The following is a 115,343-nucleotide window of genomic DNA, read 5'->3' as shown; positions in this document are numbered from 1 at the left end:
ATCATTCTCGCGGGCGTTCAACTTTTTGTCGCGCTGATTGCAAACCTGCCAACAATTATCGTTGAGGTGGTTAAGGCGGTGCCGCAGATCATGGCGGGGGTGGTCAAAGCTTTTACAGGGTATACAAGCCAAATGGCCCAGGTAGGCGGAAACCTGATCAAAGGGCTGTGGCAGGGTATTTCGGATGCGGGTGCATGGTTGTGGAACAAAATCTCCGGCTTTTTTGGAAACGTGGTGTCGCGAATCAAAGACTTCTTCGGCATTCATTCCCCGTCAACCCTTTTCGCCGGGATTGGTCGCAATATGGGTGAAGGTATCGGTGTGGGCTTCGAGGATGCGATGGCTACGGTTTCAAGGGATATGCAAAATGCCATTCCTACCCGATTTGATATGAATTCCAGCGACATATCCGGTCAGAGGGGCAACTATGCTGTCGGCACGAGTATTACACAGAACATCTCGGTAGTAACGCCAAAAGCCCTGTCCGAAAAGGAACTGGCGCGGGAGTTCAGAAACTTGTCGCGTAAGCTGGCACTTGAATTTTAAAGGAGGGAGCGGCTATGGAACTTACCTATATTAACGCGTCAGGCGAACGCCTTATTCTGCGTCAGACAAGGCCGTTTTTCCTGACGAGAATCGATGGTGCTGGACGAACCCGGCAGACAATCAATACTTTCCAAGCGCCAGAACAGGATGGCGCTTTTTATATATCATCCACGCTGGATATGCGTAACATCACTCTAGAGGGAACCGTGTCGGCATCTACAATCGACGAAGCCTATACTCACAGGAAGCGGTTTTTGCGTATCTTTGCACCAAAGCAACAAGGGACATTGATTTACCGGGGGCGGCAGATCTCCTGTGTCGTGGAGGAAGCTGGATTTACCGCTTCTGTCAGGGAGCGCGGCCCGAACTTCTTTGTTAGCCTGTTCTGCCCGTCGCCGTTCTTTGAGACACTTGATGAGGTGCGAGCGGAGCTTGCTAGGTGGACACCCAGGCTGCATTTTAAGCTGCAGATCCCGGTAGGCGGCATTGAGTTCGGTTCACGACAGCCCAGCCAGATTATTACGGTGGATAATATCGGCGATGTTTCCTGCGGGTGCCTGATTGTGTTCAGGGCACTCGGGACGGTTACGAACCCGGAACTTTTGAATTTGAACACCGGGGAATATATTCGGCTGAACACCACCATGGGTGCGGGCGATGAACTGCGGGTATATACCCACTTCGCTGGAAAGCATGTCACCAGCGTGACTGGCGGTACCGAAATAAATGCCTTCTCCTTACTGGATATCGGCTCAACCTTTTTGCAGCTGGCGGCGGGGCGTAATCTCCTTAGGTATGATGCCGAAACGAATATGGATTTGTTGGAGGTCACCCTGTACTATCGTCCACAGTTTTTGGGGGTATGAATATGGAACTGTATATCTTTGATGAGGATCGAGAACTTGCTGGTGTTGTGGAATCCTTCGAATATCTTCGCTGGACACGACGCTATTTTCAGTGTGGTTCTTTTGAGCTAAAGGCAATTGCTACTGCTGAAAATCTATCGCTTTTAATACTGGGTAATATTCTGTGGAAGAGCGAAGATGAGGAAGCTGGAATTATCGAATATGTAGAGATGTCGCAAGCAGACAGGGAAATCATCACTGTTAGCGGTCGGTTTGCCACATCCTATCTCTCTCGCCGCATTATATGGGGTACAGAAATCCTAAACGGCGGATTGTCCACTTGCGTCGGTCAACTTCTGACTAACCACCTAATCAGTCCAGGTAACACTGACCGGGAAATCAGCTTTGTCTCTTATGCGGATGATAGCATTACAGATTCCGTCAGTACGCAAATCTCCTACCGAAACCTTATGGATGCGGTTACCGGGCTGTGTGAAGTGGCGGATACGGGGATTAAGACGGTGTTTAGCCCTACTACAAAGAATTTTACAGTACGACTTTATAAGGGGGCACTGTCTCAGGCTATCTTTTCCAAGGAGTATGAGAATCTGATATCCCAGATCTATACTCAAAGCGTCGTAAATTATGCCAATGTTGCTTTGGTTGGCGGAGAAGGCGAAGGTGTGGATCGAGTGTTTGCCGTTACCGGTGATGGATCGGGTGTTACTAGGCGGGAAACCTTTGTAGACGCCAAGGATTTAAGGTCGGAGGATTTCGGCGAGGAATATACGGTTGCTCTATTGTTTCGCGGGCAAAGCAAACTCAGTGAACTTTCAATGACTCAGTCCTTCGACGCAGCTGTGAATCCTCACGGAAACTTGAGGTACAAGATTGATTTTGATATCGGACAGACCGTCAAGGTTCTTTCAAAAAAGTGGGGTGTAACGCTAACCACGCGCATAACGGAGATAGAAGAAAGCTATGACAGTGATGGGCAGAGTTTAGGAATTACCTTCGGTAAGGGGGTTCTTACGCTGTTTCAAAGTTTGAAAGGAGAAAGATAAATGGAGAAAAGTGGTTTTTTTAACAGCAGTGGTGGGGACAGAGTCTATGACGCCGCCGATTTCGCTTCTTATTTTGGAAAGTTAGTATCAAACGGTATCTTCTATGCTACCGCAACGAACCTTCAGGTAACGGCAGCCAGCGGCATGTCGGTTAACGTGCTTGCGGGCAGCGCATGGATTAATGGATATTCGTATGAGAACACTGACATTCTGGAACTGGGGCTTGCCACCGCTGATGGAGTCAATCCCCGCATCGACCGTGTAGTTGTACGCTGGAGCGCGGTGAACCGGGAAATTCGATTGGCGGTACTAACAGGAACGGCGGCAGCTACCCCCATTCCTCCAGCAATGACAAGAAATGATGATGTATACGAACTGGTTTTAGCGGAGGTTACAGTGCCACAGGGGGCGGTATCAGTTACATCACAAAATATTACTGACACTCGGCTAAATGCCAACCAGTGTGGAACCGTCAATTCGCTAGTTACAGCGGTTTACGAATAAAAGGGGGTATTCTAAATGGCGGATATCAACGGTGTTACACTGAATGCAGGTAGCAGCCCAACTGTGAAATATACAATCACGTATACTAAGAGCCGTCCGAATAATAACCAGATGACTTACAACTTCACCATTTCAGCGGCACTTAGTTCTTCCGGTTCATATATTCACAGCGGTTATGCACTACTGTGTACCGTAACGGTTAATGGCTCATCCGCCCAAGTGCGCATCAAAGCGGCAGACGGTGATAACTGGGACGGTACCACACCGAGGCTTCGTTACGTTTCGGTGACCTGCACATCCACAACAGGAAATGCAGAGCAGGGTGTCCGCTTTCGTGTGATTTCAGATGGACGGCTGACACTGACATCCGGTGTCATTGATAACTCCAGTTATTCGGTGCTGAGTTCTCCGCTACTGATTACAGCCTGTGGTGCACCTACCTCGTGCTCGGTCAGCCCAACGGTCGGAGAAGGAAATGTCACCCTCTCCTGGAGTGGAGCATCCGACGGTACGAACAACAGCATCACTTCGTATGAAATCCAGTACAGCGAATCCAGTGATAACGTCACTTGGGGAAGCTGGACAGCACTTACAACGGTTACCACCTCCGCTACAAGCGGCAGCCTTTCGGTAGCACCTCCTGCCACGCGCGGGTATTATCGACGTTTTCAGGTGCGTACGCAAGGTTCTGCCGGTGCGAGTTATTATTCTGGGTGGAAGATTTCCGCAAATTCCGTTCGGAAGAACATCCCTCCCGAGCAGGCGACGGTATTGACCGCATCTCCAGCCGTGTACAGCACTGAACCTGTTACGATTACATGGAGCGGAGCCGCTGGAGGGACTAGCCCCATCAAGGGCTATATGATCGCGTGCAAGACTTCCACCAACAATGAAACATGGACAGGATGGACGGTACTAGAACACTTGGATCTGTCGGCTTCGAGTGGCAGCAGGACGGTTGCGGCTTCGAATGTCCCCGGAACCTACACGAGGTACGGACTCTGGACAATCGATACGCTGAATGTGTATTCAAGCGAACAGGTCAGTAATAGCATCCTGTGCGTTTCCGCTGCCAGCGCAACACCCGTAGTTACCGCACCAAAAGATGGAAGTGCCACCTATAACCACAATCCGAGGTTTTTAATTTCTACAGGTTCGCAGCCAAACTCGCAGGTAGTGTGCGTGAAGATCGGCTCTGGCATCTGGCAGGACAGCGTCAACAATCCAGAGTTGTTCTCAGCGAGAGGAACTATCGGGAAAAATACCAGTGTCATTTTCCGTGCGGAGAATCAGATTCCCGGGGTTAAACTCATAACCATCAGGTGCTTGAACCAGGACTTCGCTGCTCCAAGCAGCGATGTAAGCCGCACCTTCACGCTACTCCCGTCTCCGTTTGAAACGATATCGGCCAACGAAACGAAGGTGAAGGCAAAACATATCACGGCTTTGCGAACCGCCGCCAACACTGTGCGTGATTATTACAGACTTCCGACTTTCAGTTGGAGCGAGTCAATCATGGCGGGAAAAACCTATGTGAAGAACTGGCCATTTCACATTCTTGAAATCCGGCGGGCACTTGAGCCGGTAATTGATTTAATCAATCAGTTTGATTCTGGTTCCGCCTTTGACGTGCCGGAGGTGAATTGGGAGCAGATCGGAAACGGCCGGCCGAAAGCGGCGGTTATGAACCAGCTGCAAGAATTAATTTTAGCGCTTTAGATATCTCTTGAATTTTATGCCTTTGCTTATGCAGGGCTTTTTTTATACACAAATTTATGAACGGAGGTTTTTAAATTGAAAGAAACATGGACTTGGATTCAGGTTGCGTTTGCGGCCATAGGTGGATTTCTCGGCTGGTTTGTAGGGGGATTTGACGGTTTCATTTATGCGTTGCTCATATTCATGATCGTTGACTATATCACTGGTGTCATGTGCGCCATAGCGGATAAAAAGCTGTCGAGCGAGGTTGGATTCAAAGGCATTAGCAAAAAGGTACTGATATTTATTATGGTTGGCATCGGGCATATCACCGATGTCTATCTTATCGGCAACGGAGAGGTGATGCGGACAGCCGTTATCTTTTTCTACTGCTCCAATGAGGGTGTATCGATGCTAGAAAATGCCGGGCATCTCGGGCTGCCTATTCCACAGAAGCTTAAGGATATTTTAGAACAGCTGCACGACAGAACGGAGGTAAAATAAATGAACCTGCATAAACTCATTCTGACAAACAACGCTTGCTATAAGGCGGGAAAAACCATAACACCAAAGGGTATCATGGTGCATTCGACTAGTGCTAATAACCCGAATTTGAAACGCTATGTTGGACCTGATGATGGTCTGCTTGGAGTAAACCAGTATAATAATCACTGGAATCAAGATAAACCAGATGGAAGGCAAGTTTGCGTCCATGCTTTTATCGGTAAATTGGCAGATGGTTCAATCGCTACCTATCAAACCTTACCATGGAATCATCGTGGATGGCATGCAGGCGGAAGTGCAAATGATACCCATATTGGTTTTGAGATTTGCGAGGACGGTCTAACCGATGCCTCGTATTTTTCTGCCGTTTATAAGGAAGCTGTGGAGCTTTGTGTATATCTTTGCAAACTCTATGGATTTAGTGAGAAGAACATCATCTGCCACTCGGAAGGCAATAAACTCGGCATCGCAAGCAACCACTCGGATGTTATGCACTGGTTTCCTAAGCATGGCAAGTCGATGGATACTTTTCGTAAAGCAGTCAAGGAAGCAATGAGTGCCGCTAATGAAAATCCCAGTGATAAACCGACTAAAACGGAAGCCTTATACAGGGTTCGCAAGACATGGGGAGATGCATCTTCCCAGAGGGGAGCCTTCCAAAACTTTGAAAACGCAAAGAAATGTGCTGACAACAATGAAGGGTATTCTGTTTTTGATGAATCCGGTAAGGTGGTTTATACTAAAACATCTTCGACCCCATATCTTGTAAGTGTAAGTATCTCGGATCTTAATATCCGTAAAGGTCCGGGCATCAATTATGACAAGGTCGGTAAATTCACCGGCATTGGTGTGTTTACGATTATAGCTGAATCCAATGGTGAGGGTGCTACCAAATGGGGCAAGCTGAAAAGCGGTGCCGGTTGGATTTCATTGGACTATGCAAATAAAATATAAATGAATTTGTAATGCGGCCTGTGGGGGTTCTGCCCTTGCAGGCTCTTTTTTTATGCTCTGATTCAAATAAATTTGTGCAAATCCTCAACTTCGACCTGTTCCCACGGCTATTAGGTAGGAGGTGATTCCTAGTGAATCAGCACGAGGATAAAAAAGTTACGAAGATCTCGGATGAGGTTATAGACAAAAGCACAACCGCACTTAAGAGAGTATCACAGGAACAGTTACAACGTGAGTTTGATTATATCCAGTCAGAAAAACTGCTGAGAAAGATGCTCGGAAAAGGCTTAATAACTGAAGTGGAATTCAAAAAGATAGATGCACTTAATCGCCAAACATTCTCTCCTTTTTTAGCCGAGATAATGCCCTGAAATCGTTGATATATAAGGGCTTCAGAGGTAATATGTGACCTACCAAGAAGGAGGTGAGAGGATGAAAAAGATAACGAAAATAGAGGGCAACAAGGCTGATTCTTTTATCAAGCCAAAGCTACGAGTAGCTGCCTACTGCCGTGTGTCTACAGACAGTGATGAACAGCTTGTCAGCTTGCAAGCACAAAAGGCCCATTATGAGACCTACATAAAGGCGAATCCAGAATGGGAATATGCAGGCTTATATTATGACGAGGGAATCAGCGGTACGAAAAAGGAAAACCGCTCTGACCTGCTTAGAATGTTATCAGACTGTGAAACTGGAAGGATTGACTTAATTATTACAAAGTCCATCAGCCGATTTGCGAGAAATACTACAGACTGCTTGGAGATGGTTCGCAAACTGATAGACCTTGGGGTTCATATCTATTTTGAGAAGGAAAACATTAATACAGGGTCAATGGAAAGCGAGTTGATGCTCTCCATTTTAAGCGGGCTTGCAGAAAGTGAGTCCATTTCCATTTCAGAAAATACTAAATGGGCAATTCAAAGGCGATTTCAAAATGGAACCTTTAAAATTTCCTACCCACCATATGGGTATCAAAACATTGACGGTCAGATGGTAGTAAACCTCAAGCAGGCTGAAGTTGTGAAGTATATTTTCGCAGAAGTATTATCAGGCAAGGGTACACAGAAAATAGCAGATGATCTTAATCAAAAGGGTATCCCCTCCAAAAGAGGTGGTCGTTGGACTGCTACCACAATTCGAGGAATTCTAAAAAATGAGAAATATACCGGGGATGTTATACTGCAAAAAACCTATACAGATTCCCGTTTTAATAAGCGCACCAATTATGGTGAGAAAAACAGATATTTAATAGAAAATCATCATGAGGCCATTATCAGCCATGAAGATTTTGAAGCTGTGGATGCCGTTCTCAATCAAAGAGCAAAGGAAAAAGGCATCGAAAAACGCAACTGCAAATATCTAAACCGATATGCTTTCTCTAGCAAAATTATCTGCTCGGAATGTGGCAGTACCTTTAAAAGACGGATTCATTCATCTGGAAGAAAATACATCGCTTGGTGCTGTAGTAAGCATATAAGCAATATAACGGAATGTTCTATGCAGTTCATTCGAGATGAAGATATAAAGACTGCATTTGTCACGATGATGAATAAGCTCATTTTTGGTCAGAAATTCATATTAAGGCCACTTTTGAATGGATTACGCAGCCAGAATAATGCAGAGAGTTTTCGTAGAATCGAAGAGTTGGAAACCAAGATTGAAAGCAACATGGAGCAGAGTCAGATGCTGACGGGTTTAATGGCCAAAGGATATCTGGAACCTGCTCTGTTTAATAAAGAAAAGAATTCACTTGAAACGGAAAGAGAAAGATTTCTTGCTGAAAAGTACCAACTTACTCGTTCTGTCAATGGCGATTTTGCAAAAGTGGAGGAGGTTGACCGTTTGCTTAAGTTTGCCACTAAGTCCAAAATGCTCAATGCCTATGAGGATGAGGTGTTCGAAGATTACGTAGAGAAGATTATTGTTTTTTCACGAGAGAAAGTCGGATTTGAATTAAAATGTGGAATCACATTGAAGGAAAGGTTGGTGAATTAGATGGGTCACACACCCTATGGATATAGAATTGAAGATGGAAAGGCTGTTGTAGATGATAAAGCAGCAGAACAAGTAAAAGAGTTATTTTCAGGTTACTTGTCAGGATTATCCTTGAAGAATGCTGCAATAAAAGCTGGGATAGATTGCTACCATGCCACAGTAAGTAGGATGCTACAGAACAAGCAATACCTTGGAGACGAATTCTATCCTCCAATTATTGATGAGGAGATATTTGAAAAAGCAAGGTTAGAAAAACAAAAGCGAGCAGAAAAACTTGGACGGATATGGGAGCCTAAAGATGTACCAAAAACGGATTATCCTGTAAAGTTCAAAGCAAAACCTCTGGTACAAAAATATGACGATCCATATAAGCAGGCAGAATATGCTTACAGTTTGATAGAAAGTGAGGTGTAACCAGTGGCAGTGAGTAGGAATGTAACAGTAATTCCAGCAATAAAACGAATCGGAAATAATAAAAATAGTGAAAGCGAACCCAAAATACGAGTGGCTGCATACTGCCGTGTTTCAACGGATAGTGAGGAGCAGGCTTCAAGTTATGAAATTCAGATTGAGCATTATTCAAACTATATAAACAAGAACAAGGAATGGGAATTGGTAGATATTTTTGCGGATGATGGCATCACAGGTACAAATACCAAGAAGCGTGATGAATTCAACCGCATGATTGAAGAGTGCATGGCAGGAAATATTGATATGATTATTACAAAATCCATCAGCCGATTTGCCAGAAACACGTTGGACTGCCTTAAATACATCCGTCAGTTAAAGGATAAAAACATTGCTGTTTTCTTTGAGAAAGAAAATATCAACACCATGGATTCTAAGGGTGAAGTGTTGTTAACCATTATGGCATCCCTTGCCCAACAGGAAAGCCAATCCTTAAGCCAGAACGTAAAGCTAGGTATTCAGTATCGATATCAACAAGGTGAAGTCCAGGTCAACCACAAGCGCTTCCTTGGATATACCAAGGATGAAAACAAGCAACTAGTCATTGACCCAGAGGGTGCTGAGGTTGTTAAACGGATTTACAGAGAGTATCTTGAGGGTGCCAGCCTTTTACAGATAGCAAGAGGACTAGAAGCAGACGGTATTCTAACAGCGGCAGGCAAAGCAAAATGGAGACCAGAAACACTAAAAAAGATACTGCAGAATGAAAAGTACATCGGTGATGCCCTTTTACAAAAAACATATACGGTTGATTTCCTTTCTAAAAAGCGAGTCAAGAATAATGGCATTGTTCCCCAGTATTATGTAGAAAACAGCCATGAGCCTATCATTCCACGTGAGCTTTATATGCAGGTTCAAGAAGAGATGGTTCGAAGAGCAAATCTTCGGGGCGGCAAAGGAGGTAAAAAGAGAGTCTATAGTAGCAAGTATGCTTTATCGAGTATTGTTTACTGCGGTCATTGCGGCGATATTTACCGACGGGTACATTGGAACAACCGAGGCTACAAGTCTATTGTTTGGAGATGCGTCAGCCGTTTGGAGGAAAAAGGGTCTGAATGTACGGCCCCTACCATAAACGAGGAAATATTACAGACAGCAGTGGTCAAGGCTATTAACGAACTTTTGGCTAACAAAGAACCCTTCCTCTCAACGTTACAGAAAAACATAGCTACTATACTTAATGAAGAGAATGATAATGCCACCGATGATATTGATAGCAAATTGGAAGAATTACAACAACAGCTTCTTATCCAAGCAAAGTCCAAGAATGACTATGAAGATGTGGCTGATGAAATTTACCGCCTTCGAGAATTAAAGCAAAATGCACTAGTTGAAAATGCAGAGCAAGAAGGAAAAAGGCAACGAATCGCTGAAATGACTGATTTCCTGAATGAACAGTCCTGCGAGATGGAGGAATATGAAGAGCAGTTGGTAAGGAGACTTATTGAAAAGGTTACGATATATGAAGATAAGTTCACCGTTGAATTCAAGTCTGGGATTGAGATTGACGAAGAGATATAGAATATTAACCGCCAATTAAGGGTTAACACCCTTTGGCGGCTTTTAATTTTCGCAGTATGAACTTGACTTTAATCAACACACTTTGATAATATGTAAGATAAGATAAATATGAAAGGGTGAACCAATTACATGAGCAATTAATCCTATTATTAGAAAACATCACAAGTTTTAAATGAGCAGAAAAATACTGCTTTTTTGTCATGACTTGGATGATTAGTTTTCAGAATAGGATTGGATTGTTATATGTGATTGACCTTGAAAGACATAGGTTTTTTTAAGGTGTATACCCATGCGGTTACAAGCCTCCTATTCTGTATAGAAATAGGGGGTATTTCTGTTTCCCCCTAAAAAAGGAGATGGAAATATGCTATTACTTGAAGGAATATCGTTAAAACACTATGTTCAAGAGAGACTCTTGTTCGATATAGAGTTGTTGCAAATACATGATAAACAGCGGATAGGTTTAGTTGGTAGGAACGAAAGCGGAAAAACGACTTTATTAAATATTATTAATGGAGAAATTTATCCTGATGAGGGAAAAATTGATTTATTCACATCTATCAAACTAGTGCCGCAATTTAAAAATATAAACATAAGCAAAAGTGGGGGCGAAATAACACAATCATATCTTCAAAGGGCTTTTAATGAATCACCGGGACTATTACTATTAGATGAACCAACAACTCATTTAGATTATGACCATATTGTCTGGTTAGAAAATAAATTACATGATTTTCCTGGAGCACTTTTAATTGTTTCGCACGATCGAGCATTCCTTGATCAGGTATGTACCGAAATTTGGGAAATTGAGGATGCTACGATAGTTGATGTCGGCAGAGGCAGACTCCAGCCGGCTGAAGTAGTGCCAAACGATGGATCTGTAGCCGTGATGGCTCCAATGAACGCGCCTATAGAGTTTTCACTGCACTTGCCGTAGACGACGATCTGCGAGAAGCGGTTGTTGCCGGAAAAGATGAGCCACTTACCGGAAGGGCTTTTGTGCACTTTTCGCCATCTGACCATTTCCGATTGCACTTGCATGAAGATGTCTTATGGTAGCAGGAATATGTAGATCTGATAAATGTTTTTTAACTTCATCGTGAAATAATCCGTGAAGATTAATTGGCTCTTTCTTACTTGAAAATATAGATGAACTTTACTGGACTCTTATGTATAATTAAGAATATAAGAGTAAAATTTAAATGATAATTTAAAATAGTAGATGGGAGAAATTTAATGAAGGAGAATTTAACAAAAGACCGTATTATAGAACAAGCGTGGAAATTACTTCACCAAGAAGGAGTAACAGGGTTTTCTATGAGAAAACTGGCGAAATGTGTGGATATGACGGTATCTTCATTATATTACCATTTTGAAAGTAAGGAAGCTCTATTTAATGATATGATTGATCAGGCTTGTGGAAAAATTCTTTATCCAATTGATGAAATAGAATGGGATATGCGGCTAAAAAAATATGCAGAAAATATTTTAGATATTCTTAACCGATATGACCAATTGGCTCAATTATTAATGATGTACCCTCCGATGAGTTCTAATTATGCAAAACTAATGGACAATCTACTTAAAATCATCGAAAGGCTTCATATCAGTGATAGTTATAAATTGTATACAGTTAATCATTATCTGAATTATATTTTTACATTTAAATTAGATAATCAACATGTTTTTAATAATGAAAAAGTAAAATTTGTTGAAGGTGACGGTTTCTCAGAGAGTAGTACTCCGTATTTGTACAAATATAAAAGGGATGGACTTTTCAAAAAGCTTGGGAGCAGTGAAATGTTTGAATACGGTTTAGATGTTTTTATTAACGGAATAAAGAACATAGAAAAAAATCTTTGAATCCAAAGATTTTTTTCTTTACTCCTTTACAGAACAGTGTTATACTTATTGACGAACATTGTTCTGTAAGGAGGCGAAAAGTATTTAAAGTTTAGTTTTTTTTTTTACTTCCTAACCGAACGTTGTTCAAATGATAAAAAAAAGAATGTCCTAAAAGGAGGAAATTATATAGATGAGAAAAAAAGATTTTGATTTAAAAAAAGTTTTACCAGCAGTTTTAACAATTGCTGTAGGCATGTTGTTGGTTATGATGGATACCACAATTATGAATGTGGCTTTGCCACATATGCAGGCAGCATTTAATACGGATTTATCTACATCGCAATGGGCAATCACTGCTTATACCTTAGCAATGGCCACAATTATCCCTTATTCAGGTTGGATGGCCGACCGCTTTTCAGCGAAAAATACATTTGGAATTGCAATTTTGTGCTTCACAGTTGCTTCATTTTTAGTTGCTCGTTCTAGTAGTATTGAAGGGGTGATTTTATATCGTATTTTACAAGGATTATCCGGCGGTGTTGTCGGGCCTGTTGGTTTAGCTATGTCATTTCGAATTATTCCCATAGAGAAAAGGGGAAGTATGATGGGAATTTTAGGACTTCCAATGTTACTAGCGCCTACTATTGGTCCGGCTTTATCGGGGTGGCTGATTAAATATTATAGTTGGCGAAGTGTATTCCTTATTAATATTCCAATAGGAATTTTATCTCTCCTCTTAGTATATTTGTTTCTTCCTGGTTTTGATAAAAAGGAAAATACAAAGATTGATTATAAAGGGGCCATTTTATCGCCATTTGCATTTCCTTTCCTTATTTATGGAGTTCATATCGGATCCAATAAAGGATGGGGGACAACGCAAGCAATGATCTTTTTGATTTTAGGATTTGTAATGTTGATGGCTTTTATCTATGTTGAAGCAACAGGGAAAAACCCATTACTTGAAGTGAAAGTGTTTAAAATCGCTGAGTTCCGCAAAGGAATTATTCTTATGTGGTTGAACCAGGTAGCTGTATTCGGTTCTATGCTGTTAATTCCATTATATCTTCAAAATGTGCGAGGCTTTTCATCGTTGCAGTCAGGGTTGATGATGGTGCCACAAGCAATTGCAAGTTTCGTTGGTATGACGATGGGGGGTAGAATATTTGATAAATATGGTACCAAGTTTGCTGCAATTCCAGGTTTTCTAATGACGGGATTGAGTATGATATTATTGGCGCAAATTACAAATGAAACATCAATTAATTATTTATTAACATCGATTATTCTTTTAGGATTGGGCCAAGGGCTGGTAAATATGCAAGTTAATAATCATGCGTTACAATCCGCTCCGCTTAATTTGATTTCTAGAGTAACTCCGATGTCAAATGAATTGTTACAAGTCGTGAACTCTTTTGCAATTGCTTTTATCACAGCATTTTTACAAAGCCAAATTCAAAAAGCAGCTAAAAATAATTCGTTAACAATTGCTGGTAATATTGCTTTTCACAACATTTATCTTTTATTGCTCGTTTTTGTAGTTATTGGATTTGTTATCACATTTTTATTAAAGGAAAGAAGACAATCATCTGATAATTAGTTTGAAAATATTATTTAGTCAATGAATTAGAAGAAATAAAAGGAGACATTGAATTTTAACTCATGGTCGAGTCTATGAGTATAACGCTAAGCGGTAGAGCTTACTGTGCTTTTTACAGCCACTAGCTTCAAATTAGTACAGCCAAAATGTTTTTCTATTCGATTTGTTGTAGAATTTATGTGGAAGGCCTTCAATGGCGTACCGCCATTGAAGGCCTTTAAAAGAACGTATTTAATTCATACTAACTTCAGAAAAGTTTGGCAGTACTTTTTAATCTGTTAATTATCAACCGATAACAAGAAAATAAACTGACTCTTTTCTCCCTCCTCTTAGCTATATTTATTCCTTGCGAGTGAAATGGTTTCTCCAATTTAGTCAAAATTAATGGATTCACTTAAATGCTTCCATTTTGTGTCTGAATCTGAAAGAGCTTTGCTTGCAGCTTCGGCATAAGCGACCGCGTCACTTCCCATAAGAAGACGAAGCGGGGGTTCATCCATATCGGTTAAATCGGTAATGAGCTTTGCAATTATTAGAAGATCTCCGGGTTGCTGTTCGCGATGATCGTGAATTGCTTTTACAAATGCACCGACAGTTTGCTCGTAAGGCTCACTTACAGGGAAGATAGTCATGGAAGACCCAGTTCAATCAGTGTGCATTTCACTGGAACTGGCAGTTAGAAACAAAACTTTTAACGTAAAAATCTTCCTTTCTTTGTTTAGAATAAAAAACATGTGGGATGATTTCTATTTTTAAATAAATACTCTTTTTGGATTGAATGTTCAATCCAAAAAGAGTATCGTTTCAAGTTTGCATGTTCACGGATATAAAAGCAAAAAATAGGAACGAGATGACCAGGAAAAGAAATATATACTTAATACCTGCTAGAATTCAGTTTGTCCATAAATTCTCAGTCAATGGTATGCTTTTGTCATTAAAAACGTTCAATTGAAGATTCGAACGATGACATGGTTTGACAGAAGTAGAGTGATAAGTGTATTTTGCACAAGATGATGGACTTGTCTCTATTTTACGAATCAACGACGCTACATTATTCCAGTTCATAAATAATTTTTTACTTTCTATTCTAATTTATTGTTTCAAACCTGCTTTTCCAATAACTAAAAGGAGTGATATTTTTTACTCTTCTGGCATCTTACTTAATCGTGCTCTAGAAAGTGTCAAAGCGACTCCAATAGCTATTGTAACTCCCAGTGCGCCTATCCAAGTAACTGAAGAGAGTGATACTTTCTCAACAAAAACACCGCCAATTCCTGCACCAGCCGCCATTGCCAATTGCATTACTGACTGATTTAAGCCTAATAATATACCTGATGACTCTGGCTCGATTGTAGCCAAGTTATATTGTTGGGTTGGTCCCGATGACCATGCAGCAAATGACCATAGTATTAATATGATTGAAACACGAATATAAGAATTTGTGACAAGAGACAATAATATTAGCATCACGATGTGTAATGCCATTCCTCCTAACAGTGTTTTTTGAACTCCCCAACGATCCGTACTAAATCCACCAAATTTAGAACCCAATAAACTTGCGATACCAAAGATCAGCAAGACTCCATTTAAATGCTTTTCTTCTATTCCTGATACATTTAATAAGTAAGGTGAAAGGTAAGTGTAAGCAATGGAATACCCTCCAAGCCAGAAAAAAGTAATTGCTAATCCAATCGTAATCCTCCATTTTTTAAGAAGAGCTAACTGTTGCACTAGTGGTACAGGCTTATCACCCTGAATAAGTGGAATAGACGCTCTAATGAGGATCATTGCAAGAATTCCCAGTAATGCAATTACACCAAAAATAACCCTCCAACCTAATAAACTAGAAATGATTCTTCCGATAGGGACTCCTATGATTAACGAAGACGAAAGTCCCATCATCACTATAGCAATAGAGCTACCCTGCTTACCTTCCGGTGCGATCTTTGTAGCGATAGTTAATGCTGTAACAACAACCATCCCTGCCCCGAGTGCCATAACAACTCGAGCTACTACAAATAATTGATAGCCGGGTAGGATGAATGCCAAGATATTCCCTATTACAAATAAACTTAAGGAAAAAATCATTAATTTACGTCTGTCAATACTAGATGTTATTCCTATAAGAATGGGTGTAAATATTGCATATACCAGTGAGAAAATTGTCATTAATTGCCCTGCTGTTGCCAAAGTTATATCAAGTGAATTTGCAATCGTATCTAAAATTCCTGAAACAATATATTGGGAAGTTCCCACTAAAAAACTAACGCTTGCCAAGATATAAATTTTCAAAGTATTAGACAAATGATGTCACTCCTTATTCTTATGTTTTTACATCGATATATTGCTAATTATCGATATGTTTATTCAAAAAAATATATCGTGAATACTAACGATATATTTAAGCGGAGATGAAACTGAATCCCCCAAACAATGTAAGGAATTCAGCTTCACCCAGTTATCCCTTTTGCTTTAGGAACTCAGCGATCCCATTGATGGCCTCTTCATTTCTTTTGTAATAGGTATACTTTCCTATACGTTCAGCTTTTATAAGTCCAACTTGTAAAAGCATCGAGAGATAATGAGATGCCGTCGATTGCGTCATTTCTAATTTTTCTGAAATTTGACTAACGCATACCCCGGTTTTGTTCATATCAATCCCTTCGTGGGGAGTGAAATAGAAATCTGGTTCCTTCAGCCATTCTAAGATTTTCAATCTTGCTTCATTAGATAATGCTTTAAAAATATCTACTTGTTTCATACAATTCATTTTATCGAGAATTGTCGATTTTGTCAAGCGTGAATGTCAGATGGATGGCGGAATGGATCTTTGTCGCGTCAAAACTTAAGAGTTGACAATTAGTCTAATTAGACTATAATGTTTATAGGATATTCGTCTAATTAGACTATGATTATTTTTATAACTCAATAAAGTTGGTTGAAGCAGTCAATGAGTGGAGCATCTCTTCAATATTGATTGAAGCTTGAAAGGATTACTTCGAAAATGGAAAGAAAGGATGAAGAAAATGATTAAATCATTTTTAATGATAGGGCAATCGAATATGGCAGGACGAGGCTTTATCAATGATGTACCTCCAATTTATAATGAAAGGATTAAAATGTTACGTAATGGGGGATGGCAAATGATGACGGAACCCATTAATTATGATCGCCCTGTTTCTGGAGTCAGTTTAGCTGCTTCCTTTGCAGATGCATGGTGCAATGTAAACCGAGAAGAAACGATTGGCTTAATTCCCTGTGCGGAAGGAGGAAGTACACTTGATGAATGGCATGTAGATCAGACTCTTTTTAGACATGCTATAACAGAAGCAAAATTTGCTATGGAGAATAGTGAGTTAATAGGAATTCTTTGGCACCAAGGAGAAAGCGATAGTATGAATGGGAAGTATAAAGTCTATTACCAAAAATTACTTGCCATTATGAAGGCTCTTAGAAAGGAATTAAGTGCCCCCAATATACCGATCATTATTGGTGGCTTAGGAGATTTTCTAGGTAAAGAAGGGTTCGGGAAAAATTGTACGGAATATAACCTCATCAATCAAGAATTGCAAAAATTTGCTTTCGAACAAGATCATTGTTATTTTGTCACAGCCGAAGGTTTAACATCTAATCCTGATGGTATCCACATTGATGCAATTTCGCAAAGAAAATTTGGTTTACGATATTTTGAAGCTTTCTCTAATAGGCAGCATATATTAAAACCATTAAATAATGAAAATGAGTTGATCAAGCTTAATTGTGATCGACCACATACACAAACAGAAAAAATATATATGGAAAGCCTAGAATTGGCGTTGGGAAAAATTTCCTATCCTGAATTTGAAGCTCAACTTAAACAAATCTACAAGAGGTAAACTTTAGCATCACAGAATACCAATTCAGAGTCTAAAGAGGTGTTTTTTTGATTCCACTACTAATTTTAGGTTTATTAAAACAAAAACCAGGTTCTTATGGTTACGAATTATTAGCATTAATGGAGGAGCGTCACTATAAATATATAGTAAATTATACGAAAGGGTCCTTCTACTATAATCTTCAACAATTAGAAGAAAAGCAATATATTAAAAAAGTCGATCAGCTAGACAATACTAGAGAAAAGCATAATTATATCATTACTGAACGAGGAAACAAAGAATTCGAAAAATTAATGTTTAAGTATGGATCTAAGACCGATTATATAAATTTTTCTTTTTATGCAGCGATGTTATTTGCTAACGAATATAAAAAAGAGGAATTCATAAAGCTAATAAAAATACAAATTGAACAAACGAAAAGGAAAATTTTTTTATTAGATCAAACACTACAACATAATGAAGATATCCCTACTTATTTTAAAAAAATGTTGGAAAATTCACGTTCTCATCATTTAGTAAACGTTCAATGGTTTGAAGAACTATTAAAAGATACAAGGATTGAAAGCGAATCTAAATTACCCAACACAGCTCAGAAAGAAGACATCTAGCTAATATGAAGCTTGAGGAGGATTTGTTTTGCTGAGGTCTATCGTTATCAAAGAAATTGAAAGCAAATGGATGGAATCTATATTTCTAAAGAGGATGAAGGGAAAAGGGATCGTTGGTATATAGCGTTTTTTAAATATCAAAAGGGAAGATAACATGAGAATATTAGAGCGTCCACTCGAGAGAACGGATTTTTATTAGAGCGAAAAGAATGTTATATGAAATTTATTGATATGCTCCAACGGACGACGCTCTCCTAAAAAAATAGCCATCGTATATTGCTATGTTTCCTAGGATGAAAAGAAGAAATCTTCTTCTTTTTTGGACTGTAGAGAAATAAAAAGGCTACTCGGCATTCTTGCTGAAAACTTCGGTAGAAATATGGGAAATTAAATCAGTTTGAAACTTTGTAACAAAATCTTATAAAAATTTGAAAGCGGGGAGTACACATGATTACCTTAAAATCTAAAAGGGAAATTGAGTTGATGGCTGAATCTGGATCGTTATTAGCCGATGTTCATATCCATCTACGAGATTTTATCAAGCCAGGAATTACCAGTTGGGACATTGAAGTTTTTGTGCGTCATTACATCGAAAGTCATGGAGGAGTTGCTGCCCAAATTGGATTTGAAGGTTATAAGTATGCTACATGTATCAGTGTGAATGATGAAATTTGTCACGGATTCCCCAAAAAACAAGTCTTAAAGTCAGGTGATTTGGTTAAAGTTGACATGTGTGTCAATTTAAATGGCGCGATCTCGGACTCTTGTTGGGCTTATGTAGTAGGTGCAAGCACACCGGAAGTTGACAATTTGATGGCGGTAACTAAAAAGGCTCTTTATCTTGGAATCGAGCAAGCACAGGTTGGCAATCGGACTGGGGATATTGGTTATGCCATACAAGCTTATGTAGAAGCACAAGGGTATAGCATCGTACGAGATTTTATTGCTCATGGCATTGGACCTAGTATCCATGAGGAACCTTTCTTTGCTCATTATGGGACACCTGGGAAAGGGGTTCGCCTGAGAGAGGGAATGGTCATCACGATTGAACCCATGGTGAATGTGGGTGATGGGCAAGTAAAGATGATGTCTAATGGATGGGAAGCAAGAACTCTAGATGGCAGTTTAAGTTGTCAATATGAGCATAGCTTGGCAATCACGAAAGATGGGCCGTTAATTCTAACATCTCAAGGAGAAGAAGGAACTTATTAAACGAAATATATGATTTACAAATCGGCATTAATGGATAAGGATTGAAAAGTATTTCTATTTTTTGGAGCATATCGATGAAAGATTGTCGGACGCGTAACCGACAGAAGTTAGATAAGTTGTTTGTTATCATAACATAAAAATTTTTATTGACAATGATGACAATCCGATTTTTGAATGTAGTGTGCAGCTGGTTGATATGATTATTTTGCAAAGATCCTTTTGGAGAAAATGAAGTAGATAAATCCAAAGTGAGTTGATTTATGTTATATTAGTGTGCATTTTGTTTAGTTCTTTCTGGATTAAATGTTGGGACATTAGCGGCAACCGGTGCTCCTTTCCTTTTACCCAATAAATCGCATGAAAAGAACGATTTTTCGTAATTTCATGCGATTTTTTCTAGGGACTTATGTCACAGCTCCTTTTCGCAATCAGTACGATTGGTAGATATGTTCCCGTCTACCGATAGCGCCAAAAACACCATGGATATGTTTCCGAGAACAGACATACTCAAATGACATCAATTCTGTCCTCTCAAGACATGTGGAGTGTGTTGTCTTGATGTCACGGGTGGAGAAATAGGGTCTATTCAAAGCATTGATAAATAAAGGATTTTCAAGATTGGAGGATTTCTACTTGTTGTTAGGTAGTGGCTTTTAACCTTGGAAATCCTTATTTTTGTTTGTTTGGGAAACATGTCGACCGTAAAAATGTGTGTAGGGTTGTGCAGATAGATTAGATAACTTCATGAGGTTGTGGAGATAGGATAGATGAAACATTTTGAAATGAAGGGTTATCCCTCTCTCTATATATTATAGATATACATCTCTTAATATTTAAGTTGAAAAAGTAATTACATTTAAAGTGTAAATAGTCATTCCTATATACTAGTTTTCTTGGTATAATAAAAAGAAAAAGCAGGTGTGGATATGGAAAGTGAAGATAAAGTGCAAAAACAGCCTATGGACTTTTATAATATGTCAGATTTTTTAAGAGGACAATCCTCGAAATTAATAACTAAATTATCTGATGAGGATAGGACAGCTTTCGTTTTAAAAAATGGAAAGCCTATTGCCGTTCTACTGTCTAATGAACGCTATGAAAGGCTTTTGAAATCGGGTATTGATATAACAGAATATTAAAGATGAGCGAGGTAAAATGAATGGCCGTGAAAAAATCAGAACTATATTCCCTGCTATGGGAAGCGTGTAATAAATTAAGAGGTGGCGTAGAGCCGTCAAGATACAAAGACTACGTACTTGTATTGTTGTTTTTTAAATATGTATCAGATAGATACAAGGGACAGCGATTTGCTGAGTTTACAGTAAGCGAAGGTGCATCATTTGATGACTTAATTGCTGCAAAGGGCAAGAGTGATGTCGGTGAACGAGTAGATAAGATTATCCAAAAGTTCCTAGAGGAAAACCGTCTTCAAGGTTCTCTTCCTGATGTTAGTTTTAATAACCCGGATGAATTGGGTTCTGGCAAGGAACTAGTTGATAAAGTTTCTGGACTTATTGCTATATTCCAAAATCCTGCTATTGACTTCAAAAGTAACAGAGCTAGTGGCGATGACATCATCGGAGATGCTTATGAGTACTTCATGATGAAATTTGCTCAAGAGTCTGGTAAGAGCAAGGGTCAATTCTATACGCCTAGTGAAGTGTCGCGTATCATTGCTAGACTTATTGGAATTGGTGATATCAAGCATGAAACTGGTAAGAAATGGACGCTTCATGATCCTGCTGCGGGTAGTGGTTCTCTACTAATCCGTGCAGCAGATGAAGCCCCTATGGATGAAAACGGTGACTCTATAGTTACAATATATGGTCAAGAAAAATATCCAGATACTGCAGGTTTAGCAAAGATGAACTTTATCCTACATAACAAAGGTACAGGAGAAATCAAGAGTGGTAATACGTTAGCAAACCCAGCATATACGGATGATTTCGGAGGGCTTAGAAAATTCGACTTTATTGTAATGAATCCACCCTTCTCAGATAAGGATTGGACTGATGGAATTAAACCATCAGAAGATAAATATAAAAGATTTGAAGGTTATGGCATTCCACCAGAGAAGAATGGTGATTATGCTTGGTTTTTGCACGTTTTAAAGGCCTTAGATAGTAATGGTAAGGCAGGAATTATTCTGCCCCATGGTGTGCTATTTAGAGGGAATATAGAAGAGACCATTAGAAAAGCAGTTCTTGATAAGCGCTACATCAAGGGCATAGTTGGTCTGCCCGCTAATTTATTTTACGGCACAGGTATTCCTGCTTGCATCATAATTATCGATAAAGAAAATGCCGATAATCGTGAAGGTATCTTTATGGTAGATGCAAGCCGTGGATTTAAGAAAGACGGTAACAAGAATCGCCTTCGTGAACAAGATATTGAGAAGATAGTACAAACATGCATAAATAAAGAAGAAATTAAGGGATATTCTCGTTTTGTTACCTATAAAGAAATCTTAGAAGAAAACGATGGTAACCTGAATGTCCCTCGATATATCCAAAAGATTGACGATACATTGCCGCAAAATATTGCATCTCATCTAAAGGGTGGAATTCCGGAAATTGATATTGATTCAATAGAAAAGCTATGGAAGATTTCGCCAAATTTAAAACAAGAAATATTTACCTGTGTTGATGAAAAGCATAACGTATATAACCTTGCTACGTCACCAAACGAGATAGAAACAGTTATCTCTGAAGATGAAAATGTAAAGAGTGCAAAGGAAAACGAGTGTGGCGAACTATTCGGGGCTTGGAGAAATGCAGTAAAAAATGTGCTACTAAACATCAATGCAGATACAAATCCAAAGGAGTTAATTCGTAACATTGGCCTTGAAATTCTGCACGATTTCGAATCAGCACAGCTTTTAGACAATTACGATGTGTACGATTTCTTGCTAAATTATTGGAATGAGAAAATGCAAGATGATGTGTATGTAATTAAGGCTAGTGGATATGAGGCTGGTCGTGAGATTGAATATGTATATGCTCAAAAGAAAGCAAAAGATGAAAGTGGAGAAGAAATAAAAGTTGACGATACTTCTAAAATGAAGTCGTTTGAAGGGGCGTTAATCTCAAGAGAGATTATCGAGAATGAGTATTTTGAAAAAGAGTTAATTGTTCTTAATGAGTTGATCGAAAAAGCAACCTTGCTTGAATCTGAACTAGATGAAGTGCGTGAAGAAGAATCCGGCGATGAAGGTTTGCTTGTAAATGCCCTAAATGAAAAAGGTGACAGCATTCCAAAGGCAAATCTTAATAAACGGATTAGGGAACTTGAAAGTAAAAAGACCTCACCTGTAATGAGCGATATTACAAAGTTGATTGAATTGTTAGATGAGGGCAATACAATTGAAATGGAGAAAATCGTTAAAGCTAACAGTGAGCTAAAGGGCTACGAACTTAGAAATAAGAATGGGTCATTTGGTAAGGCCAAGCTAAAAGCCGCATTAAAAGAGGCAAACGAAAAGGCGGTTATCCCTGAAATTTATGCAGATGAATATAACGCTCTGCTTGCATATCAAGCTAAGGTTTCGGAAAAAGAAGATGCTGACAAGGCTATCAAAGAGGCACAAAAGACACTTGATGAACTAGTGCTTGCTAAATATGGCGAGTTATCAATTGATGAGATTAAGCACTTGCTTTTTAATAAGAAGTGGATGGCAAGACTTGAAGGTGACATTGCTGATGCAATTGATCAAGTATTAAATGAATTAGCATCAAAAGTGGTGTTAATCGCAAAACGCTATGAGCATACTTTAGGTGAGATTGAAGAAAAGACAGCTCAGTCAAAGATTAAGGTAAAGTCTGCTCTGGAAAGGATGGGGTACATATGGTAGCTTATCCTAGAGATTGGAGTGAAAGCATTCTTGATGATGTCATTAAAATAAAAAGGGGTGCATCTCCTCGTCCAATAGAGAGCTATTTAACTTTCAGTTCATCAGGCGTAAACTGGATTAAAATTGGTGATGCCCCACAAGATGGGAAATATATTATTTCTACAGCTGAGAAAATAACAAAAGATGGGGCTAAGCGTTCGGTGCGGGTATGTCCAGGTGATTTTATTTTATCAAATTCAATGAGTTTTGGGAGACCTTACCTTTTAAAAATTGATGGGTGCATACATGACGGATGGTTAAGACTATACGATTTTCAAAATGCAGTCGATAAGGACTTTCTTTATTATCTTCTTTCGTCATCAAGCGTCAAGGGGCAATATGATTCTTTTGCTGCCGGAAGTGGAGTCCAAAATCTTAATAAAGAGGTTGTAAAAAAAGTACAAGTTCATTTACCCTTGCTTCCTGAACAACAAGGCATCGCCTCTGTTCTATCCGACTTCGATGAGCATATCAATAATCTAGCAAAGCTTATAGAAAAGAAAAAGGCTATCCGTGATGGTGCTTTGGAGGATTTGGTTAGTGGCAAAACTAGGGTTGATGGTTTTGACAAGGAATGGGAAACTGTTTCTTTTAACCAAGTGATTAAACCAAAAGCAAGAATTGGATGGCAAGGTTTAAAAAAGGAAGAGTATTTAAGAAGTGGATACAGCTATTTAATTGGGGGCACTGATTTCCATAATGGAAAGGTCAATCTGGAGAACATATCATACGTATCAAAAGAACGATACGATATGGATTCAAATATTCAAGTTGAGTCAAATAATGTACTGGTAACAAAAGATGGAACGATTGGTAAGGTAGCACTGGTTCCTAAATTGGATAAACCAGCAACTCTGAATAGCGGAGTTTTTGTTTTCAGAACAACGCCTAGCCTTCTTCCAACGTTTCTCTATAGAGTTTTGTTGTCCTCAATTTTTAAAGAGTTTATTAATACATTGTCCGCAGGTTCTACAATAAAGCATCTATATCAAAAAGATTTAAGTAATTTTGAGTTTAGAATGCCACAGGATATCAGAGAACAACAAGCCATCGCCTCTGTCTTAAAAGCTATGGATGAAGAAATCGAATCTCTCGAAGTAGAAAAAGAGAAGATAATGGGAATTAGAGAAGGTGCAATGGACGACCTATTAACAGGCCGTGTGCGTCTTACAGTATGAGGAGGTTAAGTTTATGTCTGTTGATTTAGAAAGAAAATTACAAAATAAAGTCCTCCACTGGTTAATAGATGAAGAAAAAGATGGTGGCTTAGGCTACACATATCTTGGCAACCTTGAAGATCAAGACAACACACCAGTTAAAGAGGATTTGCTAAAGAAGAATCTAGAAAAGCGCGGTTATACGAAAGAACAAATTTCAAAAGCAGTAAATGAACTTGCTACTAAGGCTAGCAATCAAGTGGATAGCCTATATCAAACCAATAAAGAGGTCTATTCCCTACTTCGTTACGGAAAGCAAGGCGTAAAGGACGATAATAAAAATCGTCAAACTGTGCATTATATCGACTGGGATAATGTAGAGAATAATGATTTTTATGTAGCTGAAGAAGTAAGCGTACTTTGTTTTAATCAGATAGAAAGAAAACGTCCTGATGTGGTGCTGTATATAAACGGCATCGCTCTTGGCGTATTTGAGTTAAAGCGTTCATGCGTGAGTATTGGCGAAGGTATTCGTCAAAATCTTACAAATCAAAAAAAAGAGTATATTCAACCTTTTTTTAGTACCGTTCAATTAATTTTTGCAGGTAATGAGGCAGAGGGGCTTAAGTACGGTACTATCGAAACGGCTGAAAAGTATTTTCTTAAATGGAAAGAAGATATCAAAGCCACCGATGACCTTTCTGTAACTATCAAGGATATTCAATCTAAAGAAAAGAATAAGCTAAGAGATGCTATAGTCTCTCTTTGTCAAAAAGAACGTTTTTTATCATTGATTTATGACTTCATTATCTTTGATGCTGGAGTGAAGAAAGTTACAAGACATAATCAATACTTTGCAAATATTGCTGCAAGAAAAAGGATTATTGAAAATGAGGGTGGTATCATTTGGAATACACAAGGTTCCGGTAAGTCATTGACAATGGTTTGGCTAGCTAAGTGGATTATTGAAAATGTGGCAGATAGCCGTGTAGTTATCATTACAGACCGTGACGAGCTTGATGACCAAATAGAGAGCCTATTTATTGATGTTAATGAGAAAGTTAAAAGAGCAAAGAGTTCCTCTGATTTAAGAGAAATACTAAATAAAAATGATGATTCTATCATATGCTCTTTAATTCATAAGTATGGACACAATGCAGGTAAACAATCCGATGTGGATCAGTATCGTAAAGAGTTATTAAAGGACTTGCCTGCTGACTTTAAGGCAAAAGGAAACATTATCGCCTTTATTGACGAATGCCACCGTACAAACTCGGGGAAATTACACGAGGCTGTTAAAGTATTGATGCCTGAAGCAGTACTTATCGGTTTTACAGGAACACCGCTACTTAAAAAGGACAAGAAAACCAGCCTTGAAACATTTGGATCGTATATTCACACTTATAAATTTGATGAGGGTGTTGAAGATGGTGTTGTTCTTGATTTGCGTTATGAGGCAAGAGATGTTGACCAAGATTTATCCAATAAGGAAAAGGTAGATTTGTGGTTTGATAATAAAACCTTTGGTCTTACTGAAAGAGCAAAGACACATTTAAAACAGAGTTGGACTTCAATCAATAAATTATATAGTTCAAGACAAAGACTTGAGAAAATTGCAGGGGATATTATCTTTGATATGAATTTAAAACCGCGCCTTAAAAATGAACGTGGAACGGCTATGCTTGTTGCCAACAGTATATACGAGGCTTGTAGATATTGGGATATCTTTACTAGCAATGGCTTTAATAAGTGTGCTGTTGTCACCTCTTACGAACCTTCAGCCGCAAGTGTTAGAACTGCTACCAGCGACTTAAATCAAGAGGGTGAAGAAGAATATAAGAAATCTATTTATGAGCGGATGCTTAGAGGTAAAAAACTATCCGAGTTCGAAAAAGAAGTAAAAGAACAATTCAAAAAAGAACCTGCTAAAATGAAGTTACTTATTGTGGTGGACAAACTATTAACAGGTTTTGATGCACCAAGTGCCACTTATCTATATATTGATAAATCTATGCGTGATCATGACTTGTTCCAAGCAATCTGTCGAGTTAATAGACCGGATGGTGAGGATAAAGACTATGGTTACATTGTAGATTATATGGATTTGTTCCGTAATGTACAGTTGGCAGTTGCTGATTATACAACTGAGGCTTTCGATAACTTTGATAAAGAAGATGTTGAAGGACTTATTAAGAATCGTTATGATGAAGCCAAATCTGAAATGGTAGGTGCAATTGCATCACTTAAAGATTTGCTGGAAAATGTAAATGATCCGAAAGAGGATACTGATTATATTGAATATTTCTGTGGTGAAAATAGTGAGGATGATGAGAGAATAGGTCGTAGGGATATTTTATACGCTCTTACTGCATCCCTAACTCGTTCCTTTGCAAATTGCTGTGATAAACTTGTGAGCAACTATGGTTATTCAGATAATCAAGTTAACCAGCTTAGAAGTGATATTTCTGGATATAACAAAATAAAAGAAATGATTAAACTTGCAAGTTGTGATTATATTGACTTGAAGCCTTATGAGGCAGATATGCGTTATATTCTGGACACCTACATTCGTGCCGACGATTCTAAGGTTGTAAGCGAACTTGCCAATATGCCATTGGTTGAGTTGCTATTAAATAATACAACTACAACACCAATAGATGCATTAGTAAAAGAACTTCCAGGAAGCGATAATGCTAAAGCGGAGATAATTGAAAATAATTTGCAACATGAAATTGTTAAGAAGATGTCATCAAATAAAGTCTACTATGGTAAGCTATCGGAAATGCTCCAAATAGTTATTGACCAAAGACGAATTGAGGCTATGAGTTATGAGGAGTATCTGCGTCAAGTGGTAGAACTAGCACAAGCGATTTTACATCCGGAAGAAAATTCTGATTATCCTGATGCTATTAAGAAAAGCCAAGCCAGAAGAGCTTTCTTTGATTACTTTGATAGAGATGAAAAACTGGCTATAAATAGTGATAATGCTATCCGTAATGCAATACGTCCTGATTGGAAGCGAAATTTCCAGAAACAACAAAATATAAGACTTGCTATATATCAAAATTTATTGGTATATGGTTATGACGAAGATGTAGCAACTGAAAAAACTAATGCCGTCTTCGAAATAGCTGAAAGACAGGGAGAATACGATGTGTAATGAAGTAATAATTGGCGGTATGCCAATAGAGATTATCAAAAAGCAAAATCTTAAAAATCTTTATATAAGGGTTAATCCCCCAGAAGGAAATGTAACTGTCAGCACTCCTAGTGATTATCCTGATGAAGAAATAAGGCTTTTTGTTCTAAAGAAAATGCCGGAGATTACCAAGGTGAGAGATAGGATGTTGTCACAACCACGTCAAACTGAACGTGAATATGTGTCTGGCGAATCACATTATTTATGGGGAAAGCCTTATCGTTTGCAGGTCGTTTATGAAGGAAACAAATACGAAATTACTAAACTACCAAATAAAATAATTTTAACTGCTCCCGAGAGATCGACCAAAGAATCAAGGGAGAGGGCTTTTAACGAATGGTACAGAGAAGAACTTAAACGAGTATTGAATGGTGTGGTTTCAAGGTGCGAGGCAAAGACAAATCTTTATGCTAATGAATACAAAATAAAAAATATGAGGACAAAATGGGGTACTTGTAATATTGATAAAAAAAGAATATGGATTAATTTGCAGCTTGCTAAAAAGCCAGTCGAATGTCTTGAGTATGTGGTTATACATGAACTAGTACACTTAATAGAAAAGAATCACACCCATAGATTTCATGCTCTTGTTGAGGAGTTCTACCCTACCTGGAAAGAGGCAAGAAAGCTATTAGCAGAGCTGCCTTTAGATTATATTGAAAAAGGGGAGTGGGTAGAGAATGAAGAGCAAAATAACATCTAGTGATATTTTTGATATTAATAAAAAATCGGGTGCATTGATACTTGGAAAGAATCGACTTGATGATTATGCAACCAAATTTCTAACAAAATATTGTAAGCAGGCATTGGTTGATCCAATGCCTCTTCCAGTTGAGGAGATTCTTCAGGATATGGGACTTACAGTACAAGAAGTTTCCTTATCTAGCAATTTAGATGTTTTTGGTTGCTGTTTGCTACTAGATGCACATATAGATGTTTATGACCATGAAACAAGGCAATATACATCAACTGCTTTTAATGCTGGAACTGTATTGATTGATCCATTATCTGAAGCTGTATATGGTGAAGGTTCGAAAAGAAACACACTAATCCATGAGGCACTGCATTGGGAAAAAGATAAAAGATATTTTGAAATCCTTGAGATAAAAAATAAAAACGCATCTGAAAAGCTATACCCTATTTTATGCCGTCAATCTGAGACTTTCTATACTCCGCCTGAGGGAAAGAACACAAAAGAAAATGAAGTAAGGTGGTTGGAATGGCAGGCACATAGATTAGCACCAAGAGTCCTTATGCCAAAAAACAGCTTTAAAAAGAAGGCACTGGAGTTTATTCAACAATATAAAGAGGCTGGAGAAAATGTTATATTATCGTGTGACACTTTGATTGAAGATTTAAGTATCTTCTTTAAAACGTCACGGTTATCAGTAAAATATAGATTGATTGAGGTTGGTCTTAAAGATACAATTTTAAGGTTTTCAGATTATGAAGATGTCTATGAAGAAATCAATAGCAATAAAGATTTTGTCAAATTAACTCCAGTAGAAGCGTTAAAGATTATTGACACAGATTCAGTTCTTAAAGGATGGATAAGCGATGGACGATTTGTTTATGCTGACGGGTACTTTGTTCTCGCTGACATCCAGTATGTAAAACAAAAAGATGGAGTACTTCATTTAACTGCTAAAGCAAAGAAAAATCTTGCTAAATGTGTTATTAATATTCGTGAGCAAAAGTTTACTACATATGAAAATGCCGATAAGGATTTTCTTGGTTATGCGGTACTTAGAAAAGTAGAAGGAATTGACAATAGACTTCTTACATTCCATCCAAAGTATCAGTCTTCTTTAATGTGTGAACCAGAAGAGGCTTACCAAGCATTTTATAAACAGTTAGCTTCTTATGATGAACAAGAAGAAATTGAACTTATGAAGATGATAGGAGACCCAACTAAATCACTGTGCGAGTGTTTATGGTTTTTGATGGAGAATAGAAAATGGAACTATCCTAAGCAATTTTACGAAGAGACAGGACTGCACATAAACTATCATGGTAAAATTAAGAAAAATAACTATAACAACATGACTACTAATGTTTTGATGGCGATTTGTGTAGGCATGAGATTAAGTTCTAGAATAACACAAAAGTTATTTGATAAATCAAATAACAAATTAGACTATTATTCTGATCCTGATAAAACCTATATTCGTATAATGGATACTATGCCAGGACTCTCGCTTGACGATTTCAATGGAGTCTTAGGACAGTTTGGAATACCTGAACTAGGTAGTGAAATAAAAATTTAAAAATTCATTAACTCGTTGAGTTGGTTTTGAACCCCGAAAGGGGTTCTTTTTTTTTGCCCAAAATTGAAAAACCCCCATATATAAGGAAACAAAAGCCAACTCGATGAGTTGGTCGCGGAATTTTGAAATCCTTTATGTTTATAAGTGTAAGGCACAGGTCTTACAAAAATTTAAATACGTCTAAAGCTGGCCAGCAGAAGACGGTGGATACATAAATGAATCGAAGATAGTCATTGAAGGGCTATTGGAAAAGTTTATGCTCCTCCGTTTTATTTCCTATGCACATTTTCGGGAAGTAACTCTGTTGGTCATTTTTTTCTAAGACTCATTAGTACTCCGCCGTCTTGCAAGACGGGAAAAGGAGAATCTAATGAGATTTTCAGTAAGGTATGAAGAAAAAATTCAAACAATCGAGCTTAATGATGAAGAAACCGAGCAAATGTGGGTTAGTCTGTCCCTTGTAGGTGAAGGACTTTCCAAATCAAATAAAGAGCGCTTAATTCAAGATGCTTTTAACGATAAGTATAACAAACCTGAGTACAATAACTGGCATAAATTTGACAGACACAGAGGGATGCCGAAAAAACCATTCCGTAAGGACAACGAATCAGAGGATGCAACGGATCATATGGACTATCTTCCCGATAACACCCATGAAGTGGCTCGGAATAAAAAGGAAGATTATGAATATTACTGTGAGATTATTCGTTCTATTCTTAAGCCGAAACATTCAGAACCTTTTATCGCTGTATATCTTGATGGCATGACAATGACAGAGTATGCAAAGCGGGAAGGTGTTAGCAAAAGTGCTATTTCACATCGTTTAGATACAGCTAAGAAGAATTTAAGAAAAGTTTTTCCAGATTCCTCAACTTTCCCCTCTTGTCACGGCTAATAGATAGAGGGCAGCACATAAACGCTCTCGGAAAGAGGTGAAGAACATGAAACACAACTTGAAAATCAGTGTTTCAAAAACTCCACAATCTGGCGGGATTGTTTCCTGTCGTAATGTCACCATAAGGGAGCGTTTCCTTCGTTTCTTACTTGGTGATAAGCAGAAACTGACTATCCTTGTTCCGGGTGACACCGTTCAGGAACTCTCCATCAGTGAGATTAAGGAGGGAGGATTAAACCATGAGCAAAATCAAACTACTTCTTGATGTGGTTTCTGATATGCGTTCTTTGGCGGACAGTATACAAGCGGTTGCTGATGTAATGGCCGGCAATGAACCTGTGGAAACAAAAGAACCGACTACAATCGTAAAAGAATCTGCGCCAAAGAAAAAGGAAATCACTCTGGAGGAAGTCAGAGCAAAACTTGCTGAAAAAAGTCAGGTTGGCCTTACTGCCCAAGTGAGGGAAATCATCCAAAAATACGGTGGCTCTAAATTAAGCGAAGTTGACCCAAAACATTATGCAGATATGTTGAAAGATGCGGAGGTACTAGGGAATGAGTGATCATGCAGTACTTTCCGCATCAGGGTCCCACAGGTGGCTTAATTGCCTACCATCTGCAAGATTGGAACTGGAATTTGAAAATAGCGAATCCAATGCGGCTGCTGAAGGCACTGCCGCCCACGCTCTCTGTGAACATAAACTAAAAAAAGCACTTCACATGAGAAGTAAGCGCCCTGTCTCGGCTTATAACACCGATGAGATGGAAGAACACAGCGATGCCTATGTGGAATTTGTAATGGAGCAGCTTGAACTGGCAAGGCAGAGCTGTACGGACCCATTAATACTTATTGAACAACGTCTTGATTTTTCCTGCTATGTACCGCAGGGGTTCGGAACTGGTGACTGCATCATTATTGGAGATAAAAAGCTTCATATTATCGATTTTAAGTATGGCATGGGTGTGTTAGTAGATGCAGTGGAAAACCCGCAGATGAAATTATATGCCCTTGGTGCTTTGGAAATCTACGATAGCCTGTATGATATCGAGGAGGTTTCCATGACCATCTTCCAACCCCGCAGGGAAAATGTCAGCACATGGACAATCCCGGTAAAGGAATTAAAAGACTGGGCAGAAAATGAACTGAAGCCAAAGGCGAAAAAGGCCTATGAAGGCGAAGGTGACTATCTTCCAGGTGAATGGTGTACTTTCTGTCGAGCGGCTGTTAAATGCCGTGCAAGAGCAGAAGAAAAGCTGAAATTAGCACAGATGGAATTTAAACTGCCACCCCTGCTTACGGATTCTGAAATTGAGGAAGTTCTCTCTAAATTGTCCGATCTTACAAAATGGGCAAATGAAATCATTGCTTATGCCACGGATGCTGCCGTTAATCACGGGAAAGAATGGCATGGTTTTAAGGTAGTCGAGGGCAGATCAGTTCGGAAATATAAGGACGAAGGGGCTGTGGCTGAAGCGGCCAAGGCAAATGGATATAAGGACATCTACCGTCAGAGTCTCATAACCCTTACAGAAATGCAGAAGCTGATGGGCAAAAAGAAATTTGAGCAAATTCTTGGTGGTCTCATACATAAACCACCGGGCAAGCCAACGCTAGTTCCAAATTCGGACAAGCGGCCAGCTATGAATATATCAAACGTAAAAAATGAATTTAACGAAATAACGGAGGAATTGGAATATGAATAATCAAAACAGAACTAAGGTTGTTACAAGCGTCAACACACGTCTTAGCTACTTTCACGGCTGGGAGCCCGTATCCATCAATGGCGGAGCGGAAAAGTACAGCGTATCCGTATTGATTCCCAAAACAGATAAGGAAACCATCAATGCTATCAATGCAGCAGTAGATGCAGCCATTGAAGAGGGCCTTGCAAAGTTTGGTGGTAAAAAGCCGAATAAGGCTGCTATCAAACTGCCACTTCGTGATGGGGACGTAGAACGTGATGACGAGGCTTACAAAGGACATTACTTTGTAAATGCCAACAGCAAGACTCCACCCCAAATAGTAGATAAAGCAGTCAGACCTATCTTGGATCGTAACGAGGTTTACAGTGGTTGTTATGCAAGAGTATCCCTAAATTTCTATGCTTTTAACTCTAATGGCAATAAGGGTGTAGCATGTGGACTTGGCAACATCCAGAAGATAAGCGATGGAGAGCCTTTAGGCGGAAGAACCAATGCAGCTGATGACTTCACAACTATTGAAGATGATGATTTTCTAGCATAAAGAATAAATACAGACGAGGTGGTGGAGGTTGTTCTTCTGCCACCTCGTTTGCATTGGAAAGAGGGGTAATACATGAATTCTATTTCTATTGATATTGAAACATTTAGTAGTGCCAATCTTCAAAAGTCTGGAGTTTACCGTTATGCCGAGAGTGATGATTTTGAAATTCTACTATTTGGCTATTCGGTGGACGGTGGCGAAGTACAAGTTGTTGACCTTGTCAGCGGGGAGGAAATACCAGATGAAATTATAAATGCACTTATGGATAATTCCGTTACTAAGTGGGCTTTCAATGCAATGTTTGAGCGTGTGTGTCTATCAAAATGGCTTAACCTTGAAGATTATCTTGACCCTGCATCCTGGAAATGTTCCATGATATGGTCAGCATATATGGGACTACCTCTTTCTTTGGAGGGAGTCGGTGCAGTTCTAGGTTTAGAAAAACAAAAATTGACTGAGGGTAAAGACCTTATTAAATATTTCTGTACACCTTGCTCCCCTACAAAATCTAATGGTGGTCGAGTTCGTAATTTACCAGAACACGACATGGATAAATGGGAGCGGTTTAAAGTGTATAACATTCGCGATGTGGAATCCGAGATGTCTATACAACAGAGATTATCCAAGTTTCAAGTACCAGAGAATATCTGGGAGGAATATCATCTCGACCAGGAAATCAATGATCGTGGCATTGCCATTGACATTGCTTTCGTAAAACAGGCTGTTGTGATGGATGAACATTCCCGTAAAAAGCTAACGGCTTTAATGCAGGATATAACTAATTTAGAGAATCCGAACTCTGTACAACAAATGAAAGACTGGCTTGCCGATAACGGGCTAGAAACAGATACCCTTGGTAAAAAAGCGGTTGCTGAGATGTTAAAGACAGCACCTGAACCACTAGGCACTGTTTTGGAACTTCGGCAACAACTTGCAAAATCATCGGTGAAAAAATACACAGCAATGGAGAATGCGGTATGTAGTGACGGTCGTGCAAGAGGAATGTTTCAGTTTTACGGAGCCAACAGAACCGGCAGATTCTCTGGCAGGCTGATTCAGTTGCAAAATCTACCCCAAAACCATATGTCCGATTTGGAACAGGCTCGTGCTTTAGTTCGAAGCGGAAACTTTGATGCTCTTACTTTACTATATGATTCAATCCCAGAGGTACTGTCGGAGCTTATCCGTACTGCTTTTATACCACGAGAAGGTATGAAGTTCATTGTGGCAGATTTTTCAGCGATTGAGGCTCGCGTCATTGCTTGGCTTGCAGGTGAAAAATGGAGATTAGATGTATTCCAAAACGGCGGTGACATCTACTGTGCCAGTGCCTCTCAGATGTTTAATGTACCTGTTGAAAAGCATGGTGTAAACGGGCACCTTCGTCAAAAAGGGAAAATTGCTGAACTTGCTCTCGGTTACGGAGGATCTATTGGAGCATTAAAATCAATGGGTGCTTTAGAGATGGGAATTGAAGAAGAGGAACTTCAGCCTCTTGTAACGGCTTGGAGACAGTCCAATCCCAATATCACAAAATTGTGGTGGGATGTTGACCGTGCAGTAAAAACTTGTGTTAAGCAAAAAACTCCCACAGCGACACACGGCATTAAATTTATATATCAAAGTGGAATGCTCTTCATTGTCCTTCCTTCTGGTAGACGGCTTGCCTATGTGAAACCCCGTATGGGAGAGAACGTGTTCGGCGGTGAGTCGGTTACTTATGAAGGTGTCGGTGGGACGAAGAAATGGGAAAGAATCGAAAGCTATGGACCCAAATTTGTAGAGAATATTGTTCAGGCAATCAGTCGTGACATTTTGTGTCATGCCATGCAGACATTAAAGAATTGTTCCATTGTGGCTCATGTACACGATGAAATTATCATCGATGCGGATATGGGAATGTCACTTTCCGCTATTTGTGAACAGATGGCTAGGACACCAACATGGGCAAATGGCCTGTTACTTAGTGCTGATGGCTATGAGTGTCTGTTTTATCAAAAAGATTAAATTAATTGGTAATCGGATAATCGTGTGGGAGGAGGTTAAAAGACCTTCAATTTTTAAATAATGAAAACAGGATAGCACTTATTTTATGACCGGCACGTGCTATCTTGTTTGTTTAATAAACGCTCCATTTTTGTGGAATAAAGGGTTAAAATTCGAATCTTGAAGAAATATAGTGAAAGAACCGATTTTGACTCCTCTCTCTATAAAGTTAATAATAAATCAAGGGGTAAGACTAAATCTATTAAAAACACATGGGACAATAATTGATACATCGACCGATTAGCTTAATTGATTTTATTGCAGAGTGTCTCTAAATGATAACGAATAACTTCCTTCACCTTTTCTGGAGAGTATACATCAGGTCTTAATAAAGCATGAATCGACAATCCCTCTATTAATGCCGTTAACCTACTCTTTTCTAATTCTGCATTCATTGAATCTGATAATACGCCTTTTAGAGCTAAAATTTCAATCATTGAATTTGCTAATTCATATGTACCGTCCGTCATTTCATCTTTTTTGTCCTTTATTGTATCACTTGTAAGTGAACGTAATGCAAGAATCCACCAAACACTCGTTTCAATTTTCTTTTCTTCATCTATTGGTACTAGCTCTAATAAAACTTCTTCTACTGCCTGCACTGGGTTTTCTGACCATTCTATATTTTGAGAACGTTTTTTCCCTTCTTCTAAGTAGTAATTCATAATAAATAATAACATTTCATCTTGAGTTGAAAAATAATGTCTTAACGCACCAGAAGACATCCCTGCCTCAGCTGCAACTCTTCGTATAGACGCTTTCTCAACCCCTTCTTTCCCAATAATATTCCATGCAGCCTCAGCAATTTGTTTGCGCTTTTCATCATGATCAACAATTTTTGGCATTATAAAAATCACTTCCTTTATTTAGCACAGTGTGTTATTATCTTTTTATAGCACGATGTGTTAAATAGATAATACCACAACATTTAAAGGAGGACTAGTTTGTTTGATCGAAACTATTGAAGCATTGATGCCTTCTTCATCATTAGACATTTCTTCAGCATTAATGATTATTTTTTTGTGTGCTTTAATTGATATTTTAAGTCCCGGTGTACTGACTGTAACAGCCTATTTATTACTGACACAACCGAATCAGTTATCTTCTCGTTTATTTGTGTTTTTATTCATCACGCAGTTAGGCTATTTCATCACGGGTTTATTACTCTACTTTGGTGGAAATTCATTATTGAAGAGAATAGAACAATTGTCTCAGTTTGACTTTATCAATTGGTTTTATATCCTACTTGGAGCAGTTCTTGTTCTTATAAGCTTCAGTAAACCAAAAGAGACTACAAAAAAACGTTTAATTTCATTTATCCCCAATAATACAACTATTAAAGGGATGATTATATTAGGGATCATTGTTTTCCTAATTGAATTTGTAACGGCACTGCCTTACTTCTATTCAATCTTTTTAATGTATCATCAAACAATTGAGACTACACCTGCTATCTTAATAATTATTGGATACAATCTAGTAATGGTGCTTCCTTCTCTATTACTATTAGGGGTTAATATTATATTTAAAGAAAGGTTGCAACAAATTCTTGTTAAAATGAGGTCAAAATTAAATGAAGCTCCAATCTCTTCACTCTTGGTAGCGATAGGAGTCATAGGTGCAGTTTTTTTTAATATCGGTCTTAGAGGCATATTAAATTAGAAAAAATATTAAAGAGGTGTTCATCATGAAAGAAATTATCAGTGGACTCAGCCTACTTTTTATTATTCAGGGAGTAGGAGGATTAATCAATCATTTGACTAATGGAGGAAAAAGTTGGTTTTTAGTAAATTATATTGATGCGTTTCAAGGGTTGGAAATCGTTTTGGACATTGTATTTATTGCAGTTGGTGGGATCATAGCTTTAGCCACTCGTAAAATAACATCAAGTAAAAGCGATAAGTGAACGATGCAAAAATAAAAAATACAGAGTGAGAATTTCTCGCTCTGTATTTTTTATTTTAATTGATTCTCCTCAGACTCTACCAACCTTACTCATCCAGGTCATAGATAAAATATGATACCAAAATGATTGTTTTCCTCTTCTCTTATTAGCTCCAAATCCTATAGGCCTATTACAGTTTACGTTACCATTTTTTGTTCATCAATCTAGTCCGTTTGTAAAAGTAGAAAATTACTGAATCAGCTTTTAAATCTATTTTACATACACAAATTTCGAACAAAAATCCGGATGTATAATTTATTTTTTCAAAATCCTCAACAATTATTACCTCCTGTGGCTATTAGGTAGAGGGGTTTCCTCTCTGACTATATTGCAGGAGGTAATTCGTATGGACGAATTAGTAAAAATCAATTATGAAAATCAACGACCAACCGTACTCGGTCGTGATTTACATGAAGCCTTGGAAGTAAAGACCGCTTATAAAGATTGGTTTCCAAGAATGTGTGAGTACGGATTTGAGGAAGGATCAGACTTTAGCTCATTTTTGAGCGAAAGTACTGGAGGCAGACCAAGCATTGACCATCAGTTAACAATTGACATGGCAAAAGAGCTATGCATGATACAGCGTACTCCAAAAGGGAAAGAGTGTCGCCAATACTTTCTTGAAATAGAAAGAAGATGGAATTCCCCAGAAGCAATCATGGCAAGGGCACTTCAGATTGCTAATCAACAGCTAACTCAAGTAAGGAAACAAAATAAAGTGCTTGAAGGTACGATTGCCGTTCAGAATCAGCAAATTGCAGAAATGAAACCGAAAGTCTCCTATTACGATGTAGTTTTAAATTGCAAAGACCTCATTTCCACCTCAGCAATTGCCAAAGATTACGGCAAGTCAGCTATTTGGATGAATCGCTATCTTAATAAAAAGGGTGTCCAGTTTAAACAAGGCGGCATCTGGCTTTTATATCAGAAGTATGCGGAAAAAGGCTACACCAGCACCAAGACACATAGCTATCTTGGCAGTAACGGCCAGCAACATACAAAGGTCCATACATACTGGACTCAAAAAGGCAGACTCTTCATTTACGAACTGATGAAGGCAGACGGTATTTTGCCACAGATAGAAATGGAGGGTGTGTAATGGGAATCAACAAATTCAATCATGAAGGATACCATGATCCAACTCCCCATGAAGCACTGACCAACATAATGAAAAAGGAAAAGGCAGAGAAAAAATCTGCCTTTAAGCCGCTTGTATATATCTGTTCTCCCTATTCCGGTGATGTAGAAGGAAACATTAAAAAGGCTCGCAGTTTTTGCAGGTTTGCTCTAGACCAAAACTGTATCCCGATTGCTCCCCATCTTATGTTTCCTCAGTTTATGGATGATGAAAACCCAGAGGAACGGGAGCTTGCCATATTTATGGACATCGTGCTTATGGGCAAATGCTCCGAGGTGTGGGTGCTGGGCAATACCATCTCAACCGGTATGGCGAGGGAAATTGAAGTAGCCAAGAAACGCAGACAAACGGTCAGATATTTTAGTCCGGAGCATGAGGAGGTTGAAAGCTTATGAAAATTGCAGTGGGCAATAGCCGGATGGATAGAAAATGGAAAAACAAAGATATCTCCTGGGAGGATTTTTGCTCCCGTGTAAAGACGACGCAACGCACCACGGAAACAGTAGAAGAATATCGGAAGTTAAAAAGAGGTCAACAAGATGATATCAAGGATGTAGGCGGCTTTGTCGGAGGACATTTAAAAGAAGGAAGGCGAAAGAAGGGCAATGTTCTGTGTCGTTCTTTGCTCACCCTTGATATGGATTACGGTAGACCAGATATTTGGGAGCAAATCAGTATGCTTTTTGATTTCAAATGTTGCGTTTACTCCACCCATAAGCACACACCGGAAAATCCAAGACTCAGGCTTATTGTTCCCCTTGCTCGTGAGATCAGCGAAGAAGAATATGCAGCTGTTGGACGTATGGTGGCAAAAGAAATCGGTATTGACCTTTTCGATGATACGACATATGAAGCCCATCGCCTTATGTATTGGCCATCCACTTCCTCTAACGGTCAATTTGTCTACGAAGAGCAGGATGGAGCATTACTTGACCCAGATATTTATCTTTCAAAATATGAAAACTGGCGAGATACAACAACTTGGCCCGTATCAAGCAGGCAGTCTGAAGTTATTAATCGCAGTCTTAAAGAACAAGCAGATCCTCTTTTAAAGGAAGGTGTGGTAGGAACTTTCTGTCGCGCCTATTCCGTTCGTGAAGCAATAGAGAAATTCTTAGGTACAGTTTATGAAGCATCTGCTATGGAAGGGCGCTATGACTATATTCCAGCTGACAGTAGTGCGGGTGTAATAATTTATGATGATAAATTCGCTTACAGCCACCATGCCACCGACCCAGCAAGCGGCCTGCTCCTCAATGCTTTTGATCTCGTTCGTATTCATAAATTCGGCTCTTTAGATGATAGAGCTTCCACTACTACGGCTCCTGGCAGGATGCCGTCTTTTGGTGCGCCCAGCATGGGTGCAGTCTATAGGGTGAAAGTCCCGAACTGTGAAGGCAGAAGTAGCAGTAGCTAAACGCAAGGGTGTCTGTGGTGACGCAGAATCTGAAGGAAGCGGGCGGCAAATCTCCGGTCTGAGGGACACGAACTTCATATAAGGCTAGGTATCATTGGATGAGTTTGCCAAACAAAACGAAGTCCTTTCTGCCAAAGATGATACAGAGTAAATGAAGCAGATAGATGGGGAGAAAGACTGTACTCTTACCTGGGGAGGTCTGGCTGAAATGCCGAGCACACTCGGTAACTTACTTTGTGAAGGGTAATTGAACAGCCAGAAGTCAGCAGAGGTCATAGTACCTGACTAGCTTAAGATGGTTAGGGAAGGACTGAACATTTAAGGAGAATATACACTAGGCGTTCATTGTTTATGATGATACAGACAATCCAATTGGACTTACTTAAAGGAGGAAGTGGTGAATTCCACAGGGGACTTTAAGAGGGTGGAATAAACAATGGCACAAATAGCACGTATATTCACGTGAAAGGATGTATCGAAATGATGGAACGAATACTGTCACGGGACAATCTACTTTCGGCATTGAAACGTGTCGAAAAGAATAAGGGTAGCCATGGAGTAGATGAAATGCCTGTAAAATCCCTACGAGCGCATATTCTACAAAATTGGCAAGAAATCCGAAATTCAATAAAGGACGGAACCTATGAGCCTATGCCAGTCAGACGAGTCGAAATCCCGAAACCAAATGGCGGCGTTCGTTTATTAGGTATTCCTACCGTGACAGACCGTTTTGTCCAACAAGCGATTGCCCAAATATTAACCCCAATCTATGACCCAACCTTTTCCGAACATAGCTATGGGTTTAGACCCAGAAGAAGGGCACATGATGCCGTTAGGGAAGCAAGGCAATATATAGAAGAGGGCTACAGATGGGTAATAGATATGGACTTAGAAAAGTTCTTCGACAAGGTAAATCACGATATGCTTATGGGACTCCTAGCAAAAAGAGTCAAGGATAAGACGATTCTAAAGTTAATTAGAAAATACTTAGAGTCGGGGATTATGATAAACGGTGTGGAAACTATCAGCGAAGAAGGTGTTCCTCAGGGTGGACCATTAAGTCCACTACTTTCCAATATCATGTTAGATGAATTAGATAAGGAACTAGAGGAAAGAGGACACAAATTTGTCCGCTACGCAGATGATTGTAATATTTACGTAAAAACCAAGAAGGCAGGTTTACGCGTCAAGAGTTCTATCACTACTTTCATTGAAAAGAAGCTTAAACTAAAAGTAAATGAAGAGAAAAGTGCGGTGGACAGACCGTGGAAACGAAAGTTTCTTGGATTCAGCTTCACATCAAACCGTAATCCAAAAATCCGTATCGCAAAAGAAAGTATAAAGAGAGCTAAAAGTAGAATAAAAGAACTAACATCAAGGTCAAAACCCATTCCATTGGAATTGCGTATTGAGAAACTAAATGAATACCTTGTTGGTTGGTGCGGATATTTTGCGCTGGCAGACACGCCAACTCCCTTTAAACAACTGGATGAACATATTCGAAGAAGACTCCGAATGTGCCTTTGGAAACAATGGAAACTACCCAAAACAAAAATTAAAAGGCTCATATCCCTTGGCGTTCCAAGAGAGAAGGCCCATGAATGGGGAAATTCTCGTAAGAAATATTGGCGCATTTCGAATAGTCCTATCTTACACACAACACTAAATCTAAAGTTTTGGAGAAATCAAAAGCTTAAAAGTCTGTTAGATAGATACAACCATTTGCGTCATACTTAAGTGAACCGCCGTATACCGAACGGTACGTACGGTGGTGTGAGAGGTCGGGGGTTAGTCACCCCCTCCTACTCGATTGCGCCCGGCATGGGTGTAGTCTCTAGGGTGAAAGTCCCGAACTGTGAAGGCAGAAGTAGCAGTTAGCTTAACGCAAGGGTGTCCGTGGTGACGCGGAATCTGAAGGAAGCGAGCGGCAAACTTCCGGTCTGAGGAACACGAACTTCATACAAGGCTAGGTATCATTGGATGAGTTTGCAATACAAAACAAAGTCCTTTCTGCCGAAGGTGATACAAAGTAAATGAAGCAGATAGATGGAAGGAAAGATTGCACTCTTACCCGGGGAGGTCTGGTTGATACGCCAAGTACACTTGGTAACCTATCTAGTAATGGATAGCTGAACAATCAGAAGTCAGCCGAAGTCGTAGTACTTGGTTTGCTCGAGAGAATCAAGGAAGGACTGAACCATTTTAGGAGAACAAACACTCGGCAAACGGTTCTTTATGTATGAAAGCAGAAAATTCTTACGGAACCTACCTGAAAGGAAGAAATGGTGAATTCCATGGGGGACTTCGGGAGGGCTTAGTAAAGAACCCACTTAATGAGAATGTATTGTTCACGTAGAAAGGATAAATCTCAATGTTAATGGAACGAATGCTGTCACGGGAAAATCTTTTATTGGCATTAAAGCGAGTAGAAAAGAACAAAGGAAGTCATGGAGTAGACAATATGTCCGTAAAAGACCTACGAAGACATATTCTCGAAACGTGGGATACACTTAAAACATCCTTAATGGAGGGTACTTATCAACCTTCTCCTGTCCGTCGGGTTGAAATCCCAAAACCGAACGGTGGAGTAAGGTTATTAGGTATCCCAACCGTGACAGACCGTTTCATCCAACAGGCGATTACTCAGATTTTAACCCCTATCTTCGACCCGACTTTTTCAACACAGAGCTATGGTTTTCGACCAAACAAACGAGGTCATGACGGTGTTAGACAAGCGAAGAAATATATCGAAGAGGGATACCGATGGGTAGTCGACATGGACTTGGAGAAATTCTTTGATAAAGTCAATCATGATAGATTAATGCGGACTCTATCCAAAAGGATTCAAGACAGAACGCTCCTATCACTAATTCGGAAGTATCTACAGTCTGGCATTATGATTAATGGAGTCATAACGAAATCCGAGGAGGGTACGCCCCAAGGTGGACCATTAAGTCCTTTACTCTCCAATATCGTTCTAGATGAACTAGACAAAGAGTTAGAAAAGAGAGGGCACAAGTTTGTCCGATACGCAGATGATTGTAATATCTACGTAAAATCGAGAAGAGCCGGAGAGCGAGTAATGGACTCGATTACTACTTTCATTGAATTTACTCTAAAACTAAAGGTGAATCGAGAAAAGTCAGCTGTAGACAGACCTTGGAAAAGAAAGTTTTTAGGTTTTAGCTTCACATTTCATAAGAAACCGAAGGTGCGGATGTCAAACCAAAGTATTCAACGTGTCAAGAAACGGATACGAGAATTAACTTCAAGGTCAAAACCAATTCCAATGGATTATAGAATAGAGAAGCTGAATCAATATTTGATTGGCTGGTGCGGATATTATGCATTAGCAGATACACCCACTATTTTCAAAGAATTAGACGAATGGATTAGAAGGCGTCTCAGAATGTGCCAATGGAAAGAATGGAAGAAACCAAAAACCAAAGTAAGAAAACTCATTGGATTAGGGATTCCAAAAGAGAAGGCATACGAATGGGGAAACTCTAGAAAGAAATATTGGAGAATAGCCAGAAGCCCAATCCTACAGAAAACCCTCACAAACTCCTATTGGGAGATGCGAGGGCTGAAGAGTCTTTATGTGAGATATTCTCAACTACGTCAGACATAAATGGAACCGCCGTATACGGAACCGTACGTACGGTGGTGTGAGAGGTCGGGGGTTAGTCACCTCCTCCTACTCGATTAGGAAAACCCTAATACGCTTTTGTAGGATTGGCAAACCATTCTGCAATTTTATCCGCAATTACTTGGTCTTGGGCACCTTGAAGTAACAATTGAACAACATGATCGGGCAATGGTTTTGTCATGGAATTCGTTTACTTCTTTTCATATTGTTTTATTCGCTTCCAATAAGTCTCTCCTAGTTTTATTTCTCATTTAGAATTTTTGTGTTCCATAAGGGTTTCAAACAATTGTTCAGCTCAATATGAAGATAGGTTACAACCTTGACCTGCAATGGAATCGTTTTTTAAAAAAACACTATCTCCGCAGCCAACGAAAAGTTATTTTTATCAAGCAATACTGCTCCGAATAACGGGTGTAATAGCAGTTTGAAGAAAGCTATTTTCATCATCCAAAGCAAACTGTTCTTTATCGATTCTTCCGATTCTGGAAAACTGTTAAACTGTACTTTTCTTCTTAGAGGTAAAACTCTTCTGCCTATTTTATGCCTTTTCAATCCCCTCTTCCTATTTAGAAATTTGGTATTCCAATCGGAAAATTATCCTAGAATTCAATATAATTTTAACCCTTTTATTTAAGTAAGCCGGATGAGTTATTTGTCTACTTGAAAAATACAATTGAACTTTTTTACAGAATAATATTATAATTGAATAATAATTCAGATGAATAGATAGGCACAACAAGGGGGAAACAAAGTGGAAAAGGAAGAATTAAAGAGAGGCTTAAAATCGAGACATATTCAGATGATTGCGTTGGGTGGTACCATTGGTGTTGGTTTATTTATGGGTTCAGCAAGTACCATTCAATGGACGGGTCCATCTGTACTGCTTGCGTATATGCTGGCAGGAATTTTTATCTTTTTTATTATGAGGGCAATGGGAGAAATGTTATATGTGGAGCCAAGCACAGGTTCCTTCGCAACATTTGGTTATAAGTATATCCATCCGCTGGCAGGGTACTTAACGGCATGGAGCAACTGGTTTCAATGGGTAATTGTCGGTATGTCGGAAATTATTGCGGTTGGGACATACATGCAGTATTGGTTCCCTCATCTGCCCGCTTGGATTCCTGGGTTAGTTGCTTTTGTAATCCTTGGGGCAGCCAACCTTATTTCGGTTAAATCATTTGGTGAGTTTGAATTTTGGTTTTCTTTAATAAAAATCGTCACTATTTTAGTTATGATTGTTGCGGGGGTTGGACTCATTTTCTTCGGATTTGGCAATGGAGGAACCCCAACTGGGCTCGCAAATCTTTGGAAACATGGCGGCTTCTTTACAGGCGGCTGGTCAGGATTTTTCTTTGCTCTGTCACTTGTTATGGGGGCGTATCAGGGCGTTGAATTAATCGGGATTACAGCCGGAGAAGCAAAAGATCCACAAAAAACGTTAACAAAAGCGACCCAAAGCATTATTTGGCGGATTTTAATTTTTTATATCGGGGCCATCTTTGTGATTGTGACAGTTTATCCATGGAACCAGCTGAATTCAATTGGCAGTCCTTTCGTTGCCACATTTGCAAAGTTTGGAATTACTGCGGCAGCCGGTATTATTAACTTTGTTGTCATCACTTCGGCAATGTCCGGATGTAACAGCGGGATTTATAGTGCAGGCCGGATGCTTTACACATTGGGCGTAAATGGACAAGCACCAAAAATCTTTACAAAACTTTCTTCAAATGGAGTGCCCCTTTTAAGTACGATTGGTGTACTGATTGGTTTAGCAGTGGGAATTATTTTAAGTTATATTGCACCTAAAAATTTATTCGTCTACGTATATAGTGCCAGTGTACTTCCAGGGATGATTCCGTGGTTTGTTATTCTGATTAGCCAGATTCAATTCAGAAAAGCAAAAGGTGATAAAATGGCAAATCATCCATTTAAAATGCCTTTTACCCCAATTTCTAACTATCTGACTATCGTTTTTCTGGTTCTAGTATTAATAGCTATGTTGTTTAATAAAGATACCCGTGTATCGCTTATTGTGGGGATTGTTTTTCTGGCACTGGTTTCCATCAGTTATTACGCCTTTGGCATCGGAAAGCGTGTAGTAGGGAACGATTGAAACTAAAAAGGTCTTTTTTTAAATATCAATATTCTTACCGGGTACTTTCCTACAAAAACTGATTAGGGTTTATTTCGCTAAACCGTATTATAAGTAATTAAAGTTTTTAACAATTTTATAACAACAAGAAAAGCCTGTCCCTTCCAATAAACACGGTGGGGACAGTTTTTTTATTTAGTCTTTTTAAACCACAGGCTCTGCCTGTGTGCAAACGAAACTTGTAGAGTTGTATCAGAAAAAAACTCCAATCGTTATAATAGAAGATGGCCGTCAAACCAACTTCAAATAACGAGAGGAGTCCTGCTCATGTCGAGCGACAATAGTTTATCACATACAAGGTGGAATTGTAAGTACCAAATCGTATTTATTCCAAAGTATAGAAGAAAGATTGTGTACGGGAAATTAAGAAGAGATATAGGTGCCATATTAAGAAGATTGTGTGATATGAAGGATGTAGAAATTATCGAAGCGCATGCAATGCCAGACCATATACACATGTTAGTTAAAATCCCCCCAAAAATGTCCGTATCGTATTTTATGGGATATTTAAAAGGTAAAAGCTCTTTAATGATCCACGATAGGCATGCAAACTTAAAATATAATCATGGCAATCGTACATTCTGGGCAAAAGGCTATTATGTAAGTACGGTTGACTTAAACGAAAAGACAATAGCAAAATATATTCGAGAGCAAGAAGCAGAGGATCGTTTGCGAGACAACATGACCAAACGAGAATATGTTGATCCATTCAAAGATAAATAGGAAAGTAAACGGTTGACGGTCAATTCAGAGGTCCCTTTAGGGGCTTCGTTGGTAAAGTGCTCTTATAGGGCGAAACTAAAACCGCCGGTTCTACCGGCGGATACTTACTTAACAGTAACCAAAGATGGATATAATCAAAACTTCGTAAAACATTAATTGGGAAAATTGCTGGAAATACTCTAAGAAAAATAAATAATAGGTATGGGATTGTCACTAGTTCCAACTCTTTAAGTATAAGAGGATGTTGTTCAATGAAAAAAATCATTCCATTGTCATTTTAACTATAATAGAGAAATGGCAGAAAAAATGGACAATTAAGTTTGAACTGAACTTAAAACAGTGATTGTAACCGCCCGTATTTTATCGAATTTATTGGCAATATTCGGAGGAGTGACAACACTTTTCTAAAAAGTATTTGTCAAAATATTAGATAAACTATTGTTGACAAAATTAGGATTTCTTTTAAACTAAAAGTAGTTCCATCCCCAATAACTTCGACTAACAAAAATACTCATTTTTCCGTCCTTACTTATACCTGCTTCATGAAAACACTTCTTTTACTCTAACAAAAACTTTTCCTTCTCAGATTAATTTCCTTAAAAAAAACTAATTAATCCAAAAAATTTATTTAATATAGGAGATGATATTTCTGTGGCATCGATTATTTATGCGACAAAATGCCCGTGTTGTGGACGCTCAGCAATAGAGGATTATTATTACAAAACGGATGAACAATATACCTCTTGCATGCGTTGTGGTTATAATTATTCAAAAACAATTGAAAAATGTACGACTGAATGCCTTGAATACAAAGAGGAAAAGAATGATGGAAATGGTGTAGTAGTTTTAGAAAAAAAAGACGGAAGCCGTAAAAAAATATTGTTGGATAGTGCTGTTACGGATGAGCAATTGGAAAACGATAAAACATCCTTTTTGGCTGATAATATCGATCAGAATAAAAGCTACTTAGTTTTATTTAGAGACGGAGTTTTCACAGTTCTTTTAGGGAATCCCCCTGAAAAAATTCTATTTGTCCTTTAAAGAATATAAGGAAAAAATGTTTGCTAAGTATGGGGTTCCTGACTATGATTTCATGGTTCCTATTGAAGAATAGTTAGTTGATTTTAAAGGAAAATAAAAATTGTTTAGTCGAAATTATGATTTCAATCCGGCACATTATCATTCATATCAAATTTCCCCGAGTCAACCTTTGCATGGAAAGAATACAAAAGACATCATTTAGTAGAGCTATTCCCGAGAATCTCATATTGATATATAGGCTATAAAGGGTGCTGTAATAGACTAGACCATTGGAGAGGAGCAGGGATACTGTGGGATTTGAAGAAGAATACCAGGCTTTTTTGAATATTCACTTGCAGGCAAGAACCGGTGAAAGGTTGCGGCGCTTGCAAGAAGGTCACAATCAAGCTGAAAAGTTGTTTTTGAAGCAAGTGTGGTGGCCTTTATTTCACCATTTTCGATATCTTCATCCAGAATATGAAGTCGATGATTTCAAGGATGGCAAAAGGTATTTGGATTTTGCTTATATTCGACCCACCATCCAAATTTGCCTTGAAGTCGACGGGTATGGCCCACACCTAAGGAATATTAGCAGATGGCAATTTTCCGATAGCCTGGAACGTCAAAACCAGTTGGTGATTGATGGATGGACCGTGATCCGATTTTCATATGATCAAGTTAATGAGAAGCCTCGTCGATGCCAACAGATTGTTCAGCAAGTGATTGGCCAATGGCTGGGTGATGAACTGGATCAAACCTCTCTTTCCATTGTCGAAAAGGAAGTGCTGCGGCTAGCGATTCGAAAAGGAGAAGCCATATCCCCTGTTGAAGTCGAGAAATATTTGAAGCTAAGTGACAAGACAGTAAAAAAAGCACTTTCTCAACTAGTGGATAAAAAGATGCTGATTCCCGCATCTGGACTCAAAAGGATCCGCTCTTATCGATTGGGGGATCAGGTTAAAGGACCAATCTGAAAAATAGACGGAGAAATTCCGCTTATGTATTAATTAAAACAAAAAATATACTGAATAGACGGAGAAATTCCGCCTATTGACTCGGAAAACGCAAAAATGGCAGATTTTGCTTTACATAGTCGGAATTTCTCCGCTTATTTACTGCGAAATATGCTCCATTTTGCAGTTAGCCGGAAAATCTCCGCTTATTTTTTTCGCTAGTTAGTTAAAAGGAAGTGAGATGAACGGGTTTCGTTAATTTTCATTTCTGTTCTTTAATTTTACTAACCAAAATAACTCATAACAAATAAGTGCCTATCACCATCCGATATTTAAAATTTCGGGTAGTGGCACAACATCTATAGTGAGATTTAGAAAACAGGAATTGTATCAATCAATTGAAAAAGCTTTGATTCCAAAAAGGCGCGATCATCTCACGCCTATTAATCCATCTGTTCAGGAAGCAAACGTGCAGTATCCCCACGTGTTTCCTCGTTTTCAGTTCTGTTTTTAAAGGCTTCCCTGGTTACAAGGAATTCTTCGTCACCAAGCTCCTCTTTCGATGTTTTTTCTGCTGGTCCTGCATGTTTCGGAAAATCTCCGGGATGATTTTTATTTTTATGATTAAAATGTTTTCCTCGAGCCAAAATCGACACTCCTTTCATTTTCAACAGTAGCATTCCCGAAAAACAGCGAAATAATTACCGAAGGGTTTCAACAATTATTTGGGTGGAATGTGGGTTTGAAGGGTGTCTCAGAAGAATCTATTTTGGTAGGTGGCCAAGGTTTGATTATAGGGGATTCTTATTTTCCCAATATACTTAAAACAGGAATTATTGATATTGAGTACCAAACAATTGCAAAGAACACTGGTCGAATAGTATCATCAAAAGATATTATATAAAAATATTATTAGGAGGCTGCTATGCTTACTATTGGTTATATTGGAAATGGGAAAAGCACGAACAGATATCATCTGCCGTTCGTACTGCAAAGAGAGAATATCAAGGTGAAAACAATTTATCAAAGAAATCCTAAGAATGAAAGTTGGGATAGGATTGCAGGAGTAAATTATACTTCTGATTTAGATGAACTATTAAATGACAAGGACATTCAACTGATTGTAGTTTGCACAAGAACGGACAGTCATTATGAATACGCAAAATTAGTATTAGAACATAATAAACACTGTTTGGTTGAAAAGCCATTTATGGAAACCTCAGAACAGGCTAAAGAAATATTTGCTATGGCAAAAGAGAAAGGCTTAATTGTTCAAGCGTATCAAAATAGACGTTTCGATAGTGATTTTTTAACGGTTCAAAAGGTCATTGCAGAAGGGAAAATAGGGGACTTACTGGAAGTGGAAATGCATTATGATTATTATCGTCCCGAAGTACCAGAGTCTGTACATGAATTTAACCCGATTGAGTCGTTTTTGTATGGACATGCGTGCCATACACTGGATCAGGTCATCAGCTATTTTGGCAAGCCGGATCATATCCATTATGATGTAAGGCAATTATTGGGCCAAGGAAGAATGAATGATTATTTTGATTTAGATTTATATTATGGTGTGTTAAAAGTTTCTGTAAAATCCAGTTATTTTAGACTCAAAGAAAGACCTAGCTTTGTTGTTTACGGTAAAAAGGGATGCTTTGTGAAAGAAACAAAAGATCGCCAGGAAGAGCATTTAAAGTTATTTTACATGCCTGATAACAAAGATTTTGGGATTGATACAATAAAACATTATGGTGTACTGACATATATGGATGAAGAAGGTACAATCCACGAAGAAAAAGTGAAATCCGTAAATGGTGATTATGGAAGAGTATATGATGATTTATATGAAGCCATCATAAATGGTAAAGATAAAACCATTACTGACGAACAGACGCTGTTGCAAATGGAAATATTAGAAACTGGAGTTAAAAACTTGAAGTAGCATAGTTAAACATGAATGGGGAACCTCGACAAATGAAGGTTCCCCTAATACTATATACAAATCAACATTTAGATTTAACAAGCTTGTACTTGTCCCAAGTATTTTTTGCTTAAAATACTAAAACGACGTATAATCATTTTTATTATAGAAAGAAATGGAGCACATCAAATGGTTCAATCAATCAATACAAAAGTCGATTTAGTTATGGATGCAACTGCGCATACAGGTCTTACAGATTATGGTAAAATCATGATTGGAGACAAAGGATTTGAATTCTACAATAATCGTGATGCTCGTAAATTTATTCAAATTCCTTGGGAAGAAGTTGATTACGTAATCGCTTCTGTCATGTTTAAAGGGAAATGGATCCCACGTTTTGCTATCCAAACTAAGCGAAATGGGACGTATACATTTTCTTCTAAAGACACGAAAAAAGTGTTGCGGGCAATTCGTGAATACGTTGATCCGAATCATATGGTCCAATCATTAAGTTTCTTTGATGTTATCAAACGAAGCTTCAAGAAAAATATTAATAAGTAATAGATACAAGACAGGTTGGAACTTGTCTTTTTTTGTTAGGACAATTCCAACATCGCTAAAGATAAACGGTTACAAAATTAAAGTAATTTAATAGCATCCCTCTTGAAAGAGGAATATCCGGTGTGCTATAATCTCCTATGGTAGCTCAATAAAGTGTTGCAGAAAACATTGAAATAGATTTTATTTGATGCAGGAGCTGTTTATTTTACACATCATGTACAGCGCTTGCAAAATAAATTTAAATAGCCATTATTTTTTACGTGTTACTGATTCGATCAGGCATGAGTGAAAAGTATTGATTGGAATGAAGCGTAAGGGGCATTCTATACCCAAATCTTCATTTAATCGACTTTTTGCTCATGCCTTTTTTGTTGTTTTTGTTGAAACTGTAACCGCTTTAGATGAGCTGGAAAAATACAGCTGAGAAAATACCGTTGGAAATTTTTATCCTGTTAATTGGCTGTAACAATAATAATAGAGGAGGTAAAAAAGATGGTAGGAATTATCATTGCTAGTCACGGTGAATTTGCCAACGGCATCTTGCAATCCGGAGAGATGATCTTTGGAAAACAAGAAAATGTAAAAGCCGTTACATTGATGCCGAGCGAAGGACCTGACGATGTAAAGGCAAAAATGAAAGAAGCAATCGCCTCTTTCGACAACCAAGACGAAGTATTATTCTTAGTCGATCTTTGGGGTGGAACTCCTTTCAACCAAGCCAATAGCTTGTTTGAAGAACACAAAGACAAATGGGCAATCGTTGCTGGTATGAATTTACCAATGTTGATTGAAGCTTTTGCATCGCGCTTCTCCATGAACACAGCGCATGAAATTGCCGCGAATATTTTGAGTCCAGCTAAAGAAGGGGTTAAAGTAAGACCTGAAGAATTGGAACCCAAAACAGCATCTGCTACAGTTGCTGCCGGTCCATCGAATGCAGGAGCTCCTGGTAAATTTGAATACGTGTTAGCACGTATCGACTCACGACTTCTTCACGGACAAGTAGCGACTGCTTGGACAAAAGCTACACAGCCTACACGTATCATCGTGGTATCTGACGCAGTAGCTAAGGATGAACTTCGTAAGAAATTGATCCAACAGGCTGCTCCTCCAGGTGTAAAGGCACACGTTGTGCCTATCCATAAAATGATTGAACTTGCAAAAGATGACCAACACTTCGGCGGTCAGCGCGCGCTACTTCTTTTCGAAAACCCGCAAGATGCACTTAGAGCGGTTGAAGGCGGCGTTCCATTGAAGACAATTAACGTTGGTTCTATGGCACACTCACCTGGTAAAGTTCAACCAAATAAAGTGCTAGCCTTTAACCAAGATGATATTGATACTTTCGCTAAGTTAAAAGAACTTGGTTTGAACTTCGATGTACGTAAAGTTCCGAACGATTCAAAAGGCGACATGGCCGAAATTATCAAGAAGGCTCAAGAGGAGTTAAACAGACAAAAATAACCTGACTATCAGGAGAAAAGGGAGGATTCATCATCATGGATTTGAATGTAATTCAAATAATATTAGTCTTTATCGTAGCATTTTTAGCCGGTATGGAAGGAATTTTGGATGAATTCCAATTCCACCAACCACTCGTTGCTTGTACGTTAATCGGCTTAGTTACTGGAAACTTAGTACCATGTCTTATCTTAGGTGGTACTCTTCAACTGATCGCTTTAGGTTGGGCAAACATCGGAGCTGCCGTAGCACCGGATGCTGCGTTAGCATCAGTTGCCTCTGCCATTATTTTAGTTTTAGGTGGACAAGGTAAAGCTGGTGTGTCTTCGGCAATCGCGATCGCTGTTCCGCTAGCAGTTGCCGGCTTATTATTAACCATCATCGTTCGTACGATTGCAACTGGATTGGCGCATCTTATGGATGCTGCAGCAAAAGAAGGTAACATCGGAAAAGTTCAATTTTGGCACATCGTAGCTATCTGTTTGCAGGGGTTACGTATTGCCATCCCAGCGTTATTAATCGTAGCAATTGGTGCTGGCCCAGTTAGAGACTTACTCACCTCTATGCCAGCTTGGTTGACTGACGGTTTAGCAATCGGTGGGGGAATGGTCGTAGCAGTTGGTTATGCAATGGTTATTAACATGATGGCTACAAGAGAAGTATGGCCATTCTTTGCGATTGGTTTCGTATTAGCGACTGTTTCACAAATTACACTTATCGGTCTTGGTGCTATCGGTGTGGCTCTTGCACTTATCTATATAACCCTTTCCAAACGAGGCGGTTCAGGTAATGGCGGAAACGGAAACACTGGTGATCCATTAGGCGATATTATTGATAATTACTAAGAAGGGGGAGGACATAAAAATGGAAAAAGAATTGAGATTATCAAAAAAAGATCGTATTTCTGTTTGGTGGCGTTCCACTTTCATCCAAGGTTCTTGGAACTATGAACGTATGCAAAACGGCGGTTGGGCATTTTCAATGATTCCCGCAATCAAAAAATTATATAAAACAAAAGAAGATCGTGCTGCTGCACTAAAACGTCACTTAGAGTTCTTTAATACTCACCCATATGTTGCTTCACCTATTATTGGTGTAACTTTAGCGCTTGAAGAAGAACGTGCAAACGGTGCGCCGGTTGACGATACTGCCATTCAAGGGGTTAAAGTCGGTATGATGGGGCCTTTAGCAGGTATCGGGGATCCAGTTTTCTGGTTCACTGTTAGACCAATCCTAGGTGCGTTAGGGGCTTCTCTTGCGTTGACTGGTAACATCCTTGGGCCGATTATTTTCTTCGTTTTATGGAATCTGATTCGTATGGGATTCACTTGGTATACACAAGAATTTGGTTATAAAGCTGGTTCGAAAATTACGGACGACCTATCTGGAGGATTACTTCAAGATATTACGAAAGGTGCATCCATCCTGGGGATGTTCATCCTTGGTGCATTAGTTAACCGTTGGGTATCTGTAAAATTCACGCCAATTGTATCTTCCGTTAAACTTAGCAAAGGTGCTTATATTGACTGGGATAAACTGCCTTCTGGAGCGCAAGGAATTAAAACTGCGTTGGAACAGCAAGCTAGTGGTCTTTCATTAGAGCCTGTCAAAATAACTACTTTACAAAACAACTTGGATAGCTTAATTCCTGGTTTAGCTGGGTTGGCGATAACATTTTTATGCATGTGGTTGCTTAAGAAGAAAGTTTCTCCAATCGTAATGATTCTTGGGTTGTTCGTGGTTGGTATCGTCTTCCACTTAATACACTTAATGTAATATAATTTAGATTAGCACCTCCTGGTAGGATAAACCTATCGATTAAGGAGGTGCTTTTCATATGTCAAAACAAAATCTTACCATTGTCCCATATTGAAAAACATAAATACTTCTGCAAAATTTCCAGCAGTGTTTTCCCTGCCAATAATTTTTTTCACAAATTTAGGCAGGGACGAAGGGACAAGTATGTGATATGCCGATATCTAATGATCAGAGAGTTTCCAATAATATGTAGTAGAAACATGGACTGTATCTGTCCCTGTTATTTGTTAATATTAAAGGATATAGTAAGCAAAATATATTTTACTTTGATAAAAGTGCTTAAGCATGGTATAAGTGTAAAAGAAGCAGGGACATCTTTGCTTGATATTTTGGGGACAAGGGTTTGACCTGATGTCCCATAGTGAGAGGGATTGAAAATGAAAGATAATTTTTGGCGTGATTTACCACGACCATTTTTTATACTTGCACCAATGGAAGATGTAACGGATGTTGTTTTTCGCCATGTCGTGAGTATAGCAGCCAGACCTGATGTGTTTTTCACGGAGTTTACAAACACGGTGAGTTATTGTCATCCTGAGGGGAACCAGAGTGTGCGTGGGCGTTTAACTTTTACAGAAGATGAACAACCGATGGTGGCACATATATGGGGGGATCAACCCGAATATTTTAAGCAAACGAGTATTGGTGTGGCGAAACTTGGATTTCGAGGTGTGGATATCAATATGGGCTGTCCTGTGCACAATGTGGCAGCCAAAGGGAAGGGAAGCGGCCTTATCCTCCGTCCAGAAGTCGCTGCGGAAATCATACAAGCAGCAAAAGCTGGGGGATTGCCTGTAAGTGTGAAGACAAGGCTTGGTTACACGTATGTAGATGAATGGCGGGACTGGCTAACACATATATTGAAACAAGACATCGCTAATCTTTCTATTCATCTGCGTACAAGAAAGGAAATGAGCAAAGTAGATGCTCATTGGGAGCTGATTCCGGAGATTAAGAAACTTCGTGATCAGGTGGCACCAGATACACTTTTAACGATCAATGGGGATATTCCGGACCGTAAAACTGGCTTGAAGCTTGCTCATGAATATGGTGTCGATGGAATTATGATTGGGCGTGGTATTTTTACAAATCCATTTGCCTTTGAAAAAGAGCCGAAAGAACATAGCAGTGAGGAATTGCTGGATCTCTTAAGATTGCAGCTTGATCTTCATGATAAATATTCAAAAGAATTTGAGCCGCGTCCATTCAAACACCTTCTTCGCTTTTTTAAGATATATGTCAAAGGGTTTCGAGGTGCGAGTGAATTAAGAAATCAATTGATGGGCACAAAATCAACAGATGAAGTGCGTGCAATGCTTGATAACTTTAAAGAATGTTGACGGGACAAGGGGTCGGGAGGACATTTCAAGAAAAGAGCAAAGTGACTGTTAAAACTTTCTCTTTTCCTGTTTAATTGCTGTATTTTTTTAAAATTAGCAAAAGCAAGAGAGGAGGACACAAGAGTTCTTTCTCTCTTTTCTTTTTTCCTCTATTCTTTCGCAAAACTATTTCTAAAATCCCAAACTTGTCCTATTTTGAGGAGCTGAATCCTGGTCCTTCATTGATTTTTATCTCCCCTTTAGCTAAGGTTTAATTAGCTAAGACCTAATCGCGGTGTATTTCAGTGTTGTGCAACCAGATTTGATGATTATATGTGATTTAGATGACCATTTGGATGAGAGGGACTATTACACGGGTGTACCAGCTCTTGTTGTGGAAGTGTTATCAGAAAGTACGCGAAGTAAAGATATCGTGAAAAAATTGGATCTGTACATGGAATCCGGTGTCAGTGAATATTGGATTGTCAATCCATTTAATAAGGAGATTACTATTTATCACTTCGAGCATTGTGATGTGAAAAGTGTCAGCACCTATAAACAGAATGAAACTGCACCGTCCTCCTATTTCGACGAACTTGAAATAGAAATGAATCGGATTTTTAAGTAGATAGATATATAGGGACGGATCCCATATTTCTTTTTTTGGAAACATGAGATCCGTCCTTATTGTTTCTTGAAAGTTCATAAAAGTTAATAAATAGGGGACTTCCAGTATTGCCAGTAACTTCCTCCTTCTATATCATAGTGTATAAAGAATATGCAAATAAGGGGGGAGGAAATTTATGATCACAGCAAAAATGGAATCCAATTCAATCACTTTGATAAGAGAAAAAAACGTGGAATCCGCCGTCGATTGGTTCAATCAGCATAAACAATCGTTCTATATTCTAGGTTGGTGTTATTTTAGGAATCAGCATCAAATAGAAGAGCTTTTTTACCGGTCCATTATAAAAGTGAACGAGGAGTTGCCTCGATTTAAAAATAAAACATCATACGAAACATGGATTACGTCCATTTTTATACAAACCAGCCGGGAGCTTTCGGATGATAGAAGTTTACAAGTTTCGGAGGAAAGTGAACTACATAAGGATTTATTTAAAGCACTTAATCCGTTGAAACAGCTTGAAAAAGAAGCGGTTATTCTTACATATATATTAGGAATTTCTAAGCAAGAAACTGCACATCTTCTTAAGATTTCCGTGGAAGAGTTAAAAGATCATTTGTTTTCCGGAATCCAGTCATTAAAAAAAGGAATGGGGTATGAGTCAAGCTTTAATGGCTGTAAAGAATATCATAAGAATTACATCGATTACTTAGAAAAAACTCTGGATCGGTCGAAAAAGATTGATTTAGAGAAACATATTTACCATTGTCAAGAATGTCAGGATGATTTAAGTACCTTTCAGGATGTCATGTTAACCATGTTAAATTTTACTGAAAGGATGGACTACGTGCCATCTGGTTTTATGGAGAATGTCAAAGATAGGCTGGCAGAAAAGGAAAAGCATAGACAACGGAAGAGTAAAAAACGTAAAAAAATAGGACTTGTTTTTGCTAGTGTTTTCGTATTAGTAATGAGTATAGGGTTTTTTACAGGCTCGTTTACTGACCTCTACTATACATGGACAATAAAAGATCAGCAATTACGAGTCCTTTTGCAACACAACCTGGGTGAAAAGCTGAACTTGGTAGCGGAAAGTAATGGGGTAAAAATTAGAATTACAGGTGCGATTGCCGATGATGTTCAGACACTTGTATTTTATGAAATAGAAGATACAGCTGATGATAATCAATATGTGATAGGTTATGATGACGATGGTGTTGTTGTGGAGAACAAAAGTGAAATCATGAGTCCTGAAACATATCCAAGGTACCATCCTCCTGACCTTAAATCGGATATAAACAATAAGGAAAAGAACGTGTATCACGGAAAGATGAGTCTGCAGCCGCTGACAAAGGATAAAGGGACCATCAAACTTACGATCACAAAACTTCAGAAAATTGTTCGTGATTCCTCTGACCGTAAACGTATTATTCCTTATGAGGACACGGGATATGAAACAGGGGAGTGGAACTTCGATATACCTGTAACAAAAAGTCCCTCTAAAGAATATGCATTGGCTGGAAAAACAAAAGTCGAGGGGGTGCCGGTTCGGTTTGAGAAACTAACCATTGCTCCAACGGCAACAATTTTGCAATTAGATGTTAATAATGGCCAGCCACAAAAGCGGATAGATTTTCTTAATGTTGATAATCTAGAAGTGAACAATAAAAAAGTGAAAACTGATATATATGGCAGCTCTTTTGCAAGTAATTACATGGATTGGAGTACTTTTCAGATACTCTTTGATCCACTTTTTGGAGAAAAACCAAAAGAGATTAACGTTCAATTCAATTCTGTTCATTTAACGATACAAGACGAAAAAACCATCAAATTGGATGCTTCAAAAGGTTATCCTCAGACCTTTGAATATGCTGGCAGCACCATTTCAATCGACAAGGTGGAAGTTGGACAGCCTGCCAATGTTGTGATAAGCAATCGTGAAATCAAGAATCGAGCATATGATTCACTTCAATTGGAGGTTGTGGGGAATGAGGAAAATGAGATTAATTCAAGAGAGATGAATTCTGAAGGGGTACTCATTGATAAAAACGGGGTCGAATATGATATAAATGATGTCTCTACTGTTTATGAGGAAATCGAGCAGCCTCGCTATTTGGCTACTGTTCAAAACATAATGTTGGAAAGTAACAACACTGGAGAGAAGGTAATTCCTAAAAAACTGGTGATTCATGGATATAATACAACAAAATATTTAGATGATGTTGTGAAGCTTTCGTTGAAACATAATTGAATTAAAAAATTCACCGGTGCCACATATTAACTGGACATTTTTAAGGCGCAATTATGATCATATCTTAACCCCCGATTACCGGGGGTCTTGATTTTTTATTCGGTAGCGACACCAAGCTTATCAAGAATAAATGCATAGCAAGCGGCAGCTTCCTTTAAGTGGTTGAAACGACCTGATGCGCCGAAATGCCCCGCACCCATATTCGTTTTGAGTACAAGGACATTGTCATCAGTTTTTACGGCTCTAAGACGTGCAACCCATTTTGCTGGTTCCCAATAAGCGACCCTTGGATCGTTCAAACCGGTTGTGACATACATATGCGGATAGTCTTTCGCTTCTACATTGTCGTAAGGGCTATATGACTTCATATAGAAATAGTCGTCCTGGTTTTGAGGATTGCCCCATTCATCCCATTCAAGGGTGGTAAGGGGAATCGTGGCATCGAGCATTGTCGTGACTACATCGACGAACGGTACTGCCGGAACAATGACCTGAAACAGTTCACCGGCCATGTTGGCCACTGCGCCGACTAGCAAACCTCCCGCACTGCCTCCGCGGGCAGCCATTTTACTTGAGGTTGTGTAGCCCTGCTCAATAAGATATTTCGCTGCAGCGATAAAATCGGTGAATGTGTTTCTTTTATTCTGCATTTTTCCGTCTTCATACCACCTGCGTCCCATTTCGGAACCGCCACGCACTTGTACAGTAACCCATATAATTCCTTTTTCCAATAACGGAATACGATACGGGTCAAAATGTGGATCGCTGTTTGCTCCATACGATCCATACGCGTACAAAATCAACGGCGCAGGCCCAGACCTTAGTGCTCCTTCCTGATAGACGATGTTCATCGGCACTTTGACTCCATCCTCGGCTATCGCCCACAACTGCTCTTGACGAAAACGGGAACGATCATATTCTCCGCTGACAGGAGCAACTTGCAAAAGTTGCTTCTCTCCAGTAAGGAGATTTAGCCCGTAAGTTGTTTTTGGTGTGAGCAAGGATTCATATTGGATTAATACTTCCGCTGTCTCATAGCTTTGATCGGATAAAATCGACACGGTGTAAAGAGGTTCATCCCATTCAATTCGCTGTAACTCTCCTTCACGAAGTACCCAGATTTGCGTCAACCCGTTCTCGCGTCCAAAGATAAGCAATGCATCTCGAAAAGGGTACATGGCTTGAAGATAGCGATCTTCGTTATACGGGGCGACTTTTACCCGTGAATCGAGGTCACCTAGAGGGCAACGGAGTAACTGAAAGTTCGGTGCCCCTTCGTTTGTCAGGATGAGCAGTTCATCTCCCCAATGCTCGACATCATATTCTATTCCCTCTCGCCGTCCATCTAATAGCTGTAAAGGTGATAACGGGGAATCAGCATCTATCATGCGAATCTCGCTCGTCGTTTTCGATCTTGAATGTACAAAAATAAATTTACCACTTAATGATTTATACATACTTAAGGTAAAAGTAATATCTTTTTCTTCAAAAATCAGCTGATCATTTTCCACATCACTGCCTAAACGATGGCGCCACAACTGGTATGGGCGTTGACTTTCATCAACGGTAATGTAAAAAATGTATTCCCCGCACCTGCTCCATTCCATACTGCCATATAAAAAGACATCTGGAATTCGGTCGGACAGAAGCTCGCCAGTTTTCATGTCCTTGATATGGATGGTATATCGGTCCGTGCCATCCCGATTCTCCAAATAAGCGAGGCGGTTATGATCGGTACTCATACGCTGCATCGTTACGCTTAAATATTCACCATCTTTGGCTAGTTCATTTAGATCAAGCACCACTTCCTCTGGCACTTTTGGCAAAAGATTTCGGCTTGTCGCCTGCTTACGTGCATAGATTGGATATTGCTTGTTTTTGTCCAAACGGGAATAGTAGAAGTATGGTCCATGCTGCACCGGCACTTTCACTTCTGAATCGGGAACACGGTCAAGCATGCTTTGATAAATTAGTTCGGTTTGTTTCTCCAATGGGCGCATGATTTCATCGTAATACCGATTTTCTTCCTCTAAATAATGGATGACCTCCGGATTGGTGCGATCCCTCAGCCAATAAAAGTCGTCTTCGCGTACATCGCCATGCAATTCATGGGGATGAGGAATGCGTTTTGCTATAGGTGGTTTCATAAAATCCTCCTTTCGTTATAGGTAATATTTCGTGAAATGGTAGGTGAATTCCTCTTTTTTCGACTTAATACTATTGGTGAGTAGAAAATGAAACTTCATTAGTAATTACAGCTGAAAAAATGTAAGCGAGTTTTTGTTTCCGAGACTGAGAGTTTAGGGAACCTGATAAATGGTCTTGCAACTTTTTCTTTTGTGTGCTGGCATAGGCACTCTGCCAAACCAACTATCATTCTACCTTTTATACTCAAGATTAAATAGCAAAGATACCCAATTTCTATTATTAGGTTTTATGAACAATAACAATAGAATATCCTATTTATTTAACAACATATTATTAATGTCATTCTACCTATTACAGCACGTTTAATAGGATTTTATTGCTATTATTTCAAGAGATTAAAATATTTCAAAGTATTCATGTAAATTATTTCCCTATTATTAAACGTTACTGTTTCTGAACAAAAAGAGAAATAAGATTACGTAAAAAACGGTAATAAAACAGGGCGCTATCCATAAAGTCAGGAAAACTTACTTTATGGATAGCACCTTTTTCTTTTTGTATTGCTTCAATAATTTTCATGTGTATAAAACCTGTTTCAAAAATAACTCCTGCTTTTAGCACTTTGTTGTAGCCGTCTTTGCATGGTTCGTAGTAATGAGTTGGTTTTAGATGCAGGAGTATTTTCAACATTTTTATTTATATTAATAGATAAAGGGATTACAAATAAACTTGCTGCTGTTAGTGAACTAATAATTACTTTTTTCATTATATGCAAATAGGGATATTTTCCTATGTTATAATCTTATTTTACCATTTAATGCTAGAAACATTGCAAATTTTTAATAGTTTTATAAAATAAAAATATGTAAGATCTTACTAATTTCATCCAAAAGGAGGAAAATATATGTCAGCTATATCCAAAAAACTGTATTCTCATCTTTACTTTTAATGTTATCTTTTGCGTTGTTGATTACATTTACTCTTCCATCTTTCGCTAGTGCAAAAGAAATAAATGATGCTGCAAAGCAAGTGAACGAACTTGATCAAACAACACTTGATCATATCAATGAAGCGTTTCATACAGCAATTGTTGAAAAAAATGGTAAATATATCTTAGATACTGAAAAAGCAAAAGAAGCTGGTTTAACGGAAAAACAAATATCTAATCTTGAAGAAGCTGTTAAAATAGCACCACAAAATGAATTAAAGTCGTTAGTAAATGGGGCAGAAATTCAAAATCCAAATACTGTTGTTACGTTTGCGGCAGGCCAAGATGATCCATGGGGACCAGTGAAATATATTTTATATACAATGATAGGGGTAACATTGGCTGAAACTCTTATTGCTGACGCATATCATGCTGGGATGAAAGCAGCATGCCATAAATTAGGAAAAAATCATCCAAGTGTTAAAAAAGCATGTTCATTTATTGGTTATTGGTAAAAAATAAACAGGAGGACGAAAATAGTTCTCCTGTTTATTTTTTTTTATGTCTTTCCTTATATTTTTCTAAAAAAGCATTTAGTTCAGGGCTAAAATATTTAACACCTTTTAAAATCAACCAAATAGCAATAGAAAAACCAATTATAAAATATAAAATAACAAGCAATATAGCCATTTAAAAACCTTCTTTCATAGAGTAATAGCTTCTAAAAGTTTTGTTTTTTAAAAAAACATATCATGATAGCCGTTAGATATTCTTAAAATAATTCCAATAGTTATTAACACAGCTAACAATAATAAACTAAGAACTAATTTAGTCTTTTCTGAGATATTTTTAAACATTATTACCACACCTTTATAGTTTTATAATAAATATCTAATCTAAGAATCGTGAGTTCTTAATATTGATTTTAAAATGGCTTTATTGATCATTATAAAAAGGCTTATTTATACATAAAATTATAAATCTTTGTTAAGCTCTTTTCCTCGATTATTCATACATGAATAATCGAGGAAAAGACAGATATAGTAGTAAGTACTATTGCTCCCGGCTATAATCACCGGGATTATTATTTGGTAGTTCAAAATTTTAGGTTGCTGTAATAGGTTTAACAATATGTTTTTGGATAGCCGCATCATTAATCAATTTTATAAAAAAAAAGCAGAACCAGAGAAAAAAGTAATATGTTTTTTTTATAATATGGCTTGATATAAATGTCAATTATTGAAAACGCTAAAATGCTTAAGGAGCTGAGTAGTCTCTTCTTGAGTGATTCCGATATACCTGAGCGTTACAGAAGGCTGGGAATGATTTAAAATCCCCTGCAACATGGCCACATCTTTCGTCGCTTTATAAAACCAATGCCCGAATGTTTTTCGTAACCTTTGGTTTCCAACATGCTCTACTCCAGCAAATTCAGCAACGTTATTCAGCTGCCGTAACGGGCCCAAATCCTTTCCTTGAAGGAAACAGCCCCTCACTTTCAAGCGCAGCTGCATATTCATAGATCTCATCAAAACAATTCCCTATGTAGATATCCCGGATTTTCTGGGTCTTTCCTTCTTTAACACCCAGGACCTTTTCTCTTTCTTTTTTCAACTTCCGTATCGTTTCAGATTTCAATTTAAGCATGTCTCCAACGCGAAGCCCTGTTTTTTCACATCCTAAAATAAATAAAACATAATCTCGAGGCAAGCAGTGACGTTTCAGAGCCCACTTCATCGAAGTTAATTGTTCCTGGTACGAATAGGCTGTACATTTTTTTATGGATTCATGATCCATTCTCCTTTATAAATTCACGGTTTTGAATGTATAATTTTTTAATTTGTTTTAAGGATAAAGGAAGAATAAAGAAGAGGTCAATAAAAACAACTAAATGAAAGCATGATTTTAATCAAAAACATACGTTCAGGTTAGACATAGTCGTTTTAGCGATAACTGTTATAAAAAAGGTGATAAACCAAACTCCTCATACACAACTCATATGATAGAGTGATAGACGACTAGTGGAGTCAAGGGCCTACGTTTGTCTCGTAAATCAGTATTCAAACGTCTCGAAATAGAGAAAATACTAGTTAGGAATAATAATTTTGGTAAATGCCTAACTTTAATCCATGTAAATCATGATTAATGGTCGTTAAAAAGTCTTCCATTTGCCAGCCTCCATTTCGAGAACGGGATACTCGTTCTCTTCTATTCTACCCCAAGTTTTAAAAATTCCAATTATATGGATTTACGTTATTCTATGAGTCTAATTATTGTATGATAGAGTATGAACTTATGAGCGAAAGAAGTAAGGACAATGTCCTAATAAGAATAGATATAGGTATAACTACTTTTCTTATAAGTAGTAAATGACAAGGTGAAGCAAATGACAACAACGAAAACGTATATAAAAGAATGGCAGAACGCACTGCAACATGAGATTAATCACTTAAAAAAATTTGGCGGAAGCCGCTATTCTGTTACAAATGGAAGGCTGTTATCAAATGACGGCCCTTATAGCTATTATTTTGATACAGCTATCTCATTAAGGATACCGGTTGGTTCATCCATAAAATTGGAATGGGGAACGATGAAAAGTAGTGGAAAGATACTTTCCTCAGAAGGCAGGGGAGTTATTCTTGAGTTAGAACAAAACTTTGGCGATCTCATCCCGGATGCAAATCTGCTGCATGACCCTTGGGAATTGCTAGAACAATTAATAGAGCGCTTGGATGAAATCAAGAAAAGCAAACAAAAGCGGCTGCGAGTGAAGAGATTGATGAATCCTTCCATGGAAACTAAACATCCTAAGGCGAAGATCAAGAGTAATGTCCATGAATTGATTTTGAGGTCTAAATACAATCCTGCCACGTTCGTCTGGGGGCCTCCAGGTACCGGAAAGACCTACACCTTGGCAAGAACTGCAGCAAACAAATATTTTCAGAAGAAAAAAGTGTTGATTTTATCGCATAGCAATCAAGCTGTCGACGTTTTGATGGGTGAACTGACAGATTTTATTAAAAAGAAAAAAAGATTCCGAGAAGGGGATGTGCTCCGCTACGGCGGAAACATCGGGGAAACGTTATCTGCCCATCACGAAATTACCGCAAATCTGCTTATTGAAAAGCAGGACCCCCTACTTGCACAGGATAGAGAGAGACTAGGTGAAGAAAGACGTCACTTAAAGCAAGACTTGGCCAATTCTTTCAGTAAACGAGATTCGGAACATCTGCTGGAACTAGAAACAAAGTTTTCTAGGATACTGGAAAAAATTCGGAAGAAAGAAGTCCAATTAGTTAAAGATGCGTTCATAGTAGGAACGACGCTGGCAAAGGCGGCAAGTGACAGCGCTGTTTATGAACCGGATTATGACATCGTCATCCTCGATGAAGCAAGTATGGCCTATGTGCCACAGGCAGCTTTTGCCGCGGCCTTAGGAAAGCGGGTCATTATTTGCGGTGACTTCAAGCAATTGCCTCCGATTGCTTCAAGCAGGAATCCGCTTGTTTCCGAATGGCTAAAAGAGGATGTGTTCCATAAGGCAGGTGTGGTGGAATGGTTGAATGAAGGGAAGCTTCACCCTCAGCTCTTTTTATTAAAAGAACAGCGGAGGATGCACCCGGATATTTCAGCTTTTACCAATCGATACATCTACCATTCTCTTGTTGGAGATCACGAAAGTGTTTCTAAAAGCAGAAATAGCGTTACTCGTCTCGCTCCTTTTAAAGATCAAGCTGCTGTGCTTATAGATACAAGTTTCACGGGCTTGCATTGTGTAAGTGATAAAACAACTAATTCCAGATTTAATCTATGGCAACTATTGCTGTCTTTTCAATTGATTCATGAGTCATATTTGGGTGGGGCAAAATCAATTGGGTATGTGACACCTTACCGTGCACAGGCGAATCTTATGGAAATGCTTCTTGAGGAGATATATGAGAAAGAGCGCAGCGGGGCGGATATTATTGCTGCTACTGTCCACCGATTCCAGGGGAGTGAACGGGATGTGATGATATTTGATACGGTCGATAGTACCCCGCAAGATCGAGCCGGTATGCTAGTCACCGGCAAGGACAGTGAACGATTGATTAACGTAGCGATTACGAGAACGAAAGGGAAATTTCTGCACGTTAGCAACAGAAATTTTATCGAAAGCCACCTATATAAAGGAAAAACACTTCGAAAACTTGTTGACCATCAGGTTCGGAACAAACAAACGGTCACAACGAAAGAAATAGGTTCATGGATTCGAAATCAACACCAAAAATTAAGGTGGATTCATGCGCGAAAAGTGGAAGCGGTTTTTCAAGACCTGAGATCGGCAACGTCATCGATTACCATCTCCCTTCCAGAGGGTACCAAGTTATCCGAAGAATGGAATAGACAGTTAATAAATAGAGGAAAACAAATTAAATTGACCGTTATTTCCAATCAAAAGTGGAGAAGCTGTGATGTCTGGATTGACCAAAGATTTCCGTTTCCTTTTGTGATTATTGACGATAAAATTTTATGGCTGGGACTTCCGCTCGAAGGCGCAAAAGGAGTACAGCCCCCTTTTGTGGCAGCTAGACTTCGTTCGAATAACGTATGTGAATATTTATTAAAACAGATTTAGCTAAGTGGTTTTCCGATAAAGTATTTTAATGTGTCATCATTATAAAAACAGCAATTATTAGCTTTGATTTAATAGTATTAAATATTTCCAAACTGAGTGCTACGGCATTTCAGGAAATATCCTAAATGACCCAAAATTAGGAATTTGAATTCGTTTGCAGAAAAGAAAGTATAAGAATAAAAAGTATGTTATAATTTGTCGAAGAAGATGAAATTTTGATATTAAAGTGACAAATTTTTTAAACAGGAAGGAATGTTGAAGAATGAGCAATGGAATTTTCAAAATCCCAACACCTAAAAATGAGCCTGGCAATACTTATGCTCCAGGTACAAAAGAAAGAGAAACATTAAAAGCAGAATTAAAACGCCAATCTGATATTGTAGTAGATATCCCTGTGATTATAAATGGAGAAAATATAAAGACAGATACAGTGAAGCAAGTCGTTATGCCGCATGATCATAAACATGTTCTAGCAAACTATTCACAAGCTGGTGAAAAAGAATTGCGTGAGTCGATCGAAGCTGCAATGGCTGCGAAAGAAGCATGGGCAAATATGCCATGGGAACACCGTGCATCTATTTTCTTAAAGGCTGCTGATTTAATCTCTGGCCCTTACCGTGATCTAATTAATGCTTCTACTATGTTAGGACAATCTAAAACAGCTTATCAATCAGAAATTGATGCTGCTCAAGAATTAGTAGATTTCTTACGTTATGACGTTGATTGTGCTAATCAAATTTATCAAATTCAACCAAGCAGTGCGAAGAATATCTGGAACCGTACAGATTACCGTCCATTAGATGGTTTTGTATTGGCAATTTCTCCATTCAACTTCACATCCATTGGTGCGAATTTACCGGTAGCACCCGCAATTATGGGGAACGTAGTCGTTTGGAAACCAGCAACAACTTCTTTACTATCAAACTACTACTTTATGCGTGTATTAGAAGAAGCAGGATTACCAAAAGGAGTAATCAACTTTGTACCTTCTCGTGGTTCACAAGTATCAGAAGTAGTTTTAACAGACCCTCGTATGTCTGGATTCCACTTTACGGGATCAACAAGTACGTTCCAAACAATTTGGAAAACAGTAGGAGAAAACATTGCAAACTATCAATCTTATCCTCGTTTAATTGGGGAAACAGGCGGAAAAGACTTTGTATTTGTTCATGAAACTGCACAAGTAGATAAAGTGGTAGCGAACCTTGTTCGTGGCGCTTTTGAATACCAAGGTCAAAAATGTTCAGCAGCTTCCCGCGCTTACATTCCAGCTAGTCTTTGGGAAGAAGTGAAATCTGGATTAGTAGAGGAAACTGCGAAACTTAAAGTAGGCGATATCCAAGACTTTAGAAACTTTATGGGTGCTGTCATTGATAAAGCTGCTTTTGATTCCATTACAAGCTATATTGATTTTGCTGCAGCTTCTGAAGAGGCAGAAATTATTGCTGGTGGTACGTATGATGATTCTGTTGGATATTTTGTTCAACCTACCATCATTGTGACAACAAATCCAAACTTTAAAACAATGGTAGAAGAAATTTTTGGACCGGTCTTAACGATTTATGTATATGAAAATGATAAATTAGAAGAAACATTGGAAGCAGTAGATACAGCGTCTATCTATGCATTAACAGGTGCAATCTTTGCTCAAGACCGTGAAGCGATTATTCACTTAGAACGCCGCTTATCCGGTGCAGCTGGAAACTTCTATATCAATGATAAACCAACTGGTGCAATGATTGACCAACAACCATTTGGTGGTTCCCGTGGTTCTGGTACAAACGATAAAGCAGGTTCCGTATTTAACATGGTTCGTTGGACAAGTCCTCGTGTTATCAAAGAAAACTTTGCTCCAACTGCAGAAGTTGCATATCCGTTTATGGATGCAGAATAATTCTTTTAAAAAAGAGGTTGAAATGTTTTGGTTTCAACCTCTTTTATTTTTAAAATGAAGTAGATAATAGTATCACCTTCCCTTATAGGAAGGCAAGACTTGGAAGATTGTTAGCTGAATAAAAAAGGTAAAACAGCTTGCAATTTAATAAACTATTTATACTCCTGCAGTAATCCCGCCATCTGCAATAATCGGAGAGCCTGTCAATGCAGAAGAATCATCTGATGCTAAAAATGTTGCTACTTTAGCGATTTCAATAGGTTCGATAGGTCTGCCGATAGGTTGAATAGAATCAATATCTTTAAGAACGGCTTCTCTTCCACCAAATAAATCAGCATGTGCATCGTTGAATGTTGTATCTACCCAGCCAGGACAGATACAATTTACCCGAATATTATCTTTTGCATAATCTAGAGCCATTGCTCTTGTCAGCATAAGAATGGCACCCTTAGAAGAAACATAAGCTGAAAGGCGTGGTTCTGCAACGAAACTATTTGCGGAAGCGGTATTGATAATAGAACCTCCACCAGATTGTTGCATTATCGGAATGACATGTTTTGATACTAAAAATTGGGATTTGACGTTTACATCCATTGTTCTATCCCAAATATCTTCTGTTAATTCGGTCACGGAACCAGGAATGTTAATAGCTGCATTGTTGCATAAGATATTAATTTTGCCAAATTTTTCGACGGTAAATGCTACAAGTTCTTTTACATTCTGCTCGGAGGATACATCTGTTTTAAAAAAATAAACATTATGCCCTTCATTCTGTAATTCAGATGCAAGAGCTTGTCCTTCCTTCTCTAAAATATCGGAAATAATGACACTTGCTCCCTCATTTACAAAATCTCTTACCATCGCTTCGCCAATTCCTCGTGCACTACCCGTGACAATTGCTACTTTATTTTTTAATCTCATTAAAAATTCCTCCTCGTATAGATGTTGTTTTCTATTAATTTATATTTCTGTGGAAAGGATAATTTACGTTTTCCTGAAATAGCATATTACATTTTATAATTTTCCATGGATGGACCAGCCTGTTTGTAACCTTTTGATTTAATAAATCCAATTACTCCACCAACGAAAATCCAAGAAATTCCTACCAATTTTGTTTTCATATCGAACCCTGACCAAACAAAGGCACAAACTGCAAATCCGATGAATGGGAATAAAAGGTGATAGAAAAAACCTTTGATTCCACGTTCTTTCCTTTTAAAGAAGAAATAAACAATCACAGAAAAGTTAAGAACAGTGAATGCTGTAACTGCACCAAAGTTTACGAACATTAAAATAGTTTCAATAGGTACTGATAAAATTAGGACAACGGATATTATCATGGATAAAAGAATTGCATTCGCTGGTGTCCTGAATTTAGGTTGAATATGTTTTAACCATTGTGAACCAGGAAGAAAATTATCTCTACCCATTGCAAATAAAACACGGGCAACTGCTGATTGAACATTTAGCGTTACAGCAAGTCCGACTGCTACAACATTAATAATGATCATAGCAATATAGAAATAATAACCGCCAATTTCTTTGGAAATATCAAATAATGCCATGTCTGGATTTAAATTCATATACTTTGAATGAGCTAAAGAAGCCAAATAGGTTTGAATTAAGAACAGCATGGCTGTTGTGACTAATGCCACTACGGTTGCTTTACCGACCGTCTTTTTAGGTTCGGTTACTTCTTCTGCTAATGTACTAATACCGTCAAATCCCACGAATCCCAGCAATATGATGGAAGTAGCAGTTGCAATGAATTTCCAAGAAATGTGTTCAGGTTGTAAAATTGGAGCTAACGAGAAGCCGCCCATTCCTAAACCTTCGATAAAGACAAATTTGATTGCAAATCCTAAAAAGATAATTAGTGCAGCAATTTGAACCCAAAATAAAAATGAGTTTACTTTCGCATTTAATTCTATTCCACGAATATTGATCAATCCTGTAAGAATAATGAAGACAATGGCTAAAAATTTTGTATTAACCCCTGGAAAAATACCTGTTAGCCACAAACCAGAAAATAAACACATTAGTGCCGGACATAAAATATAATCGGATAAAATAGTCCATCCAGCCAAAAAACCAACATGCGGATTCAACCCTTTTCCTACGTATGAATATACAGATCCTGCATATGGAAACTCTCTGCTAAACCTGGCATAACTCAAAGCAGTAAAAAACATCAGAATGGCACCAATTAAATATACTAACGGAACCATTCCGTAACTAGCTTGGGCTACTGATCCGAAGACCTGATAAGGAGCAAGCGGAGACATTGTAATCATCCCGAAGATGATTAAGTTCCTCATGGAAAGACTCCTTTTTAATTCTTGTTTTTCTGCTTGCAAAAATATGACCTCCTCTAGTTGAATTACCTACGGGATATAGGTGAATGGTCTTATGGATATTTATAACAATTATGAATTTGGGGTTTAGTCGAAAGATTGAGAAAATTGTTATAAATATACGAATATATTACCATTGGTAATCATTTTTTACCATATATTTTGACAAAAAAGGATAGGACTTGTGTTTCACTCAATGGGAAGAAAAAAGGCAGGTAGAAATAGCAGTAGATTAAATTGGGAATATGCATGGATTCAGGTAAAAGGATTAATAAAATAATCAGCAGTTATAGAATCTAGCATAAAAAGAGACGGAGAATGCCTTCAAATCATGTCAGATTGTTTCTCTTTTTTGAAAGTTTGCAAAAGAAATCGGGAACATGAAAGGTTATAATTATTTTAGGATAACGTCATGTTGATGAGTAAGGGGGGATGCTGCCTGAAAACGAAAAAACGTTCACTTCAGACAAAAATTTTCGGGTTGGTATTATTATTGGGATTATTGTTAATCATGCTGCTGACTGTATTTTACAGTTTTATGGAGAGTAAACAAATAGAAGAAAACAAGGGCAGAATGGCGCTGCAGATTTCGAAAACGGTATCGGTTATTCCAACTATTATTTCCGCATTTCAAACAGATGACCCATCCAAAATGATACAGCCGATTGCGGAAAGGATTCGTAAAGAAACCGGTGCAGAATTTGTTGTTATTGGGAATAAAGAAGGAATAAGATATTCGCATCCGGTAAAATCGATGATTGGAAAGAAAATGCGTGGCGGAGATAACGAAAGGGCTCTTCATAATGGAGAATATTATGTTTCGAAGGCGAAGGGGTCACTTGGGCCTTCTATACGAGGGAAATCTCCTATTTTAAATAAAAAGGGAGAAGTGATTGGAATCGTTTCCGTTGGATTTCTCCTCGAAGATATCCAACATCAAATATTGAAAAATGTTTCGAAGGTCATTGTTGTTTCCCTCTTTGCACTTTTGATTTCATTAATTGGCAGTATCCTGCTGGCTCGGAATATCCGCAAAGATACAATGGGCCTTGAACCATATCAAATAGCAGCACTTTATAAAGAAAAGAATGCGGTGCTTCATGGAGTAAAAGAAGGGATATTAGCGATTGATCAAGACGGGTATATTACAGCGATGAATCAGCCTGCAAAAAAACTGTTACATATTAAAGGTTCTGTCCGCCATTTAAAAGTAGACGGACTGTTTCCTTCTAACTATTTATATCAAGTACTAAGATCAGGAAGTCCCCTAATTGACAAAGAAATGGTCTGGAAAGACAAAACCGTTATCGTAAATTGCACGCCACTTTTTGAAGAGAGTGGTATAAGTGGAGTAGTTGCTTCTTTTCGTGATAAGACAGAGATTGAGGATATGTTAAACACTATTTCAGAGGTAAAACGATACTCGGAAGATCTTCGGGCGCAAACCCATGAATTTACAAATAAATTATATGTGTTATTAGGATTGCTTCAATTAGGCGAATTTGAACAGGCAGTTGAAATGATCCAAACGGAGACACGAACATTACAAAACCAGAATTCGATTGTTTTTAACCAAATTAAAGATACGAAAATCCAGGCCATCCTATTAGGAAAATTGGGTAAAGCATCGGAAAAGAAAATTAATTTTGAGATTGTGGTAGATAGCTATTTAGAGGTATTACCGCCTCATATTAAGCTATCAAATCTAATATTGATTATTGGAAATCTTATTGACAATGCTTTTGAAGCTGTCTATGATGCGAAATTCCCAACGGTAAAATTTTTTGCTACTGATCTTGGAAGTGATATCATCTTTGAAATTTCCGATAATGGGAAGGGGATTGGGGAAAAAGAGATTCCTCATCTATTTGATAAGGGATTTACAACAAAATCTGGGAATGAACCAAGAGGGTTTGGCCTTTCCAATGCAGAAGAAGCTGTTCAAGAGTTGAATGGGATGATAGAGGTGCAAAGTAGCCAAGAAAGCGGAACCATTTTTACGGTGTATCTTCCTAAAACAAACGAAAGGAATGAAAGCCTTGAATAAGATCAAAGCGGTAATCGCAGAAGACGACTTTCGAATAGCCGATATTCATGAGAAATTTTTACAAAAATTCGAGGAAATAGAGGTAGTTGGGAAATCATTGAATGGTGAACAAACGCTGAATTTATTAGAGGAAAATAACCCAGACTTATTGCTGCTTGATGTTTATATGCCAGATTTATTAGGTTCTGATTTACTTCCACTCGTCCGGGAACGTTTTCCGAAGGTAAGTATCATTATGATCACCGCGGCAACCGATAAGGTTTTTCTTGAAAAAGCATTAAACTGTGGGGTTGAAAACTATTTAATCAAACCTGTAGATAGGGATAGGTTTAATGAAGTTATCTATGAATATATCAAAAAGCACTCCCTATTATTATCAAACCAAGAAGTAAATCAGAATTATGCTGATCTTCTTTTTGGTAAAAAAGTAGATGAAACAGGAGGAAAGGGAAAGGGATTGCCGAAAGGAATTGATGAAATTACTCTTGGAAAGGTGAAAAACGTCCTACAGATAAAAAACATGGGTCTTTCCGCTGAAGAGGTTGGAAAAGAAATAGGCGCATCCAGGATTACGGCCCGGCGATATTTGGAATATCTATCCTCGATTAAAGAAGCAAGAACGGAAGTAGTTTACGGAATTGTGGGGCGGCCGGAAAGGAAATATTATCCCATTTAAGGATGACAGCAGGAATTGCGGTCATCCTTTTTTTTATGCTCACTTTCTCTTGTGAACAAAATGAACAAAATACCATTTTATTTACGATATTAACTTTATTTTGTAAACGTTTTCAATGTGTAATGTTTCGATTATTATTAATTTACTTACAAAAGGGGTGAAGACTATGTTAGCAATATTAGGATTTTTAATGATTATTATTTTCATGATATTAATTATGACCAAACGTCTATCCGCTATGATTGCACTGATGGTGGTCCCTGTCGTTTTTGCATTAATAGGTGGTTTTGGCAGTAAAATTGGTCCCATGGCGCTTGAAGGGATAAAAAGTGTTGCTCCTACTGGAATCATGATATTATTTGCGATTCTATTTTTTGGTATTATGATTGATGCCGGCGTTTTTGATCCAATTATTTCAAAAATCTTGAAAGTTGTTAAAGGTGATCCAGTAAAGATTGCGATTGGTACGGCGGTTCTAGCGTTATTAATCTCTCTTGATGGTGATGGAACAACAACCTATATGATTACGATTTCCGCTATGCTTCCTTTGTATAAACGCATTGGCATGAAACCATTAGTTCTAGCGGGAATTGCTGTATCTGCGTCCGGTGTTATGAATCTTCTTCCTTGGGGAGGACCTACTGCCCGAGCAATGACAGCGCTTCATCTTGAGATGGGTGATATTTTTACCCCTGTTATTCCTAGTATGATTGGGGGAGTATTATTTGTATTGTTCATGTCTTATTGCCTCGGAAGGAAAGAGCGTAAACGGATTGGTGTTGCGGAAATAGATTATAGTACAATGTCCATGGTGGCTGCTACATCAGAAACAGCCTACCTTAAACGTCCAAAATTAATTCTTGTAAACTATTTATTAACTATTCTTTTATTAGTGGCTCTAATTAAAGAAGTGCTTCCAGCAACTGTCTTATTTATGATTGGATTTGCCATTGCGATTACAATCAACTATCCAAATCTAAAAGAACAAAAAGAACGAATCATGCACTATGCGGATAATGCATTATCAGTTGTTTCCATGGTTTTTGCGGCAGGTATATTTACTGGTATTCTTTCAGGAACAAAAATGGTGGATGCCATGGCAAATACGGTTATTACTCATATACCAACTGCCCTCGGCTCACACTTTGCTCTCATTACAGCAATTTTAAGTGCTCCATTTACATTTTTTATGTCAAATGATGCGTTTTACTACGGCGTTCTCCCTTTGTTGGCGAAAGCGGCAAGCGGGTTTGGAATCGACCCGGCAGCAATTGGACGCGCTTCACTTTTAGGGTTGCCAGTTCATTTATTAAGTCCTTTAGTTCCTTCTACTTATTTATTAGTTGGAATGGTGGGAGAAGATTTTGGAGATTTACAACGCTCATTTCTAAAATGGGCATGTGGATCAGCGATAGTAATGATTTTAGTTGCACTTATTTTGACTATTATTCCATTTTAAATGAATTATAGATTTGGAAAAATTTTATAAAGTGAAGTCCAAAGATTCCAATTTTCGAATTTTTGGGCTTTATTTAGTGGAAAGGTATTTGGAACAATATGAGTGTATTTTTACTGATTGGATTGAATGTTATTTTACCAGTATTTATCTTAATAGGTGCGGGTGTATTTTTACATCGGAAATTTAAGTTTGATATGAATACTTTATCAAAATTAAATACTTTTTTTCTTATGCCTACTGTTAGTTTTGTAAATATTTATCAGAATCATATTGGTGGGGAAACACTTTTGCACATTCTTGGTTTCTTAGTTCTACAATGTTTTTGTTTAATGTTCATAAGTGCAATCATCTCTAAAACGGCAAAATTTGAAAGCAGTCTTGCTTCAACCTTTAAGAATAGTATCGTACTTAATAATTCGGGTAATTTCGGGTTGCCTGTAAGTCAGCTTGTTTTCCAACACAGCCCATTGGGGGCATCCATCCAGATTGTTGTAATGATTTTTCAAAATTTACTTACCTATACCTATGGTTTATTTAATTCCGTTTCGGTCGATCACAGTGGATTTAAAGCCATAAAGCAATTCCTAAAAAATCCTGTCATTTATGCCTTTTTATTAGGATTAATTCTTCATACTTGTGATATTAAAATCCCGGGTTTTTTATGGACTCCCATAAAAAATAGTTCAAATGCCTTTTTGGCAATAGCCCTAATTACACTTGGCGCACAAAGTGCGTATATAAAAATAAGGCGCTTTTCCTTACCCTTAATCCTAAGTTTAATCGGTCGTTTAATTCTTTCTCCATCCATTGCATTGCTTATCATTTTCCTTTTAAAATTGGACGGAACTACTGCACAAGCTCTGTTTATAGCAAGTTCTTTTCCAACTTCAAGAAACAGTGCGCTGTTTGCTTTAGAGTATGATAATCATCCGGAATATGCAGCACAGGTAGTATTAATGTCAACATTATTTAGCATGATTACGGTTACTACAGTTGTATTTTTGTCGACCATTATATTTTAATTTCAAAGGGTAAACATAATTGTAATCATTATTAGGGACTTTAGCATTTTTCGACGAAACTAAGTCATTTTCCTTGGTGTACACATTAAAAGTGTGTGTTATGGAGTTCGACAGAAAAAAGAAGATGGCGGTTAAAGAATCTTAGAAGTTTCTATAACTGCTATCTTCTTTATCATAACTAGAATTAGTGACACATTTCGTACCGCTAATTTTTTTTAGATGTTGTTATAGGGGATATAGCATAAGCCAATTTTTCGTAAACAGGTAAGGTTGGAGCAATAATGACCTTTCCGGTGCCTCTAAATGTTTGAAGCAATCCTTCCCCGGAAGCAACAGAACCGAAAATGCTTTTTGTAGACTTTTCAACGGTAAAATCAATGTTGCCAACTCGGAAAAGTGTAAAGTTTCCATCAACCTGAACCATTTCATTTTGAATTTCAAATTCCACAAGCTCTTCTTCAGGAACAGGTATTTCAAATACACAATATCCGCTTCCGGAAACTTTTGTTTGAAAGAGTCCTTCCCCACCGACAATGGCGGAAGAGATATTTTTCATTGCCTGAACAGAAACGGAAACAGTGGATTCACAGCAATAAAAAAGACCTTTATCCGCAACAATTTCTTCGTTGTTAAGTTCAACAATAATGTAGTGCTTGAAACTAGGCTCCAGATAAATGACACCGCTGCCTTTGTATTGCGGTTTGATAGCAGATTCATTCGTTAAAACGCTGGAGGCAATTCCTTTTAAAAATCCTTTCGCTCCCGTTCCCCCTAAGCTTTTTAATGTAATATCCCCTTTCATAAACTGTAGAGCACCGGATTCCGCTGTTAAAGAACTATTTTTTAGTGTAATCCTGACTTGTCTTAATTTGATATTGGACTTTTGAGCAAAATACAATTTTTCAGCAATAGAAAAATTATCATTGCCACCTAAATGCTGATATTCTAAAATCTCAATTTTCATATTTTCGTTTTCAACAAAACTAATAACTTGATAGGCTTCTGACATTAAACTTCCTCTTTTCAATTTTATTTAAATAAAATACAAAACAATAAAGATTTGTGATAGATAAATGTGGAAAATTTCTTCTTTGTTGATAATTATATATCATTTGTTCTAGTTATTGGAATAATATTCCTGTATTAATAGTTCTAATTTATCGTTTGGGGAAAGTATAATATAGATTTATTTCATAGGAAGGAGGTAGTTAATATTGCTGATATATTGACAAACAAAATAGTTTAATAAGCAAAATTCTTTTCGGACCATTAAGTTTAAAGACATACGCCAAACCAAACAAGAAAAAAATGGTTCCCGAAGAATCTCGAAAGATTCTTCTTGGAAACCATCTTCTTGACAAAAAAGTATAGATTAGATCGAGGTCTTTGTTAAAGTATGAAATTAAAATCAAAGGTACACAGAAACGCATGGGAATTGCGTTTTAATTAATGGTATCTAATTACGTTCACTTGGCTATGCATAGTTTCAATTGTTTCCACTCTTTGCGGACACAGATTCCGTTATTTTCATAAAAAGTGCTATTTTCGGTTTGTTTGCGGACACAGATTCCGCTAAATGCCATAAATTACATCAAATTGACATACTTTTAGCTAATTAGCGGAACGTATGTCCGTTAAAAATGCAAAATCACCATTTTTGTCACAAATAACGGAATGTATGTCCACTCAGGTTTCAATATTTTTGCCGTTACTTTATACTAATAGCCAACTTCTACTGATGCCACAACAATGTACATCTTATCATTTTTATCGCCTTTTTCCTCAATAACAATTCCGCTAGTTGTCAGCATGCCTCCGTCCATCACTTCTACTGATACTTTTCCAAAAGGTATCGCCTCTTTTACCGTATCAATATCCAGTTTATCCTTATCGCAAGGGACGGCTAATTTTACATTTACAACCATATTGTCCAAGCTGTTTCCGGGCAATACAGAGCGGATACCCGGCATCGAATTAAAGTGAATGGCATTCTTTATAGCACGGACAGCTGCTTTCGTAATATCTTGCCCGTGAACATCAATACCCATCCCGGTTTCAATAAACATTAGTTTTTCCATCATTCATACACCTCACTGTTGACATTGATTCTATTTTATCAAAAATACCTCATTATGCATCCGATTAGTTCTAGGTTTTCCTGTTTTACTCCAATAAGCTAAATAAAATATAATTTATATAAAGCATACAAAGAGTAGAAGGGTATAATATGTGTTTGACATTAACCATTTCAAATAGTTTTATAGATTACTTTTAATAAAGGAATGATCGCGTGAAAAAAATAATATTAATCCTCTTAACTGCAGCTATGATAATGGTTGTTTTCATATTAAATAATACTATTGCAGAACAGGATAAGTCTATATACGTAGCTTTAAATGGAAATGATCATAATGATGGTTCAAAGTCAAAGCCCTATCGCACGCTAGAAAAAGCAGCTGAAGAAGCAACAGCAGGGACAACAGTTTTTATTAGAGAAGGTACCTACAATGAAAAGCTTGCTGTTAAGCATAGTGGAACAAAATCAAAACCAATTATTTTTAAAGCCTATAAAAAGGAAAAGGTTGTTCTCAGTGGAGAGCATCTAAAGGGTGTGGAAGGGGATACCTCCTTAGTTACGATAAATAATAAAAACTATGTTACGATTAGCGGATTAACGATCCAGGATTTATCTACTAAATTAACAGATGAAACGGTAATGGGAATCTATGTTACGGGATCTAGCAGTCATATTGTATTAGAAAATAACCATGTAAAGCGGATTGAAACTTATGCAAAGGATGGAAATGGGCATGGAATCGCTGTATATGGATCTGGCCAAATGAAAGACATAAATATTGTAAATAATACGGTGGAGGATTTAAAACTCGGTTCAAGTGAATCTCTTGTACTGAATGGGAATATTGACGGTTTCAAGGTGGAAAATAACATAGTTCGCCGAAGTGATAATATCGGGATTGATCTAATTGGTTATGAAGGTGTTTCTAATAATAAAAGTGTTGACTATGTTCGTAATGGTGCAGTAAAAAATAACAAAGTTTATGAAATCTCCTCTTACGGCAATCCAGCTTATGGGGAGGATTATAGTGCAGACGGTATTTACGTAGACGGCGGGAAAAAGATAACCATTGAAAAGAATACCGTTTATCAATGTGATATCGGAATAGAAGCAACCTCGGAGCATGCCGGAAAATATGCTGAAAAAATTAATATAAATAACAATACCATATATAACAACTTTTACACGGGGATTTCGATTGGTGGATATGATAAAGATCGGGGAGGCACTCTAAATTCTACGATTTCCCAAAATATCATTTACCGAAACGACACGAAGGGATTAGACGGCGGACAGATTTTGCTACAGCATGATACAAAAGATAATGTAATCGATAGAAATATTTTGACCGCCGGACCATCGCGCATATTTATTGCCAATTATTTTAAAACCAATAAAAATACTAAATTACAAAAGAATATATTCCATAAAGAAAATAGAAAAACTGGTATTTGGGTATGGAAGGATGAAGAATATACGTCGTTTGCGAAGTTCAAAAATGCTTCAAAAAGTGACCGGAAATCCAGTTATTTAGATCCAAAATACGAAAATGCAAACCATGATGAATTTAAATTGAAAAAGAATTCACCTGCGAAGAAAATTGTAGAATAAATTTGATCATCCTCTTTCCGTTTAAAGATATAGATACAATAGTGTAATGAACGTACCAGCTTTAACTCCTGAAACTCTATGAATCTTAACAGATTCTAAATATGACGAAAGGAACAATTTAGATATGATACATATTATATTCGGTGCATCAGCATCTGGTAGTTTAAAATTCGTTTTAAGAGAAATGGGGCTTAATAAGGAACAAGTTATCGCTTTTTGGGACATATTCTCCATTGGTCCGATTTGGAAGTTACACGAGGAAAATGAGTAAAATCAAGATTTGAATGGATGAAGAAATGTATAAGTGACGAATATGATGATTTCCCTGATTATAAGAAAAGGTTTAGAAAGACAATCAATGAAATAGCCTCCATCCCTGAAGGTACGCAAATAACCATTTGGACTTCTGATAACGCCCATGAACAGATTGGTATGCGAATGGCTATGTATCTTTTAAAGGAAAAAAATATGGATATCAGCATTATCAACACAACAGAAGAATACGAACAGAAATTTAGAATAAAAAAGATGAAGTATTCGCTCCTTCATTCAGGTGAAATTCCCCTTGAAAAGTTCCAATTTATATATGAGCATGGTCATAGAATACGGATTACAGACTATGATCGAGAGAAATTGGAAAATGAATGGATTTCTCTTTCAGATAATAAGGAAACGTTAAGAATATGGCAAAATGGAAGGATACAAAAAGTACCTGAAGACTTTTTTGACGATTTTATAATAAAAAAAGCAAAAAAATTACATGGTAATAAAAAACAAAAGGACTTTATGAAATCTGCAAGATTAATAGGGGAAGTGCTGGGTCATTTAGAACAATATGTAGGGGATGAATTTCTTGAATATCGGCTTAAAAAGCTGATTGAAGCGGAAATTTTTGAGGCGGAAGGCAGTCTTGCAGCCATGCGTTTTTATAATGTGAGGTTAGTAGGCAAACTTCCAAACTGATCGCCTAAACGGTATAAGCAGCATCATACAAGTTGGTGTTTCCCTTCCGACCGCAGGTTTTAGCATTGAAAAGATAAAAATAAGTGCCTAATGCTCCGTACTTTAAGGTATACATAGTAGGAGGACAGGCACTATTTTTTGATTAGTTGGTATTATTATTAGTCAATTGTGTTAAACGTGTATTGGTAAACCACCCTTTATTCCGGAAAGTAATTACCCCGCACCATTAATTCAATTAAACGATCCATAAATTCGTCCCTAGTATTTGTACCAAAAAGATAATTAATATTATATGGTTCAGCAGCCAATTCAATAATTCGCGGGAAAATCTTGTTAAATGTATATGAGTCATCCTTGTTGACGGCAATCCCAATAATTAGTTTCACTTTAATACTATCCCACTCAACTTGGCTGACAGGTTTTAAAATCATTAATCCCGTCCTTATTGCTTCAAACTTCATTGTGTGGGGAATGGCGACACCGCTTGGATAAGCGGTTGAAGAAACCTTTTCCCGTTCATTCAATTTCTTCAAGTAGTCATTATCTACATAACCATTCTGTTGAAAAACATCAGCAATGGTCTCCATTATTTCCTCTTTTGAGGAATCATCACTAATGTTGATGAAAAAATTCTCTCTAAATAATTCTGGGATCTTTTCTTTAAGAAAGTTTAGGTAATTGTTATGTTTGATGCTTTCAATAGCACGGCTGATCAAAGCAATATCGTGTTTCGTTATAAATTCATGTATACTCACTATTTCCGTATGAACGGGTGCTAAATGATTTCTTAACTGTTCAGAGTTTTGCGTTGTGATGACTAATTCATTGGAAGTGAATGAATTCAAATCACTGATGTCTTCATAAATCCCTCTTATCACCAATTCATCATCAAAATGTTTTTGAATACACTCTTCAATTTCTGATTGCTGACCTAGATATGCCGGAGTAATAATAACTGTATTAATTTTGTTATTATCATCATGTTGACTGTTTAAAAATGATCCAATGTGTAATGCAATAAAGGCAATTTCATCATCATTAATCTCAACATTTAAATCATTCGACAGCACCGAAGCCAAATATACAGCAATATCAAAAATGATTGGGTATTTAATTCGAATGTTCAATACACTCATGTTTCTTGAATATTTATTTTGCATTAGCCGATTGTACAAGTTTTGCACATGCACTAATAGACGGGTTTTAAAATTTTGATCATCAAAATCAAGCATGTAGACTTCGCTTATTTCCTGAATGGCATGTTCTAATGCTTTCGAAACTTTGCTGTTTGCATAATCATCCATGGAAATCTCATCATCTTTTAGCTGGCCGGTAAATAAGATGGCCAATTCGTCTTTATCCGCTTGAGAAAACTGTATGTGGTACATTTTATATAGTTTATCTGTTATATCATTTACGATTTTAAAACTGGTTGTATTACGATTATGGATTGGAGATGAGCTCTGTTCTAGCTGTTCATTATCCGTTGCTCGTTCAACCGCAATTGCTAAATGCAAGATGAAATTTTTAAAGAAGTAAGTGTTTCGATGAACATGAAACTTTTCAAAAATGGTCCTGCTTAATTTCATCAGCTCATGAAGGGATATTTTTCCTAAAAATCTCTGCACTTCTTCTTCAAGAGATGTTTTGGTTGGTTTCGATAAGTCAATAAAATCAATCATCAATTTTCTGCGGCTTTTCTCATCGCCAGTAAGGACATACCGATTATGCTGTTGAATGATTTGTAAGCCATGTTTCGTCACAAAACGATTGAGGTATATCATATCAGAACGGATTGTAGCGTCTGAGACGTATAAAGTATCTGCTAAATCGAATAAATCCAAGCCACGGTCAGAACTCTTAATAAGCCGTCTGAGAATATAAAAACGTCGATTATCAATATGATCATTATTTTCTGGATATTTAATAATATTGGAAGTATTATTACTTAACCTATAGCCTACTCTGCTCGATTCTATAAGATTAGGGTGTTTATCATTAATTGACTTAACGTAATGACGAATAGTTCGGTCGGTTACGCCTAATGAATCAGCTAATGTTTTAGCAGATATAAAGTCTCTTCCTGCATGTTTTTTAAGATAATCGAGTAACATATCCGTATTATTCATCAAATCAGTCCTTGTATAGTAAAAAGAGGAAGGTCAACTGCCATCTTCCCCTTTTTAGTATGTTAAATTTCTGAACCATTAGTTGATATGACTTGCTTATACCAATAAAAACTATCTTTCTTCAATCGTTTTGCAGAACCTTTGCCTTCGTCGTCTAAATCAACATATATAAAACCGTAACGTTTGGTCATTTGTTGGGAAGAACAACTAACAATATCAATTGGTCCCCAAGCGCAATAAGCTATGATATCAGCACCATCATATATTGCGCGACCAACCTGTTCGATATGATCACTTAAGTAGGATATACGATAATCATCATGGACCTTTCCGTCTTCAAGCGTATCATACATACCGAATCCATTTTCGGCAATTATGATTGGTTTCTGATAACGATCCCAATATTGAGAAAGCGTATTATATAATCCTTGTGGATCTACATTCCAGCCCCATGGATTAGCATCTAAATTAGGATTTACCGAAGTTGAATCAGCTTTATTCACATTTCTTGTTGAATCAACCATCTGGGAGAAATAATAGGAGATAGCAAGATAATCCATCGTATTTTCTTTTAACACCTTTATTTCTTCCTCTGTAATATCAAGATGAATATTGTTTTCCTTGAAATAATTGACAGCATATCTTGGGTATTCACCACGAAACTGAACATCTGTAAAGAAATATTGCATGCGATTATGCTGCATAGCTAATACAACGTCATCTGGCTTACATGAAAATGGATATACTGTCATGTCAGCAACCATGGTCCCAATCTCTAAATCATAATGTAATGTTTTGGCATATTTTTGAATTTTAGCAGAGGCTACCATTTGATTATGAACGGCCTGATATTCAGCCTCTTCAATATTGTCATATTGATCTCTGCATATACCTAAAGACAAGAATGGTTCGATTTGAACCATGTTGATTTGGTTAACAACAATCCAATACTTCACTCGATTTCCGAAGCGATCTAAAAGTACCTTTCCATAACGTTCAAACATATCAATGACTGTTTTATTTTTCCAACCGCCATACTGTAATGTGATGTTAATTGGTGTTTCATAATGTAACATCGTAATGATTGGTTCGATTCCAAGAGACTTCATCTTATCAATCATTTTGTCATAGTGATTTAAGGCTGCTTCGTTAGGTTCGGTTTCATCCCCGTTAGGAAATACTCGTGACCAATCTATAGAAGTTCTAAAAGTTTTAAAGCCCATTTCGGCTAGTAATTCTAAGTCACTTTCATAAGTGTGATAAAAATCAATACCGTGACGTTTAGGAAAGTAATGGGTTGTATCAGTAAGATTCTTTTTCACTTCATCTAACGTCATCCCTTGCTTTTCTAACTCTTGAATTTCTTCGTTGGACATTCCTTTGAGATATGGTTGAACATCAGATGAATTGGGTTGTTTTCCATCTTCATTAAAAGCACCGTCAGCTTGGCTTGCGGCAATTGCGCCGCCCCATAAGAAATCCTTTGGAAAACTTGCATATTTATTTTGTCTCATATATGTCATTCTCCTTCCTCTGCTAATTCTGCATCTTGTTTAACTGCTTGTTTGTCATAAATTTTGAAAAATGGATAATAGACAATCCATGAAATGACAAATAATACAATAAAGTAAATCACCCCAGCGATGGATGCAGTAATAATCCAATTTTGGATCGGTGAGGGGATGTACCAAAGTTGAAATGGTTGATGCGGAATTGGTACTAAACCAACTTTCATGACAAACCAAGTTAGAATAGGCCCTACCAGTCCATTAATCCACATTGGTATCATCAAAATCGGGTTGAATGCGATTGGTGCACCAAACACGATCGGTTCGTTAATATTGAATATGGATGGAATTAGGGATGCTTTTCCTATCATTCTTAACCGTTGTGATTTCGCCATAAATGCTAGCATAATACATAGTGCCAGTGTTGCCCCACCGCCACCGATAAGAAATAAAGATGCTGACTCGACCGTAAAAATATTCGTTACTGCTTTTCCTGCTTCAAAGTTTGCTTGGTTTTGTGCAATAGCCGGCAAAGCAATTGCTGTTTCAACTGGATAGATAACCCAACTTGAAATCCCGAAAGTATATAAGAATCCAAAACCAAGGAAGAGAATCAATACAAATCCCCAGAAACTTTGACCGAGATGAATCAATGGCGAAAAGATGGAATTTACAACATTATATAAGTTGATGTGCATTTCAAATGTAAAAATCCAACCAATGAGTAATATCACAATAATTGGAATTAACGTGTTAAACCAAACAGCAACAAAATCCGGAATCGCAGAATCTTCCCCAATAAATTTCCATTTTGAGAAAATGTTCATCACAAAGCCAACAAACAATCCGGCAATTAAAGCAGCAATCATACCACCGGTACCAAATGTATTTAGGTCAAACTTTATATGGCCATCTGCAGTAATTTGTGGATATACTAATATTAAGAAAAATGCTAAGCCAGCAAGACCTGCTTGTTTTGAAACACCTTTATGGCCTTTATGGTTCATTATTGATTCTGGTATTAAATAAGCTAAAAATAACGAGAATAAACCAAATGAAAAAGTGCTGAGTAAAGAAAAGTCAGGAAAGCCCTTCCAAAAATCTTTAACGATTGACAAAATGGTTGCAAACGAACCGATAAAAATCATTGGCATGGCGGTCAAGATAGCGTCTTGAATGGATGCAACCCAAGCGTTTTTAGCTATCTTATTAACCTTTGGAGCAAAACTATCCGTCATCCAGGACATAAATTTATCCATCATTTTTACCCCCTTTAGATTTTTTTGTAAAGTTTTATAATCTCCCTCATAATGTTCATTTCTGATTTAACGGTCATTAATGTATCTTGAGCATGTCCAAATAATGGCGAATACGGAATCTCAATCCCTTCCGCTTCTTGTTGCAGAGTATTTGTTTGAACTTTATGAGCGATAACGATCTCGTCATCTGCTTTTTTCATTAGCTCATCTGCTTGATTGAAATCTCCATTAGAAGCCTTGTCTACTGCCTGAAAAACATAATCGCGTGCGTTACCAGCATGTAAAATTACATTCATTGAAATTAATGCTAGTTCTTCTTTATTTATTTGTTCCATTATTGATCTCCACCTTGTAAACAATCTTCGGCAACCTTAACTAATGCCTGACCATCTAAAGAACCATATACTTTTTGGGGAATGATACCGTATTTAACACCTGCTTTTTCACATGCGCTTTTTACATCGTCAATCATGTATTTCAAATGCGGTGCAACCAATAGAAGGTCAATGTCATTTAAATGTTCACCGATTTCTGATTCACTTTTTGCTTTAAATTCGATATCTACCCCTAATTTTTTGGTAGCTTTTCGGGCTGCTGCCGCCATAAAACCAGATGATGCTCCTGCTCCACAAACTAATAAAACTTTTTTTGCCATAATGTTTCCCTCCTTGTTATTTGCTTAAATCATAACAACAAAATAAAGCCCTTACATTTATTTTTCTTTCCTAGTACTAGGAAATTAGTCCGTCCTAATTAAAACGGATATTTGTAATAACCTAAATGACTTCGAAACCCAAAATGATTACAATGTTTGAGATTTTCCATATTTGTACTATGATAAAATTAATTCCACCGTTTGAGTTGAACTAGGGAAAGGAATAGTGACCTAACTCATATATAAGTGAGTGAACTTTTTATAAAAGGAGACGTTAAAATGGCACGTGTTTTATTTATTAATGGCGGATCAGAAGGGCATGTGAATCCAACAATTGGAGTTGTGCAAGAGCTTATTTCGCGAGGAGAAGAAGTAGTGTATTTTACTATTGAAGATTTTCGTGAACGTATTGAGGAGACAGGTGCAACCGTAAAAACCTTCGATGTTCAAAAATTTATAAATGCTTTTATTTCAGGAGGCAGAAATAATTTACTGGAAAGAATTAATGGTCTATTACATACGGCTGATATCATGATTCCTAGTGTTCTGGAGCAAATCAAAGGAGAGCATTTTGATTATCTCATCCACGATTCGATGTTTGGCTGCGGTCATTTGATTGCCCAAATCCTTAAGCTTCCGGCAATCAATTCGTGCACTACATTTGCGCAGACCAATGAATCGTTTGATAAAATGTTTGAACAGCTTTCTAAAAAAATCCCTGAAGAAACTTTCGATGAATTTCAAAGACTGACTGGAGTGGTGAAGGAAAAGTTTGGTGTCGAGATTCGTACCCCTTACGAAGTTTATTGTAATCCTGCCCCGCTTACAATTGTTTATACAACGAAGGAATTTCAGCCAAATGGTGAAGCATTCGACCAAACTTACAAATTTGTAGGTCCATCTATTTCTTCGCGATTAACGCAAGAAAACTTCGACCTTACTGCCATCGAGGGAAAAAGCACAATTTATATTTCACTTGGTACTGTCATGAATCAAGCAATTGATTTCTATAAGCTTTGTCTTGATGCATTTGGCAGCACTGATCACACCGTTGTTATGTCGATTGGCGAAAAAACGCAATTTACTGAACTGGGTGATATACCTGAAAATTTTATAGTGAAAAATTATGTTCCACAAACCGAGGTTCTCAAATACTCTAAATTATTTATCACACATGGTGGAATGAACAGTACTCATGAAGGTCTTTATTATGGAGTGCCGCTAATTGTAATCCCACTAAGTGCGGATCAGCCGATTATTGCCGGGCAAGTTGCTAGTATCGGAGCTGGAATAGCATTACAAATGAACAGCCTGTCTGCAAATCAATTGCGTGAAGCCGCAGACTATGTTCTAAACCAGTCGTCTTTCCACGAAGCCGTTACAAATATTAGGGAATCTTTTCAAAAATCGGGTGGGTATCAGAAGGCAGTTGATGAGATATTTAAATTAAAGAGTCAGTATCATATCTAAATGAATACTTTATCCGGAGGCTGATGAAGTTTATTGATAAAAAGGTGCAATATTAATTAAGTATATTAGAGATACTTGTATATGAAATAAAATTGGTGAAAATTAATTAATTGACATATCTATTTCATTAAAGATATTATAGACTCATTAAGTCTTTAAATGGAGGTGAGAAAAATGAAGTATTCCAAAGCAACTAATTATGCCCTTCACACCATTGTTTATTTAGGGCTTTTGCCACCAGGAAAAACAATAGGTGTAAAGCCTTTGGCTGAAGTACAGAAAGTGTCACCAACGTATCTTTCCAAAGTATTAACTACTTTAGTGAAAGCTGGTTTTATTGAATCCGTTACAGGAGTTAATGGAGGATACAAGTTAATTAAAGATGTAAAGGATATTACATTCTTAGAAGTAATACAGGCAATAGAGGGAACAACTTCATTTTTTCATTGTGGTTTAGAAAATAATATACACGATAGACAAAATTGCTTTATTGAAAAAGTAATGAATGAAGCTGAGCAAAAAATGGAGGATTATCTAAGATCTCAAACGATTGAACATGTAGTACAAAAGGTAAATGAAAATATGGTAAATCATATCAATTCAATTGCCAATTAATTTTTTTTATATTAATTATAGACTATAAATATCTTTAATATCGATAATGGGGTGAAAAAATGATTTTGGATTGTGCAATTATAGGTGGCGGGCCAGCTGGTCTGAATGCTGCTCTCGTGTTAGGTAGGGCTAGGAGAAATGTTATTCTTTTTGACAATAGTCGTCCAAGAAATGCTGTTACACAGGAGTCGCACGGATTTATTACAAGAGATGGTGTTGCTCCAAGTGAGTTCAGAAACTTGGCACATCAAGATATAAGTAAATATCCGTCTGTAAAAATAAAAGAATCTAAAATTCAAGAAGTAAAAAGGGAAAGTCCCTCTCTATTTCAACTAATAGCACAAGAAGGGAAATCATACTTAAGCAGGAAAATTTTGATTGCATCCGGACTTAAAGAAAGCTTACCTAATGTGAATAACATTAAGGATTATTATGGGAAAAGCATTTTCAGCTGTCCATATTGCGACGGCTGGGAATTAAGAGAACAACCATTGGTCATAATCTCTGAAAACCAACATGCCTTACATTTGGCAAAAATGGTGTATCAATGGAGTAAAGACTTAATTGTTTGTACGAATGGGCATAAAATCCTCTCAGAATCAGAGGAGATGTTATTGAAGAAAAAAGGTATTAGGATTATGGAAGAACGAATCGTAAATTTAATTGGTTCAGATGGAAAATTAGAAAAGGTAGTGTTTGAGGACGGAACAGAAGTGAACCGAACTGGTGGTTTTGTTACGACAGATCTTGTGCAACCAAATGAGTTTGCTATTTCACTGGGGTGTGAATTGAATAAAAGTGGTGGGATTATTGTTGACGCTTTAGGCAGAACGAATGTAGAAGGTGTGTATGCTGCTGGAGATACAACTTTAAACGGCCCTTCACAGTTAATAATCTCTGCTGCTGAGGGGTCCCGTGCTGCAATGGGAATAAATTATGAGTTTACAATGGAAGAATTTAAATAATAGCAGTAGTAATGATCAGTTACGAAGAGGTTACACATGGAAAAGGGAAAAATTAGTTCAAAGAAAATGGAACATTTGGAAAGAAAAACAGAGCTTTTAGATAGTCCTAAAAAAAGGGAAATTCTGCTGATGGTCCACCGAGAATTTCCGCATCAATGATGGAACAGGAATTAATAAATGCCGGATTCAGTGTACTGCAAAAATTATTTCCAACAGACTCGTTATACGTTGTTATTGCTAAAAAGGGGCATTAAGGGCTACAGTTATATGTTAATCAACAAATTTAAATTAACAATTTAGAGAAAATAGAACCTTGCGATTGTTCTCATACAGGATCCAAAGTTTAATGGTGAAAAGAAATATCATATCTCAGGTCATGTGGTATCGGCCTATCCAAAGAATCCAGAAATGAGACGGTCTCCATAAGGTTTCTCAAGAATAAATTAGCCAATTCCATGGTGAATCCATTTCGAATCACAACACGCATAATCGTGACATTTTCCATATCCGGTGGTAAAGGATACGCGGGCACTTGCCAGCCAAGTGTTCGCAATCCACGGGATAAGTCGTAAAGATTCCAGTTTGATGTGTATCCTTCTCTCAGGCGCCATGAAAATACCGGAAGATCCGATCCATCTGCAAATAGTTCAAACGGTCCTATTGTCTGAATGGCCTTGCTAAGGTATTGCGCCACTGATTGAGAGACCTTCTGTACTTCATAGTATCCCGCTTTGCCTAAACGAAGAAAATTGTAATATTGCAAGATGACTTGTGCGCTAGGGCGGGAGAAACTCAGGGCAAATGTTGGCATATTCCCTCCTAAATAGGATACCCGAAAGATGAGATCCTCGGGGAGATCTTCGGCCTCGCGCCATACAATCCATCCAACGCCCGGGTACACTAATCCATATTTATGTCCGGAAACATTGATGGATTTCACCCTGGCCAACTGAAAATCCCATACTAATTCTGGCTGCAGGAATGGAGCTATAAATCCTCCTGAAGCGGCATCCACATGTATTGGAATATCAAGACCTGTTCTGATTTGAAGCTCGTCCAAGGCATTCGAAATTGCGGCGACCGGTTCGTAAAGGCCTGTATAAGTAACCCCAAGATTTGTTACTACACCGATTGTGTTTTCGTCTACAGCAGCAAGAACACCCTCGGGATCCATAGTAAGACGATCTGGGGTTATATTCACATAACGTGGTTCAACGTCCCAATAGTTCGCGAATTTTTTCCAAACGACCTGTACAGCGGAACTAAATACGATATTTGGGTGGTCAATTGGTTTTCCCTGTTTCCTGCGCTTGATTTGCCAACGCCGTTTTAATGCAAGGCCACCAAGCATGCACGCTTCCGACGATCCCGTTGTAGAAACCCCTATCGTTTCATGTGGACTTGGCGAATGCCAGAGATCTGCTAAAATTCTTACACACCGCTTCTCTATTTCCGCTGTCCTTGGGTATGCATCCTTATCAATCAAATTTTTATTGAATGATTCTGCATATAAGCGACCTGCGATAGGCTCCATCCAAGTAGTAACAAATGTTGCAAGATTAAGATAGGCATTGCCATCTAGGGCAACTTTATTGTGGACTTTTTTGTATGCCATTTCAGGTAACATGCCTTGGTTAGGCATTTGAAAAAGTGGAACAGACTCTTCACCTTTGCTTGGTGGGTATAGAGTATTTAAAGAAAATTCTCCTGGAGGCATCAATTGTTCACGGCGGCGGGAATACCGATTTAGGCTGCCTCTTTTTGCTGGTTTATACGGATTGTAATAAGAATCATATAATGGATTCCATAAGGTTGCTGGCTGTAAAGACTTACCGGGAGCCAGCTGTGATAGGGGTGAAGGCTGGTAGCTCCTATAAAAATTAGGGAAGCAAGAATATGTTTCGCTCTTTATTGGCAGGTAAGGATCAAAACGGGATAAATAGGGTCGATAGGTTTTATAATGAGTAATCATCAAGATCCTCCTTATTCAACAATTAGTTAATAAGTATGAGAATCCATCTTGATCTAGAAGTTAAAAAATACTGAACTCTTGCCCAAAGAGGGATAAGGGAAATCATATGGAATAATCTCAAAATAGGCTTCATTAACATTCATGAATAAGATTTTTCCATTTAGATGATTCATGTTGATAAAAGTACTGCAGCAAGAATTATTTATATATAAATTTACTAATCTTGATAAGAAACTTATGATAGAAGAAACGAATTAATCAAAGGACGTAGGAATTATTGCCGTTTTAGAATAATTCCGAATAGAAAAGAGAATGTTTTAAATATTTTTGTTTGAAAACTTAACTTTTACAGAAAGAGGAGGTCGAATTGAAGATGTATAAAAGACTATTCTTTATTTTACTTGGTTTAGTATTAATTGCATTGATTTATTTTACGGTAATAAGTCCTGCTACCACTCCAAAAGAAAGATCAAGTACCACTGAAAAAAATAATTCTGCAATTGAAGCAAGTCCTACCAAATATGAAGATAAATTTTGCGCGCAGTTGTCAGGTCAATCGGATGTTCCTGCCAAGATCGATTTTATTGATGTAAAGTCAAACTTAGTTTTTTGTAAGAATGATTTAGGAGTAATGCCCATACTTACCAATAAAGAGTTTACTGATGTAAAGAAAGCCTTTCATGCTTTGAATTTCGCTGAGTTTAAAGAGGAATTAGTGGAAAGAGGATATATTACTTGGCAAGCTGATAATTTTCCGAAAGAGAAATTTTCGATGATAAGCGGATTTGCTACTGACAAAGTAAAGACCATCATCATAAATAGTGAAGATAATATACAGCCAAATAAATTTTTCATTGGTGATAACGTGTGGTTTTGGTATGTTACTTTTCATAAAGATAAAGTAAATATGCCAATAAAAGTAACATCTTATGATGCAAAGGGGCATAATCTTACTGATGTAGATGAATAAACAAAGTGAGATAGTTGGCTAAAGGAATATCCTTTTTATTAGGAGAAATTTGAAAGATTGATAAATAATATAAAGAAAAAAGTTGATTATCATGGATCACCTTTATCAGGTTACTAGTGCGATTGTTCATTAAGAGCAGTCGCATTTTTAATTACGTGGTGGAAAGAAAACAAAATAAACCAAGTTATTCTTAACATTTTTGGAAGGGGTGTGCACTTCTTTTGCTGAAATATTAAAGGAATAAAATGGTGAAATGTAGAAAATGGAACTAGAAGATTTTTACTGATCATTAAAGGAGAACCCTATGAAAATTGACGTACAATTAACAGATAAAAAGGAAGCATATATTATAAAAAACTTATATCCTTTGTATCTATATGATTTATCTGGTCATTATGGAAATCTTCCCAATAAACATGGAATTTACGAAGAAAGTGATGATTTCCGAACATTGATGGACCAATATGAAGTTCAAAATATATGGTGGGAAAAGCCAGACATTTTATTTCCCTACCTAATTTTAGTAGATGAGAAACCAGCAGGATTTATTTTAATAGCGACTCCACCGCATTGCAATAAAGGAATTGATTATTTTGTAAATGAATTCTTTTTGCTTCAACTGTATAGAGGTCAAGGCATTGCTGAAAAGGCAGCAAATATGGTGTTTGAACAATTCAAAGGCAATTGGGAATTGTTTACGAATCCTTCCGAGAAAAACATTATAGGACAGAAATTTTGGAGGAAGACGATTTCTAATTATACGAATGGGGTTTATATGGAGGAACACGGGGAAACATTTGATGGTTACAAACTTATTTTTCGATTTAATAATACAGGAAAATAAGAATATTTAAGTTAACAAAAAGCGGGTTCCAAAAAGGGACTCGCTTTTTATACGGCAGCTCGCAAGTAAATGGATTCGACACCTGATTATAAAGTTCATGCAGGATAATAAATATCGATTGGATAATTTACAATTTTCTCTAAAAAATAAAAATTTTTAAGGTGATTTGTAAACTTTTCCTTGAGTTATACGTCTCGTTTTCAGGAGGACGATAATGGATGGAATAGAAAGGAAAAAGGAACTCAATTCAGAACTAAATATAGTGTTTAGGTATTTACGAAAAAAGGGCATTTCACAGGAAGATGCAGAGGATGCTGTTCAGGAAGCTGCTTATAGATACTTGCTTTACTACGATTCTATAAATATTTTTAAAATCCGTAGCTGGTTAATTCGTGTAGCATTAAATTTTTATTATGATCAATGCAGAAAACACGGAAAGATTCAGTTGGAATTATATGAGGAACTTATAAAAGCGGATATGCAAGACCTTCCTGAAGCAATTTTTCTCGAAAAGGAAAGAATCAAGGAACTTAATCAAGCGCTCTCACAATTAAAACCGTTTTTTCAAGAGCTGTTGTTATTAAAGTATCAATTTGGCATGACGTACGAAGAGATTTCCAATCTATTAGAAATAAGTGTTAGTTCTATCAAAACGAATTTATATAGAGCAAGGAAAAAGTTAGAGAAAATATATAAGGAGGCAGCCCATGAGTGATAAACATGAACAAAAAAACGGAGAGGAAATTAATTTTTTAAGCAGTCCATCCTTACAAAGGGTTGTCAAAAAATCAAAGTGGAAACAAACCATTAAGTATATAATTATTACAATTATTACAACTTCTATTTTATTGTTCATTATATTTTTAGGCAGTCAATATATCTTAAATAAACGAATATCGAAGTCGGATGATATATTTTATAGCAGTATTCACGGAGCAAATATTTCAAATGTCAACACTTCTTATGACTATAACCTCTTTAGTATAACAGCCGAGACAACTTACTATAAAACCATAGGGAACCGCAATATAATTTGGGATTTACTAAAGCAGAAAATTCCCCTTTTTGGAAGAGTTAAGACCCTTGAAAGAGGGAGCGGAACAGTGGAAATTAATAGTTTAAATAAAGAGGCAAAAAGATATGTCCGTTACAATAATTTTAATAACCAAAGAAAAATAGACTTTTACTATCCAGGTTTGACTTATGATTATTTGCCGCATGAGCTTGATATTGCGGTTAATTTAGATAAGAATAGGCTAATCGAAGTTGCTCTTTCCTTTAAGGAGCCAATGACTATTTCGGAAGTGGCTAAGAAACTTGGACACGAAAACGTCAATTGGTTATGGGTCGATACAACAACTTCTACACAAATGAAGAAAATGGAAAGAACTCTAGATGGTGATAATCTAAAGACAAAAGGAGGCGGTGGGGCCTTTGGTTTTGATGTTTCATCTGGAATATCATATTCCGATGAAAGCGGTAAAGCGTTCACTAATATCCTTGAACAGCTAGAAACAAAGGGCATCCATAAAAGCGAAGTGAAAGAGGCTCTAAGGGGAATAAAAGAAAACACAAAAGCGACAAATGGAGAAATTCTCTTAAATGGAGCCGTTGTAACAGGTACACCATCGGAGCTTAAACGTTTCCAAAAGCTTGATTTCATTCGGGCATCAGTTCTTGGGGCAACTATTGATAAATATTAAACAGTATATTTGTGTGAACGAGTCTTTGATTTCAGCTAACTAAAAACTCATTTTTTTCTCAAAATGAAAATGTTAAGGACAAATCATTAGTATTGTGGTATCTTATATATAGGAACAAGTGTTCTGTTTGAGATTTAAGTTAAATGAAGGCATACTTCTCGACTTTCAAAGCATGAGCTTCTATTTCACATGCTCTGCTAATCCTTTTCCTCAAATTAGAATTTTGGCAGGTTCAGTTCAATTTATTAGGACTGTATATTTTTCCAAATTCTTTTCGATAATAGAGAGGGATTTAAAAGCGAAAACCAGAATAAATGATGGAACATATTTTTTATTGATATTAGGAGGAAATCATGGGAAGATTAGTGCATTTTGAAATTCACGTGGATGATATGGAACGTGCGAAAAAGTTTTATGGAGAGGTTTTCGGCTGGTCCTTTCAAGATTGGAGTGAGTATGCAGGAATGCCTTATTTTGGGGCTGTGACCGGAGATGAAAATGAACTTGGAATCAATGGTGCCTTGATGCAGCGTCAAAGTGCTCCGCCGGAAGCAAACCAAGCTTTAAACGGATATGCTTGTACAATGGAAGTAGAAAATTACGATGTAACAGAAGCAAAAATTATTGAAAATGGCGGTAAGGTTTCCCTTCCTAAATACGCTTTGCCCGGAATGGCGTGGCAAGGATATTATATGGATACCGAAGGAAATATATTCGGGATTCATCAACCTGATAAAAATGCAAAATAAAATGATGATAGGTGAATAAAAACATGGAATCTCAAGACACGGTTGGCATGCTAGAGAATTTGCGCAATATCTGTCTTGCACTTCCCGAAGCCGTCGAACATATCGATGGTTTCGGTCACCATACTTTTAAAATCAATGGAAAATCTTTCGTGATTTCCGGTGAAAGCGACAATGGATTCCGCTTATCGTTCAAGTCAGATCGGGAAACCCAAGAAATATTGATACAGAAAGATCATTTTTTCAAAGCTCCCTATATAGGGCATCACGGCTGGGTTTCTATTCAAAATCCAAACGAGGAAAACTGGTATGAATTGAATGATCTCATTCAAGAGGCATATTTGCGTGCAGCACCGAAGCGTTTGGTTAAGAAATGGAAAGAAGAGAGTTGAAAAAAGGAAGAAAGGTAGAACAACAGGTTTACTTGTGAGGTGCAAAAAGGTAAACCCTAAACACATAGTAAATCACATAAATTTCACAACACAATTCACAGTATATTGCACAGTCAAAAAGGCTTAGAGATACAAATATCTCTAAGGCTTTTTTTAATATTCTTGCAACCGTAGTGGTACAAGTTCATTAGACACTAAAGCGAGTTTGATAAATAAGCGGAGAAATTTCTCTTAAATAGGAAATATCAATGAAAATAGCTTAAATAGACGGAAGGATTCCGACTATTGACTCGAAAAACGTGAAAATGGGTGATTTTGCTTTACTTAATCGGAAAATTTCCGCTTATATCCCTCGAACCGAGCTCTATTCTGCAGTCTAACCGGAAAATCTCCGCTTATTTTAAATATCACTGGTTACTCCATTAAGGATAAGACTTCTTATGTTTCAAAAAAACCAGTGTTGCGGGGAGCCTTTGGGATGCTAAGGGCTAAAGCATCTGCGGTTTCTGTCTTTTCATCCCCACTAATCCTTAAGGTGTCTACGTGCCCGTGAAAGTTACCCATAAAAATAAATCCAATAATCTCCGTAATCGCAGCATAATCCACGTACCAAATCACTAAAAATTTACACACCCTCCAATAATTATTTCATATCCTGTGATTTTACTAATTGAATTAGGAAACGATGAGCAATGTTGATTAAATCAATAAAAAACACACTGTGAATTATATTGTGAATTCAAGTGCGTTTTCCTATGTGTTTTACAATGTTTGCACATCCAAAGTAAACCTGTTAAAGGCAGAATGTGTTGCCTTTCTTTCTTCATTTGTAAATTGCTAACTTTTCTAATAAGCTAAGATAAAACTGATTTGAGAAAGGGTTTATTAGGAATGGAAGAAAAAATTAAGGAACTTACTCTGTTATTGCTATATTTAACATCATGGAAAGAAAATGACCTTCCCGGTGAGATGAGAAGAAGCTGGAAGGGGTATCCCTTTGAAGTCTTAAATGAACTTTTGGATGAGGATTTGATTCGTGGGAGTATGCGATCTAAATCTGTTTATTTGACAGAGGCTGGTATAAAAGAGGCTGAAGAATTAGTGAGAAAGTATGTTGGGAATATAGACAATAATTGAGTAGGTAATGTATGAATGGATGTCAATCACACTCTACTTTAATAATAAATGTGCTTACCCCATGGAAGTTAATATCCGTGGGGTATTTTTATTTATTGCTCTTCTGATTCCGGTTCTACCATTCCATATAACCCGTTCATTGCCTGATCCTCAATATCAATATCATTGACAGGATTACTTTGATAGTTGTTTACATTTTCATTATTAGTTTCTACTTCCGAATTTTGCTTTTTCATGATATTCACCTCTTCATATAGAATGTCTAATTTGGGGTGAAATATGTAGCTCCGTATGAAAGGAATTCAAAGAATCATCTCGAATTTTACACATTAAATGAGGAGTTGATTCGATGAATTTGGAACAGCGAAAGGCTTGGAACGCAAACCATAAGTTATTGACGGGAAATATATTAAAACCAGATGAGCATGCTCAGATGATTGAATTCTAACTAATCATTCATTCATCAAAAATAGGAAATGGAAGTATCCATTCTCTTGAGATTTTGCTTTTAGAGAATTTGGAGGAAGATACGTGCAGAAGGTATCCGATATACGCTCCTGATACCAATATTGAAAATTTGTTGAAGTTGTCTAACGGAGAGATTTGTTGAATACAGACGAATATCTTTAATGTAGTTGTTGACACATTATGTTTACTTGATTGAGAGTGGAAGAAGAAAAAATGCATCCTATTTAGAATACATTTTTTCCGGAGCTTATCCTTTTAGGTCGATAGAATTACCTAAAGTTGGATGTGGAGCTTGGAGCATTTCAATCATTTGGGCTGCATTTTGTTGCGTATTATCCAAAGACATTTTAGTTAAAGCTATGCTTACACTTTGACCGAGTGAAGCCTGGTGCATGCTAACTGATAAAGCTGCAATATCCAAGAAACTCACCTCCCCTATTATTATCGGCAAAGTGTTAAAAATCTAAATTACTGAAAATAAGGGAATGACTTGTTCATTCGACTTTTTTGTGACGGTAAAATTTACAGAGGCGATAACGTTAATTTCCCTGGTGTTATTGATAATAAACAAGAAAGAAGGGTTAAAGTCTATACATTTAAAAAAACGTGCCAAGAATGCAGTAAAGACATTGAAAAATATGGTTTACATTTGCTGAAAAAGCAAAATCGAAACTTAATTAAAACGCATAACGAAGATTATGTGTCACATTGACTGGGAGAGAGGGAACATTGACTTGAGAAAGGGTTACATTAAATAGGTTCAAGGGAGTGAAAAACCGGTTGAGGCACATAAAAAAGAATAGGGGGCACTTTGATCAGGAGAGAGGAAACATAGACTTGAAAAAGGTTACATTAAACTGGTTCGAGGGAGCGAAAAACCGGTTAAGGCACATAAAAAAGATTAAATGTAATATAGAAAACTTTTCGTTATGTAACTAGAAGGGCAGTTTTGTTCAAGAAGGATAGAGGACAATCTATGACGAAATTAATGTAAGATACGAAATTTAAGTTAATGAGATTTCGGAGATGGATTTCTGATGAATGTGACATTATCAATTGTTCCGTGAAGATAAAGTGGTTCTTGTGATTGATATTGTAAAAAAATGAAGTAAGTAAATGTAACGTTATCAGAAATTGATGGAGAATTTTTGGAAACAGGGAAGTGATTATTATGAAGCTTAATGGAAAAAATGTAATTCTTTCAAGAGTTACTCTGGATGATTTGGATTTTATTTGTGAACTAGAATGCAATAAAGATATTTGGTTATTTGAAGAATATATTGAATCAGATATGAAAGTCGTTAGAGAAAAGTACCTACAAAAGATGAATACTCAGTATAATTATGATTTTATTGTCAAAAGCACTATAGAGGGAGAAGTTAAACCAATTGGTCTGGCCCAAATTTGGTGTTATGTAGAGCATAGAAAGAGTTGGGAGATTGGTTTTGCAATTCTTCCTAGTTACCTAGGAAACGGTTTTGGGTATGAAGCAACGAAACTTTTAATAGAGTTTACATTCGAAAGATTACAAGCTCATAAAGTAGTTGGAATGTGTAATTGTAACAATCTTAAATCTGTAAAATTAATGGAGAGCTTGGGCATGAGAAGAGAGGGAACATTTCAAGAAGAATTGTTCTGGAATAACCAATGGCATGATCAACATTTTTATTCAATACTGGATAAAGAGTATTTAATTAATGCATCAATGATATTGTAAGCTTTACAAAGTAGGCATCAACTTTCACAATGTATTCACGTATCGGAGAACAAGTGGTTTTTTTATTGAGTAAAGGGGCTGGTTAGTTGAACAATCGTGATTAGTTTTTTTCACAATAGGTCCATGAACAGTAAACATACTGGTTGAAGATTGTTTGTGAAGAGTTACAGCTAGAATAACTATTTCCCTATGATTCAAAAGATTTTAAATTCCCTTGACTCTTACGTGACGTAACGGTTTATAGTGAAGATACGGGTAAAAATTCTCGCGAAATAAGGGGGTGGTTATTTTAGTTTCAGGTAAGAAGAACTGGAAGACAGGGGAACTTGCAAAGTTAACAGGTTTAACGATTCGAACCTTGCGGTATTATGACCAAATTGAATTGTTCTCACCATCAGACTATTCAGAATCAGGATATCGCCTATATAACGCCACAGATCTTTCGCGGTTACAGCAAATTCTTAGTCTAAAAGATTTAGGATTAACGCTAGAGGAAATTAAATCGATCCTGGCTGACGATACGTATAACCCTATTGAAGTGGTGACTCTTCAAATAGAAAATTTAAGAGAAAAAATAAGCGTTCAACAGAAGCTGTTAAAAGATTTACAAAATGTATTTGAGATTTTGCAAACGAAATCGACCTTGACGGTTCAAGATTTTACAATTTCAATTGGAATGATGAAAAAAAGTCATGAAAATTATTTTAACGGGCGCCAAAAGAATATGGAGCGCCAATTTGATCGACTTGGCGAATTCCTTTCTAATCATCCGTCTCACCAAAAAAGGAGGAAGTGAGAATGAAAAAACACTTTGCAACACACGATACCTTTGTTATTGAAAAGGTGTATAATTTCACACCTGAAGTGGTATTCGCTGCATGGGCGGACCCAGAGCTTAAAGCAAAATGGTTCACGGAGGCGGAAGAGTTTGATTTTCGAGTGGGTGGACAAGAGATAAATCATGGCGGCCCTCCAGGAGGTCCTGTTTACACATTTAAGGCTCACTATCAGGAAATCATTCCTAACCACCGTATTGTCTATACTTACACCATGGATCTCGATGAAATTAGGATTTCCGTTTCTGTAGCAACGGTCGAGTTTAAACAAGTTGATGAAGGAACACACCTGATTTTTACCGAGCAAGGTGCATTCCTAGACGGCCATGATACAGCTGCAGTTCGTGAGCACGGGACAAATATTTTGCTGGATCAGCTTGGTGAACAGTTGAAAAATATTCAAGAGTTAAGAGTATCCTCTGGGGTATCGAAGATTATTAACTCTCCTGAGCCAATCTCTGAGCGTGAGATTGTCAACACACGTATCTTCAATGTGCCACGTGAAATCATGTTCAAAGCATTCAGTGACCCGAATCATTTGGAAAAATGGTGGGGACCCGAGGGCTTTACTAATACGTTTCATGAGTTCGATATGCGACCAAACGGTAATTGGCGTTTCATTATGCATGGACCCAATGGTGTAGATTATGAGAATAAATCCATCTTTTCCGAAATAATTGAACCCGAAAAGATTGTTATCCACCATCTGGGGCCAATACATGAATTTTTATTAACTATTACATTTGTTGAGAAAGAAGGCAAAACCGAACTTATATGGCAAATGCTCCACAAATCAGTTAATGAATGCGAAAAAGTGAGAAGTTTCTGTTACGAAGCCAATGAACAGAACTTTGACCGACTTGAAGCGGAGCTGACTATACTGGTCTACAGATTGCAACACTAATTAATTTTATTATATAAGCACTAACATAGAAATTTTACTTATTCGGCTAAATGGCGCTTTTCTTTAGTAGGATAGCGTCTTTTTGATATGCCCCTACACATTAAGGGATTAGATTTTGTTAAGGTAAAAAAAGTTGTGAAGATTTTCACTTGAACTAACGGATGCTTTAATCTAAGAAGGATTAATGCTTTTTTTTATTGAGGTTTCTTGTTGAGCTAACGGGGCAGGATAGTACAACAAGACATATATTACCAGATTGTGCTAAAATGAACCTATTATTATCTTGGAGGCGATACGAATGCCATTTGAACCACCAGCAGAACACTATGATGAGCATATTGAAGTTATAGATGAACAAATATGTAATTTAATTAAGCAACGGAAGGAACTATCAAAAAATAATCCTGGTTTTCCAACTAAACAACTTATAGGTGATTGGTCGATAAAATATAATTTTTATGAAGATTTTCTAAACAGTGTTTTTGCACATTTCTTAAACGAAGAGATATATAAACCTGTTGTTGAGCCAAAAGGATTTCTTAAAAATATACCGATATTAAAGTCATTTGAAATAGATGATTGGTTTTATTCGGTAACTTTTGTACGTCAATTCCAAAATGCCAGTGTTGTTCATTTAAACCTTGATAGAGATGATTCCGATGAAATGCCTGGAGTTTTTCCAGAGCATTATTGGTTTGATCTTTCCATAGACGACGGAGAAGGGATTAATTACGACTGCCGAAATGAAGGAGGTGGCGGCTCAAGAGGGCATTCATCATACACTTTTGTTGTATCTCCACCATTACCTGATGATGTTTCTAAAATTAAATTAGTCTTTAAAGAATATAAAACTCCATTAAAAACAAAACCAACGGGTCTTGAATTCGTCATAAGAATGGATAACTAAATGATTTATCTAAATTTTCCAATATCACTTATTCAACTAAAGGGTGCAATAGTTTAAGCTCCAGCTGCCATTTCGCCGGCTTTTCTTCTTGAACAAAAGGGGCAGGTTTGTTCAAGAAGAAAAAATATAATTTACCTCGTGTCTTATATAATTTCTTTAAAATCAAAAGGGGGTAATCGATTGTCAAATAAACGTTCAAAAGGTAAATATGAAAATACATTTGAAGAAGTTTCATGCTTTATATGACAAAATCTATCGGCCTGATATTCTATGGGAGGCATGACAACGCGTAAAACGTAAGAAAGGCAGTGGCGGTGTCGATGGACAGACGATTGAACAAATCGTTTTGGACTATGGGGAGATGAAATTTATGAACGAACTCTACTTAGAATTAAAGGAGAAGCGTTATCATCCTAGTCCTGTCCTTAGAACCTATATTCCGAAGGAAGATGGTGAGAAACGTATTCCTTCTATAAAAGACAGAGTGGCACAAATGGCAACGAAAATGGTAATAGAACCTATTTTCGTTGCTGATTTTCATGATTGTTCATTTGGTTTTCGTCCCAAATTTAATGCTCACCAAGCAATAGATAAAATACGAAAAGCCAGTAAGAAATGTTTTTGGGTAGTCGACGTCGATATCCAAGGATACTTCGATAATATAAATCAAGTAAAGCTGATTAGTTTGCTTGAACAAAGGATAAGTGACAGAAGGGTCTTGAAACTTATTCGGAAATGGCTAGAGTCCGGCATTATGGAAGAAGGAAACATAAGAAATCCAATTACTGGTACACCACAGGGTGGTGTAATCTCGCCCCTCATGGCTAATATCTATTTAAATACAATGGATAGGCTTTGGGCAAAGAGGTTTAACCATCTAGGTGAACTTATTAGGTACGCAGATGATTTTGTTATCATGTGTAAGACCAAGCAACAAGCATTTGAAAGTATCAAAGTCATTCAGTCTATTTTGGGGAGATTAGATCTTACAATCAATCGTGCCAAATCTAGATTAGTCACTCTATGGAATGATTGTGATGGATTTGATTTTCTAGGTTTCCATCATCGAAAGATTCCTTACAGAAGAAAAGGTGGAAAAATATTATTCTATTTGTCACACATACCGAAAAAGAACGCAATGTAAAAGATGCGTGCAAAAATAAAGGAATATACAAAGCCAAGAAACAAACTCTACATGGACATTCGAGAACTGGTAAAAGGACTAAATAGGAAATTACAAGGTTTCAAAAACTACTATCAAATTTCAGCTTACTCGAAAATGTGGCTAATACAAATTGATAGGTATGTATTAGAACGCCTCACCTTGTTTTATAACAAGAAAAGAAACAATCTTAAAAAGCATGGGAACTTGAAGGATGTCAGAAGAGAAGTTGAGCATATTTTGGTGAAATTGAGTAGATAGACTCCGTAATGCCAAAGAAAGAAAAACATCGGAATCCGTATGAGGGAAAACTTCACGTACGGTTTGATGAGTGGGAACTGAAAGTAAAAGAGATAGCGTAAGCTATCCCAATGAAATCAGTTTTCTACTCTACTAGAAGGCAGGTTAGCATTCTTGAAGATGTTAAATATCAGGTTTGAAAAAATAGAGCTCCTCTGTAAGATACGAGTAAGAGATCAATCAAACTCAAGTCTTAACGAGGAGTCTTATTATGAATTTTAAAATGCAAATCAAACAAAATCAACTAATAGAAAGGATTTCTAGTAATCATTTGATTGTAGGGATTGATATCGCTCAACAATTTCACGTTGCACGTGCAGTAAACTACCGCCGCATCATGGACGGTGATCCTCACATTCGAAAATAATGAAGAGGGTTATGGGAAACTATTAAACTGGATGCAAGATTTACAAAAACTTAAACACCTAAATTCAGAAATAGTAGACATTGAGTCTACAGGACATTATTGGATTAACCTATCTTAGTAGTTATCTGAAAAAGGAATTGGCTGTTAATCAAATTAAATTTATGGGTCGATCTAGTTTTTCTAGAGTTAAGGTAAGTGATGCTAGACTAAAAAGTGGACACAGATTGTTATAATAAATATATCAATTATAATGAGGTGTGTCCGTATGGCAAAAGGTAATGGTAAACGATACGAAGAGTCTTTTAAAATTGAAACTGTAAAGTATATTAGCGAAAACCATAAATCTGTAGCTCAAGTGGCGAGAGAAGTTGGTGTAAACGAAAATACATTACATGGTTGGATGAAAAAGTATGGTCAACAACCGGAAATCAAGGCTGTACAATCTTTCTCCTCGGAAGGTGCTGCTTTAAAAGCTCTTCAGAAAGAAATGCGCGATTTAAAGGAGGAAAATGAAATCTTAAAAAAGGCGATGCACTACTTCGCGAAAAGCCCTCGGTAAAATATGAATTTATTCATAAGAATCGCTCCCAATTCCGAGTGGAGAAGATGTGCAAAGTCCTGGGAGTATCCAAGAGTGGTTACTTCAAATGGTTAAACCGACCAAAAAGTAACCGGCAGAAAAAGCACGAGAAATTAGCACAAAAAATTCTGAAGACCCATTTAGAATTTAAACAACGTTACGGCAGCGTGAAAATTACTAAAACCCTTAATAAACGTGGCATGAAGGTAAGTGAGCGTACGGTTTCCCGTATTATGACGAAGAACCAATGGAAGTCTTGTACAGTCAAGAAATACAAGGCTACGACCAATTCAAAACATAAACATCCAGTAAGTGAAAACGTCCTAGATCGACAGTTTAAAGCAAGCAAACCAAACCAATTTTGGGTAACGGATATCACTTATATACCGACCAATGAGGGCTGGTTGTATTTGGCGACCGTAATGGACTTATATTCTCGTAAAATAGTAGGTTGGGCTATGGGCAAAACTATGACAAAGGAATTGGTTATCTCTGCATTAAAAATGGCTTACAAGCGTCAAAAGCCGGGAAAAGGCGTCATTCATCACTCAGACAGAGGTGTTCAATATGCTTCCTCTGAGTATCAGAAACTATTAAAAAAGTATCATATGATTGGTAGTATGAGCCGTAAAGGAAACTGTTATGACAATGCTTGCATTGAATCGTTTCACGGTATTCTTAAACGTGAGTTAGTTTATCAAACCAAGTATAGAACAAGAGAAGAAGCGAAGAAATCATTATTTGAATACATCGAGTTCTTCTACAATTCTAAGCGGATTCATTCAACATTGGGCTACTGTACACCAAATGAATTTGAGCGAATGTATAGTAATTCTGCAGCTTGATTTTACCTTCATCAAAAAGTTTAAATCGCACTTTATTTAAACTTTTTGATGAAGGCCACCAAGCGAAAGCGCGGTAGAAAAATCTGTGTCTATTTTCTTGACGTAGTATCAAAGTTTTTAAAGAATGTTTCGTGCAAGAGATACATCGCAACCTTTAGGTAGTTCCCCACTCCAAAAGAAATCTCTTCCATGTCTTCACTTGATATCATGGCCGAATGGAAGTCATTAATGAAAAGATACCCTAAAGTACTATTTCAAGGGCTATGAAATCCTTCAAATAAGTGAGCATTCAAGAAATATTCGTATCAAACTGATGGAGTTGAAAAGAAATTATTCATGTAATAACTCGAAGGTAATTTATATATGCTTTAATATGTATTATTTCCTTTAGTAATTTTTAGAGTCGGTATTTTCAAGAAATTAATTTCCTACTTATATTCTTTGATAAAAAGGTGTGTATGTTTATGGCCGTTGTAAAAGCAAGATCATCTGATATAGATCTTTTGGCGAGGTTGCTTAGGGCAGAAGCGGAGGGAGAAGGAATACAAGGGATGCTTTTAGTCGGAGATGTCGGAATAAACCGAATAAGAGCAAATTGTGCTGATTTTATAGGCATTAGAACAATCCCTGAAATGGTTTATCAACCCCATGCCTTTGAAGCAGTTCAACATGGTTATTTTTATCAAAGAGCTAGAGATCAAGAAAGAAAGCTAGCAAAGAGAGTAGTAAACGGTGAAAGATTTTGGCCGGCAAAATTTAGTTTATGGTATTTTAAACCACCTGGTAATTGTCCATCCACTTGGTATGATCAACCTTTTGTTGGTAAATACAAAAATCATTGTTTTTATGAGCCAACGGGAGGGACATGTGAAAATGTATATAATACGTTCTAGACATTGGACGAATATACAATGTATAAAAATGGGTTTATCAAAAGAAGCAATGAAAATACACCTATAAGGAGTATTTTTTCATTGCTTCTTTTTCTGATTTAGATAAGTAATAAATATGGATATAACCCACTAATATAAAGGTTGTTGTTGGTAACAAGATGGAAAGGTATTTATATCTTGAATCATGCGGTAATCGTAATGTTTTAACGCAAATTGTGACTGGTAAAGATATTCAATAACGTAGAGCTGTCCTCCTTGAGCGCTGCATAATATCCCCGATGTCCCCTGTCCGTTAGTAAATGATATACCTACAGGCTTCCCTAAAAGGTGTTGAATTTTTTGTTGCCATGGCATAAAACCACCCTCCTTAAACCACCCTATGTTATAAGTGTGTAATAGGTGCTTGTCATAGGGAGAGCGAATTCAAATGAGATCTCTTTTCCAAGGGGTTTATACTAATTCGTGAATAATAAAATCAGAGAGGTGTGTCCCTGTTGATTTTTGAAAGATGGATTTTAATCGGAGTAATTTTAATAAGCCTACTTATGCTTTTGTTTTTTATTCCACGAGATAAAATAAGGGATGCATTTGTACTTTTTTTGTTTTTACAAGTTGTAACGTGGCCAGCTGGATTATTCGCCGTAGAAAAAGGTTGGATTAAATATCCCGTTCAACTTTTTCCAAACACAAATCACCTCAATCGTTCGAGCTTTACCTTTGAATTTTTTCTCTTTCCTATATTAGCGATAATTTTTAGTCTTTACTTTCCGAAAAAATCAAAATGGTTGATTGTTACGTTATATATTATTTTGTTCACCGGCATTTTTACAGGAATTGAGGTATTGTTAGAGAGGTTTACTGATTTGGTGAAATATATAAAATGGAAATGGTATTGGACATTTATTTCTGTAATGGTTTCTTTATTAATCAATCACATATACTATAGTTGGTTTAAAAATGAATTTATAAAAGGTGAAAATTAATGAAGAGTGAGCTTTTAATATTATTCTGGTCATTTATCTTTTGTGTACTTTTAATGATAAGAGTAGTACCGAAATCTAAAATGAAAGAAGCACAGATCGTCTTTATATTTGCACAAGCCCTTGCATGGATATATGAGTATGTTCTGGTAGCAATGGGATATATAGAGTTTCCTTTTCGAGAATTTCCGAAAGCATCTGAAATGAGTTTTTCACTCTATTACTTAATATATCCGTCAATAGCAGTTTTCTTTATTTTTAGTTACCCACCAAAAGGTAAGAAAGTAAAAATTATTTTTCATTATTTATTATTCTCATTTGTAGCAGTCGGATATTCAGTGGTTATTGAAAAATTCAGTGAATTGGTGAAATTTAAGAACGGTTGGAAATGGTATATAGTATTACTATTTGTACTATTTATAAATATAGTTATTAAGTTATTTTACTCATGGTTGTTTTTTGCAAGCAGAAAGTGCAGAAAAATGCAGCGAAATTTACATAGGCTTGCAGCGGTTTGTTTTACATTAAATTTCATCCAATGTTTTTACCGATGAAAGAGCATTTTTTAACCTATAACTTTCTCCCGTAAACGCTATTACGTGGGCATGATGTACTAATCGGTCCACAAGGGCTGATGTTAGGCGGTTATCTCCAAAAACCCGGTTCCATTGACCGAATTCTAGGTTAGAGGTTACTATCACGCTCTTGTGTTCATAACAGTCTGCGATAATATGAAACAATAATTCAGAGCCTTCTTTTTGAAAAGGGACGTATCCCAATTCGTCCAATATAAGTAGGTCGCACTTTTCGATTTGACGTTTTAACCTGTGTAAAGTGCCTAATTTCATTGCTTCTTCTAATTGTCCTACTAAATCAGCTACCCGAAAGAAACGGACTTCATATCCCATTTCACAGGCCTTAACACCTAAAGCCGTTGCTAAATGTGTTTTCCCCGTACCCGGTGTCCCCATAAGTAGTAGGTTCTGTTTTTCCTTAATAAAACGAAGGTCACAAATTTCCTCTTTCGAGGTTGTGGCTGGTAAATGTAGCTGCTCATCCCATTCATAGCCATTAAGCCATTTAAGTTCCCTAAATTTAGCCTTTTTTATTAGTCTAGCTATCTTTGTTGTCTGCCTAGAATTGACTTCAATTAATAGAACATCACGTAAATACTGTTCTTTACTTTCAAAAGGGATATCCTCAAACTCTTCGATAATATGGGCTAAGTGAAGTGTTTTGCAAATTGCCTTCAAGTCGGCCATCAGGAAACACCTCCTTCCAGAGAAGGACAAAGCATTTTATCATAAGTATTCAAATCGGTTTCATAGTTAAGCAAAATCTTAGGCGTATGTACCTCGTTTAATTTTTCCGGATAGGATGCTTTTTTTGCTTCTAAAATAAAATCAAGTTCATGTGGATCCCTCTCAAAACGTTCTTCTTTTTCCAAAGCCATATGAATATCATTCAGAGTATGTTTTTCTAATAATTTTTTTACCCCCTTGACCCGGGATCTGGTCTCTTCTGATCGTATCGTCAAATACGTTTGAACTCTTTCCGGCAAATACTTAAAAAAGCGTGAATACCTCACGGACCGCGGTTTCTTCTCCCAATCTATTAAAATATCATTCCATGGAATCGCTCTTGTGGCATTCATATAAGGGCGGTTTTCTTGATAAACAATTTCTCCGTCATTCGTAAAACAGGTAAATCGATCCCATTCCATTTTAAGGACTAACGCCTGTTTCATTCTCGCTTTGTGGAGAACAAATTTCTCACCGTCAACTTCAATTTCCCCGTATTTATTAACCTTAGCGGATTTTACCGAATAAATCGGAAAATCAGTTAAAGGAAGGGCTTTCAATTGCTTTTTATCCTCTTCCCAAAGCTCATCAATCATCACATTTTTTTCATAGTGGGGACGTTGCCGGTCCTTTTCCATTTCTTCCTTCATCCAGTCTGCTAATTGTGGAAAACTCTCCATAATCGGTGCTGTTGTAAACAGGTTATTCCTTGTATATCCGACCTTCTTTTCTACATTTCCTTTCTCATGTCCACTTGCCGGATTACAAGGCTGTACTTCAAAGCCGTAATGGCATTTAAATCTCAGAAAGGCGTCAGTATAGGTCCTTCTGTCCCCTTTGCCAATAGAAACAACCACCGCGGCTAGGTTATCTATACGCAAATATGTAGGTACTCCTCCTGATTGATGGAACAGCTGCTTTAACCCCTCTAAGAAACACTCGGTATTTTCGCCAGGAAGAGGATAACCAAATCCAGCATTACTGTGTGGAAAGCTCAGGATTAGAGCTTTGATATCTTTATAGGCTCCATCTTTTACTACAGTCATGTTTCCAAAGTCCACCTGCGCTTCACCTGGAGGGTGTTCTAAACGTTCATGTCTTTCAATCCTAGCTGCTTTGAGTTGTGGCTTTCGGTTCTGGATATATTCGCATACGGTCCGATAGGACCCTTTAAAACTATGGTTATCTCTAAGATCTTCATAGATCTTCTTGCTAGTTCTCCGTTCTTTTCTTTTGAGTTTCATGTCCTCCTCTAGCCAATCATCAACAATTTCCCCGAAACCTTCTTCGTACATCATTCCTTTTTTACTGAACTTTAGTGTCTCTTCAAATCTTTCTCCATCAGCGTATTTCTTAACCGTCCTCCAATTACAACCAGTTTTTCTTGTAATTTCATTTATTGATAAGTCTTCTTCTTCTCTTAAGTGTTTGATATAATCTACTTTAGGCATTGCTAGCATCCTTTCATTTCCTCCCCACTGTTGTGATCTCTCAATCAATACAGTAGGGGATAATTTTGGGGCTGGCAAGCCTATTTTTATGCAGTTAAGTTCTGCATAAATTCCCTGCAAACCTCTGTACTTTTATTTTGCAATAAACACATGGTTTATGAAAGGTACCACGAATAATTCAAAATATAGAATGGACTAATATACAAAATAATTTATTGTGAAAAACTCTTATTAATTGTAGTGGTGTCTTTTATTTTGGGTAATACCTGCGTATCTGTCACCAGGTTAATGTTTTATAGCATAACTTAACTTGTTGATTTGCCTACAGTTCGAAGCTTCTGATTAGTTCATTCTGATTAGTTCAGTAGGTTTAGGTTTTTCATTGTTTTGATGGTTAATTGAATTATTTTTTAAAAATAATTTAAGCTTGATTGAATTCCTCAAAAGTAAATATTTAATCAAGTCCTCTTAAAATGAAAATAGTAGAAATGAACATTTTATTTAAAAATCTCTAGAACTTTTCAATACTTTCCATAGAAAAAATTGAGTTTATGAGATTTCAAATAGTAGGTGAATAGAATGAATGTGGTTCTGTTTGAAAAAATTCAGTATTACATGCAGGAGAAGTCATTGATGTAAATGATGCACTTTATATCGAACAATATTGGAAAACAAATAAGCGCGAAGCAGATATTAATTATGATGGTGTAGTAGATCAGAGGGATATGCAATATGTGGTACATAATTATATGATGCAAAATCCATGGGATGACAACGCACCTAAGGCTGTCAAGAAATATAAAGGCAAGACATTAGACGATGTTCTAAAAGATGTTGGTATGGAGTAAGGTAAGAAAAGTCGGTAACGAGTAAATTGTCGTTACCGATTTATTAATTATTGTAGTCTTATTTCATCAATTTTGCATTTGTCCTGGGTATATTTGTTATTGCGATTATCTTATTTTTATTTGTTGGGTAGTGGAAAAGGTTTTGATTTTTAAGAAAGAGGACTAGATGTTCTCATGAAAACTAAGATTTGTTTTTTCAATATAAATACATTACTCCTTTTAATAGGAAAGCTGTTCTCTTTTGAAGTACAAAGATACATTAAGTTTAAAGTTATCTCTAAGGTTCCATTTCCTACTACTAAGTTAACATTTTATACCTACGTAATTCATAAAATAAAGTATCAATATACGGGGGTATTATAATGACATTTTACAAGGATTATAGTGAAATGGATCTCGATAAGACAAGAAAACCAGCGACGAGTAAAACTAGGTTTATAAATAAGGGCTTTTACCAACAAATGAACCGAGAAAAATTAAGAACAGAACAAGAACTGGCTATTCAGAACAATGTTGCTCCTGTTCTTTTACCTGTCATCTATCGAAAAAATACTTCACGGAAAGTTTGGGACTTAAAAAGATATGCATTTTTATTACAGGAACAAATCCCTGATACCGTCCACCCTAAGCTATGGGAACAGGGTAAGTTAAATCTTAACGCAGGATTATTTAAGGTAACAGAAAATATCTATCAAGTAAGAGGGTTTGATCTTGCTAATATGAGTGTAGTAAAAGGGAAGACCGGATGGATTGTGATTGATTGTTTAACTTCAGAAGAAACTGCAGAGGCCGCGCTCCAACTATTAAAGAAGTATTTTGGAAGGTTTCCAGTTAGTACGATTATTTTTACACATTCGCATGTGGATCATTATGGGGGAGTACTAGGAGTTCTGGAGTCTGAACTTGAAAAACCGGTGAAAGTATATGCTCCAAAGGATTTTATGAAAGCTGTCATCCAAGAAAACATTACTGCAGGAGTTGCTATGTCCAGACGAAGCGTTTTTATGTATGGTGAACCTCTTCCTCGAGATAACAAAGGACAAATTGATGATGGTATTGGTAAAACCGTATCCACAGGAACCGTAACTTTAATAAGTGATGTACAGGAAATTTCCAATGACAGCAGTCAGCCATATGTTGAAAAAGTGATTGATGGTGTAAAGATCCAATTTCAACTAACTCCAGGTACAGAAGCACCGGCAGAAATGAATTTGTATTTTCCTATTGAGAAATCATTATGTATTGCTGAAAATTGTACAGCAACTCTTCACAATCTATATAGTCTAAGAGGGGCTCAAGTAAGGGATCCTGTTGCTTGGGCAACTTATTTACAACAAGCCATCGATTTATTTGGCAATCGTTTGACTAGTGTATTCGGTGTTCATAATTGGCCGCGTTTTGGTACAAAAGATTGTATCGACTATATGGAAAAACAAAGAGACGTATATCAATATATCAATGACCAAACTTTGCGTTTGATTAATCAAGGCTATACTTTAGAAGAGGTTGGAAGAATGGTTACCTTACCAGAAAGCTTAAGCAGCGAATGGTATAATAGCTCCTTTTATGGAACCGTCAATCACAACTCAAAGGCCGTTTATCAAAAATATATGGGCTGGTATAATGGAAATCCAGTCGATTTAAATAAACTATTCCCTGAAGAATCCGCAAAGAAATACGTGGAATTTATGGGAGGAGAAGAGGCAGTTCTAGAAAAAGCAAAAAAATCCTATCGAGATGGTGAATATCAATGGGTAGCAGAGGTTACCAAACATGTAATTTATTCAAATCCAAACAATGAAGCGGCTAAGCTATTGTGTGCCGATGCATTAGAACAATTAGGGTATATAGCTGAATCTGGACCATGGAGAAATGAATATTTAATGGGAGCTCAAGAGCTGCGGTTCGGAAAAATACATATTCCCATTTCTACGATAACTAAAGATGTTTTAGACGTTATTCCTCTTAAAAATATCCTCTATTTATTGAGTATCAGAATCGGTGTTTGTCAATATAGTTGTCGTATTTAATTACTTTAGTATTTTAATAGAATGTTATCAATCTCCGAGTTCAGTCAAGGCTACCGCGCTGCGCTTGCTGGCCTGGTGATTTGAATCGAAAGGAAAAGCATTTTCGATTCAAATCACCAGGAAAATGGGGAATATTATGATTTCCTCAATACCTCTGTTTGCCCCTCATCCCTCATTGGATTGAGCGCTACTTGTTCATTCGGTGCCCAATTTCTTGTGCCTCTTGACCACCGTTCTGGATGTCTAGCCTTCGCTTCTTTGTATACATTTTTCCGCTTTTCCAATATGGCTACGTGTTCCCCTGTATGACACTGTACAGGCGTCACAAAATTTAGTCCACTATGCAGGTGAATCTCGTTGTACCAATAGACAAATTGCTGTGCCCATTTTCGTGTTTCTTCGAGTGACGCAAAGCCTTTATGTGGGAAATCTGGTCGATATTTGAGTGTCCGAAACATCGCTTCTGAGTAAGGATTATCATTACTCACACGCGGTCTTGAAAAGGAACTTTGAATACCTAATTTTTCTAGTAAACTTAGGAATGTCTCAGCTTTCATCGGGCTACCATTATCTGAATGCAATACAAGTGGTGTCCCCTGTATTTTTTCATTGATAACTGCTTTTTTCACAAGCGTTTCAGCGTGTTTTGCCTCTTCTGTTTCCCAAACTTCCCAGCCTACTACTTTTCTACTAAATAAATCGAGAATTAAATAGAGTCGATAATACAAACCTTTCACAGGTCCGCCGAGCCACGTAATATCCCATGTCCACACCTGGTTTGGCGATGTTGCTAGATGACTCTCAGGAATTCTTCTCCCTGGCCTTTGACTACGACCACGATGATGTTGCATTTTTTCTTCACGTAACACACGATAAAATGTGGATTCTGACGCAATATAAGTTCCTTCGTCCGCAAGCTTCGGTACAATTTGTGTCGGCGGTAAATCGACGTATTCCTCTTGTTTGACAACCGTTAGTATTTCTTCTTTTTCTTTCTCAGACAACTTATTTTTCGGTACAGGTCTTTTCGTAAGTGGGCGCTGATCAACCTTCACATTACCCTCTGCCACCCAACGTTCATAGGTCCGAACGCTGAGATGAAGTTCCTCACAAGCCTTCGCTAATCGCGCACCATTTTGATTGGCTTCTTGGATAAGTTCGACTGCTAATGCGCGATTTGACGGGCTAATCATTCTTCCTCGTCGTCCCCCCAAATCGCTTGGGCCTTTTTTCGCAAAAGTAATAAAGCTGCAGCTTCGGCTAGTGCCTTTTCTTTCTTTTGTAGCTCCTTTTCTAATTGCTTTGCACGCTTCTGTTCTTCCTTCAATGCACCATTCAGCTGTTTTGCTTGATCGAACACCTGACCATTTGCCTGAAGACATACACTTTTCCATGCTTCAATCTGTTCACGGTAAAGCCCCTTTTTACGACAATACTCGGCAAGCTCCGATTCGTTCATCGCAAACGTCTCCATCACGATTAAAAACTTGTCTTGGCTACTCCATTTGTCGCTTGTTTGTCCATTGCCGGGCGTAGCCACACCAGCCGCGCGAGCTTCTTTACGCCACTTGTATAACGTAACATCTGAGATGCCTTCTTCTTTCGAAATCTTCGTCACGGATTCATTATTTGGGGGCATCATGCGTTTGGTAATCGCCTCTTTTTGTTCTTGCGAATATCGTAGTCCATTTTTTCCTGTCATATTGATCAACCTCCGTGTTATTTACTTAACTATAACACTAAAGTATCATACGACATCTATCCTAATAGAGGGGGGGATTTAACTGACTTAACCAAAACTATGCCTAATCCTGATGATTATGGTTTAGGCTATTGGCACTTACACTTACCTTTTAGCCAAGAATATATTGATTCGAAAAAAACTCCTAACAAATTAAGACGAGAAATTATGCAAGAATTAATTGAACGGGTAAATCATTTAATAAATATAAAGTCAAAGGAACAGAGGGATTATTGCATCTATGCAACTATTTCATTGCCAAATTTATTTGACTCACAAATTGTAGCAATACCAGATAAAAGTTGGTTTGATGGTTTTTTCGAGAGAAACTCGGCAGAGCAAAAATGGATACCTCTAGAAAGCGAAAGAAATTTAATAAAAGAGTGGAATCTTGTATTAATTTCTGATTTAAAAGTCCGGGGTTTCAAGGAGATAATTTCGGATGATGACTTCATCTATGAAGGCGAAATCTGGTTTATTGGTGAATTAACTTAGAATAATGAGAATCTGTAAATCGGTGCCATTTCTTCAACCCAAGCAAGTTTATACTTTATAAGTTTGTGAAATGTTTTATTAAAACTATCGGGGGCAAGAGTTAAAAATCCAGCTGCCAACTTGGTGGCTTTTTTCTGTGAAAATAAAATGGGCGAGCACTGGCAAAGGGTTTTGAATAGATACGACACATGTGCAATTTAAATTGGCGAACATGAGATTTGGGGCTTGTAAACGTGATTTTTTAGAAAAAAGACAACACTAAATAGAGGGTAGGATCTCTACTTTTTTTAAAAGATCATAACCTTGAGGAGTATTGTATTGTTGGATGACTAACTGGCTATAGATGGTTCAGAGAAGTGTTGCTTATTGAGAAATAAGGTATAAATAATTCTTAGAATTTTGTGTGCTATTGCCTGTAAAGCTTTTTTCTTACCCCGCCTTGCAGAAAGAGACCAAAAAACATTTGCCATTGAAGTATTTTTCGACCTTGATATTGCCCATGCGACCTCACATAAGGCTGATTTTATATGTGGATTTCCCGGCACACTTTTAGAACTTTTTTTTTACCAGCACTTTCATTATTTCCGGGTGAAACACCAGCCCAAGAAGCTAAATGTCTAGACGAAGGAAATTGGCTCATGTCTGTTCCAATTTCAGCAATAATACAAGCTGCCGTATGGTCTTTAACTCCAGGTATAGATAATAGAATTTCTTTTTCTCCTTGGTAAGAACTTAGAATTTTCTCCATGCGGGTTTCCAGTTCTTGTATAGATTTTTCCATGTACTCTATATGACTCCATGAGCTTTTGATCATAAACATTTGATGTTCATTTAGCGTTCCAAAAAGGGATTCAGATATAGTATCTGCTTTTTTTCGAAGTGAATGATGTATATTATTATCGATATCTGTTTTATCAAGATACCCTTTTTCCACCAGCTGATTTAAAAGTTTACGACCTGAGACTCCAAAGATATCAGAGATAACGGAGCCAAGTTTTATGTTAGAACACTCAAGTACTTTCGAGATTCTATTTTTTTCCGCAGTTAAGTTACCAATCCATTTCTTTCGTAATCGAGTTAAATCACGTAACTCTCTAAGATCTTGTGAGGGAACAAAACTTTTCTCAATTAAACCATGACGAAGAAGTTTGGCAATCCATTCTGCATCGGAAACATCAGTCTTACGACCAGGAACATTTTTGATTCGTTGGGCATTGGCAATGGTAATGTCAAAATATCCTTCAAGGATATTAAAGACAGGTTTCCAATAGATGCCCGTACTTTCCATAGCAATGTGAGTGATTTCTCTTTCCTCTAACCATTTCAATAATTCAAAAAGACTTTTGGTTAGGGTTGAAAAGGTCTTGATTTCTTTTTGGATGACTTCATCATTAGAGCCTGTTAAGGCACAAACAACAATTTCTTTTTGATGAACATCCATTCCAGCACAATGAGTTAATAAAATGTCC

The 115,343-nt window shown here is 37.4% G+C and carries 105 protein-coding genes and 6 pseudogenes (2 of these 111 cut by a window edge); 84 read left to right on the top strand and 27 right to left on the bottom strand.

The features are described 5' to 3' along the window. The 14 genes and pseudogenes from NSQ59_RS22010 to NSQ59_RS21945 form a co-directional block, all read left to right on the top strand. Positions 1 to 546, top strand: partial view of a phage tail protein gene (locus NSQ59_RS22010; RefSeq protein WP_340832768.1) — the 3' end only. It extends 1,983 nt beyond the left edge of the window; only the last 546 of its 2,529 coding nucleotides appear in the window; the start codon falls outside the window, past its left edge; the stop codon is at positions 544 to 546. A 14-nt stretch (positions 547 to 560) separates the two neighbouring features. Beyond that, complete coding sequence (locus NSQ59_RS22005; RefSeq protein ID WP_340832767.1) at positions 561 to 1,412, top strand: phage tail family protein; 852 nt, start codon at positions 561 to 563, stop codon at positions 1,410 to 1,412. 2 nt (positions 1,413 to 1,414) lie between these two features. After that, on the top strand, positions 1,415 to 2,455 hold the full coding sequence (locus tag NSQ59_RS22000; RefSeq protein WP_340832766.1) for a siphovirus ReqiPepy6 Gp37-like family protein: 1,041 nt from the start codon (positions 1,415 to 1,417) through the stop codon (positions 2,453 to 2,455). Continuing rightward, entirely contained in the window at positions 2,456 to 2,959 is a 504-nt protein-coding gene (locus NSQ59_RS21995) for a hypothetical protein (protein WP_340832765.1), read from the top strand. Between the two features lie 15 nt (positions 2,960 to 2,974). Further along, a complete protein-coding gene (locus tag NSQ59_RS21990) occupies positions 2,975 to 4,678 on the top strand; it encodes a fibronectin type III domain-containing protein (protein ID WP_340832764.1) in 1,704 nt (567 codons plus the stop codon). Positions 4,679 to 4,753: 75 nt separating this feature from the next. Continuing rightward, positions 4,754 to 5,161, top strand: a complete 408-nt coding sequence (locus NSQ59_RS21985; RefSeq protein WP_340832763.1) for a phage holin family protein — start codon at positions 4,754 to 4,756, stop codon at positions 5,159 to 5,161. Beyond that, on the top strand, positions 5,162 to 6,115 hold the full coding sequence (locus tag NSQ59_RS21980; RefSeq protein WP_340832762.1) for an N-acetylmuramoyl-L-alanine amidase: 954 nt from the start codon (positions 5,162 to 5,164) through the stop codon (positions 6,113 to 6,115). It begins immediately after the preceding gene. A 131-nt stretch (positions 6,116 to 6,246) separates the two neighbouring features. After that, a complete protein-coding gene (locus NSQ59_RS21975; RefSeq protein WP_340832761.1) occupies positions 6,247 to 6,486 on the top strand; it encodes an SHOCT domain-containing protein in 240 nt (79 codons plus the stop codon). 61 nt (positions 6,487 to 6,547) lie between these two features. Then, a complete protein-coding gene (locus NSQ59_RS21970) occupies positions 6,548 to 8,110 on the top strand; it encodes a recombinase family protein (protein WP_340832760.1) in 1,563 nt (520 codons plus the stop codon). After that, positions 8,111 to 8,524: a recombinase family protein gene (locus NSQ59_RS21965; protein WP_044037642.1), complete on the top strand. Its 414-nt coding sequence runs from the start codon at positions 8,111 to 8,113 to the stop codon at positions 8,522 to 8,524. Positions 8,525 to 8,527: 3 nt separating this feature from the next. Continuing rightward, entirely contained in the window at positions 8,528 to 10,099 is a 1,572-nt protein-coding gene (locus tag NSQ59_RS21960) for a recombinase family protein (protein ID WP_340832759.1), read from the top strand. A gap of 364 nt (positions 10,100 to 10,463) precedes the next feature. Further along, positions 10,464 to 10,922: pseudogene (locus NSQ59_RS21955) on the top strand (ATP-binding cassette domain-containing protein); the annotation flags it as partial. A 413-nt stretch (positions 10,923 to 11,335) separates the two neighbouring features. Next, the gene (locus NSQ59_RS21950) at positions 11,336 to 11,962 is read left to right on the top strand and encodes a TetR/AcrR family transcriptional regulator (RefSeq protein WP_161655651.1); all 627 of its coding nucleotides are present in this window, start codon (positions 11,336 to 11,338) and stop codon (positions 11,960 to 11,962) included. A gap of 172 nt (positions 11,963 to 12,134) precedes the next feature. Then, a complete protein-coding gene (locus NSQ59_RS21945) occupies positions 12,135 to 13,541 on the top strand; it encodes an MDR family MFS transporter (protein ID WP_340832758.1) in 1,407 nt (468 codons plus the stop codon). Positions 13,542 to 13,912: 371 nt separating this feature from the next. Here NSQ59_RS21945 and NSQ59_RS21940 read toward each other — a convergent pair whose 3' ends face one another. The 3 genes from NSQ59_RS21940 to NSQ59_RS21930 all read right to left on the bottom strand — a co-directional run bounded on the left by NSQ59_RS21940 (position 13,913) and on the right by NSQ59_RS21930 (position 16,302). Beyond that, positions 13,913 to 14,173: a hypothetical protein gene (locus NSQ59_RS21940; protein ID WP_211142803.1), complete on the bottom strand. Its 261-nt coding sequence runs from the start codon at positions 14,171 to 14,173 to the stop codon at positions 13,913 to 13,915. A gap of 508 nt (positions 14,174 to 14,681) precedes the next feature. Next, the gene (locus tag NSQ59_RS21935; protein ID WP_096541464.1) at positions 14,682 to 15,845 is read right to left on the bottom strand and encodes an MFS transporter; all 1,164 of its coding nucleotides are present in this window, start codon (positions 15,843 to 15,845) and stop codon (positions 14,682 to 14,684) included. Between the two features lie 154 nt (positions 15,846 to 15,999). Beyond that, the gene (locus NSQ59_RS21930) at positions 16,000 to 16,302 is read right to left on the bottom strand and encodes an ArsR/SmtB family transcription factor (protein ID WP_002348368.1); all 303 of its coding nucleotides are present in this window, start codon (positions 16,300 to 16,302) and stop codon (positions 16,000 to 16,002) included. Between the two features lie 265 nt (positions 16,303 to 16,567). Here NSQ59_RS21930 and NSQ59_RS21925 point away from each other — a divergent pair, with 265 nt between their 5' ends. The 15 genes from NSQ59_RS21925 (at position 16,568) to NSQ59_RS21855 (ending at position 34,895) form a co-directional block, all read left to right on the top strand. Next, positions 16,568 to 17,416 (top strand): sialate O-acetylesterase, encoded by an 849-nt coding sequence (locus tag NSQ59_RS21925; protein WP_025478109.1) that lies wholly within the window; start codon positions 16,568 to 16,570, stop codon positions 17,414 to 17,416. A 47-nt stretch (positions 17,417 to 17,463) separates the two neighbouring features. Beyond that, the gene (locus tag NSQ59_RS21920; protein ID WP_096541467.1) at positions 17,464 to 18,024 is read left to right on the top strand and encodes a PadR family transcriptional regulator; all 561 of its coding nucleotides are present in this window, start codon (positions 17,464 to 17,466) and stop codon (positions 18,022 to 18,024) included. Positions 18,025 to 18,471: 447 nt separating this feature from the next. Then, on the top strand, positions 18,472 to 19,236 hold the full coding sequence (gene map / locus NSQ59_RS21915; protein WP_340832757.1) for a type I methionyl aminopeptidase: 765 nt from the start codon (positions 18,472 to 18,474) through the stop codon (positions 19,234 to 19,236). A 926-nt stretch (positions 19,237 to 20,162) separates the two neighbouring features. Then, positions 20,163 to 20,375 (top strand): type II toxin-antitoxin system Phd/YefM family antitoxin, encoded by a 213-nt coding sequence (locus NSQ59_RS21910; protein WP_220155756.1) that lies wholly within the window; start codon positions 20,163 to 20,165, stop codon positions 20,373 to 20,375. A gap of 20 nt (positions 20,376 to 20,395) precedes the next feature. After that, entirely contained in the window at positions 20,396 to 23,086 is a 2,691-nt protein-coding gene (locus tag NSQ59_RS21905) for an N-6 DNA methylase (protein ID WP_340832755.1), read from the top strand. Continuing rightward, positions 23,080 to 24,303: a restriction endonuclease subunit S gene (locus NSQ59_RS21900; protein WP_340832754.1), complete on the top strand. Its 1,224-nt coding sequence runs from the start codon at positions 23,080 to 23,082 to the stop codon at positions 24,301 to 24,303. The genes NSQ59_RS21905 and NSQ59_RS21900 overlap by 7 nt, the downstream gene beginning before the upstream one ends. A 13-nt stretch (positions 24,304 to 24,316) precedes the next feature. After that, positions 24,317 to 27,442, top strand: coding sequence for a type I restriction endonuclease subunit R (locus NSQ59_RS21895; RefSeq protein WP_340832753.1), 3,126 nt, complete (start codon positions 24,317 to 24,319; stop codon positions 27,440 to 27,442). Next, positions 27,435 to 28,184: a M48 family metallopeptidase gene (locus tag NSQ59_RS21890; RefSeq protein WP_027625314.1), complete on the top strand. Its 750-nt coding sequence runs from the start codon at positions 27,435 to 27,437 to the stop codon at positions 28,182 to 28,184. Before NSQ59_RS21895 ends, NSQ59_RS21890 begins: the two co-directional genes overlap by 8 nt. Continuing rightward, entirely contained in the window at positions 28,162 to 29,748 is a 1,587-nt protein-coding gene (locus tag NSQ59_RS21885; protein ID WP_340832752.1) for an ImmA/IrrE family metallo-endopeptidase, read from the top strand. Before NSQ59_RS21890 ends, NSQ59_RS21885 begins: the two co-directional genes overlap by 23 nt. A gap of 370 nt (positions 29,749 to 30,118) precedes the next feature. Continuing rightward, positions 30,119 to 30,643: a sigma-70 family RNA polymerase sigma factor gene (locus NSQ59_RS21880; protein WP_340832751.1), complete on the top strand. Its 525-nt coding sequence runs from the start codon at positions 30,119 to 30,121 to the stop codon at positions 30,641 to 30,643. 46 nt (positions 30,644 to 30,689) lie between these two features. Beyond that, positions 30,690 to 30,908, top strand: coding sequence for a hypothetical protein (locus tag NSQ59_RS21875; protein WP_340832750.1), 219 nt, complete (start codon positions 30,690 to 30,692; stop codon positions 30,906 to 30,908). Then, positions 30,883 to 31,206, top strand: a complete 324-nt coding sequence (locus tag NSQ59_RS21870; RefSeq protein ID WP_163200649.1) for an rRNA biogenesis protein rrp5 — start codon at positions 30,883 to 30,885, stop codon at positions 31,204 to 31,206. Before NSQ59_RS21875 ends, NSQ59_RS21870 begins: the two co-directional genes overlap by 26 nt. Continuing rightward, positions 31,199 to 32,347 carry a DUF2800 domain-containing protein gene (locus NSQ59_RS21865; RefSeq protein WP_163200648.1) on the top strand — a complete coding sequence of 383 codons (1,149 nt, stop codon included), beginning with the start codon at positions 31,199 to 31,201 and terminating at the stop codon, positions 32,345 to 32,347. Before NSQ59_RS21870 ends, NSQ59_RS21865 begins: the two co-directional genes overlap by 8 nt. Next, positions 32,340 to 32,888: a DUF2815 family protein gene (locus NSQ59_RS21860; protein ID WP_204797893.1), complete on the top strand. Its 549-nt coding sequence runs from the start codon at positions 32,340 to 32,342 to the stop codon at positions 32,886 to 32,888. Before NSQ59_RS21865 ends, NSQ59_RS21860 begins: the two co-directional genes overlap by 8 nt. A 72-nt stretch (positions 32,889 to 32,960) precedes the next feature. After that, positions 32,961 to 34,895: a DNA polymerase gene (locus tag NSQ59_RS21855; RefSeq protein ID WP_340832749.1), complete on the top strand. Its 1,935-nt coding sequence runs from the start codon at positions 32,961 to 32,963 to the stop codon at positions 34,893 to 34,895. Between the two features lie 284 nt (positions 34,896 to 35,179). On the opposite strand, the gene NSQ59_RS21850 is transcribed toward NSQ59_RS21855, so the two are convergent. Continuing rightward, positions 35,180 to 35,779 (bottom strand): TetR/AcrR family transcriptional regulator, encoded by a 600-nt coding sequence (locus NSQ59_RS21850; RefSeq protein WP_137743047.1) that lies wholly within the window; start codon positions 35,777 to 35,779, stop codon positions 35,180 to 35,182. A 103-nt stretch (positions 35,780 to 35,882) separates the two neighbouring features. Here NSQ59_RS21850 and NSQ59_RS21845 point away from each other — a divergent pair, with 103 nt between their 5' ends. From NSQ59_RS21845 to ltrA (NSQ59_RS21815), 7 genes are all read left to right on the top strand, one after another. Continuing rightward, positions 35,883 to 36,596, top strand: a complete 714-nt coding sequence (locus NSQ59_RS21845; protein ID WP_137743046.1) for a GAP family protein — start codon at positions 35,883 to 35,885, stop codon at positions 36,594 to 36,596. Between the two features lie 25 nt (positions 36,597 to 36,621). Next, positions 36,622 to 36,840 carry a hypothetical protein gene (locus tag NSQ59_RS21840; protein WP_039236448.1) on the top strand — a complete coding sequence of 73 codons (219 nt, stop codon included), beginning with the start codon at positions 36,622 to 36,624 and terminating at the stop codon, positions 36,838 to 36,840. A 385-nt stretch (positions 36,841 to 37,225) separates the two neighbouring features. Continuing rightward, positions 37,226 to 37,978 (top strand): phage antirepressor Ant, encoded by a 753-nt coding sequence (locus NSQ59_RS21835; protein ID WP_000344037.1) that lies wholly within the window; start codon positions 37,226 to 37,228, stop codon positions 37,976 to 37,978. Continuing rightward, positions 37,978 to 38,412: a DUF7768 domain-containing protein gene (locus tag NSQ59_RS21830; RefSeq protein ID WP_000512442.1), complete on the top strand. Its 435-nt coding sequence runs from the start codon at positions 37,978 to 37,980 to the stop codon at positions 38,410 to 38,412. The genes NSQ59_RS21835 and NSQ59_RS21830 overlap by 1 nt, the downstream gene beginning before the upstream one ends. Then, positions 38,409 to 39,434, top strand: coding sequence for a virulence-associated E family protein (locus tag NSQ59_RS21825; RefSeq protein ID WP_340832748.1), 1,026 nt, complete (start codon positions 38,409 to 38,411; stop codon positions 39,432 to 39,434). The genes NSQ59_RS21830 and NSQ59_RS21825 overlap by 4 nt, the downstream gene beginning before the upstream one ends. A gap of 480 nt (positions 39,435 to 39,914) precedes the next feature. Further along, positions 39,915 to 41,171 carry a group II intron reverse transcriptase/maturase gene (ltrA, locus tag NSQ59_RS21820; RefSeq protein WP_340828527.1) on the top strand — a complete coding sequence of 419 codons (1,257 nt, stop codon included), beginning with the start codon at positions 39,915 to 39,917 and terminating at the stop codon, positions 41,169 to 41,171. Positions 41,172 to 41,805: 634 nt separating this feature from the next. Beyond that, positions 41,806 to 43,065 (top strand): group II intron reverse transcriptase/maturase, encoded by a 1,260-nt coding sequence (gene ltrA, locus NSQ59_RS21815; protein ID WP_055737770.1) that lies wholly within the window; start codon positions 41,806 to 41,808, stop codon positions 43,063 to 43,065. A 360-nt stretch (positions 43,066 to 43,425) separates the two neighbouring features. Here ltrA (NSQ59_RS21815) and NSQ59_RS21810 read toward each other — a convergent pair whose 3' ends face one another. Further along, complete coding sequence (locus NSQ59_RS21810) at positions 43,426 to 43,635, bottom strand: hypothetical protein (protein ID WP_340832747.1); 210 nt, start codon at positions 43,633 to 43,635, stop codon at positions 43,426 to 43,428. Between the two features lie 199 nt (positions 43,636 to 43,834). On the opposite strand from NSQ59_RS21810, the gene NSQ59_RS21805 reads away from it, so the two are divergent. The 4 genes from NSQ59_RS21805 to NSQ59_RS21790 all read left to right on the top strand — a co-directional run bounded on the left by NSQ59_RS21805 (position 43,835) and on the right by NSQ59_RS21790 (position 47,955). Continuing rightward, positions 43,835 to 45,199 (top strand): amino acid permease, encoded by a 1,365-nt coding sequence (locus tag NSQ59_RS21805; RefSeq protein WP_083489525.1) that lies wholly within the window; start codon positions 43,835 to 43,837, stop codon positions 45,197 to 45,199. A gap of 306 nt (positions 45,200 to 45,505) precedes the next feature. Beyond that, positions 45,506 to 45,961, top strand: coding sequence for an IS200/IS605 family transposase (gene tnpA, locus NSQ59_RS21800; protein WP_340832746.1), 456 nt, complete (start codon positions 45,506 to 45,508; stop codon positions 45,959 to 45,961). A 651-nt stretch (positions 45,962 to 46,612) separates the two neighbouring features. Then, positions 46,613 to 47,002: a hypothetical protein gene (locus NSQ59_RS21795; protein ID WP_340832745.1), complete on the top strand. Its 390-nt coding sequence runs from the start codon at positions 46,613 to 46,615 to the stop codon at positions 47,000 to 47,002. A 290-nt stretch (positions 47,003 to 47,292) separates the two neighbouring features. After that, positions 47,293 to 47,955: a DNA-binding response regulator gene (locus NSQ59_RS21790; RefSeq protein WP_340832744.1), complete on the top strand. Its 663-nt coding sequence runs from the start codon at positions 47,293 to 47,295 to the stop codon at positions 47,953 to 47,955. Between the two features lie 422 nt (positions 47,956 to 48,377). Here NSQ59_RS21790 and NSQ59_RS21785 read toward each other — a convergent pair whose 3' ends face one another. Then, positions 48,378 to 48,590, bottom strand: a complete 213-nt coding sequence (locus tag NSQ59_RS21785; protein WP_244885910.1) for a hypothetical protein — start codon at positions 48,588 to 48,590, stop codon at positions 48,378 to 48,380. An 86-nt stretch (positions 48,591 to 48,676) separates the two neighbouring features. Between NSQ59_RS21785 and NSQ59_RS21780 the strand changes: the two genes are divergently transcribed. The 9 genes from NSQ59_RS21780 to NSQ59_RS21735 all read left to right on the top strand — a co-directional run bounded on the left by NSQ59_RS21780 (position 48,677) and on the right by NSQ59_RS21735 (position 57,890). Continuing rightward, positions 48,677 to 48,838: a hypothetical protein gene (locus NSQ59_RS21780; protein ID WP_340832743.1), complete on the top strand. Its 162-nt coding sequence runs from the start codon at positions 48,677 to 48,679 to the stop codon at positions 48,836 to 48,838. A gap of 21 nt (positions 48,839 to 48,859) precedes the next feature. Further along, positions 48,860 to 49,876 carry an oxidoreductase gene (locus NSQ59_RS21775; RefSeq protein ID WP_055742165.1) on the top strand — a complete coding sequence of 339 codons (1,017 nt, stop codon included), beginning with the start codon at positions 48,860 to 48,862 and terminating at the stop codon, positions 49,874 to 49,876. Positions 49,877 to 50,044: 168 nt separating this feature from the next. Continuing rightward, positions 50,045 to 50,416: a DUF956 family protein gene (locus tag NSQ59_RS21770; protein WP_055742164.1), complete on the top strand. Its 372-nt coding sequence runs from the start codon at positions 50,045 to 50,047 to the stop codon at positions 50,414 to 50,416. 492 nt (positions 50,417 to 50,908) lie between these two features. Then, the gene (locus NSQ59_RS21760) at positions 50,909 to 51,880 is read left to right on the top strand and encodes a mannose/fructose/sorbose PTS transporter subunit IIA (RefSeq protein ID WP_055742163.1); all 972 of its coding nucleotides are present in this window, start codon (positions 50,909 to 50,911) and stop codon (positions 51,878 to 51,880) included. A 35-nt stretch (positions 51,881 to 51,915) separates the two neighbouring features. Then, positions 51,916 to 52,722, top strand: a complete 807-nt coding sequence (locus NSQ59_RS21755) for a PTS mannose/fructose/sorbose transporter subunit IIC (protein WP_126648697.1) — start codon at positions 51,916 to 51,918, stop codon at positions 52,720 to 52,722. 19 nt (positions 52,723 to 52,741) lie between these two features. Beyond that, entirely contained in the window at positions 52,742 to 53,653 is a 912-nt protein-coding gene (locus tag NSQ59_RS21750; protein ID WP_055742161.1) for a PTS system mannose/fructose/sorbose family transporter subunit IID, read from the top strand. A 419-nt stretch (positions 53,654 to 54,072) separates the two neighbouring features. Next, complete coding sequence (locus NSQ59_RS21745) at positions 54,073 to 55,035, top strand: tRNA dihydrouridine synthase (RefSeq protein ID WP_340832742.1); 963 nt, start codon at positions 54,073 to 54,075, stop codon at positions 55,033 to 55,035. A gap of 289 nt (positions 55,036 to 55,324) precedes the next feature. After that, positions 55,325 to 55,642, top strand: coding sequence for a Uma2 family endonuclease (locus NSQ59_RS21740; protein ID WP_340832741.1), 318 nt, complete (start codon positions 55,325 to 55,327; stop codon positions 55,640 to 55,642). A 175-nt stretch (positions 55,643 to 55,817) separates the two neighbouring features. After that, a complete protein-coding gene (locus NSQ59_RS21735; protein WP_340832740.1) occupies positions 55,818 to 57,890 on the top strand; it encodes a DUF4179 domain-containing protein in 2,073 nt (690 codons plus the stop codon). Between the two features lie 95 nt (positions 57,891 to 57,985). Here the strand turns inward: NSQ59_RS21735 and NSQ59_RS21730 are convergent, their stop codons facing one another. Beyond that, the gene (locus tag NSQ59_RS21730; protein WP_340832739.1) at positions 57,986 to 60,037 is read right to left on the bottom strand and encodes a S9 family peptidase; all 2,052 of its coding nucleotides are present in this window, start codon (positions 60,035 to 60,037) and stop codon (positions 57,986 to 57,988) included. A gap of 964 nt (positions 60,038 to 61,001) precedes the next feature. On the opposite strand from NSQ59_RS21730, the gene NSQ59_RS21725 reads away from it, so the two are divergent. After that, complete coding sequence (locus NSQ59_RS21725; protein ID WP_340832738.1) at positions 61,002 to 61,481, top strand: hypothetical protein; 480 nt, start codon at positions 61,002 to 61,004, stop codon at positions 61,479 to 61,481. Between the two features lie 34 nt (positions 61,482 to 61,515). Here NSQ59_RS21725 and NSQ59_RS21720 read toward each other — a convergent pair whose 3' ends face one another. Both NSQ59_RS21720 and NSQ59_RS21715 read right to left on the bottom strand, forming a co-directional pair. Continuing rightward, a complete protein-coding gene (locus NSQ59_RS21720) occupies positions 61,516 to 61,656 on the bottom strand; it encodes a hypothetical protein (RefSeq protein WP_183102025.1) in 141 nt (46 codons plus the stop codon). A 542-nt stretch (positions 61,657 to 62,198) separates the two neighbouring features. Then, a pseudogene (locus NSQ59_RS21715) lies at positions 62,199 to 62,729 on the bottom strand (tyrosine-type recombinase/integrase). Positions 62,730 to 63,352: 623 nt separating this feature from the next. On the opposite strand from NSQ59_RS21715, the gene NSQ59_RS21710 reads away from it, so the two are divergent. Further along, a complete protein-coding gene (locus NSQ59_RS21710) occupies positions 63,353 to 65,581 on the top strand; it encodes an AAA domain-containing protein (protein WP_055742155.1) in 2,229 nt (742 codons plus the stop codon). A 262-nt stretch (positions 65,582 to 65,843) separates the two neighbouring features. Further along, positions 65,844 to 67,475: an L-glutamate gamma-semialdehyde dehydrogenase gene (pruA, locus tag NSQ59_RS21705; RefSeq protein ID WP_055742154.1), complete on the top strand. Its 1,632-nt coding sequence runs from the start codon at positions 65,844 to 65,846 to the stop codon at positions 67,473 to 67,475. A gap of 156 nt (positions 67,476 to 67,631) precedes the next feature. Here the strand turns inward: pruA and NSQ59_RS21700 are convergent, their stop codons facing one another. Beyond that, complete coding sequence (locus tag NSQ59_RS21700; protein WP_126648690.1) at positions 67,632 to 68,396, bottom strand: SDR family NAD(P)-dependent oxidoreductase; 765 nt, start codon at positions 68,394 to 68,396, stop codon at positions 67,632 to 67,634. Positions 68,397 to 68,482: 86 nt separating this feature from the next. Continuing rightward, positions 68,483 to 69,832: an APC family permease gene (locus NSQ59_RS21695; RefSeq protein WP_235950461.1), complete on the bottom strand. Its 1,350-nt coding sequence runs from the start codon at positions 69,830 to 69,832 to the stop codon at positions 68,483 to 68,485. A gap of 415 nt (positions 69,833 to 70,247) precedes the next feature. Here NSQ59_RS21695 and NSQ59_RS21690 point away from each other — a divergent pair, with 415 nt between their 5' ends. The 4 genes from NSQ59_RS21690 to NSQ59_RS21675 all read left to right on the top strand — a co-directional run bounded on the left by NSQ59_RS21690 (position 70,248) and on the right by NSQ59_RS21675 (position 75,033). Then, on the top strand, positions 70,248 to 71,876 hold the full coding sequence (locus tag NSQ59_RS21690; protein WP_340833187.1) for a sensor histidine kinase: 1,629 nt from the start codon (positions 70,248 to 70,250) through the stop codon (positions 71,874 to 71,876). Beyond that, on the top strand, positions 71,869 to 72,552 hold the full coding sequence (locus NSQ59_RS21685; RefSeq protein WP_445669220.1) for a response regulator: 684 nt from the start codon (positions 71,869 to 71,871) through the stop codon (positions 72,550 to 72,552). Before NSQ59_RS21690 ends, NSQ59_RS21685 begins: the two co-directional genes overlap by 8 nt. A gap of 115 nt (positions 72,553 to 72,667) precedes the next feature. Continuing rightward, positions 72,668 to 74,011, top strand: coding sequence for a CitMHS family transporter (locus NSQ59_RS21680; RefSeq protein ID WP_340832736.1), 1,344 nt, complete (start codon positions 72,668 to 72,670; stop codon positions 74,009 to 74,011). A gap of 98 nt (positions 74,012 to 74,109) precedes the next feature. Continuing rightward, entirely contained in the window at positions 74,110 to 75,033 is a 924-nt protein-coding gene (locus NSQ59_RS21675) for an AEC family transporter (protein WP_340832735.1), read from the top strand. 205 nt (positions 75,034 to 75,238) lie between these two features. On the opposite strand, the gene NSQ59_RS21670 is transcribed toward NSQ59_RS21675, so the two are convergent. Further along, positions 75,239 to 76,042 carry an AIM24 family protein gene (locus tag NSQ59_RS21670; protein ID WP_340832734.1) on the bottom strand — a complete coding sequence of 268 codons (804 nt, stop codon included), beginning with the start codon at positions 76,040 to 76,042 and terminating at the stop codon, positions 75,239 to 75,241. Between the two features lie 709 nt (positions 76,043 to 76,751). Continuing rightward, positions 76,752 to 77,111 carry a Lin0512 family protein gene (locus tag NSQ59_RS21665; RefSeq protein WP_055742146.1) on the bottom strand — a complete coding sequence of 120 codons (360 nt, stop codon included), beginning with the start codon at positions 77,109 to 77,111 and terminating at the stop codon, positions 76,752 to 76,754. A gap of 212 nt (positions 77,112 to 77,323) precedes the next feature. Here NSQ59_RS21665 and NSQ59_RS21660 point away from each other — a divergent pair, with 212 nt between their 5' ends. The 3 genes from NSQ59_RS21660 (at position 77,324) to NSQ59_RS21650 (ending at position 79,684) form a co-directional block, all read left to right on the top strand. Continuing rightward, entirely contained in the window at positions 77,324 to 78,721 is a 1,398-nt protein-coding gene (locus NSQ59_RS21660; protein WP_340832733.1) for a right-handed parallel beta-helix repeat-containing protein, read from the top strand. A gap of 124 nt (positions 78,722 to 78,845) precedes the next feature. Then, complete coding sequence (locus tag NSQ59_RS21655; protein ID WP_340832732.1) at positions 78,846 to 78,992, top strand: DUF1835 domain-containing protein; 147 nt, start codon at positions 78,846 to 78,848, stop codon at positions 78,990 to 78,992. 17 nt (positions 78,993 to 79,009) lie between these two features. Next, positions 79,010 to 79,684 (top strand): DUF1835 domain-containing protein, encoded by a 675-nt coding sequence (locus tag NSQ59_RS21650; protein WP_340832731.1) that lies wholly within the window; start codon positions 79,010 to 79,012, stop codon positions 79,682 to 79,684. A 197-nt stretch (positions 79,685 to 79,881) separates the two neighbouring features. On the opposite strand, the gene NSQ59_RS21645 is transcribed toward NSQ59_RS21650, so the two are convergent. The 5 genes from NSQ59_RS21645 to NSQ59_RS21625 all read right to left on the bottom strand — a co-directional run bounded on the left by NSQ59_RS21645 (position 79,882) and on the right by NSQ59_RS21625 (position 85,235). Then, a complete protein-coding gene (locus NSQ59_RS21645) occupies positions 79,882 to 81,813 on the bottom strand; it encodes a BglG family transcription antiterminator (protein WP_340832730.1) in 1,932 nt (643 codons plus the stop codon). A gap of 62 nt (positions 81,814 to 81,875) precedes the next feature. Then, positions 81,876 to 83,327, bottom strand: coding sequence for a glycoside hydrolase family 1 protein (locus NSQ59_RS21640; protein ID WP_340832729.1), 1,452 nt, complete (start codon positions 83,325 to 83,327; stop codon positions 81,876 to 81,878). A gap of 5 nt (positions 83,328 to 83,332) precedes the next feature. Further along, complete coding sequence (locus NSQ59_RS21635; protein ID WP_340832728.1) at positions 83,333 to 84,580, bottom strand: PTS sugar transporter subunit IIC; 1,248 nt, start codon at positions 84,578 to 84,580, stop codon at positions 83,333 to 83,335. A 14-nt stretch (positions 84,581 to 84,594) separates the two neighbouring features. Then, positions 84,595 to 84,915, bottom strand: coding sequence for a PTS lactose/cellobiose transporter subunit IIA (locus NSQ59_RS21630; protein ID WP_055742140.1), 321 nt, complete (start codon positions 84,913 to 84,915; stop codon positions 84,595 to 84,597). Further along, complete coding sequence (locus NSQ59_RS21625) at positions 84,915 to 85,235, bottom strand: PTS sugar transporter subunit IIB (RefSeq protein ID WP_340832727.1); 321 nt, start codon at positions 85,233 to 85,235, stop codon at positions 84,915 to 84,917. The genes NSQ59_RS21630 and NSQ59_RS21625 overlap by 1 nt, the downstream gene beginning before the upstream one ends. 279 nt (positions 85,236 to 85,514) lie before the next feature. Here NSQ59_RS21625 and NSQ59_RS21620 point away from each other — a divergent pair, with 279 nt between their 5' ends. The 4 genes from NSQ59_RS21620 (at position 85,515) to NSQ59_RS21605 (ending at position 88,444) form a co-directional block, all read left to right on the top strand. Then, a complete protein-coding gene (locus NSQ59_RS21620; RefSeq protein ID WP_340832726.1) occupies positions 85,515 to 86,705 on the top strand; it encodes a macrolide family glycosyltransferase in 1,191 nt (396 codons plus the stop codon). Positions 86,706 to 86,879: 174 nt separating this feature from the next. Then, on the top strand, positions 86,880 to 87,320 hold the full coding sequence (locus tag NSQ59_RS21615) for an Rrf2 family transcriptional regulator (RefSeq protein WP_340832725.1): 441 nt from the start codon (positions 86,880 to 86,882) through the stop codon (positions 87,318 to 87,320). A 59-nt stretch (positions 87,321 to 87,379) separates the two neighbouring features. Beyond that, entirely contained in the window at positions 87,380 to 88,285 is a 906-nt protein-coding gene (locus NSQ59_RS21610; protein ID WP_340832724.1) for an NAD(P)/FAD-dependent oxidoreductase, read from the top strand. A 36-nt stretch (positions 88,286 to 88,321) separates the two neighbouring features. Continuing rightward, a complete protein-coding gene (locus NSQ59_RS21605) occupies positions 88,322 to 88,444 on the top strand; it encodes a hypothetical protein (protein WP_268888304.1) in 123 nt (40 codons plus the stop codon). Between the two features lie 184 nt (positions 88,445 to 88,628). Here NSQ59_RS21605 and NSQ59_RS21600 read toward each other — a convergent pair whose 3' ends face one another. Further along, on the bottom strand, positions 88,629 to 90,002 hold the full coding sequence (locus NSQ59_RS21600) for a glutamate decarboxylase (RefSeq protein WP_340833186.1): 1,374 nt from the start codon (positions 90,000 to 90,002) through the stop codon (positions 88,629 to 88,631). A gap of 628 nt (positions 90,003 to 90,630) precedes the next feature. Here NSQ59_RS21600 and NSQ59_RS21595 point away from each other — a divergent pair. The 6 genes from NSQ59_RS21595 (at position 90,631) to NSQ59_RS21570 (ending at position 94,912) form a co-directional block, all read left to right on the top strand. After that, complete coding sequence (locus NSQ59_RS21595; protein WP_055742135.1) at positions 90,631 to 91,227, top strand: hypothetical protein; 597 nt, start codon at positions 90,631 to 90,633, stop codon at positions 91,225 to 91,227. A 304-nt stretch (positions 91,228 to 91,531) separates the two neighbouring features. Beyond that, positions 91,532 to 92,071: a GNAT family N-acetyltransferase gene (locus NSQ59_RS21590; protein ID WP_126648678.1), complete on the top strand. Its 540-nt coding sequence runs from the start codon at positions 91,532 to 91,534 to the stop codon at positions 92,069 to 92,071. Positions 92,072 to 92,285: 214 nt separating this feature from the next. Further along, positions 92,286 to 92,786: an RNA polymerase sigma factor gene (locus NSQ59_RS21585; protein WP_340832723.1), complete on the top strand. Its 501-nt coding sequence runs from the start codon at positions 92,286 to 92,288 to the stop codon at positions 92,784 to 92,786. Further along, the gene (locus NSQ59_RS21580) at positions 92,779 to 93,774 is read left to right on the top strand and encodes an anti sigma factor C-terminal domain-containing protein (RefSeq protein ID WP_126648676.1); all 996 of its coding nucleotides are present in this window, start codon (positions 92,779 to 92,781) and stop codon (positions 93,772 to 93,774) included. Before NSQ59_RS21585 ends, NSQ59_RS21580 begins: the two co-directional genes overlap by 8 nt. Before the next feature lie 353 nt (positions 93,775 to 94,127). Beyond that, positions 94,128 to 94,523 (top strand): VOC family protein, encoded by a 396-nt coding sequence (locus NSQ59_RS21575; protein ID WP_340832722.1) that lies wholly within the window; start codon positions 94,128 to 94,130, stop codon positions 94,521 to 94,523. A gap of 23 nt (positions 94,524 to 94,546) precedes the next feature. After that, entirely contained in the window at positions 94,547 to 94,912 is a 366-nt protein-coding gene (locus NSQ59_RS21570; protein ID WP_340832721.1) for an MmcQ/YjbR family DNA-binding protein, read from the top strand. Positions 94,913 to 95,350: 438 nt separating this feature from the next. Here the strand turns inward: NSQ59_RS21570 and NSQ59_RS21565 are convergent, their stop codons facing one another. After that, entirely contained in the window at positions 95,351 to 95,530 is a 180-nt protein-coding gene (locus NSQ59_RS21565) for a hypothetical protein (protein ID WP_340832720.1), read from the bottom strand. 273 nt (positions 95,531 to 95,803) lie between these two features. Here NSQ59_RS21565 and NSQ59_RS21560 point away from each other — a divergent pair, with 273 nt between their 5' ends. Continuing rightward, positions 95,804 to 96,049 (top strand): DUF6429 family protein, encoded by a 246-nt coding sequence (locus NSQ59_RS21560; protein WP_340832719.1) that lies wholly within the window; start codon positions 95,804 to 95,806, stop codon positions 96,047 to 96,049. A 92-nt stretch (positions 96,050 to 96,141) separates the two neighbouring features. On the opposite strand, the gene NSQ59_RS21555 is transcribed toward NSQ59_RS21560, so the two are convergent. Together NSQ59_RS21555 and NSQ59_RS21550 are read right to left on the bottom strand one after the other, a co-directional pair. Then, complete coding sequence (locus NSQ59_RS21555; RefSeq protein ID WP_340832718.1) at positions 96,142 to 96,285, bottom strand: DUF4021 domain-containing protein; 144 nt, start codon at positions 96,283 to 96,285, stop codon at positions 96,142 to 96,144. A 479-nt stretch (positions 96,286 to 96,764) separates the two neighbouring features. Further along, positions 96,765 to 96,938: a YjfB family protein gene (locus NSQ59_RS21550; RefSeq protein ID WP_083489523.1), complete on the bottom strand. Its 174-nt coding sequence runs from the start codon at positions 96,936 to 96,938 to the stop codon at positions 96,765 to 96,767. A 750-nt stretch (positions 96,939 to 97,688) separates the two neighbouring features. On the opposite strand from NSQ59_RS21550, the gene NSQ59_RS21545 reads away from it, so the two are divergent. The 9 genes and pseudogenes from NSQ59_RS21545 to NSQ59_RS21505 all read left to right on the top strand — a co-directional run bounded on the left by NSQ59_RS21545 (position 97,689) and on the right by NSQ59_RS21505 (position 105,028). Next, entirely contained in the window at positions 97,689 to 98,234 is a 546-nt protein-coding gene (locus NSQ59_RS21545) for a GNAT family N-acetyltransferase (protein ID WP_340832717.1), read from the top strand. A 280-nt stretch (positions 98,235 to 98,514) separates the two neighbouring features. Beyond that, the gene (locus NSQ59_RS21540) at positions 98,515 to 99,030 is read left to right on the top strand and encodes a MerR family transcriptional regulator (protein ID WP_340832716.1); all 516 of its coding nucleotides are present in this window, start codon (positions 98,515 to 98,517) and stop codon (positions 99,028 to 99,030) included. Between the two features lie 2 nt (positions 99,031 to 99,032). Beyond that, positions 99,033 to 99,974 (top strand): SRPBCC family protein, encoded by a 942-nt coding sequence (locus tag NSQ59_RS21535; protein ID WP_340832715.1) that lies wholly within the window; start codon positions 99,033 to 99,035, stop codon positions 99,972 to 99,974. 298 nt (positions 99,975 to 100,272) lie between these two features. Beyond that, a complete protein-coding gene (locus NSQ59_RS21530; protein WP_340832714.1) occupies positions 100,273 to 100,881 on the top strand; it encodes a hypothetical protein in 609 nt (202 codons plus the stop codon). A gap of 295 nt (positions 100,882 to 101,176) precedes the next feature. Next, positions 101,177 to 102,025 (top strand): annotated as a pseudogene (gene ltrA, locus NSQ59_RS21525) (group II intron reverse transcriptase/maturase); the annotation flags it as partial. A gap of 3 nt (positions 102,026 to 102,028) precedes the next feature. After that, positions 102,029 to 102,304, top strand: coding sequence for a group II intron maturase-specific domain-containing protein (locus NSQ59_RS21520; RefSeq protein WP_340832713.1), 276 nt, complete (start codon positions 102,029 to 102,031; stop codon positions 102,302 to 102,304). Between the two features lie 250 nt (positions 102,305 to 102,554). Further along, positions 102,555 to 102,825, top strand: a pseudogene (locus tag NSQ59_RS28020) (IS110 family transposase); the annotation flags it as partial. A 150-nt stretch (positions 102,826 to 102,975) separates the two neighbouring features. Next, a protein-coding gene (locus tag NSQ59_RS21510) for an IS3 family transposase (protein ID WP_268888313.1) occupies positions 102,976 to 104,135 on the top strand; the annotation gives its coding sequence in 2 pieces (ribosomal slippage) (positions 102,976 to 103,237 and positions 103,237 to 104,135; 1,161 coding nt in all). A 464-nt stretch (positions 104,136 to 104,599) separates the two neighbouring features. Then, positions 104,600 to 105,028, top strand: coding sequence for a cell wall hydrolase (locus NSQ59_RS21505; protein ID WP_340832711.1), 429 nt, complete (start codon positions 104,600 to 104,602; stop codon positions 105,026 to 105,028). A 129-nt stretch (positions 105,029 to 105,157) separates the two neighbouring features. Here NSQ59_RS21505 and NSQ59_RS21500 read toward each other — a convergent pair whose 3' ends face one another. Further along, positions 105,158 to 105,382 (bottom strand): hypothetical protein, encoded by a 225-nt coding sequence (locus NSQ59_RS21500; RefSeq protein WP_340832710.1) that lies wholly within the window; start codon positions 105,380 to 105,382, stop codon positions 105,158 to 105,160. A gap of 140 nt (positions 105,383 to 105,522) precedes the next feature. Here NSQ59_RS21500 and NSQ59_RS21495 point away from each other — a divergent pair, with 140 nt between their 5' ends. Together NSQ59_RS21495 and NSQ59_RS21490 are read left to right on the top strand one after the other, a co-directional pair. Further along, a complete protein-coding gene (locus NSQ59_RS21495; protein ID WP_340832709.1) occupies positions 105,523 to 106,011 on the top strand; it encodes a CBO0543 family protein in 489 nt (162 codons plus the stop codon). Beyond that, entirely contained in the window at positions 106,011 to 106,562 is a 552-nt protein-coding gene (locus NSQ59_RS21490) for a CBO0543 family protein (protein WP_340832708.1), read from the top strand. Before NSQ59_RS21495 ends, NSQ59_RS21490 begins: the two co-directional genes overlap by 1 nt. Here NSQ59_RS21490 and istB read toward each other — a convergent pair. Together istB and istA are read right to left on the bottom strand one after the other, a co-directional pair. Beyond that, positions 106,533 to 107,270, bottom strand: a complete 738-nt coding sequence (istB, locus tag NSQ59_RS21485) for an IS21-like element helper ATPase IstB (protein WP_445669191.1) — start codon at positions 107,268 to 107,270, stop codon at positions 106,533 to 106,535. The genes NSQ59_RS21490 and istB overlap by 30 nt on opposite strands. After that, entirely contained in the window at positions 107,270 to 108,769 is a 1,500-nt protein-coding gene (gene istA, locus NSQ59_RS21480) for an IS21 family transposase (protein ID WP_340828741.1), read from the bottom strand. The genes istB and istA overlap by 1 nt, the downstream gene beginning before the upstream one ends. 620 nt (positions 108,770 to 109,389) lie before the next feature. Between istA and NSQ59_RS28015 the strand changes: the two are divergent. Further along, a pseudogene (locus tag NSQ59_RS28015) lies at positions 109,390 to 109,485 on the top strand (hypothetical protein); the annotation flags it as partial. 485 nt (positions 109,486 to 109,970) lie between these two features. Beyond that, the gene (locus NSQ59_RS21475; protein ID WP_340832707.1) at positions 109,971 to 111,638 is read left to right on the top strand and encodes an alkyl/aryl-sulfatase; all 1,668 of its coding nucleotides are present in this window, start codon (positions 109,971 to 109,973) and stop codon (positions 111,636 to 111,638) included. A gap of 134 nt (positions 111,639 to 111,772) precedes the next feature. Here NSQ59_RS21475 and NSQ59_RS21470 read toward each other — a convergent pair. Further along, a protein-coding gene (locus NSQ59_RS21470) for an IS3 family transposase (protein ID WP_445669200.1) occupies positions 111,773 to 113,340 on the bottom strand; the annotation gives its coding sequence in 2 pieces (ribosomal slippage) (positions 111,773 to 112,857 and positions 112,857 to 113,340; 1,569 coding nt in all). Between the two features lie 99 nt (positions 113,341 to 113,439). On the opposite strand from NSQ59_RS21470, the gene NSQ59_RS21465 reads away from it, so the two are divergent. Continuing rightward, positions 113,440 to 113,874 (top strand): DUF3916 domain-containing protein, encoded by a 435-nt coding sequence (locus NSQ59_RS21465; protein ID WP_340832706.1) that lies wholly within the window; start codon positions 113,440 to 113,442, stop codon positions 113,872 to 113,874. A 329-nt stretch (positions 113,875 to 114,203) separates the two neighbouring features. On the opposite strand, the pseudogene NSQ59_RS21460 reads toward NSQ59_RS21465, so the two are convergent. Beyond that, a pseudogene (locus NSQ59_RS21460) lies at positions 114,204 to 115,343 on the bottom strand (IS110 family transposase); it runs 2 nt beyond the window's last position.

The sequence above is a fragment of the Margalitia sp. FSL K6-0131 genome (genome assembly GCF_038008735.1).
Taxonomy (GTDB): Bacteria; Bacillota; Bacilli; order Bacillales; family Bacillaceae_C; genus Margalitia; species Margalitia shackletonii.
Note: the sequence above shows the minus strand (reverse complement) of the source record. Positions and strands in the feature narration are given on the sequence as shown.

Coding starts and splice junctions, on each gene's coding strand:
- NSQ59_RS21520 (WP_340832713.1), top strand. CDS start 102,029: ATGCGTGCAAAAATAAAGGAATATACAAAGCCAAGAAACAAACTCTAC.
- NSQ59_RS21720 (WP_183102025.1), bottom strand. CDS start 61,656: ATGGCTATATTGCTTGTTATTTTATATTTTATAATTGGTTTTTCTATT.
- NSQ59_RS22005 (WP_340832767.1), top strand. CDS start 561: ATGGAACTTACCTATATTAACGCGTCAGGCGAACGCCTTATTCTGCGT.
- NSQ59_RS21745 (WP_340832742.1), top strand. CDS start 54,073: ATGAAAGATAATTTTTGGCGTGATTTACCACGACCATTTTTTATACTT.
- NSQ59_RS21750 (WP_055742161.1), top strand. CDS start 52,742: ATGGAAAAAGAATTGAGATTATCAAAAAAAGATCGTATTTCTGTTTGG.
- NSQ59_RS21475 (WP_340832707.1), top strand. CDS start 109,971: ATGACATTTTACAAGGATTATAGTGAAATGGATCTCGATAAGACAAGA.
- NSQ59_RS21755 (WP_126648697.1), top strand. CDS start 51,916: ATGGATTTGAATGTAATTCAAATAATATTAGTCTTTATCGTAGCATTT.
- NSQ59_RS21900 (WP_340832754.1), top strand. CDS start 23,080: ATGGTAGCTTATCCTAGAGATTGGAGTGAAAGCATTCTTGATGATGTC.
- NSQ59_RS21945 (WP_340832758.1), top strand. CDS start 12,135: ATGAGAAAAAAAGATTTTGATTTAAAAAAAGTTTTACCAGCAGTTTTA.
- NSQ59_RS21665 (WP_055742146.1), bottom strand. CDS start 77,111: ATGGAAAAACTAATGTTTATTGAAACCGGGATGGGTATTGATGTTCAC.
- NSQ59_RS21940 (WP_211142803.1), bottom strand. CDS start 14,173: ATGACTATCTTCCCTGTAAGTGAGCCTTACGAGCAAACTGTCGGTGCA.
- NSQ59_RS21990 (WP_340832764.1), top strand. CDS start 2,975: ATGGCGGATATCAACGGTGTTACACTGAATGCAGGTAGCAGCCCAACT.
- NSQ59_RS21675 (WP_340832735.1), top strand. CDS start 74,110: ATGAGTGTATTTTTACTGATTGGATTGAATGTTATTTTACCAGTATTT.
- NSQ59_RS21570 (WP_340832721.1), top strand. CDS start 94,547: ATGGAATCTCAAGACACGGTTGGCATGCTAGAGAATTTGCGCAATATC.
- NSQ59_RS21835 (WP_000344037.1), top strand. CDS start 37,226: ATGGACGAATTAGTAAAAATCAATTATGAAAATCAACGACCAACCGTA.
- NSQ59_RS21870 (WP_163200649.1), top strand. CDS start 30,883: ATGAGCAAAATCAAACTACTTCTTGATGTGGTTTCTGATATGCGTTCT.
- NSQ59_RS21855 (WP_340832749.1), top strand. CDS start 32,961: ATGAATTCTATTTCTATTGATATTGAAACATTTAGTAGTGCCAATCTT.
- NSQ59_RS21535 (WP_340832715.1), top strand. CDS start 99,033: ATGAAAAAACACTTTGCAACACACGATACCTTTGTTATTGAAAAGGTG.
- tnpA (WP_340832746.1), top strand. CDS start 45,506: ATGTCGAGCGACAATAGTTTATCACATACAAGGTGGAATTGTAAGTAC.
- NSQ59_RS21615 (WP_340832725.1), top strand. CDS start 86,880: ATGAAGTATTCCAAAGCAACTAATTATGCCCTTCACACCATTGTTTAT.
- NSQ59_RS21995 (WP_340832765.1), top strand. CDS start 2,456: ATGGAGAAAAGTGGTTTTTTTAACAGCAGTGGTGGGGACAGAGTCTAT.
- NSQ59_RS21730 (WP_340832739.1), bottom strand. CDS start 60,037: ATGAAACCACCTATAGCAAAACGCATTCCTCATCCCCATGAATTGCAT.
- NSQ59_RS21865 (WP_163200648.1), top strand. CDS start 31,199: ATGAGTGATCATGCAGTACTTTCCGCATCAGGGTCCCACAGGTGGCTT.
- NSQ59_RS22000 (WP_340832766.1), top strand. CDS start 1,415: ATGGAACTGTATATCTTTGATGAGGATCGAGAACTTGCTGGTGTTGTG.
- NSQ59_RS21670 (WP_340832734.1), bottom strand. CDS start 76,042: ATGTCAGAAGCCTATCAAGTTATTAGTTTTGTTGAAAACGAAAATATG.
- NSQ59_RS21585 (WP_340832723.1), top strand. CDS start 92,286: ATGGATGGAATAGAAAGGAAAAAGGAACTCAATTCAGAACTAAATATA.
- NSQ59_RS21980 (WP_340832762.1), top strand. CDS start 5,162: ATGAACCTGCATAAACTCATTCTGACAAACAACGCTTGCTATAAGGCG.
- NSQ59_RS21560 (WP_340832719.1), top strand. CDS start 95,804: ATGGAAGAAAAAATTAAGGAACTTACTCTGTTATTGCTATATTTAACA.
- NSQ59_RS21545 (WP_340832717.1), top strand. CDS start 97,689: ATGAAGCTTAATGGAAAAAATGTAATTCTTTCAAGAGTTACTCTGGAT.
- NSQ59_RS21595 (WP_055742135.1), top strand. CDS start 90,631: ATGTATAAAAGACTATTCTTTATTTTACTTGGTTTAGTATTAATTGCA.
- NSQ59_RS21575 (WP_340832722.1), top strand. CDS start 94,128: ATGGGAAGATTAGTGCATTTTGAAATTCACGTGGATGATATGGAACGT.
- NSQ59_RS21680 (WP_340832736.1), top strand. CDS start 72,668: ATGTGTAATGTTTCGATTATTATTAATTTACTTACAAAAGGGGTGAAG.
- NSQ59_RS21850 (WP_137743047.1), bottom strand. CDS start 35,779: ATGCCAAAAATTGTTGATCATGATGAAAAGCGCAAACAAATTGCTGAG.
- NSQ59_RS21775 (WP_055742165.1), top strand. CDS start 48,860: ATGCTTACTATTGGTTATATTGGAAATGGGAAAAGCACGAACAGATAT.
- NSQ59_RS21840 (WP_039236448.1), top strand. CDS start 36,622: ATGAAAGAAATTATCAGTGGACTCAGCCTACTTTTTATTATTCAGGGA.
- NSQ59_RS21950 (WP_161655651.1), top strand. CDS start 11,336: ATGAAGGAGAATTTAACAAAAGACCGTATTATAGAACAAGCGTGGAAA.
- NSQ59_RS21630 (WP_055742140.1), bottom strand. CDS start 84,915: ATGGAACAAATAAATAAAGAAGAACTAGCATTAATTTCAATGAATGTA.
- NSQ59_RS21895 (WP_340832753.1), top strand. CDS start 24,317: ATGTCTGTTGATTTAGAAAGAAAATTACAAAATAAAGTCCTCCACTGG.
- NSQ59_RS21770 (WP_055742164.1), top strand. CDS start 50,045: ATGGTTCAATCAATCAATACAAAAGTCGATTTAGTTATGGATGCAACT.
- NSQ59_RS21930 (WP_002348368.1), bottom strand. CDS start 16,302: ATGAAACAAGTAGATATTTTTAAAGCATTATCTAATGAAGCAAGATTG.
- NSQ59_RS21600 (WP_340833186.1), bottom strand. CDS start 90,002: ATGCCTCCAGGAGAATTTTCTTTAAATACTCTATACCCACCAAGCAAA.
- map (WP_340832757.1), top strand. CDS start 18,472: ATGATTACCTTAAAATCTAAAAGGGAAATTGAGTTGATGGCTGAATCT.
- NSQ59_RS21655 (WP_340832732.1), top strand. CDS start 78,846: ATGATACATATTATATTCGGTGCATCAGCATCTGGTAGTTTAAAATTC.
- istB (WP_445669191.1), bottom strand. CDS start 107,270: ATGGCCGACTTGAAGGCAATTTGCAAAACACTTCACTTAGCCCATATT.
- NSQ59_RS21970 (WP_340832760.1), top strand. CDS start 6,548: ATGAAAAAGATAACGAAAATAGAGGGCAACAAGGCTGATTCTTTTATC.
- NSQ59_RS21490 (WP_340832708.1), top strand. CDS start 106,011: ATGAAGAGTGAGCTTTTAATATTATTCTGGTCATTTATCTTTTGTGTA.
- NSQ59_RS21860 (WP_204797893.1), top strand. CDS start 32,340: ATGAATAATCAAAACAGAACTAAGGTTGTTACAAGCGTCAACACACGT.
- NSQ59_RS21760 (WP_055742163.1), top strand. CDS start 50,909: ATGGTAGGAATTATCATTGCTAGTCACGGTGAATTTGCCAACGGCATC.
- NSQ59_RS21625 (WP_340832727.1), bottom strand. CDS start 85,235: ATGGCAAAAAAAGTTTTATTAGTTTGTGGAGCAGGAGCATCATCTGGT.
- NSQ59_RS21910 (WP_220155756.1), top strand. CDS start 20,163: ATGGAAAGTGAAGATAAAGTGCAAAAACAGCCTATGGACTTTTATAAT.
- ltrA (WP_340828527.1), top strand. CDS start 39,915: ATGATGGAACGAATACTGTCACGGGACAATCTACTTTCGGCATTGAAA.
- NSQ59_RS21710 (WP_055742155.1), top strand. CDS start 63,353: ATGACAACAACGAAAACGTATATAAAAGAATGGCAGAACGCACTGCAA.
- NSQ59_RS21875 (WP_340832750.1), top strand. CDS start 30,690: ATGAAACACAACTTGAAAATCAGTGTTTCAAAAACTCCACAATCTGGC.
- NSQ59_RS21590 (WP_126648678.1), top strand. CDS start 91,532: ATGAAAATTGACGTACAATTAACAGATAAAAAGGAAGCATATATTATA.
- NSQ59_RS21620 (WP_340832726.1), top strand. CDS start 85,515: ATGGCACGTGTTTTATTTATTAATGGCGGATCAGAAGGGCATGTGAAT.
- NSQ59_RS21925 (WP_025478109.1), top strand. CDS start 16,568: ATGATTAAATCATTTTTAATGATAGGGCAATCGAATATGGCAGGACGA.
- NSQ59_RS21830 (WP_000512442.1), top strand. CDS start 37,978: ATGGGAATCAACAAATTCAATCATGAAGGATACCATGATCCAACTCCC.
- NSQ59_RS21905 (WP_340832755.1), top strand. CDS start 20,396: ATGGCCGTGAAAAAATCAGAACTATATTCCCTGCTATGGGAAGCGTGT.
- NSQ59_RS21880 (WP_340832751.1), top strand. CDS start 30,119: ATGAGATTTTCAGTAAGGTATGAAGAAAAAATTCAAACAATCGAGCTT.
- NSQ59_RS21885 (WP_340832752.1), top strand. CDS start 28,162: ATGAAGAGCAAAATAACATCTAGTGATATTTTTGATATTAATAAAAAA.
- NSQ59_RS21635 (WP_340832728.1), bottom strand. CDS start 84,580: ATGGATAAATTTATGTCCTGGATGACGGATAGTTTTGCTCCAAAGGTT.
- NSQ59_RS21825 (WP_340832748.1), top strand. CDS start 38,409: ATGAAAATTGCAGTGGGCAATAGCCGGATGGATAGAAAATGGAAAAAC.
- NSQ59_RS21500 (WP_340832710.1), bottom strand. CDS start 105,382: ATGCCATGGCAACAAAAAATTCAACACCTTTTAGGGAAGCCTGTAGGT.
- pruA (WP_055742154.1), top strand. CDS start 65,844: ATGAGCAATGGAATTTTCAAAATCCCAACACCTAAAAATGAGCCTGGC.
- NSQ59_RS21465 (WP_340832706.1), top strand. CDS start 113,440: ATGCCTAATCCTGATGATTATGGTTTAGGCTATTGGCACTTACACTTA.
- NSQ59_RS21530 (WP_340832714.1), top strand. CDS start 100,273: ATGCCATTTGAACCACCAGCAGAACACTATGATGAGCATATTGAAGTT.
- NSQ59_RS21650 (WP_340832731.1), top strand. CDS start 79,010: ATGAAGAAATGTATAAGTGACGAATATGATGATTTCCCTGATTATAAG.
- ltrA (WP_055737770.1), top strand. CDS start 41,806: ATGTTAATGGAACGAATGCTGTCACGGGAAAATCTTTTATTGGCATTA.
- NSQ59_RS21700 (WP_126648690.1), bottom strand. CDS start 68,396: ATGAGATTAAAAAATAAAGTAGCAATTGTCACGGGTAGTGCACGAGGA.
- NSQ59_RS21505 (WP_340832711.1), top strand. CDS start 104,600: ATGGCCGTTGTAAAAGCAAGATCATCTGATATAGATCTTTTGGCGAGG.
- NSQ59_RS21645 (WP_340832730.1), bottom strand. CDS start 81,813: ATGAATAATACGGATATGTTACTCGATTATCTTAAAAAACATGCAGGA.
- istA (WP_340828741.1), bottom strand. CDS start 108,769: ATGCTAGCAATGCCTAAAGTAGATTATATCAAACACTTAAGAGAAGAA.
- NSQ59_RS21555 (WP_340832718.1), bottom strand. CDS start 96,285: ATGAAAAAGCAAAATTCGGAAGTAGAAACTAATAATGAAAATGTAAAC.
- NSQ59_RS21735 (WP_340832740.1), top strand. CDS start 55,818: ATGATCACAGCAAAAATGGAATCCAATTCAATCACTTTGATAAGAGAA.
- NSQ59_RS21965 (WP_044037642.1), top strand. CDS start 8,111: ATGGGTCACACACCCTATGGATATAGAATTGAAGATGGAAAGGCTGTT.
- NSQ59_RS21580 (WP_126648676.1), top strand. CDS start 92,779: ATGAGTGATAAACATGAACAAAAAAACGGAGAGGAAATTAATTTTTTA.
- NSQ59_RS21640 (WP_340832729.1), bottom strand. CDS start 83,327: ATGAGACAAAATAAATATGCAAGTTTTCCAAAGGATTTCTTATGGGGC.
- NSQ59_RS21610 (WP_340832724.1), top strand. CDS start 87,380: ATGATTTTGGATTGTGCAATTATAGGTGGCGGGCCAGCTGGTCTGAAT.
- NSQ59_RS21605 (WP_268888304.1), top strand. CDS start 88,322: ATGGAAAAGGGAAAAATTAGTTCAAAGAAAATGGAACATTTGGAAAGA.
- NSQ59_RS21890 (WP_027625314.1), top strand. CDS start 27,435: ATGTGTAATGAAGTAATAATTGGCGGTATGCCAATAGAGATTATCAAA.
- NSQ59_RS21690 (WP_340833187.1), top strand. CDS start 70,248: ATGAGTAAGGGGGGATGCTGCCTGAAAACGAAAAAACGTTCACTTCAG.